At 71.8% G+C, this 115343-nt stretch carries 102 protein-coding genes and 2 pseudogenes (2 of these 104 only partly in view); 65 read left to right on the forward strand and 39 right to left on the reverse strand.

Features of this window, described 5'->3' with window-relative positions; genetic code table 11:
• Nucleotides 1–561, reverse strand: partial view of an LCP family protein gene (locus tag HHX35_RS10840; RefSeq protein WP_310739008.1) — the 5' portion only. 819 nt of this gene lie to the left of the window's left edge; the window shows 561 of its 1380 coding nt (coding positions 1–561); its start codon is at nt 559–561; its stop codon lies beyond the left edge, outside the window.
• Nucleotides 562–756: 195 nt separating this feature from the next.
• Here HHX35_RS10840 and HHX35_RS10845 point away from each other — a divergent pair, with 195 nt between their 5' ends.
• The gene (locus HHX35_RS10845; RefSeq protein ID WP_182898705.1) at nt 757–1815 is read left to right on the forward strand and encodes a glycosyltransferase family 2 protein; all 1059 of its coding nucleotides are present in this window, start codon (nt 757–759) and stop codon (nt 1813–1815) included.
• On the opposite strand, the gene HHX35_RS10850 is transcribed toward HHX35_RS10845, so the two are convergent.
• Genes HHX35_RS10850 through HHX35_RS10860 form a run of 3 tightly spaced genes read right to left on the reverse strand, consistent with a single transcriptional unit; the run spans nt 1792 to nt 5753 of the window.
• Complete coding sequence (locus HHX35_RS10850) at nt 1792–2406, reverse strand: Uma2 family endonuclease (protein ID WP_182898706.1); 615 nt, start codon at nt 2404–2406, stop codon at nt 1792–1794. The two genes, HHX35_RS10845 and HHX35_RS10850, sit on opposite strands and share 24 nt — an antisense overlap.
• A 55-nt stretch (nt 2407–2461) precedes the next feature.
• Complete coding sequence (locus HHX35_RS10855) at nt 2462–4312, reverse strand: CDP-glycerol glycerophosphotransferase family protein (protein WP_182898707.1); 1851 nt, start codon at nt 4310–4312, stop codon at nt 2462–2464.
• A gap of 34 nt (nt 4313–4346) precedes the next feature.
• Nucleotides 4347–5753, reverse strand: coding sequence for a bifunctional cytidylyltransferase/SDR family oxidoreductase (locus tag HHX35_RS10860; RefSeq protein ID WP_139573396.1), 1407 nt, complete (start codon nt 5751–5753; stop codon nt 4347–4349).
• A 169-nt stretch (nt 5754–5922) separates the two neighbouring features.
• Here HHX35_RS10860 and HHX35_RS10865 point away from each other — a divergent pair, with 169 nt between their 5' ends.
• The 7 genes and pseudogenes from HHX35_RS10865 to HHX35_RS10895 form a co-directional block, all read left to right on the forward strand.
• Nucleotides 5923–7431, forward strand: coding sequence for a CDP-alcohol phosphatidyltransferase family protein (locus tag HHX35_RS10865; RefSeq protein ID WP_310739009.1), 1509 nt, complete (start codon nt 5923–5925; stop codon nt 7429–7431).
• A gap of 150 nt (nt 7432–7581) precedes the next feature.
• The gene (locus HHX35_RS10870) at nt 7582–8247 is read left to right on the forward strand and encodes a DUF5941 domain-containing protein (RefSeq protein WP_182898709.1); all 666 of its coding nucleotides are present in this window, start codon (nt 7582–7584) and stop codon (nt 8245–8247) included.
• 93 nt (nt 8248–8340) lie between these two features.
• Nucleotides 8341–9072, forward strand: a complete 732-nt coding sequence (locus HHX35_RS10875; protein ID WP_182898710.1) for a sugar phosphate nucleotidyltransferase — start codon at nt 8341–8343, stop codon at nt 9070–9072.
• Between the two features lie 44 nt (nt 9073–9116).
• Nucleotides 9117–10157: an iron-containing alcohol dehydrogenase family protein gene (locus HHX35_RS10880; protein ID WP_167538693.1), complete on the forward strand. Its 1041-nt coding sequence runs from the start codon at nt 9117–9119 to the stop codon at nt 10155–10157.
• Nucleotides 10135–10893: a CDP-alcohol phosphatidyltransferase family protein gene (locus HHX35_RS10885; protein ID WP_182898711.1), complete on the forward strand. Its 759-nt coding sequence runs from the start codon at nt 10135–10137 to the stop codon at nt 10891–10893. Before HHX35_RS10880 ends, HHX35_RS10885 begins: the two co-directional genes overlap by 23 nt.
• Nucleotides 10894–11073: 180 nt before the next feature.
• Entirely contained in the window at nt 11074–11955 is an 882-nt protein-coding gene (locus HHX35_RS10890) for a glycosyltransferase (protein WP_182898712.1), read from the forward strand.
• A 103-nt stretch (nt 11956–12058) separates the two neighbouring features.
• Nucleotides 12059–12220: pseudogene (locus HHX35_RS10895) on the forward strand (DapH/DapD/GlmU-related protein); the annotation flags it as partial.
• A gap of 92 nt (nt 12221–12312) precedes the next feature.
• Here the strand turns inward: HHX35_RS10895 and HHX35_RS10900 are convergent.
• From HHX35_RS10900 to HHX35_RS10925, 6 genes are all read right to left on the reverse strand, one after another.
• Nucleotides 12313–13917, reverse strand: coding sequence for an ABC transporter permease (locus HHX35_RS10900; protein WP_220505257.1), 1605 nt, complete (start codon nt 13915–13917; stop codon nt 12313–12315).
• The gene (locus tag HHX35_RS10905; protein WP_182898713.1) at nt 13914–14810 is read right to left on the reverse strand and encodes an ABC transporter ATP-binding protein; all 897 of its coding nucleotides are present in this window, start codon (nt 14808–14810) and stop codon (nt 13914–13916) included. The genes HHX35_RS10900 and HHX35_RS10905 overlap by 4 nt, the downstream gene beginning before the upstream one ends.
• 10 nt (nt 14811–14820) lie before the next feature.
• A complete protein-coding gene (locus HHX35_RS10910) occupies nt 14821–15198 on the reverse strand; it encodes a hypothetical protein (protein WP_182898714.1) in 378 nt (125 codons plus the stop codon).
• 100 nt (nt 15199–15298) lie between these two features.
• Entirely contained in the window at nt 15299–16510 is a 1212-nt protein-coding gene (locus HHX35_RS10915; protein WP_220505258.1) for a sensor histidine kinase, read from the reverse strand.
• An 87-nt stretch (nt 16511–16597) separates the two neighbouring features.
• Entirely contained in the window at nt 16598–17248 is a 651-nt protein-coding gene (locus HHX35_RS10920) for a response regulator transcription factor (RefSeq protein ID WP_310739010.1), read from the reverse strand.
• Nucleotides 17249–17291: 43 nt separating this feature from the next.
• Nucleotides 17292–18041 (reverse strand): acetoacetate decarboxylase family protein, encoded by a 750-nt coding sequence (locus HHX35_RS10925; RefSeq protein ID WP_182898715.1) that lies wholly within the window; start codon nt 18039–18041, stop codon nt 17292–17294.
• Nucleotides 18042–18202: 161 nt separating this feature from the next.
• On the opposite strand from HHX35_RS10925, the gene HHX35_RS10930 reads away from it, so the two are divergent.
• Both HHX35_RS10930 and HHX35_RS10935 read left to right on the forward strand, forming a co-directional pair.
• Entirely contained in the window at nt 18203–18571 is a 369-nt protein-coding gene (locus tag HHX35_RS10930) for a YciI family protein (protein WP_182898716.1), read from the forward strand.
• Nucleotides 18555–19817, forward strand: coding sequence for an RNA polymerase sigma factor (locus tag HHX35_RS10935; RefSeq protein WP_182898717.1), 1263 nt, complete (start codon nt 18555–18557; stop codon nt 19815–19817). Before HHX35_RS10930 ends, HHX35_RS10935 begins: the two co-directional genes overlap by 17 nt.
• A 48-nt stretch (nt 19818–19865) precedes the next feature.
• Here HHX35_RS10935 and HHX35_RS10940 read toward each other — a convergent pair whose 3' ends face one another.
• The 4 genes from HHX35_RS10940 to HHX35_RS10955 all read right to left on the reverse strand — a co-directional run bounded on the left by HHX35_RS10940 (nt 19866) and on the right by HHX35_RS10955 (nt 27671).
• Complete coding sequence (locus HHX35_RS10940) at nt 19866–21029, reverse strand: glycosyltransferase (protein WP_182898718.1); 1164 nt, start codon at nt 21027–21029, stop codon at nt 19866–19868.
• Nucleotides 21030–21096: 67 nt separating this feature from the next.
• Nucleotides 21097–23616 carry an acyltransferase family protein gene (locus tag HHX35_RS10945; RefSeq protein ID WP_182898719.1) on the reverse strand — a complete coding sequence of 840 codons (2520 nt, stop codon included), beginning with the start codon at nt 23614–23616 and terminating at the stop codon, nt 21097–21099.
• Nucleotides 23617–23916: 300 nt separating this feature from the next.
• Nucleotides 23917–25845, reverse strand: coding sequence for an LCP family protein (locus tag HHX35_RS10950; RefSeq protein ID WP_182898720.1), 1929 nt, complete (start codon nt 25843–25845; stop codon nt 23917–23919).
• Between the two features lie 335 nt (nt 25846–26180).
• Complete coding sequence (locus tag HHX35_RS10955; protein ID WP_182898721.1) at nt 26181–27671, reverse strand: hypothetical protein; 1491 nt, start codon at nt 27669–27671, stop codon at nt 26181–26183.
• 385 nt (nt 27672–28056) lie between these two features.
• On the opposite strand from HHX35_RS10955, the gene HHX35_RS10960 reads away from it, so the two are divergent.
• From HHX35_RS10960 to HHX35_RS10985, 6 genes are all read left to right on the forward strand, one after another.
• Nucleotides 28057–30183 carry a hypothetical protein gene (locus HHX35_RS10960; RefSeq protein ID WP_310739011.1) on the forward strand — a complete coding sequence of 709 codons (2127 nt, stop codon included), beginning with the start codon at nt 28057–28059 and terminating at the stop codon, nt 30181–30183.
• Nucleotides 30184–30199: 16 nt separating this feature from the next.
• Nucleotides 30200–31093: a permease-like cell division protein FtsX gene (locus HHX35_RS10965; RefSeq protein ID WP_182898722.1), complete on the forward strand. Its 894-nt coding sequence runs from the start codon at nt 30200–30202 to the stop codon at nt 31091–31093.
• 435 nt (nt 31094–31528) lie between these two features.
• A complete protein-coding gene (locus tag HHX35_RS10970; protein WP_182898723.1) occupies nt 31529–31693 on the forward strand; it encodes a hypothetical protein in 165 nt (54 codons plus the stop codon).
• A 184-nt stretch (nt 31694–31877) separates the two neighbouring features.
• Entirely contained in the window at nt 31878–32606 is a 729-nt protein-coding gene (locus HHX35_RS10975; RefSeq protein ID WP_182898724.1) for a permease-like cell division protein FtsX, read from the forward strand.
• Between the two features lie 57 nt (nt 32607–32663).
• The gene (locus HHX35_RS10980) at nt 32664–33599 is read left to right on the forward strand and encodes a glycosyltransferase family 2 protein (RefSeq protein ID WP_182898725.1); all 936 of its coding nucleotides are present in this window, start codon (nt 32664–32666) and stop codon (nt 33597–33599) included.
• Nucleotides 33596–34678: a glycosyltransferase family 4 protein gene (locus HHX35_RS10985; RefSeq protein ID WP_182898726.1), complete on the forward strand. Its 1083-nt coding sequence runs from the start codon at nt 33596–33598 to the stop codon at nt 34676–34678. The genes HHX35_RS10980 and HHX35_RS10985 overlap by 4 nt, the downstream gene beginning before the upstream one ends.
• Here the strand turns inward: HHX35_RS10985 and HHX35_RS10990 are convergent.
• Nucleotides 34642–35595: a lysylphosphatidylglycerol synthase domain-containing protein gene (locus tag HHX35_RS10990; protein WP_310739012.1), complete on the reverse strand. Its 954-nt coding sequence runs from the start codon at nt 35593–35595 to the stop codon at nt 34642–34644. The two genes, HHX35_RS10985 and HHX35_RS10990, sit on opposite strands and share 37 nt — an antisense overlap.
• A 143-nt stretch (nt 35596–35738) precedes the next feature.
• Between HHX35_RS10990 and HHX35_RS10995 the strand changes: the two genes are divergently transcribed.
• From HHX35_RS10995 to HHX35_RS11015, 5 genes are all read left to right on the forward strand, one after another.
• Entirely contained in the window at nt 35739–36593 is an 855-nt protein-coding gene (locus HHX35_RS10995) for a class I SAM-dependent methyltransferase (protein WP_310739014.1), read from the forward strand.
• A complete protein-coding gene (locus tag HHX35_RS11000) occupies nt 36590–37516 on the forward strand; it encodes a lysylphosphatidylglycerol synthase domain-containing protein (RefSeq protein WP_182898727.1) in 927 nt (308 codons plus the stop codon). Before HHX35_RS10995 ends, HHX35_RS11000 begins: the two co-directional genes overlap by 4 nt.
• A gap of 231 nt (nt 37517–37747) precedes the next feature.
• A complete protein-coding gene (locus HHX35_RS11005; protein WP_182898728.1) occupies nt 37748–38875 on the forward strand; it encodes a glycosyltransferase family 1 protein in 1128 nt (375 codons plus the stop codon).
• Between the two features lie 332 nt (nt 38876–39207).
• Nucleotides 39208–40311 carry an NDP-sugar synthase gene (locus tag HHX35_RS11010; protein ID WP_310739015.1) on the forward strand — a complete coding sequence of 368 codons (1104 nt, stop codon included), beginning with the start codon at nt 39208–39210 and terminating at the stop codon, nt 40309–40311.
• A 1-nt stretch (nt 40312) separates the two neighbouring features.
• A complete protein-coding gene (locus tag HHX35_RS11015) occupies nt 40313–41284 on the forward strand; it encodes a DNA-3-methyladenine glycosylase (RefSeq protein WP_182898729.1) in 972 nt (323 codons plus the stop codon).
• On the opposite strand, the gene HHX35_RS11020 is transcribed toward HHX35_RS11015, so the two are convergent.
• Nucleotides 41269–41700, reverse strand: a complete 432-nt coding sequence (locus tag HHX35_RS11020) for a hypothetical protein (protein ID WP_182898730.1) — start codon at nt 41698–41700, stop codon at nt 41269–41271. The genes HHX35_RS11015 and HHX35_RS11020 overlap by 16 nt on opposite strands.
• Before the next feature lie 146 nt (nt 41701–41846).
• Between HHX35_RS11020 and HHX35_RS11025 the strand changes: the two genes are divergently transcribed.
• The 3 genes from HHX35_RS11025 to HHX35_RS43330 all read left to right on the forward strand — a co-directional run bounded on the left by HHX35_RS11025 (nt 41847) and on the right by HHX35_RS43330 (nt 46547).
• Nucleotides 41847–44471 carry a bifunctional FO biosynthesis protein CofGH gene (locus HHX35_RS11025; RefSeq protein ID WP_182898731.1) on the forward strand — a complete coding sequence of 875 codons (2625 nt, stop codon included), beginning with the start codon at nt 41847–41849 and terminating at the stop codon, nt 44469–44471.
• Between the two features lie 113 nt (nt 44472–44584).
• Nucleotides 44585–46348, forward strand: a complete 1764-nt coding sequence (locus tag HHX35_RS11030; RefSeq protein WP_182898732.1) for a substrate-binding domain-containing protein — start codon at nt 44585–44587, stop codon at nt 46346–46348.
• A gap of 70 nt (nt 46349–46418) precedes the next feature.
• Nucleotides 46419–46547 (forward strand): hypothetical protein, encoded by a 129-nt coding sequence (locus HHX35_RS43330; RefSeq protein WP_259404955.1) that lies wholly within the window; start codon nt 46419–46421, stop codon nt 46545–46547.
• Here the strand turns inward: HHX35_RS43330 and HHX35_RS11035 are convergent.
• Together HHX35_RS11035 and cofD are read right to left on the reverse strand one after the other, a co-directional pair.
• Nucleotides 46537–47820 (reverse strand): coenzyme F420-0:L-glutamate ligase, encoded by a 1284-nt coding sequence (locus tag HHX35_RS11035; protein ID WP_182898733.1) that lies wholly within the window; start codon nt 47818–47820, stop codon nt 46537–46539. The two genes, HHX35_RS43330 and HHX35_RS11035, sit on opposite strands and share 11 nt — an antisense overlap.
• A gap of 31 nt (nt 47821–47851) precedes the next feature.
• A complete protein-coding gene (cofD, locus tag HHX35_RS11040; protein ID WP_182898734.1) occupies nt 47852–48790 on the reverse strand; it encodes a 2-phospho-L-lactate transferase in 939 nt (312 codons plus the stop codon).
• Nucleotides 48791–48962: 172 nt separating this feature from the next.
• Here cofD and HHX35_RS11045 point away from each other — a divergent pair, with 172 nt between their 5' ends.
• The 4 genes from HHX35_RS11045 to HHX35_RS11060 all read left to right on the forward strand — a co-directional run bounded on the left by HHX35_RS11045 (nt 48963) and on the right by HHX35_RS11060 (nt 55907).
• Nucleotides 48963–50972: an MFS transporter gene (locus HHX35_RS11045; protein WP_182898735.1), complete on the forward strand. Its 2010-nt coding sequence runs from the start codon at nt 48963–48965 to the stop codon at nt 50970–50972.
• 192 nt (nt 50973–51164) lie between these two features.
• Nucleotides 51165–51422 carry a WhiB family transcriptional regulator gene (locus HHX35_RS11050; protein ID WP_079313297.1) on the forward strand — a complete coding sequence of 86 codons (258 nt, stop codon included), beginning with the start codon at nt 51165–51167 and terminating at the stop codon, nt 51420–51422.
• A 154-nt stretch (nt 51423–51576) separates the two neighbouring features.
• Nucleotides 51577–54441, forward strand: a complete 2865-nt coding sequence (locus HHX35_RS11055) for a glycosyltransferase family 2 protein (protein ID WP_182898736.1) — start codon at nt 51577–51579, stop codon at nt 54439–54441.
• A complete protein-coding gene (locus HHX35_RS11060; protein WP_182898737.1) occupies nt 54438–55907 on the forward strand; it encodes a DUF5719 family protein in 1470 nt (489 codons plus the stop codon). Before HHX35_RS11055 ends, HHX35_RS11060 begins: the two co-directional genes overlap by 4 nt.
• 4 nt (nt 55908–55911) lie before the next feature.
• Here the strand turns inward: HHX35_RS11060 and HHX35_RS11065 are convergent, their stop codons facing one another.
• Entirely contained in the window at nt 55912–56379 is a 468-nt protein-coding gene (locus HHX35_RS11065; RefSeq protein WP_139573365.1) for a metallopeptidase family protein, read from the reverse strand.
• A 166-nt stretch (nt 56380–56545) separates the two neighbouring features.
• On the opposite strand from HHX35_RS11065, the gene HHX35_RS11070 reads away from it, so the two are divergent.
• From HHX35_RS11070 to HHX35_RS11100, 7 genes are all read left to right on the forward strand, one after another.
• On the forward strand, nt 56546–56911 hold the full coding sequence (locus HHX35_RS11070) for a DUF3499 domain-containing protein (protein ID WP_182898738.1): 366 nt from the start codon (nt 56546–56548) through the stop codon (nt 56909–56911).
• Between the two features lie 118 nt (nt 56912–57029).
• Nucleotides 57030–58385 (forward strand): phosphomannomutase/phosphoglucomutase, encoded by a 1356-nt coding sequence (locus HHX35_RS11075; RefSeq protein ID WP_182898739.1) that lies wholly within the window; start codon nt 57030–57032, stop codon nt 58383–58385.
• A 4-nt stretch (nt 58386–58389) separates the two neighbouring features.
• A complete protein-coding gene (locus HHX35_RS11080) occupies nt 58390–58563 on the forward strand; it encodes a Trm112 family protein (RefSeq protein ID WP_076432865.1) in 174 nt (57 codons plus the stop codon).
• Nucleotides 58560–59714: an SIS domain-containing protein gene (locus HHX35_RS11085; protein WP_182898740.1), complete on the forward strand. Its 1155-nt coding sequence runs from the start codon at nt 58560–58562 to the stop codon at nt 59712–59714. Before HHX35_RS11080 ends, HHX35_RS11085 begins: the two co-directional genes overlap by 4 nt.
• A gap of 34 nt (nt 59715–59748) precedes the next feature.
• Entirely contained in the window at nt 59749–60690 is a 942-nt protein-coding gene (locus tag HHX35_RS11090) for a cation diffusion facilitator family transporter (RefSeq protein ID WP_139573361.1), read from the forward strand.
• Nucleotides 60691–60821: 131 nt separating this feature from the next.
• Nucleotides 60822–61415: a DUF6230 family protein gene (locus tag HHX35_RS11095; RefSeq protein ID WP_182898741.1), complete on the forward strand. Its 594-nt coding sequence runs from the start codon at nt 60822–60824 to the stop codon at nt 61413–61415.
• Between the two features lie 11 nt (nt 61416–61426).
• Entirely contained in the window at nt 61427–62794 is a 1368-nt protein-coding gene (locus HHX35_RS11100; RefSeq protein ID WP_182898742.1) for a DUF6114 domain-containing protein, read from the forward strand.
• 45 nt (nt 62795–62839) lie between these two features.
• Here HHX35_RS11100 and HHX35_RS11105 read toward each other — a convergent pair whose 3' ends face one another.
• Nucleotides 62840–63172, reverse strand: a complete 333-nt coding sequence (locus HHX35_RS11105) for a MerR family transcriptional regulator (RefSeq protein WP_142569503.1) — start codon at nt 63170–63172, stop codon at nt 62840–62842.
• A gap of 168 nt (nt 63173–63340) precedes the next feature.
• Here HHX35_RS11105 and ahcY point away from each other — a divergent pair, with 168 nt between their 5' ends.
• A complete protein-coding gene (ahcY, locus tag HHX35_RS11110; protein WP_182898743.1) occupies nt 63341–64768 on the forward strand; it encodes an adenosylhomocysteinase in 1428 nt (475 codons plus the stop codon).
• A 64-nt stretch (nt 64769–64832) separates the two neighbouring features.
• Nucleotides 64833–66089 carry an adenosylhomocysteinase gene (locus tag HHX35_RS11115; RefSeq protein ID WP_182898744.1) on the forward strand — a complete coding sequence of 419 codons (1257 nt, stop codon included), beginning with the start codon at nt 64833–64835 and terminating at the stop codon, nt 66087–66089.
• Nucleotides 66090–66103: 14 nt separating this feature from the next.
• Here HHX35_RS11115 and HHX35_RS11120 read toward each other — a convergent pair whose 3' ends face one another.
• Nucleotides 66104–67582 (reverse strand): hypothetical protein, encoded by a 1479-nt coding sequence (locus HHX35_RS11120; RefSeq protein WP_182898745.1) that lies wholly within the window; start codon nt 67580–67582, stop codon nt 66104–66106.
• Between the two features lie 85 nt (nt 67583–67667).
• On the opposite strand from HHX35_RS11120, the gene HHX35_RS11125 reads away from it, so the two are divergent.
• Both HHX35_RS11125 and HHX35_RS11130 read left to right on the forward strand, forming a co-directional pair.
• Nucleotides 67668–68831 carry a HAMP domain-containing sensor histidine kinase gene (locus HHX35_RS11125; RefSeq protein ID WP_310739018.1) on the forward strand — a complete coding sequence of 388 codons (1164 nt, stop codon included), beginning with the start codon at nt 67668–67670 and terminating at the stop codon, nt 68829–68831.
• A complete protein-coding gene (locus HHX35_RS11130; protein WP_182898746.1) occupies nt 68828–69484 on the forward strand; it encodes a response regulator transcription factor in 657 nt (218 codons plus the stop codon). The genes HHX35_RS11125 and HHX35_RS11130 overlap by 4 nt, the downstream gene beginning before the upstream one ends.
• Nucleotides 69485–69516: 32 nt before the next feature.
• Here the strand turns inward: HHX35_RS11130 and HHX35_RS11135 are convergent, their stop codons facing one another.
• On the reverse strand, nt 69517–69933 hold the full coding sequence (locus HHX35_RS11135) for a nuclear transport factor 2 family protein (protein ID WP_182898747.1): 417 nt from the start codon (nt 69931–69933) through the stop codon (nt 69517–69519).
• Between the two features lie 95 nt (nt 69934–70028).
• The gene (locus tag HHX35_RS11140) at nt 70029–70679 is read right to left on the reverse strand and encodes a DUF305 domain-containing protein (protein WP_310739019.1); all 651 of its coding nucleotides are present in this window, start codon (nt 70677–70679) and stop codon (nt 70029–70031) included.
• A gap of 170 nt (nt 70680–70849) precedes the next feature.
• Here HHX35_RS11140 and HHX35_RS11145 point away from each other — a divergent pair, with 170 nt between their 5' ends.
• Nucleotides 70850–72250, forward strand: coding sequence for an LVIVD repeat-containing protein (locus HHX35_RS11145; RefSeq protein WP_259404957.1), 1401 nt, complete (start codon nt 70850–70852; stop codon nt 72248–72250).
• 135 nt (nt 72251–72385) lie between these two features.
• On the opposite strand, the gene HHX35_RS11150 is transcribed toward HHX35_RS11145, so the two are convergent.
• Nucleotides 72386–73267, reverse strand: coding sequence for an RDD family protein (locus HHX35_RS11150; RefSeq protein ID WP_182898749.1), 882 nt, complete (start codon nt 73265–73267; stop codon nt 72386–72388).
• 189 nt (nt 73268–73456) lie between these two features.
• On the opposite strand from HHX35_RS11150, the gene HHX35_RS11155 reads away from it, so the two are divergent.
• Entirely contained in the window at nt 73457–74449 is a 993-nt protein-coding gene (locus HHX35_RS11155) for a stage II sporulation protein M (RefSeq protein WP_182898750.1), read from the forward strand.
• Here the strand turns inward: HHX35_RS11155 and HHX35_RS11160 are convergent, their stop codons facing one another.
• The 5 genes from HHX35_RS11160 to HHX35_RS11180 are packed head-to-tail and all read right to left on the reverse strand — an operon-like array spanning nt 74450 to nt 79898.
• Nucleotides 74450–75790 (reverse strand): DUF58 domain-containing protein, encoded by a 1341-nt coding sequence (locus HHX35_RS11160; protein ID WP_182898751.1) that lies wholly within the window; start codon nt 75788–75790, stop codon nt 74450–74452.
• 7 nt (nt 75791–75797) lie between these two features.
• Nucleotides 75798–76763 carry a MoxR family ATPase gene (locus HHX35_RS11165; protein WP_182898752.1) on the reverse strand — a complete coding sequence of 322 codons (966 nt, stop codon included), beginning with the start codon at nt 76761–76763 and terminating at the stop codon, nt 75798–75800.
• The gene (locus HHX35_RS11170) at nt 76760–77917 is read right to left on the reverse strand and encodes a DUF4350 domain-containing protein (protein ID WP_182898753.1); all 1158 of its coding nucleotides are present in this window, start codon (nt 77915–77917) and stop codon (nt 76760–76762) included. The genes HHX35_RS11165 and HHX35_RS11170 overlap by 4 nt, the downstream gene beginning before the upstream one ends.
• Nucleotides 77914–78552 carry a DUF4129 domain-containing protein gene (locus HHX35_RS11175; protein WP_310739020.1) on the reverse strand — a complete coding sequence of 213 codons (639 nt, stop codon included), beginning with the start codon at nt 78550–78552 and terminating at the stop codon, nt 77914–77916. The genes HHX35_RS11170 and HHX35_RS11175 overlap by 4 nt, the downstream gene beginning before the upstream one ends.
• On the reverse strand, nt 78549–79898 hold the full coding sequence (locus tag HHX35_RS11180; protein ID WP_182898754.1) for a glycerophosphoryl diester phosphodiesterase membrane domain-containing protein: 1350 nt from the start codon (nt 79896–79898) through the stop codon (nt 78549–78551). The genes HHX35_RS11175 and HHX35_RS11180 overlap by 4 nt, the downstream gene beginning before the upstream one ends.
• 282 nt (nt 79899–80180) lie before the next feature.
• Here HHX35_RS11180 and mtrA point away from each other — a divergent pair, with 282 nt between their 5' ends.
• The 7 genes from mtrA to HHX35_RS11215 all read left to right on the forward strand — a co-directional run bounded on the left by mtrA (nt 80181) and on the right by HHX35_RS11215 (nt 88186).
• The gene (gene mtrA / locus HHX35_RS11185; protein WP_030509347.1) at nt 80181–80858 is read left to right on the forward strand and encodes an MtrAB system response regulator MtrA; all 678 of its coding nucleotides are present in this window, start codon (nt 80181–80183) and stop codon (nt 80856–80858) included.
• A 16-nt stretch (nt 80859–80874) separates the two neighbouring features.
• Nucleotides 80875–82614, forward strand: coding sequence for an MtrAB system histidine kinase MtrB (mtrB, locus tag HHX35_RS11190; protein WP_182898755.1), 1740 nt, complete (start codon nt 80875–80877; stop codon nt 82612–82614).
• A complete protein-coding gene (locus HHX35_RS11195) occupies nt 82589–84370 on the forward strand; it encodes an LpqB family beta-propeller domain-containing protein (RefSeq protein ID WP_182898756.1) in 1782 nt (593 codons plus the stop codon). The genes mtrB and HHX35_RS11195 overlap by 26 nt, the downstream gene beginning before the upstream one ends.
• Before the next feature lie 74 nt (nt 84371–84444).
• Nucleotides 84445–85167, forward strand: coding sequence for a ComF family protein (locus HHX35_RS11200; protein WP_182898757.1), 723 nt, complete (start codon nt 84445–84447; stop codon nt 85165–85167).
• A gap of 526 nt (nt 85168–85693) precedes the next feature.
• Nucleotides 85694–86359, forward strand: coding sequence for a ribosome hibernation-promoting factor, HPF/YfiA family (hpf, locus tag HHX35_RS11205; RefSeq protein WP_182898758.1), 666 nt, complete (start codon nt 85694–85696; stop codon nt 86357–86359).
• A gap of 626 nt (nt 86360–86985) precedes the next feature.
• Nucleotides 86986–87213, forward strand: a complete 228-nt coding sequence (locus HHX35_RS11210) for a hypothetical protein (protein WP_182898759.1) — start codon at nt 86986–86988, stop codon at nt 87211–87213.
• Between the two features lie 268 nt (nt 87214–87481).
• Nucleotides 87482–88186: a response regulator transcription factor gene (locus HHX35_RS11215; protein ID WP_182898760.1), complete on the forward strand. Its 705-nt coding sequence runs from the start codon at nt 87482–87484 to the stop codon at nt 88184–88186.
• On the opposite strand, the gene HHX35_RS11220 is transcribed toward HHX35_RS11215, so the two are convergent.
• Entirely contained in the window at nt 88179–89399 is a 1221-nt protein-coding gene (locus tag HHX35_RS11220; protein ID WP_310739021.1) for a DNA glycosylase AlkZ-like family protein, read from the reverse strand. The two genes, HHX35_RS11215 and HHX35_RS11220, sit on opposite strands and share 8 nt — an antisense overlap.
• A gap of 70 nt (nt 89400–89469) precedes the next feature.
• On the reverse strand, nt 89470–89742 hold the full coding sequence (locus tag HHX35_RS11225) for an HGxxPAAW family protein (RefSeq protein ID WP_139573342.1): 273 nt from the start codon (nt 89740–89742) through the stop codon (nt 89470–89472).
• 218 nt (nt 89743–89960) lie between these two features.
• Here HHX35_RS11225 and secA point away from each other — a divergent pair, with 218 nt between their 5' ends.
• On the forward strand, nt 89961–92762 hold the full coding sequence (gene secA, locus HHX35_RS11230; RefSeq protein WP_182898761.1) for a preprotein translocase subunit SecA: 2802 nt from the start codon (nt 89961–89963) through the stop codon (nt 92760–92762).
• 65 nt (nt 92763–92827) lie between these two features.
• Here secA and HHX35_RS11235 read toward each other — a convergent pair whose 3' ends face one another.
• From HHX35_RS11235 to HHX35_RS11245, 3 genes are all read right to left on the reverse strand, one after another.
• Nucleotides 92828–93280, reverse strand: a complete 453-nt coding sequence (locus tag HHX35_RS11235; protein ID WP_182898762.1) for an Rv3235 family protein — start codon at nt 93278–93280, stop codon at nt 92828–92830.
• 265 nt (nt 93281–93545) lie between these two features.
• Nucleotides 93546–94913, reverse strand: a complete 1368-nt coding sequence (locus HHX35_RS11240) for a PTS transporter subunit EIIC (RefSeq protein WP_182898763.1) — start codon at nt 94911–94913, stop codon at nt 93546–93548.
• A gap of 28 nt (nt 94914–94941) precedes the next feature.
• Entirely contained in the window at nt 94942–95682 is a 741-nt protein-coding gene (locus tag HHX35_RS11245; RefSeq protein WP_142562894.1) for a GntR family transcriptional regulator, read from the reverse strand.
• 153 nt (nt 95683–95835) lie between these two features.
• Between HHX35_RS11245 and HHX35_RS11250 the strand changes: the two genes are divergently transcribed.
• The 7 genes from HHX35_RS11250 to HHX35_RS11280 all read left to right on the forward strand — a co-directional run bounded on the left by HHX35_RS11250 (nt 95836) and on the right by HHX35_RS11280 (nt 101705).
• Nucleotides 95836–96870 (forward strand): SIS domain-containing protein, encoded by a 1035-nt coding sequence (locus HHX35_RS11250; protein WP_182898764.1) that lies wholly within the window; start codon nt 95836–95838, stop codon nt 96868–96870.
• Between the two features lie 32 nt (nt 96871–96902).
• On the forward strand, nt 96903–97139 hold the full coding sequence (locus tag HHX35_RS11255) for a glucose PTS transporter subunit EIIB (protein ID WP_030509331.1): 237 nt from the start codon (nt 96903–96905) through the stop codon (nt 97137–97139).
• A gap of 81 nt (nt 97140–97220) precedes the next feature.
• Entirely contained in the window at nt 97221–97667 is a 447-nt protein-coding gene (locus tag HHX35_RS11260; protein ID WP_139573336.1) for a PTS glucose transporter subunit IIA, read from the forward strand.
• 10 nt (nt 97668–97677) lie between these two features.
• Nucleotides 97678–98313, forward strand: a complete 636-nt coding sequence (locus tag HHX35_RS11265) for an HAD family phosphatase (protein ID WP_139573335.1) — start codon at nt 97678–97680, stop codon at nt 98311–98313.
• A gap of 24 nt (nt 98314–98337) precedes the next feature.
• A complete protein-coding gene (locus tag HHX35_RS11270) occupies nt 98338–98595 on the forward strand; it encodes an HPr family phosphocarrier protein (RefSeq protein ID WP_182898765.1) in 258 nt (85 codons plus the stop codon).
• A gap of 62 nt (nt 98596–98657) precedes the next feature.
• On the forward strand, nt 98658–100346 hold the full coding sequence (ptsP, locus tag HHX35_RS11275; RefSeq protein ID WP_220505328.1) for a phosphoenolpyruvate--protein phosphotransferase: 1689 nt from the start codon (nt 98658–98660) through the stop codon (nt 100344–100346).
• Nucleotides 100347–100403: 57 nt separating this feature from the next.
• Entirely contained in the window at nt 100404–101705 is a 1302-nt protein-coding gene (locus tag HHX35_RS11280) for a glycoside hydrolase family 3 protein (protein WP_310739023.1), read from the forward strand.
• Here the strand turns inward: HHX35_RS11280 and HHX35_RS11285 are convergent.
• Genes HHX35_RS11285 through HHX35_RS11295 form a run of 3 tightly spaced genes read right to left on the reverse strand, consistent with a single transcriptional unit; the run spans nt 101698 to nt 103231 of the window.
• Nucleotides 101698–101964, reverse strand: coding sequence for a hypothetical protein (locus HHX35_RS11285; protein ID WP_182898766.1), 267 nt, complete (start codon nt 101962–101964; stop codon nt 101698–101700). The genes HHX35_RS11280 and HHX35_RS11285 overlap by 8 nt on opposite strands.
• Before the next feature lie 8 nt (nt 101965–101972).
• Entirely contained in the window at nt 101973–102908 is a 936-nt protein-coding gene (locus HHX35_RS11290; protein ID WP_182898767.1) for a hypothetical protein, read from the reverse strand.
• Nucleotides 102899–103231: a hypothetical protein gene (locus HHX35_RS11295; protein WP_182898768.1), complete on the reverse strand. Its 333-nt coding sequence runs from the start codon at nt 103229–103231 to the stop codon at nt 102899–102901. The genes HHX35_RS11290 and HHX35_RS11295 overlap by 10 nt, the downstream gene beginning before the upstream one ends.
• A gap of 83 nt (nt 103232–103314) precedes the next feature.
• Between HHX35_RS11295 and HHX35_RS11300 the strand changes: the two genes are divergently transcribed.
• The 5 genes from HHX35_RS11300 to HHX35_RS11320 all read left to right on the forward strand — a co-directional run bounded on the left by HHX35_RS11300 (nt 103315) and on the right by HHX35_RS11320 (nt 106986).
• The gene (locus HHX35_RS11300; protein WP_182898769.1) at nt 103315–104112 is read left to right on the forward strand and encodes a YbaB/EbfC family nucleoid-associated protein; all 798 of its coding nucleotides are present in this window, start codon (nt 103315–103317) and stop codon (nt 104110–104112) included.
• Nucleotides 104113–104152: 40 nt separating this feature from the next.
• Nucleotides 104153–104827, forward strand: a complete 675-nt coding sequence (locus HHX35_RS11305) for an HAD family phosphatase (protein WP_182898770.1) — start codon at nt 104153–104155, stop codon at nt 104825–104827.
• A 29-nt stretch (nt 104828–104856) separates the two neighbouring features.
• Nucleotides 104857–105363 (forward strand): DUF6912 family protein, encoded by a 507-nt coding sequence (locus tag HHX35_RS11310; RefSeq protein ID WP_182898771.1) that lies wholly within the window; start codon nt 104857–104859, stop codon nt 105361–105363.
• Between the two features lie 50 nt (nt 105364–105413).
• Nucleotides 105414–106046, forward strand: a complete 633-nt coding sequence (locus HHX35_RS11315; RefSeq protein WP_182898772.1) for an HAD family hydrolase — start codon at nt 105414–105416, stop codon at nt 106044–106046.
• 220 nt (nt 106047–106266) lie between these two features.
• Nucleotides 106267–106986 (forward strand): haloacid dehalogenase-like hydrolase, encoded by a 720-nt coding sequence (locus HHX35_RS11320; protein ID WP_182898971.1) that lies wholly within the window; start codon nt 106267–106269, stop codon nt 106984–106986.
• Between the two features lie 297 nt (nt 106987–107283).
• On the opposite strand, the gene HHX35_RS11325 is transcribed toward HHX35_RS11320, so the two are convergent.
• Nucleotides 107284–108540, reverse strand: a complete 1257-nt coding sequence (locus HHX35_RS11325) for a hypothetical protein (protein ID WP_182898773.1) — start codon at nt 108538–108540, stop codon at nt 107284–107286.
• 142 nt (nt 108541–108682) lie between these two features.
• On the opposite strand from HHX35_RS11325, the pseudogene HHX35_RS43335 reads away from it, so the two are divergent.
• Together HHX35_RS43335 and HHX35_RS11340 are read left to right on the forward strand one after the other, a co-directional pair.
• A pseudogene (locus tag HHX35_RS43335) lies at nt 108683–109276 on the forward strand (hypothetical protein); the annotation flags it as partial.
• Nucleotides 109277–109440: 164 nt separating this feature from the next.
• On the forward strand, nt 109441–111810 hold the full coding sequence (locus tag HHX35_RS11340; protein WP_259404958.1) for a DUF222 domain-containing protein: 2370 nt from the start codon (nt 109441–109443) through the stop codon (nt 111808–111810).
• 120 nt (nt 111811–111930) lie between these two features.
• On the opposite strand, the gene HHX35_RS11345 is transcribed toward HHX35_RS11340, so the two are convergent.
• Nucleotides 111931–113478, reverse strand: coding sequence for a penicillin-binding transpeptidase domain-containing protein (locus HHX35_RS11345; protein ID WP_182898775.1), 1548 nt, complete (start codon nt 113476–113478; stop codon nt 111931–111933).
• 108 nt (nt 113479–113586) lie between these two features.
• Between HHX35_RS11345 and HHX35_RS42550 the strand changes: the two genes are divergently transcribed.
• Together HHX35_RS42550 and HHX35_RS42555 are read left to right on the forward strand one after the other, a co-directional pair.
• Complete coding sequence (locus tag HHX35_RS42550; protein WP_310739024.1) at nt 113587–114534, forward strand: LysR substrate-binding domain-containing protein; 948 nt, start codon at nt 113587–113589, stop codon at nt 114532–114534.
• Nucleotides 114531–115343, forward strand: the 5' portion of a protein-coding gene (locus tag HHX35_RS42555; RefSeq protein WP_310739025.1) for a serine hydrolase. It continues 63 nt past the right edge of the window; the window shows 813 of its 876 coding nt (coding positions 1–813); the start codon lies at nt 114531–114533; the stop codon falls past the right edge of the window. The genes HHX35_RS42550 and HHX35_RS42555 overlap by 4 nt, the downstream gene beginning before the upstream one ends.

Raw genomic sequence — 115343 nt, forward strand, 5'->3', positions numbered from 1 at the left:
GCGCGCCGTGGCCCTCGTGCGGGCGTACGCGAGCGCGTTGACGCCGTCCAGCGTGTACGTCCCCGGCTGCAGGTTCAGCTTGGTCTTCGGGTCGTCGATGGGCACCGGCGTGCAGACGGTGACGCCGCCCAGCGACTCCACCACGTCGATGAACCCGAGCACGTTGACCTCGACGTAGTGGTTGACGCTCAGGCCCGTCGCCTGCTCCACCGTCTTCACGGCCAGTTTGGCGCCGCCGAACTGGTACGCCGAGTTGATCTTGTGCTCGCCCTGGCCGGGGATCGTCGTCCACGTGTCCCGCGGCAGGCTGACCACGGTCACCCTGCGGTGGTCCTCCGACAGGTGGATCACCATCATCGTGTCGGTGCGCTGCCCGACGTCGCGGCCGAGATGGAGCTGGTTCTGCTGGCGCCTGGTCAGGTTGTCGCGCTTGTCCACGCCCACCAGCAGGATGTTCATCGCGCCTGTGGATTCGGCCTCGCTCGTTCCGGCGTCCACCGAGTGGATCCGGTTGACCGCGTAGTTCGGCGCCAGCCACGCGACGCCCGATCCGATCAGCACGACTCCGGACAGCGAGCCCGAAATGACCAGGGATCGGAGATTTGATCTCCGTTGGCGGGCGCGTTGCGCCGTCAGCCTTACCCCGCCGTACCCGTCGCCCCCTACGCGGACGCCGGAGTCCTCCTCATGGTCGCCGGGCATTCCCGTCCTCCGGTTGCCGTCTCCACCCCCCCGTACAGTAGCGTGAGCGCCGCCATGAAGCCCTTTCCCGACTCGCGACAGTCGAGCCAGAATCCCGCGCGGCCCTGGCCGCCGGTGTCGGTGATCATGCCGGTGCTCAACGAGGAACGGCACCTTCGCGACGCCGTACGGCAGGTCCTCGAACAGGACTACGAGGGCCCTCTCGAGGTCGTCATCAGCGTGGGCCCCTCCCACGACCGCACGCAGGAGGTCGCGGACGCCATCGCGGCCGAGGATCGCCGTGTCGTCGTCGTGCCGAACCCCACGGGCCGCACCCCCAACGCGCTGAACGCCGCCATCGCGGCGTCCCGCAACCCAATCATCGCGCGGGTCGACGGGCACGCGATCCTGCCCCGCGACTACCTCCGTACGGCCGTGGAGACGCTGGAGCAGACCGGCGCCGACAACGTCGGCGGCATCATGGCCGCCGAGGGGATCACGCCGTTCGAGCAGGCGGTGGCCTGCGCCATGACCTCGAAGATCGGCGTGGGCAACGCGCGGTTCCACACGGGCGGGGAGGCGGGCCCGGCCGACACCGTCTACCTGGGCGTCTTCCGCCGCAGCGCCCTCGACCGGGTGGGCGGCTACGACGAGCACTTCCTGCGCGCGCAGGACTGGGAGATGAACCACCGCATCCGGGAGACCGGCGGGCTGGTGTGGTTCCAGCCGAGGATGCGCGTCACCTACCGTCCCCGGCCCAACGTGCGCGCCCTGGCCAAGCAGTACTTCCACTACGGCCGCTGGCGGCGGGTCGTCTCCCGCACCCACCAGGGCACGATCAACCTGCGCTACCTCGCCCCGCCCGCCGCCGTGGCGGCGATGGCGCTGGGCCTGGTGGTCTCGCCCTTCTTCTGGCCCGGCCTGATCATCCCAGGGGGCTATCTGGTGGCGATCCTCGCGGGCTCGGTCCTCACCGGTCGCGGGCTGTCCGGCGCCGCGCTCGTACGCCTGCCGGTGGTGTACGCCACCATGCACGTCTCGTGGGGGACGGGCTTCCTGACCAGCCCCCCGAAGCTCAGCAAGCCCCGTCCCAAGCCCGAACGGGCGAGGTTAGAGGATCTCTTCGAAGACTGAGGTGTCCAGCGTGAAGCCGATCGGGTGGGGGATGTGGATCTCCCGCCCGAACGGCACCGTCGAGGTCACCTGGTACTGACCCTCCTTGGGGTCGCTGTAGACCGTGACCGACGCGGGCCTCGTCAGCGGGTCCACGAGGAGCATCACCGGGACACCGCCCCCGGCGTAGATCGCCGGCTTCTTGTTGCGGTCGTCCTCCGCGCTCCCCTTCGACACCACCTCGGCGACCAGCATCAGACCGGAAGAGAAAAGCTCCCGGTTGCCCCAGCGCGGGCAATCCTTGGGGGCGAGGACGAAGTCCGGTTCTACCGGGTCCCGGCTGCCGTCGATGCACACGTCCACGTTGCCGCTGAAACCCTCCCACCCTCGCTCGTCGATGAGGGGGATGAGCGCGCGGAAAAGGCTCATGGCCGCTCGGGCGTGTTCGGGGGTGCCCACAGGGCTCACTATCAGTCTCCCGTCGATGATCTCGGTCCGCAGACCCGGAAGTGGGGGCAGCGAATCGAACAGCTCACGAGGAGTGCCGGGCAGTGGCCGCTCGGGTACGGGTGCCAGAGCAGGGCCGTGGGGTTTGCGTGAGATCGCGACCATGGGTAGGTGTCCCTTCGTGTCCGCGTCGATACGCTGAGTTGACGCGGTCAGTATCTCACTCGTGAACGACAGGATCGAGGGCGTTCAGGCCGAGGGAGCGGGCGCGCGCCTCGGCCCGTGCGGCGGCACGCCGTACGGCCTCCTCGAACCGGGCCAGCGGGTCCGGATGGTCGGCGCCGAGCAGGTAGGCGCGCAGGGCCCGCCGGGCCGCGGCCATGTCGTCCTCTCCCGGCACGCCGAGACGGCGCAGGATGTCGGGAAGCTCCGCCAGGTCGGGCCCGAGCAGGTACGCCGCCCCGGCGGCCGGGTAGCGCTCGCGGAACCGGTCCGCGGGCAGGCCCGCCACGTTGGCCACGACGTACGGCTTGCCGCTGGCCACGAAGTCCGACACCACGCTGGAGATGTCGGAGACCAGCACGTCGGCCTCGTTGAAGCACTCGTACAGCGACGGCTCACGGCCGGTCACGGCGACGTGGGGCATCCCTGTGCTCTCGTGCAACAGGGCCAGGATCCTCCGGTGCGCCGCCCTGGCCGCCGGCGAGCGGTGACCGGTGAGCGGGTGGGGCTTGTAGATCACCCGCACCCGTCGGCCGAGCAGGGCGCGCACGATCGCGGGTCCCATGGCGATGAGCGAGCTGTGGAACAGGTCGTCGCTCCACCCCTCCCACGTGGGCGCGTACAGGACGGTCCGGTGCGGCGCCAGCCCCTCGGCGTACGGGCTGGTGCGCAGCACCCCGGCGAGCTGGGGGCGGCCGACCTCCTCGACGGCCTCGTCCCGCACGCCCACCTGGGCGCGCAGATAGCGGTCCCGCCCGGCAGGGCCGGCCACCCAGACCTCGTCGTACACCTTCGTGTACGGGTTGAAGGACGCCTCCTTGTCGCTGTCGCCGTGGCCGATGAACACGCTCCGCACGCCCGGCACCCGGAGCATGTGGATGTTGTTGCCGACGTTGGCGGGGAACAGCGCGACGCGCACACCGTCGAGCGCGCGGAAGTTCATGAGGTCGACCGACGAGGGGATGCACACGACCGGCAGCGTCGTCGTGCCGAGGGCGGTCGCCAGCGACCGGTCACGCAGCACCACCAGCGTCCTCGGCGTGATCCGCTCCAGCGTGCCGAGCCACATGGTGGCCTGGTAGACCGCCGTGACCGGCCCCGAGAAGTACATGACGACCTCGGGCCGGTAGGCCGCGACCCAGTCGTCCACGGCGGAGAGGACCCGCCGCCGGTCGCCCAGATGCCTGGCCCGCTTCGCGTGGGCCAGCAGCGCGACCACGGCGGTGACCTCCAGCACCAGGGCCGCGACGGCGCCCGCCACGCCCGTCCAGCCCAGGCCCATGGGCGCCGTCGCCGCCGCGGGCAGGACCGCGAGCGCGTCGAGGTAGAGCAGCCGGGCGCCCCGCCAGGCGAGCAGCGCGCGGGGCGGCGCGGGCGGGATCCGCAGCGCGGGCAGGTCGATGTTGCGGGTCACCACCGGCATCAGGTTGTGCCGGCGGTCGACGTGCTCGGCCAGCCACGTCTGCACGGCCCGCAGGCCGTGGAACAGGAACAGCCCGGCCGCGAGCGCCGCGAACCACAGTGGCCGGCCCGGCGCCAGCCGCGCCAGCAGCACGACGGCGGCCGTCTCACGCGACAGGAAGCGGACCGTGGCCCCGAGGTGGGCCCTGCTCAGCGCCCCCGCCGCCCGGCCGGGCAGCGCGGCCTCCGCGGCGTACGACAGCGGCACGAGCACCGCGAAGGTCGCGGGCAGCGGCCACACGGCGGTCGCGAGCAGGGCCGGGTACGACGCGAGCGTGAGCGCGGTGAACGCGCCCCTGCGCCCACCGGCCAGGCTTCTCAGGGCCGGCCGCCGGATTATCGCGACCAGTGCGTTCGGGGCCCTGCGCCCCTTGATGTTTCCCCCCATGGGCGAGTGCCCGTCCCTCCGTACATGGTTGCGGTCATCGGCTGAGCCGTACGTCCACGACCTGTCCCGTGAGGCGGGACAGCAGCACGTCGATGCTGGTGCGGGCGACGGCGGCGGGGGAGAGCAGTGTTCCGGCGGGTTCGTCGCCGAACGCGCGCAGCCGCATGGGGGTGGCGGTGCGCTCGGGGTTGACGCAGTTGACGCGGACACCCTGGCAGGCCCACTCGTCGGCGAGCGCCTGGGTGAGGTTGACGACGGCGGCCTTCGTGGAGGAGTAGAGGCTGTAGTCGGCCCGGCCGCGGGTGTACGACGAGGAGGTGTAGAGGAGCAGGTGGCCGTGGGTCTCCATCAGGTACTTCACGGACGCGCGGGCGATGTTGACCGGTCCGAGGTAGTTGACCCCGATGGTCTCCTCGATCGTGTGCTGCCCGGCCTCGCCGAGCTTGCCCATGTGCAGCACGCCCGCCGTGTTGACGACGTAGTCGATCCGGCCGGTCTCGGCGTACACCCGGGCGAGCGCGTCCTCCACGGCGGCGACGTCCTCGACGCGCACGCCGTTCTGGCTGCGGGAGAACGAGTGGACGCTCGCGCCGTGTCTCCTGGCCAGCGCGACGATGTCCGCGCCGATGCCGTAGCTGCCGCCGAAGACCACGAGCGTACGGCCCTCGAGCCCGGCCCGGTAGGCCTCCTCGTCCAGTGCGGGCGCCGTGTTCTCGGCGAGCTGGAAGAGCTTGTCGGCGATGAAGACGTCGACCGGATGGGTGACCTTCATGTTGTGCTCGCTGCCGGGCACGATGTAGATCGGCACGTCGGGCAGGTAGCGCAGCACGACGCCGCAGTCGTCCGTCGTGGGCAGCGAGGGGAACTCGGGGTCGGCGAGGGCCCGCTCGTACGCCGCCCGGATCACCGACAGCCGGAAGCACTGCGGGGTCTGCCCCCGGCGCAGCCGGGAGCGGTCGGGGATGTCGCGGATGATGTCGCCGCGCGGGCCGGGAGCGGCCACCACGATCGTGTCGGAGGAGGGGATCGCCACCTCGACCGCCTCGTAGCGTTCGAGCGCGGCCACGCACTCGCTGATGATGCGGGGCTCGATCAGCGGTCGTACGGCGTCGTGCAGCAGCACGTCGCACTCCTGCTCGCCCAGCGCGCACAGCGCCCGCCAGGTCGTCTCGGTGCGGCTCGCGCCTCCCTCGAGCACCCGGCCGACCTTGGTGTAGCCGTTTCTCCTGACGAGCTCCTCGGCCTCGGCGACGAAGCCGGGGGCCATCAGGACGACGACCTCGTCGATCTCCGGGTGGCCGTCGAACACGTCGAGCGTGTGCTCCAGAATCGTCTTCCCGGCGATCTTCAGAAGCTGTTTCGGGGTGTTGAGGCCCACGCGCTGGCCGACGCCGCCGGCCAGCACCACCCCCACCCTGCGCAGACGCGATTCGGCGATCATGATGTCCTCCCCGGAGGAGACCATACCCGTGCCGGAAGCCGGAGAAGGTGATTGCCACCTAGTGATCACTCGGTTACTTTGCGAGGTGAGCACGTGCGGTCGACGTGAAGCGGGTTTCCATATGGGGGCGGATCCGAGCAAGCCCGGTACGTCACGGGACACAGAGACGGTGGCGGTCGTCCTCGCGACCTCACCGGCCGCCGGGCTGCCCTGGTCCGACGGCGCCCGGTCCGACGGCAGCCTCCTGGAGCGGCTCACCGCCCAGCTCCTCACGCTGCCGGTCCGCGAGGTGCTGGTCGTGGTGCGGAGCCACGACGCCCAGGCGGGAGGGTGGGAGAAGGGCGCGGAGAGCGGCCCGCGGCATCAGATCTGCGTCAGCGACGGGCTCGCCGAGGACCTGCGGATCGTGGCCAAGACGGCCCGCGCCTCGACCTCGCCGGTCGCCGTGCTGGCGGCCGACGTGGTCGCGCACACCGAGGCGCTGTCGCTGCTGCTCGAACATCCCGCGCGCCCGACCGGCGCGATCGTCGCCAGCGGCGACCCCGCCCCGCTGCGGCCGCCCGTACGGACCGAGTGGGGCCGCGTCGTGTCGGCGGGCACGTCCTTCCACGAGGTCGAGTGGGCCAACGGCACGTTCCGCGGCGTCCTCCAGGTCGGGGAGGCCCACCTGGCCGGGCTGGCCGACATCGCCGAGGACCTGGCCGACCTGGCCCAGCGCCGCCACCTCGGGCGGGTCGGCGACGGAGAGGTTCCCGAGCTGCTGCTCACGGGCCTGGTGCGGGCGGGCGTGCAGGTGCACGCCGTCGCGCTGAACACCCTGCACTGCGGGCGGGCCGGCACGCGCCCGGCCGCCGAGCGCGCGGTGCGCGAGCTGGCCGACGTCGACGAGGCGCAGGCCAGGCTCGACGCCGCGGTGAAGAGCGGCGACGGCTTCTTCACCACTTACTGCGTCAGCTCGTGGTCGCGTCACCTCATCCGTCCGGCGGCCCGTCTCGGCCTGACCCCGAACACGGTCACCGGCATCTCGGTCGGGTTCGCCGCCATCGCCGCGATCTGGTTCTCCGACGGCCGCCGGGCGGGGCTCGTGGTCGGCGCCGCCGCGCTCTACCTGTCGTTCGTGCTCGACTGCCTGGACGGGCAGCTCGCCCGGTACACGCGCCGGTTCTCCCCGCTCGGGAGCTGGCTCGACGCGATCTGCGACCGGCTCAAGGAATACCTGGTGTACGTCGGCCTGGCGGCCGGATACCTGGCCGGCTCCCGGGAGCCGTGGGAGATCTGGGCCCTGGCGGTGGGCGCGATGATCCTTCAGACGATCCGCCACGTGGTCGACTTCTCCTACGCGGGAGCGATGGCCGACCGGGCCAGGGCGGCCGGCCTGCGGGCGGCGGCCCCGCGTCCGATGGCCGTGCCCTGGGACGAGGCGCCCGCGGCGGCCGCCGCGAAGGGCACCGGATCGGTGCTGGCGCTGTCGCGGCGGCTCGACGCGCTGAGCGGCGCGAGGGGCGTGGCCTACTGGGCGAAGAAGATGATCGTCCTGCCGATTGGGGAGCGTATGGCGCTGATCTCGGTGACGGCCGCGCTGTTCGACGCGCGGGTGACGTTCCTCGCGCTGCTGGGCTGGGGCGCGGTGGCCCTGGCCTACACGGCCGCCGGGCGGATGGCGAGGTCCTTCGCATGAGCGAGCGTAGCGAGCGAATCGGTGAACACAGCGTCTGGCGCATGCCGCTCCGAGCCGAAGGCGAGGAGGTGGCATGAGCGAGCGTAGCGAGCGAATCGGTGAACACAGCGTCTGGCGCATGCCGCTCCAAGCCGAAGGCGAGGAGGTGGCATGAGCCGCCGCCCCCGCGAGGCCGGCGGGAAGGCCCGGGGCGCGATCTCCGTGCACATGACCCCGGTGCCGCGCAGCGTCGTGGTGGCCTACCGCGACGACGGCCCGCTGTCGAGGGCGATGGGACTGCTCGTGGCCGGGCAGCTCCCGCCGCTGCCGCCCGCGGTCGCGGGGGCCTTCGTAACCGCCGTGCTGCTGGTGCTCGGCATCGCCGGGGCCGACGACTTCGCCGTCTTCGCCCCGGCGGTGGCCCTGCTGCTGGCCGGGGCGGGCAGCGCCCATCGGCACGACGGCCGGCTCGACTGGCTGGCGCCCCCGATCCTGCGGATGACCGAGTATGGCTTCATCGCCTCGGCCGGGTTCGCCCGCTCCGTCCCGCCGGCGCTCATCGTCGCGCTGCTCGGCGCGATGGCCTTCCACCACTACGACACGGTCTATCGGCTGCGCCAGCACGTGTATCCGCCGCCGTGGCTGGCGACGGCCGGGCTGGGCTGGGACGGCCGGATGCTCGTCGTCGCCCTCGGCGGCCTGCTCGATGTGGTGACCGCCGTGTTCGTGCTGCTCGCGGTCTACCTGTGGGCCCTGTTCGGCTGGGAGAGCCTCACCTGCTGGCTCGCCGCCCCCCGCACGCCCGACGAGGCCGTGGAACCGGCACCCCAGGATTAACGTCAGACCAACGGTGGATTACCCAACCGGGGTGCCGAGCCAACTAACCTTTGGGGTTACTGTCTGACGCTCGACCTCAAGGAGTGCGGGAAATTGCTCGGAATGGTGCTGGCCGCCGGAGCCGGACGTCGCCTGCGGCCGTACACCGACACGCTGCCGAAGGCGCTGGTGCCGGTCGACGGTGAGACCACGATCCTCGACATCGCCCTGCGTAACCTGGCGGCCGTGGACCTCCGCGAGGTCGTGGTGATCGTCGGCTACCAGGCTCAGGCCGTACGGGAACGGCAGGCCGACCTGGAGCGGCGCCACGGGGTGAAGCTCACGCTTGTCCACAACGACAAGGCCGAGGAGTGGAACAACGCCTACTCGCTGTGGTGTGCCCGCGACTACTTCTCCCAGGGCGCGCTGCTGGTCAACGGCGACACCGTCCACCCCGTGTCGGTGGAGCGGACCCTGCTGGCCGCCGAAAACACCTCCGACATCCTGCTCGCCGTCGACGACGTGAAGTCGCTGGCGGACGAGGAGATGAAGGTCACACTGGACGACGGCCGGCTGAAGCGGATCACCAAGCTGATGGATCCGGCCGAGGCGTACGGCGAGTACATCGGCGCCACGCTGATCCGGCCGGGCGCGGCCGAGCGGCTCGCCGACGCGCTGAAGGCCACGTTCGAGCGCGACCCGCAGCTCTACTACGAGGACGGCTACCAGGAGATGGTCGAGCGCGGCGAGAAGATCGCCGTCGCGCCGATCGGCAAGGTCGAGTGGGTCGAGGTGGACAACCACGACGACCTCGCGAAGGCCCGTGAGATCGCATGCCGATACTGATTTCCGCGGCCTTCTGAGGAGTTCGCATGCCGATTCTGGCAAGGATGCTCCCCGCGCCTCTCACGATGGAGGTGCGGCGGGGCGCGATCGCGCAGCTCGGCACCCTGCTCGCCGACAGCAGGGTGGCCACCTCCGGCCGGGTCGCGGTCGCGGTCGGCGTCGGGCAGGGCGACCGCATCGCGGAGGTCATCGCGCCGTCGCTGGGTGAGGCCAAGGTGCTCCGGGTGGCGGACGGCACCGTGGACGCGGCCGTGTCACTCGGCGCGGACCTGCGCAAGGGCAACTACGAGGCGGTGGTCGGCGTCGGCGGCGGCAGGACGATCGACGCCACCAAGTACGCCGCGTCGCTCGCCGGCATCCCCATGGTCGCGGTCGCCACCAACCTCTCGCATGACGGCATCTGCTCGCCGGTGGCCTCACTCGTGTACGAGGGCGGCAAGGGCTCGTTCGGCGTCCCCATGCCGCTGGCGATCATGGTGGACCTCGAGTTCGTCCACGACGCCCCGCCCTCGCTCGTCCGGTCCGGGATCGGCGACGTGCTCAGCAACCTGTCGGCCATCGAGGACTGGCAGCTCGGCAACACCGAGCGGGGCGAGCCCATCGACGGGCTGGCGATCTCGATGTCGCGCACCGCGGCCGAGGCCGTGCTCGGCCGGCCGGACTCGATCGAGTCGGACGCGTTCCTGACCGTGCTCGCCGAGGCGCTGATCCTGTCGGGGATGTCGATGGTCATCGCGGGGTCAAGCCGTCCGGCGAGTGGCGGCGATCATGAGATCCTTCATGCTGTGGACCAGCTTTTCCCCGGCACCTCCAACCACGGTGAGCTGGCCGGCATCGGTGCGGCGTTCTGCTACTTCCTCCGTGAGGACGCGCACCGGCTCGGCCAGGTGACCGGCTGCCTCGGGCGGCACGGCCTGCCCGTCGTGCCCGGCGACGTCGGCCTGACGACCGAACAATTCACGGCCGCGGTGATGCTGGCCCCCAGCACCCGGCCCGGCCGCTACACCATTCTTGAGCACCTCCGGCTGTCGGAGCACGAGGTCCGTGGGAGAGTTGAGGACTATGTCCGCGCCGTCGGTCGCTGAGCTTCGCGCGGTCGCCCAGCCGCAGACCACCATGGACCGCCGCAGCGGCGAGCACTGGGCCGGCCTGCTGTACATGCGGCGCCTGTCCATCTACGCCACCTGGCTGCTGGCGAAGACCCCCATCTCGCCGAACCAGGTCACCGGCCTGATGATCGTGTGCGGGGTGGCGGCGGGCGCCGTGCTCGCCCTCCCCGGCTTCTGGGCGGCGCTGGGCGCGGCCCTGCTCATCCAGGTCTACCTGCTGCTCGACTGCTCGGACGGGGAGCTGGCCCGGTGGACCGGCCGCACCTCGATCACCGGGGTCTACCTCGACCGGGTCGGGCACTACTTCGCCGAGGCGGCGCTGCTGATCGGGCTGGGCTTCCGGGCCTCGGAGACCCTGCCCGACTGGTACACGGTCATGGGCGTGGCGGCGGCGCTCGGCGCGATTCTGATCAAGTCGGAGACCGATCTGGTCGACGTCGCCCGCGCCCGGTCGGGCCTGGTGGCGACCACCGAGACGGCGGCGCAGCAGTTCACCTCGCCGCGGCTCGCGCTGGCCCGCAGGGCCGCGGCGGCGCTGCGGTTCCACCGGGTGATCCAGGCCGTCGAGCTGTCGCTGATCGTCGTGGTCGCGGCGGTGCTCGACAACTGGTTCTCCGCCACCCGGATCCTCGTGGTCGCCTGCGTCGTCATCGCGGGAGTCCAGCTCTTGCTGCACCTGGTCAGCATCCTCGCCTCCCGGCGGCTGTCATGAGCGCGTCGTTTCCCGCCCGGCGTGCCGATCGGCCGTACATTCGCGGTTGGGTAGGGGTTTGGTGGCAGTTCCGATACCCTTATTCCACGGTAAACCAGGCAGATTCCGGATTGCCCGGCCATACAGACTCGGTGATCATGAAGTCGTGTGTAGTGCGCCCCACGTCGAGGCGATGACGCGGTGAAAATCTCCTGTGTCATCCTCACTATGGGCAACAGGATCGCCGAGCTCGACCGGGCAGTGGAATCCGCGCTCACCCAGACCGACGGCGACATCGAGGTGGTCATCGTCGGCAACGGCGCGGACGTGCCGGAGCTGACCGCCCAGCCGCTCCCCGGCTCCGTCGCGACGATCAAGACCGTACGGCTGGAGCACAACGCGGGCATCCCCGAGGGGCGCAACCGCGGCGTGCAGGAGTGCTCGGGCGACATCGTCCTGTTCCTGGACGACGACGGCTGGTACGCCAACTCCAAGGTCGCCGCGCACGTCCGCGAGCGGTTCACACACGAGCCCGACCTCGCCGTGATCAGCTTCCGGGTGATGGACCCCGAGGGCGGCTCGGTGCAGCGGCGGCACGTGCCCCGCCTGCGGGCCGGCGACCCCGAGCGGTCCTCTCCGGTGACGACCTTCCTCGGCGGCGCCTGCGCGATCCGAAAGTCGGCGTTCCTGCAGGTCGGCGGGTTGCCCGAGCGGTTCTTCTACGCCCACGAGGAGACCGACCTCGCCTGGCGCCTGCTGGGCGAGGGCTACCGCATCGAGTACGACGCCGAGACGGTCATGTACCACCCGCTGGTGCTGCCGTCCCGGCACACGGACTTCTACCGGCTGAACGCCCGCAACCGCGTCTGGCTGGCCCGGCGCAACCTGCCGTGGCCGCTCGCGATGTTCTACCTGCTCAACTGGGTCGTGCTCACGCTCGTACGCGAGCGCTCGATGCCCGCGATCAAGGCGTGGTTCCGCGGCTTCTTCGAAGGGCTGCGCGAGCCCGCGGGCGAGCGCCGTCCGATGGCCTGGCGCACCGCCTGGCGCATGCTCCGCCTCGGCCGCCCGCCCATCGTCTAGCGGTTCGTCGTTCTCGCCCCCCGGCGTGACCGGGGCAAGCGGCCGGCGTGACAGGGCGGGCTCGCGCCCGATGCGTACGAACGTACACTCCGGGTCGTGGTGGACTACCGGTGACAACGTCTGGATCGGCGGCGGCGCGATCATCCTGCCGGGTGTGACCATCGGCGAGAACACCGTGATCGGGGCCGGAGCGGTCGTCACCAAGGACGTCGGCGCGAACGTCGTCGCGGTCGGCAACCCGGCGCGTGTGACACGGCGGCTGTGATGGCCCGCCGCCACGACCCGGAGCGCCGCGACCGCATCATCGACGCCGCGATCGACAGCATCGCCGTGACGGCCGAGCGTGAGCACGCCGCGTCAGCGGGTCGCGTGGCGGGCGGTGCGGACCGCCAGGGCGGCGCAGAGCAGGGCCGCGGCGAGGACGGCCACGACGAGCGGGGACGGCCCGGCGGGCAGCCCTTCCACGCGGACCGCGCCCATGTAGTCGACGGCCGCCGTCCCGTTGACGGCGAGATACCACAGGCCGAGGTAGACGACCTGGAAGACCCGGTGCGTACGGCAGGCCGCGCCGAGCGCCAGGGCGAGCGAGGGCACCAGGAGCGCGCCGCCCGCCCATGACCCCACTCCGGGCCAGTCGGCGGCGACCGCCATGCGGGCGAGGGGTCCCACGCCCGTCAAGGCCGTGAGGACTACTCCGGCCGCCCACTCCGCGAGCAGCCCGCGCCGGGGTGCGGGATAGGCGCCGAGCAGCCCCTCCACGCCGTACTCCGCTCGCTGGGTTCCCAGCCGTGACCAGATCAGCACCGGCCATATCCAGGCGAACGGGAGCATGGTCGCGGGCTCCGGCGTGGCGAAGGCGGCCGCCGTCACCCCGGCGGCCACGAGCCACCACCAGCGCGAGACGCCCTGAAGGAGGATGCGCAGCTCACCGGCGAGAAGCCGTCGCAACGCCCGGCCCGGACGCGGCGCCACCCGGGGCGTGGTCCGGAGGGCCGTCCGGAAGGCCGGTCGGCCGCCCTCTGCGGCGACACCCGGCTCGTACGGCGTGACGGCCGGGGCGGTGAGACGACGCGCCGGGTCGAACCGGGCGAACCAGAGGCACGGCAGCAGCGCCAGGACGACCGCCAGCAGGACCACGACGAGACGGCCGCCGAGGAACGCGCCGGTGACGGAGAAGCCGTCCCAGTGGAAGGTACGCAGCGGCCTGGCGACGGAGGTCAGGCCGAGGCTGAACTCCCGGCCGTGCACGTCGACGCCTTGGGCGGCGAGGGCGGCGCGCATCGAGTCGGCGGGCTGGTGCACCCCGAGACCGCCGAGAGGCGCCTTCCGCGACTGTCCGCCGATCAGGAGGACCAGGGAGACGACGAACCAGACCACGTTTCCGAAGCCGCCCCGAAGCAGCGGCACGGTTTCGAACAGCACCGCGGCCGCCGCCGTCAGCGCCAGCGGGGGCAGCGTGATCGTCACGAAGGGCAGCAGGAGCGCCACCGGGTCCACGGCTCCGGACTCGCCGCGGGCGAGCTGCATGATCGGCGCGGTCACCGCGAGCACGCCCGCCATCGAGGCGAGCACCAGGAAGTCGCTGAGGAACTTCCCCAGCAGGTAGGCGGACGTGCGCAGTGGCGTGGCGGCGACGAGCTGGCCCACGCGCGTGCGCTCATCCCGGCCGATCGCATCGCGTACCAGGTAGAACCCGCCCAGAGTGAGCCAGAGGGCGCCGGCGAGCGCGGTCGCCGTCCCGACCCAGGCGCTGGTGTAGACGCCGCGGTAGCCTCCGACGTCCAGGATCACCCACCCGGAGTCCGCGGGCGGGACGGCCAGCCGGGCCAGGCCGACCGCCGCCAGCAGGATCACGGCGTACGCGGGCCGCCGGACCCGCTCCCGGAAGTCGGCGACGGCGAGCGCGATCGTCGCCCGCGCCGTGACCCGCGCCGTGACCCGTGGTGTGATCCGTGCCGTCATCGGGCCGCCTCCCGGACGCCGCCGCCCACGACGGCGAGGTACAGGTCCTCCAGGTCGGGAGGCACCCGTACGGCGCCGGCGGCCGGCGGCGTGTCCGACAGGAGCCGCAGACGGATGCCGTCCGCCGTGCGGATCACACGGCCGGCCGGGTGGCGCTCCCGCAGGGCGGCGGCCTCGGAGGGCCCGGCGACCGTCTCCCAGACGTGGCCGTCGACCTCGGCGAGCAACGCCTCGGGGGTGCCGCGCCGCAGCAGCCGTCCCCCGGTCACGACGGCGACATCGGACGCGACGGACTCGATGTCGGACACGATGTGCGTGGACAGCAGGACCACCCGGTCCTCCGCCAGGTCGGCGAGCATGGCGCGGAACCGCACCCGCTCCTCGGGGTCGAGCCCCGCCGTCGGCTCGTCCACGATCAGCACCCTCGGGTCGGCCAGCAGGGCCTGGGCGATGCCGACCCGGCGCAGCATGCCGCCGGAGTATCCGCCGAGGGGCGTGCGGACCGCCTCCGTGAGGTTGACCAGTTCGAGCAGCTCGTCGATACGCGCACGCGCCGCACGCGCGGCCAGTCCTTTCAGGGCGGCGAGGTAGGAGAGGAACTCCCGCGCGGTCAGGTGCGGGTAGACGCCGAAGTCCTGTGGGAGATAGCCGAGAACCCCGCGCAGCGCGTCGGGCCGGGACACCACGTCGGTCCCGTCGAACAGGACTCTGCCGCCGGTCGGCCTGGTGACCGTCGCGCAGATGCGCATCAGCGTCGACTTCCCCGCGCCGTTCGGGCCGAGCAGGCCGAGCAGCCCCGGGCCGCACCGCAGGGTGACGCCGTCGACCGCGCGCTTGCCGCCCTTGTAGGTCTTGGTGACGTCCACCAGTTCGAGGGCCGGAGTATCGATCATCTCGTTCCCCTCACCCGGGCAGGCCGCGCAGATCGGTCGTGCGGCCGTCGCGCAGCACCCTGACCTCGCGGGGCACCTCGACCCTGAACCGGGCCGAGCAGTCGGCCCACCCGGAGCATCCGGCGTTGAGATCGAGCGTGTTCCCGTCGAGGGTCTGGCTGGAATGGGGGTTGGTGCCGTGCACGTCGAACCACAGGGTGACCTTGATGTCCTTCCTGTCCGTCGCGACGAGGTCGGCCGGGGTGTCGTGTGCCCGCACGTTCAGCGTCCTGCCGCTGAACGTGAAGGTCTGGGACACCGGTGCGGCCTTCGACGCGTCGGAACAGCCGCTCAGAACCGCCGCCGCGAGCACCGTCAAGGCACACCACACCGTATTGCGCGTAGTCATCGGATCCTCCGGGGTGAAACCGTCCCGAGCAGGATCCGCCGCGGGCGGCCGGGCCGGCATCTGCCGTTCGGCAGATATCCGGGGTCCGATGGCGCGCCGCTCAGCGGCCGGCGCGGCTCCTGGCACTTCGCGGAACGGGGAGGACGGCGGCGACCTGCCAGCCCGCCGCCTGGCGGTCGGCGTGGAGCGCGCCCCCGAGCGCCTTCACCCGCTCGGCCAGGCCGATCAGGCCGGTGCCTCCGCCGTGCCGGTCGTCTCCCGCGAGGCCGGTCGGACAGGTGCCGCCGTCGTCGGTGACGGACACCCGCAGGGCCGGGCCGTCGGCCGCGTCGTCGGCCGAGTTGTCGACTGGGGCGACCGCGACCACCACGCGGGTCGCGGAGGAGGCGTGCCGCCGCACGTTGGTCAGCGCCTCGAGCACGACGGCGTACGCCGTGCTCCCGATCTCGGGGGCCGCGGGGAGGGCGAGGTCGCCGGGCATGTCGAGCCTGGCCGGGATCCTTCCGGTGGCCGAGAAACGGCCGACGAGGTCGGGCAGGTCGGCCAGGCCGTAGACGCGGGTCGGCGGCGGTTCCTCCGCCGCCCGCTCGTCCGGGTCGCGCAGCGCGCTCACCATATGGTCCATGGACGCCAGCGCGCGCAGCCCGGCCTCCTCTACGCGTGCGGCGAGCTCGCGCGCCTCGTGCGGATCGAGCTCGCCGAGCTGCGCCGCCTGGGCCTCCAGGACGATCCCGGTGACCTCGTGGGCGACGAAGTCATGCAGGTCGCGGGCCGTCTCCAGCCGCTGGGCCCGCCGCGCGTCCGCCACCGCGCGCACCCGCCGGTCGTCCAGCGACCTGAGGTACAGCGCCACGGCGGCCACGGCGGCCACGGCGATGAACGACAGGAGGCAGGCGATGACCGAGGCATCCGCCGTCGGGCGCGGCATGCGCAGCGTCAGCCGCAACGGCAGCGCGACGGCCGTCGCGACCCCGAGCGCCGTCCCGATGACCGCCGCCTGCCGTCCCGGCAGCCGCCGCACGACCCGTCCGAACAGGAGCAGCAGTGCGCCCATCTCGACGGGCAGCCACAGCCCGGCGAACTGGTGCCGCCCCTGGTAGACGAACGTGACGGCGAAGGAGACCAGCACGACGACGGTCGCCGCCGTGGCGAGGCCGATCCGCCGGTAGGGCAGGCGCGTCAGCGCGACGGCGACGGCCAGGGTGGCGGACAGGGCGACGACGAGCGCGTGCGGGGGAGCGAGGACCGCCGGCGCCGGCACCATCACCACGACCACGGCGCACAGGAAGGCGCGGACCCGGGACCTCGTCATGCCACCGAGGGTACGCACACGGCGGGGACCGTCAGCGTCCCCTGTTCACCGCGCCCTGTTCACCACACCCTGTTCACCGCGCCCCGTTCAGCGCACCCTGGCGTACCCCAGCTCCCAGGCGCGTACGGCGATGCCGACCCGGTTGCGCACGCCGAGCTTGCGCTGGATGCTCGCCACGTGGGTCTTGACCGTGCCCGGCGAGATGAACAGCTCGGCGGCGATGTCGGCGTTGGTCTTCCCCTCGGCCACCTGACCGGCGATCTCGATCTCGCGCTCGGTCAGCGGTTCGGACGGCGGCGTGTGCCGGAGACCGCCGCCGGTGACGTGTCTCAGCAGCCGCACCGTGACCGAGGGGCTGATCAGGGTGTCGCCGGCCACGGCGGCCCGGACCGCCTCGACCAGGAGCGCGAGGCCCGAGCGCTTGAGCAGGAACCCGGACGCGCCGTGCCGCAACGCCGGGTAGACGTACTCGTCCAGGTCGAAGGTCGTGACCACCACGACCTTCGTCGGCACCGATGCGCCGGGGCCGGCGAGAGCCCGGGTCACCTCGAGCCCGTCCATCCTGGGCATGCGGATGTCGACGAGCGCCACGTCCGGCTGGAACCGCCGGGCCATCTCCACCGCGGCCACTCCGTCGGCGGCCTCGCAGACGACCTGGATGTCCGGCTGGCTCTCCAGGATGCGGCGCAGGCCCCGCCGCACCATCTCCTGGTCGTCGGCGATCAGGACACGAATCACCCGCCGATTCTTCCAGCCCCGCAGGGAACGGCCCGCGGCGGCGTCACGCCCGTCCCGGCTCCTCGAACGTCATCGACACGTGCTCGGCCGTGGCCGTCATCAGGGCCCGCCGGGGCAGGCCGAGCTCGCTCAGCTCCTTGGCGATCGGGTGGTTGCCGAGGCGGATGAGCGCGCCGCCCGGCCGCCAGCGGATGCCCCGGGCACGGACCGTCCACGGGATGCGGCGGGTGACCCCGTCCAGGTGGGCGTAGGCGTCCGGCACGGGCAGCGCCTCGCCGAGCAACGGCACGGGCGTCGCCGGGATGCCCGGCCTGACCAGCAGGTCGACGACCATCCGGCCGTCCCTGCGCAGCAGACACCGCTTGTACGGCGAGCCGAGCCGCAGATCCACGTCGGCCAGCTCCTTGGGGAAGCCCCAGATGGTCCGCCCGGCCTCCAGCGTGAACGCCTGGTCGACCGGCAGCCAGTGGACGAAGGCGCCCGACCCCGCCCCGCGCAGGTCCTTCAGCCCGGCCAGCGGCCCGCGCCTCGGCGGGGGACCCGCGTCGGCCGGCCGTACGAGGAAGGTGACCCCGAACTCGTTGTAGGAGCCGAGGTCGGAGTCGTGGTAACGGACGAACACCAGCGAGCACAGGGCCTTGCCCGGCAGGACCTCGGTGACGTCCATCCTGGAGTACGCGAGGACCGCGCGGGCGGCGTCGGCCCGCACCAGGTAGGCGGCGAGGCAGACCGAGGCGTCGCGAACCTCCACCGGCGTCTCGACCCTGCGCCCCTGGACGACATGGCTTGCCATGGTTCCAGTACAGCAAAGCCCGGCGGCCGTGCGACAGCCGTACGGCGGCAAGGTTGTCCCAGCCCTGTTTTCCGGCGGATGTCGATATCCGGGGCGGTCGTTCGTGTAGAGGGTGAACAGGCCCGCGCCGGGCGGGCCTCGCCGCGGAGGTGTACGAGACCATGAGGCACTATCTGCTCAGCATCCAGCAGCCCGACGGCGGGACGCCCCCGCCGGAGGTCCTGGAGCCGATCATGCGGGACCTGGCGGTCCTCAACGAGGAACTGCGCGCCGCGGGGGCGTGGGTCTTCTCCGGCGGACTGCACGATCCGGCCACGGCGACCGTGGTGCGGGTGCGCGACGGGGAGGACGTCGTCACCGACGGCCCGTACACCGAGGGCAAGGAGCACGTCGGCGGGCTGACGATCGTCAAGGCGCCCGACCTCGACGCGGCGCTCGAGTGGGGTCGCAGGCTCGCCCGCGCGACCACGCTCCCCGTGGAGGTGCGCCCCTTCGCGGGCGTCGTGGAGGGCGATGACGACCGGCAGTAGGGACCCCGACGTCGAGCGGGTGTTCCGCGAGGAGTACGGCCGGGCCGTCGCGGTCCTGGTCCGCCACTTCGGCGACATCGACGTCGCCGAGGAGGCGGTCCAGGACGCGTTCGCCGAGGCGGTGCGGCGCTGGCCGCGCGACGGGACGCCGCCGAGCCCGGCCGGCTGGATCATCACGACCGCCCGCAACCGGGTGATCGACCGCCATCGGCGGGAGTCCCTGCGTGCGGACCGGCACGCGCGGGCGGTGCTGCTGCACGCCCCCGGCCACTCTGACGACGAACCGGCCGAGGAGGGCCCCGTGCACGACGACCGGCTCCGCCTGATCTTCACCTGCTGCCATCCCGCGCTCGCCCCTGCCGCCCGGGTCGCGCTGACGCTGCGCCTGCTCGGCGGCCTCACCACGGCCGAGATCGCGCGGGCGTTTCTGGTCCCCGAGCCGACCATGGCCCAACGGCTGGTCCGGGCCAAGGCCAAGATCCGCGACGCGGGGATCCCGTACCGCGTTCCGCGCGAGGCCGACCTGCCGGACCGGCTCCGGGCCGTGCTCGCCGTCGTCTACCTCATCTTCAATGAGGGGCATACGGCGAGCGCGGGCGACCGGCTGGCCCGCGACGACCTGTGCGCGGAGGCCATCAGGCTCGGCCGCCTCCTGGCCGCGCTGATGCCCGACGAGCCGGAGGCGATGGGGCTGCTCGCGCTCATGCTGCTCGTCCACGCGCGGCGCGACGCCCGCACCACCCCGGCCGGCGACCTCGTGCCGCTGCCGGAGCAGGACCGCGGCAGGTGGGACCGCGCACTCGTCGCCGAGGGCCAGGACATCGTGCGGGCGTGTCTGCGGCGCGGCCGGCCGGGTCCCTACCAGATCCAGGCGGCGATCAACGCGGTCCACGCCGACGCGCCGATCGCCGCCGCCACCGACTGGAGGCAGATCGTGAGCCTGTACGACCACCTGCTCGCCCTCGCCCCGAACCCGGTCGCCGCGCCGAACCCTGTTGTCGTGCTGAACCGGGCCGTCGCGGTGGCCGAGGTGGACGGGCCGCAAGCCGCGCTCGCCCTCCTGGACGATCTCGGCCTGGACGGCTATCACCTGTTCCACGCCGTCAGGGCCGACCTGCTGCGGCGGCTCGGCCGGGCCGGAGAGGCCGCGCGGGCGTACGAGGCGGCGATCGCCCGCACCCGGAACGCGTCCGAGCGGGCCTTCCTCGACCGCCGCCTGCGTCAGGTGCGGGAATCGAGTGGGTGACGCGACCGCCGCGCCCACCGGGACGGGCGCGGCGGTCGGCACGGGTCGCTAGACGTTCTGCCCCGACAGGTTGGTCAGGCGGCCGGCGGGAGAGCGGTCCGGCAGGGCGGCGACAGAACTCGGAGCCTGGGCCCACCGCTCGAGCAGGGCGACGAACTCCCCGGCCACGGCGGGCCAGTGGAAGTGGTTCAGCGCCTCGACGTAACCCCGCGCGCCCATCGCGGCACGCCGTTCGGCGTCCTCGCGCAGGCGGAGCACGCACTGCACGACCGCGTCGGCCACCGCGCCGACCTCGCCGAACGGGACGATCGTCCCGCAGTCGACCCGCCCGACCAGGGACGCCGCCCTCGGCAGCGGGGTCGTGACGACGGGGATGCCGCGGGCCATGTACTCGACGACCTTCGTGGGCGTCGACTCGCGGTAGTTGGGCACGTCGTGCAGCAGGGACAGCCCGGCCAGGGCGCCCTCGGCCATCCGCAGCGCGTGGTTGTTGGGGACGTACCCGAACCAGTCGAGCAGCCCCGCGCGCTGCGCGTCGCGCAGCATCGGACGCACCGCGGCGTCGGCCGGTCCGATCAGATCCAGGCGGATGCCGTACGGCCGGAGCCGCCGGGCGATCTCCACCATCTCGGCCGCGCCGCGCGCGAGGGAGATGTGGCCCACGTAGACGATCCGGTGGTCCCCCGGCGGCGCGGGCGGCGTCTGCGGCACGTACGTGTGGTTGGGCACCACGGGATGCGCGCCGGGGAAGCGCTCACGGTAGGACTCCTCGGCGAGGATGAGGTGGAGGCGCCGCTCCGCCCTGCCCTCGACCGCGCGGATCAGCGGCGGCAGGACGCTCCGCACCGGCCCCGGCAGGTACGCCTTGGCGTTCAGCGCGCCGATCGTGTCCTCGTGGACGTCCCAGACCGTGGGCGGCCGTTTGCGAGGCAGCGCGAGCAGCAGCTCGATGTCGTGCACGAGCAGCAGGTCGGCGTCTCGCACCGCCGTGCGCAGGGCAGAGGTGGCGGCCCGCAGCGCCTTGGCGCGGTGCAGCCCCACGGCCCTCGGCACGTCCACGGCCCGGATGCCCGGCCGCGGCGTCACGTTGCAGTGCGTGAACGGCGCGACGAAGGTGACCTCGTGCCCGGCGTCGAGCAGCGCCCGGATCTGCCGGTGGGTGATCCGGGCGTCCTCGGGGTGATGGACTGTCGTGCCGACGCATACCCTCATATGGGGAGGCTGACTGCACCGTCCGAAATGACCGGATGCGCTGGGTGAATGCCCCTCGAAATGCCGCTTAACTTCCGGTGCTCGCCGGCTGCGGCGCTCGCCCGCTCGGCCTCCGGTACAACCAGGTCAGCCGGGGTTCGAGCAGCCACTTGAACGCCGTACGGGTGATCGGCAGGCACAGCACGATGGCCAGCGCGAAGCAGGAGCACGCGATGGCCGCCACGCCGAGCGGGCCGTGCAGCCAGGAGAGGCTGAGCCAGCCCATCTCCTTGGCGATCATCACCGGCACACCGTGCAGCAGGTAGCAGTAGAGCGTGCGGGTGCCGAGGTCGGTGAACCACGTCTGGCGCCGGGGGATCAGCGACATCACGGCCGCCGACATGGCCAGCGCGGCCACCAGCAGGCCTGTCCGCAGCAGCATGCCCTTCCACCAGACCAGGTGGAGGTCCTTGTAGCTGTCCTTGTAGTAGATCGGGCCGAGCTTGATCGAGTAGTTCTGCACCAGGAAGATCGCCACACCCGCGGCGCCCACCAGGACGACCACCGACAGCGCCATCACCCAGCGCTGCTTCAGGAAGTCGAAGACCCCCGGCTTGAGCACGAGGCCGAGGACGAAGAACGGCATCAGGCCGAAGAAGCGGTCCATGCTGAAGTCGCCGGACAACTCGGAGAACCCGGAGAACAGATATACGGCGATCGAGATGACGAACGGATACTTCATTCGTTTCCACACGGGTGTGGACAGTCGCCAGAACAGCAGCGCGAGCAGATACCAGTTCAACCAGGCCGGGTCCATGATCGTGATGCTGAACTTGTGCCCGAAGGCGGTGCGCAGCAGGGCATACCCCAGCTCGACGATCACGTACGGCACGAGGAACGTGTCGACCAATTTGTTGGTCTTCGCGTTGGAGTTCCAGAAGTTCCTGGACAGGTAGCCGCTGACGATGACGAACAGCGGCATGTGGAAGACGTAGATGAACAGGTACGCCGCCCGGGAGGAGTCGGCCGCCAGCGTCGGGACCAACGAGTGCCCGATCGGCACCAGGGCGATGCCGACGAACTTCACGTTGTCCAGGTAGGGGTCGCGCGGCTTCTTGGCCCGGGGCGCGGGCTCCTGCTCGGGCTCGTCCTCCAGGCCGTCACGCTGTCCCGTGCCCCGGGCGAACGGGTCGTCCGGCCGGACGGGCACCTCGGCCCAGGCGGGCAGCGGAGCGCGCAGCGGCCTGCCGAGAGGACCGGTCTGGCGGGGGTCGTTCGCGCCGCCGAAGCCGTCCTGGGAGCGCCGCCAGGGGTCCCACTGGGCGGGGTCGCCGGCCTCCTGGCCGGGCCACGCGGGAGCCGGCGCGTCCTGCGCGGGCGCGGGGCTGAAGGCCGCGTCCGGGGCGGCCCCGGAGAAGGCGTCCGGCACACCCCGGCCGCCGCGCGGGCCGCGGGTGGTCTCGGGGAACGGCGTGGCGCCGAAGGGGTCGTCCGGTGTGAAGACCGGGCCGGCGCCGGACGGGGGAGTGTCGAGGAAGGGGTTCGCCGTCCTGCCGGCGGCGGCCGCCGGCGGCTCCGGGAAGCCGGGAGGTTCGGGGAAACCCGGGGGTTCGGGAAAGCCCGGAGGTTCGGGGAAGCCGGAGAACCGCGTCCCCAGCGGCTCCGGCCCGGCGCCGAAGGCCGGGGTGGGGAAGGCCGGGGATTCGCCGAAGGGAGGCGTGGGGACGTCGGAGCCGTCCTGCGGGCCGGGCGCGGACGACCGCCGGGTGGCGCCGGGGAAGGCGTCCGCGAGGTTGCGGGGACCGTGCTCGGGGAACGTCTCCGGCCACGCGGGGCCGTCGGCGGCGCTCGCGCGCGCCACAGGACGCTCTGTGTCCTGACGATCTGTGTCTGTACGATCTGGGCCCCGGCCGGCGGAGAAGTAGTCGAAGCCCTCCGGCTGCGGGGCGGACGCGGGCGGCATGCCCAGGCGGGAGGCGCCCGGCTGGCGCGGCTTCCGTACGGGCAGGGGCTGCTTCTCGTACGGCGGGGCGCCGGTGGGTGTGGAACCGGTGGGCGTGGAACCGGTCGGCGCGGCGCTGCTCGACGAGATGCCGGGCACCCCGGCGCCCCGCGGCTTGCGCACGGGCAGGGGCTGCTTCTCGTACGGCGGGGCGCCGGCGGACGTGGAACCGGACGCCGCGGCGCTGTTCTGTACGGCGCTGTTCTGTACGGCGCTGTTCTGCACGGCGCTGGGGCCCTCGGCGCGCCCGGCTTCGGCGGCCGCGCCTGCCGCGCCACCCGTGCCTGTCGTGCTGCCCGGGGCCGTCTCACCGCTCTCGTGGCGCCCCTGCGCCGATGCGATCGCGCTCTCGTCGCCGGGAGCCGGAAGACTCCCCTCGTGACGCCCGTGCTCGTGCCGCTCGTGGGTCTGGGAGCCGGGCCGGCCCGCGCCCTGCTCCGCCTCCGGACCACCCGCGGTCTTCGGCTCCCGCCGCGGCAGGCCGCCGTCCGGAGCGGGCCAGTCTCCGGTGATGCGGCCTATCACTCCGGTGGGAGCCTCTTCGGCATCGGGGTCGTTGCCTTGCGGGGATCCGGGAACCGGCGGGTGATGGCGGGTGTCACTCACGGGAGAAACGCTCAGCTATCTGTTGGAGGCTCGGGGGAACGGCCACGCCTGGCGTAGCGTCGCCGCGTCCTTTCGGACATTAGCGAAGGCGCCCCGGCGCATCAGCCCGAACGGGCGAACAGGGCGCGTTCGCCAGGTGTTCACCCTAACGTTCTTGGACACTGATGTCGCCTCTGAGGCCGAACATAACTCCTGTGACATCTGTCGGTTCTGTTGTCAGACCGTCGGAGACGGGACGGCCGGGGCTCCGTTCTCATGGGACGGAACCCCGGCCAGGATGTCGGCAGGGTGTGACGCGTGTCAGCTCGCGCAGATGTTGGTCTCGGAGGTCACCGCGTTGTCCCCGACCTGCAGGGGGACGCGCACGCCCTTCCAGTCGGCGCCGATGACGAGCTGGATGATCGGCCCGCGCACCTTGCCCTTGGGCGCGTCCGGCGGGGGCGAGGACGGGGTGAACGGCGTGACCGGGCCGCTCGCCACCTTCCCGGTCTCCGGGCTGACGGGGTTGATCAGCTTGCCGACCAGGATCTTCGAGTAGTTCCAGCCCTGACCGGTGTAGCGGACCACGGTCTTCGGCTGGTCGGTGCCGTCGGGCTTCCTCGCGTCGCCGACGCCGACGACGTTGAAGCCGAGCCCGGAGAGCTCCTCGGCGACCTCCTTGCCCCGGCCGGGGGTGTTGGTGCCGTTGAACACCTGCACCTTGACCTGCTGCGGCTTGGTCACCACCGGCCCGGACGGCGAAGCGGCCGCGCTCGGGGACGCGGTGGGAGTCACCTCGGTGTCGTTCGCGATGGCCTTGAAGAGGTTGCCCGCGGCCGGCTGCTTCCACTGGACGCGGTTCTTGTCGGCGACGTACGGCTCCCACGGCACGGTGGTGGCCTTGAAACCCTTCGCCGAGAGCTTCTGCGCGCTCTGCGCGATCTTGATGAGCTCTTCGGTGTTGAGCGCGTCGTCCATGGTGACGGACTTGGCCGCGGCGGCGATGAAGTTCTGCAGCTTGCCGACGTCGGTGAGTAGCGCGCTGCTGGTCGCCTTCTTGACCACCTGGGAGAGGAACACCTGCTGGCGTTTGATCCGGGAGATGTCGCTCCCGTCGCCGAGTCCGTGCCGCAGCCGTACGTAGGCCAGCGCGGTCTCGCCCTTCACCAGGTGCTTGCCCTTGGCGAGCGTGAGCTTCGACTGCTTGTCGTTCACGTCCTGCGGCAGGCAGATCTCGATGCCGCCGAGCGCGTTCACGATGGACTTGAAGCCGGTGAAGTCCACCTTCACGTAGTGGTGGACGCGGATCCCGGTGAGGCTCTCGATCGTCCGGCGCGTGCAGATCATCCCGCCGTCGGAGAACGCGGAGTTGATCATGCCCAGGTGCGCGGGAATGAGCGCCCTGTTCCTGTTGTAACAGGCGGGGATCATCACCATGGAGTCGCGGGGGAAGCTGAGCAGCGTCGCCCCGTCGCGGTTGGGCGACACGTGCAGCAGCATGATCGTGTCGGTGCGCTCGCCGTCGTTGACCAGGTGCTGGCCGTACTTCTTGTTGTCTCCGGCGCGGGTGTCCGAGCCCACGAGCAGCACGTTGATCGCGCCGGTCTCGTTGACGGGGCGGTTCTTGTCGAGGTCGTCGGTCGACGCACCTCTGTTGATCAGCCCGATCGTGCTCCGGTAGACCTTGTAGGCCGTCAGCGTGCCGATGACCAGCACGCACGTGAGCACGACGCTGATCCAGCCGCCGATCCCCAGCCCAGACCGGCGGCCGCCGCCCCCGCCGCGCCGGCGGGACGGCCTGCCGTCCGGAGGGGGGAGATCGCCGCCACCTCTGGACGCGCGGCTCGGGGCGGTGGGCGCGGTGGGGGCCGGGCTGTAGCCGGTCTCCTCGTCGCCACCGCGCCTGCGGCCACGCCGCCGCGGCGGCTCCTCCTCGTGAAGGGGCTCGGGTGGCCCGCTCGGCTCGGCGCGCCGCCCGCCTCGGCGGCGTCCCTCGTCGTACGTCTCCGGCGGGTAGTCGTCCCTGGGCGGTCGCTGCCCGCCTCGTCTCCCCGGCATCTCCGCGTAGCCCGCGGGGGCGGTGGCCACCGGCATGTCGGCGTACCCGGCGGGCGCGGGCGCCCCTCTGCGGCCCCGGGGGGGCTCGAAGGCGCCGTCGTACGAGCCGTCTTGCGGGGGACCCCAGATCCTCTGGTCGGACGGAGCCTGCGGAGGACTGGAACGCGCGGCGACGCGCCTGCGCTCGCTCACCGCACGCCTGCCCAGGAAGCGACAGCCGGGCGGCACGGCGCGGCGGCCGTACGGCAAAGTCTGGCGGCCGGACGAGTGGGCGAGAGGCCGCAAGGATTACTGGTTCGCTCGCACACTTGTCCTCCTTGCCTGGCGATCACATGTCGCGCTCCGAGGGTAGGTCACTGGAGCGTCTGCGGGCGCCGCGATTGGGAGGATCCAGGGCGCGATCACGCCGTGCCGCGTCCCCCTGATCCAGGGGCAGAGCATACTAAACACCGACATTTTGGGTATGAGATTGAGTTTCCCTTTACCTGGATTTGATGTTGGGAGGGCTGTCTGGCCAGGTCAGCCGGTCATGTCCGCCGGCGGAGCCCCCGGACGGACAGAGCGGCGGCCAGGCAGACAAGCGGCACCACGGGCAGGACGTAGCGGTAGTCGAACTGGGCCGTGGCGGGCGGGACGAGAAGCAGCGCCCAGGCCGTCGCCCAGGCGATGCCCCAATTCGAGTGGCCCCAATTCGAGTGGCCCCAATTCGAGGAGCCCCGGTTCGAGCGGGCGCGTCGCGCGGGCGGCCGTCGTGTCCGCGCCGACCGGGTCCGGACGAGCCAGGCGGCCGGGGGTGCCAGAAGGAGCGCCAGCAGCGCCGTCCCCGGCAGCCGTACGACGTCCTGGTAGGCCCGCATCAGGCCGGCGAACGGCTCGGAGATGCGCAGCGTGATGGGCCCGCCCTCGTAACGCTGCGCGAACTCCTTGCCCACCACGGCGGGGTTCCGCCCGGGCGGCGGCGGCACGGTCTCCGGAAACTCGTAGTACCCGTACGTCTCGGCGTCGGGATAGACGGGCCGCCCGAGCGTGAACGACCTGCCGAGCTCGGTCAGCGTGCCGCGGAGGTAGTCGAGCGGCTGGCTGCGGATCGCGAGCGAGGCGAACCTCCCGGCCAGGGTGTCGGTCTCCTTGGTGAACGTGATGCCGGGCAGCCGGACCAGTGGGGCTTCGGGGTTCCAGATGTACTCCTGGGACGCCGGCCGGGACGCGGGGGGCCGGGAGTCGCACAGCACGGCGAGGTCGGCCGGCGGCTTCATCACCGAACAGTCGGCGAACGCCATCGTGCGGGCGTAGAGGAAGACGCCGTTCGAGCCGACCAGCCCGACGCGCTGGTAGGTCGCGTAGAACCAGCCCGCGTAGCCCGCGACCGGCAGGAGCGCGGCCACCAGGAAGGGCACGGTGAGCCTGGCCACCGCCCGGCCCGGGCGGCCCGCCCCGCTCGCGCCACGCACGCCGTACGCGAGCAGGACGAGCGCGAAGACGGCGATCAGCGGCAGCCCGACGGTCCTGGTCAGCGTGGCGGCGGCCAGCACGAGGCCGAGCGCGGCGGCCGAGCGCGGCGTCAGTGGGCGGCGCATCGCCAGGCACACCGCTCCCACGACCAGGAACGTGAACAGCGAGTCGGAGACCAGCAGGTGCTCCAGCTCGATCTGGTACGCGTCGAGCAGCACCGGGACGCAGGCCAGGACGGCCGCCCACGAAGGACCGCCGCGCCGCAGGACGGTCACGTAGAGCATCACGCCGACGAGCAGCCCCAGCACGTGCTGCACGGTCACGACCAGGGCGAAGCTGTGGAACGCCTCCAGGAGCCTCAGGAACATCGAGTAGCCCGCCGGGCGGACGAGGTCGGGCCTCGGCCGCATGGCCGTCACGACGTACGTGTAGGAGTCGGGGAACCACAGCGCGGGCCGGTAGCCGAGCGCGGTCACCAGCCGCAGGAGCGCCCCCAGCCCGAAGACCACGAGGAAGAACCGATGCCTGCGCGCCCACCCGGGGAGCTCCGCACGCGCCCAGGCCACCGGGTGGAACGGATCGCGAGGCGCCAGACGCTCACGGACCCGGCTCCCGAGCCGCCCGCCCGCTGGACCATCGCCCATGAGCCCCCGGTTCGCGAGCCGTCCCTCCCCAGGCGCCGTGGGCGGCTCTGGGGACGGCGGCTCGCCTGGCCGGGTGGGTCCGGGGCGTTCGCGCGGGTGCCCGTCCCGCTCCGGCCAGGGCGCCGAGCCCCGGCTGTCCGACACCCTCATATGCCCCCCCGCCTGCTTCCCGGCGTACGCTACCGGCTCCGTACGACCCCTGTGCGGGGGCCGCCCGCGCCTGTGGACAACCGCGACGCGCGCGGCCGGCGTGCTGCCCGATGAAGGCGGGGCGCGGGGGTGGGCCGCTAGTCTCGGGTGCATTCCAGTGCACAGATCCGGCCACTCACGTGGCCGCACACGGCTGCCATCGGAGCAGGAGGCGGCGGGCAGGACGCTCGCGGCCGTCTCCGTCGTGCCCGCGCTCGCGCTGAGCGGGTGGCTGCTCGCCGGGCTGCCGCTGCTGCTGCTCGGGTGGTTCCGGCCGCTGCCCACGGCGCTGCTCGGCGGCGCCGCCACCCTCCTGCTGTGCGCGGCGGGCCTGCGCCGCCTGCCCGCGACCGCCACGCCGCACCGCTGGGCGACGGCGGCCACACTCGCCGTGGCACTCGGGTCGGGAGTGTTCAACGGGCTCCTGCACGGCGAGCAGCTGATCGTCCGGCGTGACCCGTCGACCTACGCGCAGTACGCCGTCTGGCTCGCCCGGCACGGGGCGCTGCCGATCCCGGTGGGGGACTTCGGCGGTCCCGATCCCGCGCTGCGCTTCGACAGCATGGGCGTCTACATGACCGGCGACGGGATCGTCCCCCAGTTCATGGCCGGGCCGCCGATGACCTACGCGATCGGCCACTGGCTGGGCGGCGTCCCGGGCCTGCTGCTCGTGTCGCCCGTGCTGGGCGCGCTCGCGGTGCTCACCGTCGCGGGGACCGCCGCGCGGCTCACGGGCGCGCGCTGGGCGCCCCTTGCCGCCCTCGTGTTCGCGGTCAGCCTGCCGATCATCTACACGTCGCGGACGACGTTCAGCGAGATCCCCTCCCTGATCCTGCTGTTCGGCGCGATGAACCTGCTGCTCGACGCCCGGGCCCGGCTCAGAGCGGCACTGCCCGGTGCGGGCTTCCCGTCCGCGGCGCTCGCGGGGCTGTCGTTCGGGCTGGCGCTGCTGGTGCGCATCGACGGCCTGCGCGACGTGCTGCCCGTGCTCGCCTTCGCCGGGGCGCTCGTCGCGCTCCGGCGGATCCCCCGCGCGAGGCCCTTCCCCGAGGGGCGGCTGGGCGTGCCCCTGCTGACCGGCCTGGTCGTGGGCGGCTTGTGGGGGTTCACCGGCGGCTACGTCCTCGCCCGGCCATACCTGGAGTATCTGTCGGGCTCACTCATGCCCCTGCTCGCGATCTGCGCCGTCGTCGTGGCGCTCACGGTCGCCGGCACGGCTCTCGCGCCCTGGATCGTCGTCCGCGCGCGCGGGCTCCTCACGGGAGCCGGGTGGCTGCCCAACGCCGCCGCGGCCCTGGTCGTGCTGGTCATGGCGGGCTTCGCCGTACGGCCCTGGGTGCAGACGGTGCGTCGTGACGCGGTCACGCCCGAGGACAGGCTCACGGCCGACTTCATCGAGAAGACGCAGGTCGCCAACGGCCTCGCGAAGGACATGTCCCGGCTGTACTACGAGCATTCCCTCGACTGGGTCTTCTGGTACGTCGGGATCCCCGCCGTCGTGCTGGCGACCGTGGCGGCGGCCGTGCTCGCCCGCCGCCTGACCAGGGGCGGTCTGATGAAGGGAGAGGAGTTCGGCTGGCTGCTGCCGCTGGCCGTGATCGGGTGGACGACGGTGACGACGCTCTGGCGTCCCGCGATCACCCCCGACCACCCCTTCGCCTCCCGCAGGCTGGTGCCGATCGTCATCCCCGGCCTGGTGCTGCTCGCCGTCTGGGGGCTGCGGTGGCTCTCGCGGCGTCTCGCGCGTACGCGCTGGTTCGCCGCCCGTCGGGGACGCTCACGGGCCGCTGTCGCGGCGGGGGCGCTGCTGCTGGCGGTCCCGCCCGCGATCACCTCGATCGGCACCGCGTTCACGCCGGTCAACAGGGGAGAGGCCGCCGCGGTGGCGGGCCTGTGCCGCGCGATCCCGGCGAACGCCTCCGTGCTCATCGCCGAACGCGTCACGGGCGACCGGTTCACCCAGGTCGTGCGCGGCCAGTGCGGGCTGCCGACCGCCCGGGTGGTCTATCCCCGGGGCTTCGACGTGCCGCCCCGGGCCGACGTGCTGCGCCTGGTCGAGGCCGTCCGGCGCACCGGCCGCGTGCCCGTGCTGCTCGCCGCCGAGCCCGAGCAGCTCATGGCGTACGGCCCGGCGACCCGGGTGATGAGCCTGCACACCCGGCAGGACGAACGCTCGCTGGTGGACCCGCCCAACGGCACCTGGTCGCTCACCATCGACGTCTGGATGACCGTGCCCACCCAATAGATCTAGGGTTCGGCGTGTGAACTCCCCTGCGACGGAGGAATCGTCCTTCGGCGACGATCGTCGTGAGCCGGAACCCAGGACGGGCCTTCTCCGGAAGCCGCTGGCCGTCGCCGGACTGGTGGTCGTGCTCCTGGGGGGACTCGCCGGGCTCGGGCTCGCCGGGTGGCGGATCTCCGAGCAATTCCGCTGGCCGTTGCCTCCGCCCGAAACCCCCGCCCCGCTCACCGGGAGGTTGTCGGTCTTCCTGTGCGTGGACAGTTCGGACGAGTACGCGCCGAACTGCCTGTACGGTGCCGCGACCGCCGATGACAAGCGGGCGATCGAGGCCGCGCTCAGGTCGCTCCCGGAACTTCGCGGTTTCTCCTTCGAGACGAAGGAACAGGCGTACGAGAAATTACGGAGGAGTGCCGGTGATGACCCGGCGGGTCTGGAGTTCGTGCGGAAAACGGGAGTCGACGAGATGCCCGAGTCCTACCAAGCCACCCTCGGTCCCGGGGACTGGGAGGCGGTCCGGCTCCGCATCGACGACTTGCGCGGCGTCTTGGCCACAGAGATCTACGGCGACAGCCTCTGGAGAGGAGTCGCCGACGTCGGGATCGCGCTCTGTCCGGAGATCGGCAGCGACTTTCCGCGGTGCCGGGGACGTGAAAGGGTCTCAGATGAGGAAAAGGCGGCCGTGATCGACCGGATCAGGGACCTCGACGGGGTGAAGGCCGTGTACGTCGAGGACGCCGCCCACGCGCGCGTGAACAGGCGGCGGATCCTCTGGCGGCCGGACACTGAGGATGTCGACGTGCGCGCCCTGCCTGAGGCGTTCTATATCGCGTTCGACCGTCCACCGGCGAAGACCGAGATGGAGAAGATCTTCCTCCCTATGCCCGGCGTCGCCCAGGTGGTGCCGGTGTCATGACGCTTCCCGAGGAGCCTCAGATCGAGGAGATGACGATCGGCGAGAGCGGTGGCCGGTGGAGAAGGCCGCTCGCGGTCGTGACGGCGGCCGTGCTCGTCGTGGCGCTGGTGGCCGGAGGGGTGGTCGCCTACCGGGCCTCCCGGGAGCCGTCCCCGCCGCCGGACGGGCCGTGGCCTCGTACCGGCACCTTTCTGGTGCACCTGTGCGGGCCCCCGTCCCCTTATGACGCGCAGTTATCTGATGAATCGCAGTCCTTGGACGAGTACTGCCCGTCGGGTGCGGCGACGGCGTCCCAGCGGCGCGAGGTCGAGCGCGTGCTCGCGAGCCACGCGGAGACCCGGGGATACCGGCGACTCGCGCAGGCGCAGGCCCTCGCCATCGCCCGCCAGAACGAACGCATCGGCGACCGAGGACGCCGAGCACGCCCTGGCCGTCATGCGTCATGTGCAGTGGGTGGACCGGCCGGAGTTCTACCACGCGGACCTGATGCCGGAGGCCTTCCACGTCATGTTCGTCGGCCCGTGGGATTTCGCCCAGGTGCAGCGGGCCTTCGCCGGTATGCCGGGCGTCGTGAAGGTGGTGCGGCATGGTCACCCTTAAGGGCTCACCTAGCCTCCAGGTGAGAGCTCTCGCGGTCGCGGCGGCGGTGCTTCTGGTGGCGTCCTGCGGGACCGCCGGGCCGCCCGCGCCGTCTCGGCCCGTCTCGTCGCCGTCCCCGTCCGGATCCGCCATGGAGGGGCCGCAGCCTGACGATCCGTGGCCGGGCACGAGTGCCCTCACACCCTTGCCGCCGCCGGACGGCCCGTGGCCGGAGACGGGACGACTGGCCGTGTTCTTCTGCGCGCGCTCCACCGTGTTCGACGCCTGTAACGACCGGGGAGTCGCCACGCGGGGAGAGATACGGAAGGTGCGGGCGCTGCTCGGGGCCGCGCCGGAGGTCGAGAAGGTCCGCTTCGTGTCGCAGGCGGAGGAGTTCAGGCGAACGCGAGAGGCACTGCGGGACAGACCCGAGCTGCTGGAAGGCGCGGACCCCGCGGACGAGTCCGCGTCCTACATCGCGCGGGTGGGTCCGGGGGACTGGCCCGCGCTGGTCCGCCGCCTCTCGAAGGCGGCGGGGGTGTCCAACGCCTTCGTGATCCGCGACGACTACTGGCCGCGCAAGGCCGACGTCATGGTCCAGCTGTGCCCCCGGGCCGACCTCAGCGAAGGGCAGGGAGGGCCCTGCGAGGGGCGAGGGTTGGCCACTCTCGCCGAGAAGAACGCCATTCTGGACCGCATCGGCGATCTCCCCGGGCTGGAGAAGGTCTATTTCCAGGCCCGCTCCCACCAGGCCCCGATGTGGCGTCGCCGGATAGTGCCGGAGGAAGACTTCGGCGCCTACCTTCCCGAGGTCTTCTACGTGAAGTTCACGACCCCGCCGGTGCTGTCGGAGGTCAGGCGGGCGCTGCGCGGAGCGGCCGGGGTGTTCCTGGTGGACCCGGTCGACGCGACCACGAAGGACAGGAGGCTGTGACGGCGGCGTCCGCGAAGTGAGACCGCGATTTGGTGGGGCAGAGTAGCCTAGCCGGACGTGACCACGCCCGAGACCTCTGGAAGCGCCGTGACTCCCGCAGAAACCCCGTACGTCACGATTGTCCTGCCGTGTTACAACGAGCAGGACCACGTCGTCGCCGAGGTCGAGCGCATCTGCGCGGCCATGGACGCCAGCGGATACACCTACGAACTGCTGGCCATCGACGACTGCTCGACCGACTACACGCTCGGGCGTCTGGGGGAGGCCGCGCCGCGCTTCCCGCACATGCGGATCAGGGCGTTCCACCGCAACGGCGGCTCGGGCACCGTACGCAGGATCGGCAGCCAGGAGGCCCGCGGCGAGATCGTCGTGTGGACCGACGCTGACATGAGCTACCCGAACGAGCGCATCCCCGAGTTGGTCCAGATCCTGGAGAAGGACCCGACGATCGACCAGGTCGTCGGCGCGCGCACCACGGAGGAGGGCTCGCACAAGTTCCTGCGCGTGCCGGCCAAGTGGTTCATCCGCAAGGTGGCCGAGCGGCTGGCCGGGCAGAAGATCCCCGACCTCAACTCCGGCCTGCGGGCCTTCCGCAAGTCGGTCGCCAAGCCCTATCTGCGGCTGCTGCCCCCCGGCTTCTCCTGCGTCACGACGATCACGCTGGCGTTCATGTCGAACCAGCACGACGTCTACTACCTGCCGATCGAGTACGCGAAGCGGGCCGGGAAGTCGAAGTTCAACTTCGTCTCCGACGCCTACCGCTACATCCTGCAGGTGCTGCGGATGGTCATGTACTTCAACCCGCTCAAGGTGCTCATGCCGCCCGCGCTCTGGCTCGTCGGGATCGGCCTGGTCAAGGGCGTGTACGACATGATCAGCCACCTGGCCTTCTACCTCACCAGCAACACCGTCGTGACCTTCCTGTCCGGCATGCTGATCGGGGCGGTGGCCCTGCTGGCCGACCTGATCGTGCGATCTCGGGGTGATGTGTGAGGATCGCGATCGTCGGCCCGACGTATCCGTACAAGGGCGGCGGGGCGCAGCACACCACCGAGCTGGCCCACCGGCTGCGGGCGCGGGGCCACGACGTGGTCATCGAGTCGTGGCGGGCGCAGTATCCCTCGTTCCTGTACCCCGGGCAGCAGACGATCGACAGCCCCGAGGGCGAGCCCTACCCCGGCACCCGCCGCGACCTCGACTGGCGGCGGCCGGACGGCTGGGTGGCCTGCGGGCGGCGGCTGCGCGGGGCCGACCTGGTCGTGCTCGCCGTGCTCAGCCCGGTGCAGGTGCCGGCGTACCTCGGCATCCTGTACGGCCTGCGCCGCCGGGCGCGCGTGGTCGCACTGTGTCACAACGTGCTGCCGCATGAGACCAAGCCGTACGACAGGCCGCTGATGAAGGCGCTGCTGCGCCGGGTGGACGGCGTGCTCGCCCATTCGGAGCAGCAGGCGGACCTCGCCCGCGCGCTCACCGACGCGCCGGTGCGGGTGGCCGCCCTCGCCCCGCACCTGCCCGTGCGCGGCGCGCGGGAGGCGGCGGGCCGGGGGCCCCAGGGCAGGCTGCTCTTCTTCGGCATCGTCCGGCCCTACAAGGGGCTCGACCTGCTGCTTGAGGCGCTCGCGCAGGTGCCCGACGTACGGCTGACGGTCGCGGGCGAGTTCTGGGGCGGCCTGGAGGACACCCACGCCCTGATCGCCCGGCTCGGTCTGGCCGGCCGGGTCGAGATCCGGCCGGGATACGTGGCGGCCGAGGACGTGCCCGGGCTGTTCGCCGGGGCCGACGCGCTGGTGCTGCCCTACCGGTCGGCGACCGCCAGCCAGAACGTGTGGCTCGGTCACGAGCACGGCGTGCCGGTGATCGCCACCCGGGTGGGGGCGCTGCCCGACAACGTACGCGACGATGTGGACGGCCTGCTGGTGGAGCCGGGTTCGGCCGGCGCGCTGGCGGAGGCGATCAAGCGGTTCTACGAGCCGGGGACGCCGGAGCGGCTGCGGGCGGGTGTCGCGCCCGTCGATCCCGAGCCGCACTGGGCCGCCTACGTGGACACGTTGCTGGCCGCGTCGGAGAGCTGACCGGCCGGGGCGGTGCGGCCGCGGGCGAGCAGGAAGCCGAGCCCGGCCCAGGCGGCGTCGGCGACGGTGAACATCACGCGGGACACCACGGCGATGGCCAGCGCCCTCGGCGTGTCGAGCACCGGGGCCAGCGCCACGACCATCGCGCCCTCCCGCACACCGATCCCGGCGGGCACCACGACCGTGAGGATGCCCGTGGCCCAGGCCAGCGCGTACGCCCCGGCCGCGACGGCGTACAGGGACGGGCCCGCCGGGCGCACACCGCCGACGAGGACCCACAGGTGTACGCCGTACACCAGCCAGCCGGCCATCGTCCAGGCGGCGGCCTTGGCCATCTCCGCGCCGCTGAGCACCCGGTCGAGCGGCTCCCTGCGGGCGACGCGCAGGGCGAGGTTGAGCCCCCAGGCCATCACCCGCGGGTGGAGGCCGACGAGGATGACCGGGACCAGCGCGAGCAGCCACCACGCCTGCCTGGCGATCTGCTGCGACAGCGTGGCCGCGGCGAGGGCGAGCGCGCAGCCCAGGGAGGTCACCAGGCCGAGGGCGGTGGCGCTGAACGTCCGCCGCGGCGGCGCGCCGTGGTCGCGGGCCAGCTCGATCATCGCGGCGAACGCCCAGACCGAGCCGGGGATGTACTTGCCGAGCTGACCGACGAACAGCACCCGCGCGGCCACGCGCAGCGGCAGGGGCGAGCCGAGCCCGGCGAGGATGTCGCGCCAGGCGACCAGCATGAACCCCAGCCCGGCGAGCACGGCCAGGAACGAGGTCCCGAGCGACCACCACGACAGCCGCGACAGGGCGGCGGAGGTCTCCGTCCAGTTCCGGGCCAGGCCGTACGCCAGGAAGGCGAGCGCGACCAGGGCCAGCAGCACCCGCAGCAGCGGGCTGGAGCGCAGGCGGTTCAGCAGGCGCGGCACGCGCCCCAGAGTAAAGCCTGAAGCTACTGATCGGTAGGTCCGCCGCGCGGGTTATCCACAGGGTCGGCTGATCGGGAGACGGGGGCGGGGCGGGCACGGGTACTGTTGGGCAGCGTGAAGACGAGGGTGAGCGGAGGACGAGGGTGAGCGCGGAACGCGCGGCCCAGCTCGAATACTCCGAGTTCCAGGCCGCGATGCTCGACGAGGACAAGCGCAGGCGCAAGGCCGCGAAGATCATCGCCGTGCTCGCGCACTTCCTGGGCAGGGACGCGGCCAAGCCCGGCGAGGCGCTGTCGGGGCTGACGGTCGGCGACGTCGGGTGCTCGGCCGGGTTCATCGCCGACGAGCTCGCCGCCGCGGGCGCACGCCACACGCTCGGGCTCGACATCGACGTCCCGGGCCTGCGCAAGGCGTCCGACCGGTTCGGCGAGCGGGTCGGATTCGTCTGCGCCGACGGCTCCCGGCTGCCGTTCCCCGACGGCTCGATCGACGTGCTGGTCTTCAACCACATCTACGAGCACGTGGTGGACCCCGACGCCGTGATCGCCGACATGCACCGGGTGCTGTCCGACGACGGCGTGCTCTACCTGGGCCTGGGCAACCGGCTCGGGGTCGTGGAGCCGCACTACAAGCTGCCCTTCCTGTCCTACCTGCCGCCCGCCGCGGCCGACCGGTATGTGCGGGCGTTCGGCCGGGCCGACCACTACTACGAGCGCTTCCGCACCCGGCCAGGGCTGCGGCGGATGCTGGCGGACTTCCACGTGTGGGACTACACGTTCCCGGTGCTGGCCGCGCCCGAGCGGTTCGCCGGGGGCGAGCTGTTCCCCGGTGCGGCCGGCCGCGCCGCCAAGGCCACGCTGGAGCGGACTCCGCGCCCGGCCCTGCGGGCGCTGCTGCCGGTCGTCCCCACCTATCTGTGGGTCGCGACCAAGACGCCCCGCCGTCCCCTCGGTGCGCCGCTCCCGCAGCCGCCCGAGCCGGTCCGTACGTCCCGATGAGTCGGCGCAAGGCCGTTCGCGCGCTGTTTCTGCTCGTGGCGCTGGGGTTCGGCGTCTGGGCGGTGGCGAGTCAGTGGACCGCCGTGACGGACGGGTTCGCCCGCCTGTCGTGGGCGGAGCTCGCCGGTTCGCTGGTGGCGGTGCTCGGAGCGCTGCTGTCGGGGATGCTCATGTGGCGGGCGCTGCTGACCGACCTGGGTTCCCCGCTGGCGTTCACCGACGCGTCCAAGATCTTCTTTGTGGGCCAGCTCGGCAAGTACATCCCCGGGTCGGTGTGGCCGATGCTCGCGCAGATGGAGATGGGCCGCGACCACGGCATCCCCCGGCCGCGCAGCGCCGCCGCCTTCTTCCTGACGTATCCGATCTACCTCGGCACCGGCCTGCTGGTGGCCGTCGTGACGCTGCCGGTGCTCGCCGGGCAGTCGGTCGTGAGATACGCCTGGCTGCTGCTGCTCGTTCCCGTGGTCGCCGCCGCCCTGCATCCGAAGGTGGTCAACGGCGTCATCGCCTTCGGACTGCGCACGCTGCGCCGCCCGCCGCTCGAACGACCGCTCACCCGGCGCGGCGTGCTCGTCGCGTGCGGCTGGGCCCTGGCGGGCTGGGCGGCGTACGGCGTGCACCTGGCGCTGATCGTGCACGGCCTCGGGGCGGGCGGGCCCTCGGCCGTGATTTTGAGCTTCGGCGCGTTCGCGCTCGCCTGGTGCCTGGGGTTCGTGTTCGTGATCGCCCCGGCAGGCGCCGGCCTGCGGGAGGTCGCGATGGTGGCCGCGCTCGCCCCGGTGCTCGACCGGCCGGCCGCGATCGCCGCCGCGCTGTGCTCCCGGCTCATCGTGTCCGTCGGCGACCTGGTGTGCGCCGGCGTCGCCGGTCTGGCCTCACGGCGCGCGGTCCGTACGCGGGAGGAACCCGTAGCACGGGCCTGAATCCGTGGAATCGGCGCGGGTCGCCCATCCGGAGAGATGATCCTCACGTGATATCGCTCACGTTTCGGGGGACGTCGGAAATAGAGTGACAGGGAGGGATGCGGGGGAAGGCGTCAGTTCGTGGCGCGGGGCCCCTGGCCCCTGCCGGAACACCGCCGGAACCAGCGGGACCGCGCGGGCGGGGAGCGATCCTCCCGGCCTTGTGCGGGCCCAGTGAGGGGAGCGATTCACTTGACACCCCGGGTGCTCGTCGACGCCGCCGCGGTCCCCGCCGATCGCGGCGCCCTGATCAGGTATGTCGATGGACTGGTCGCGGCCCTGCACGAGGCGGGCGCGGACATCGCGGTGGTCTGCCAGCGCGCGGACGCCGAGCGGTACGCCGCCCTGGCCCCCTCGGCGCGGATCCTCTCCGGACCGCCCGCGATCACCAACCGGAACAAACGGCTGGCCTGGGAGCAGACCGGGCTGCCGGTCCTGGCGCGGCACGCCGGTGCCCAGGTGATCCACGCCCCCTACTACTCGATCCCGCTGGGCTCGGGCCTGCCCACGGTGGCCACCGTCCACGACGTCACCTCGTTCACCGACCCCGACCAGCACGACCCCGTCAGAGCCTCGTTCTTCCGGTCGGCCACCCGCACCGCCGTACGCCACGCCAACCGGGTGATCGTGCCCTCGAAGGCCACCATGGACGAGCTGGTCCGGGTGCTCGACGCCGACCCCACCCGGATCGACGTCGCCTATCACGGAGTGGATCCCACGTTGTTCCACCCGCCGGCGCCCGAGGACGTGCGCCGGGTGGCCGGGCGCATCGGCCTGCACGGCCGGCCGTACGTCGCCTATCTGGGCGCGCTGGAGCCGCGCAAGAACGTGCCGAACCTGGTGACCGGGTTCGGCCGGGCGGTCGGGCATCTGCCCTCGCCGCCCGCGCTGGTGCTGGCGGGCGGCCCGGCCTGGGACGAGGAGGTCGACGCCGCCATCAGCGCGCTGCCGCCCCGGGTGAAGGTCGTGCGTCCCGGCTTCCTGCCCTTTGCCGACCTGCCGGGCTTCCTCGGCGGGGCGCTCGTGGTCGCCTCCCCGTCGCGCTGCGAGGGGTTCGGCCTGCCGGTGCTGGAGGCGATGGCCTGCGGGGCGCCCGTGCTGACCACCCACCGTGCCTCGCTGCCCGAGGTGGGCGGCGACGCCGTGGCCTACACCGAGCCCGACGCCGACAGCATCGCGCGGGCACTGCGGGCCATGCTGGAGTCACCGGAGCGCCGCGAGTCGCTGGCGCGGGCGGGCGTCACCCGGTCACGCGAGTTCACCTGGCGGCATTCCGCCGAGGCCCACCTCGTCGCCTACCAACGGGCCGTCGAAGGCTAAGAAGGCGAACGCCACAGGCCGAGTCGCCCGCGCAGCGCCGCCGCATCGCACGCCGCACGGAGTCATCCGCTATTCGGCCTGGCACCGTCCGGAGCTTAACCCTTCAGTTTCGTTGAGATATCCGCAGACGCAGCGGAGCTCGGCATGTGCTGCTCGGTGGCGTCCCGATTTGCGGACGTCCGTTTTTGCTGCTCATGTTGGAGCGAAATTAACCCTGGTATCGCCCGGTTTGGGGTTCGCGAACGGAGATTCCGCGCCTGTCTTGAAACGTCCGCACAACGGTCGGCGGCGGCGAGCCATGCGGAGGGCCCGGCTAGGCTACCCTCGCGGCTGTGAGGGAGAGTTCTGTGCGGTCGCCGGATGGTCTTGAGGCGATCCTTCTCGTGGGCGGCCAGGGCACGCGTCTGCGGCCGCTGACACTCAGCACGCCCAAGCCGCTGCTTCCGACGGCGGGGGTGCCCTTCCTCGCGCACCAGCTGGCCAAGGCGCGGGCGTACGGGGTGCGCCGGGTGGTCTTCGCGACGTCCTATCGGGCCTCCATGTTCGGCGAGGCGTTCGGGGACGGGTCGGGCTTCGGCCTGGAGATCGTCTACATGACCGAGGACACCCCGCTCGGCACCGGCGGCGCGATCCGCAACGCCGCGCGGGCGCTGACCTGCCCGCCCGAGGCGCCGGTGCTCGTGCTGAACGGCGACATCCTGTCGGGCCACGACATCGCGGCGCAGGTGGATCTGCACGTTTCACGGGGGGCCGCGGTGACCCTCCATCTCACGGAGGTGGACGACCCGTCGAGGTTCGGCTGCGTGCCGACCGACGACGACGGCCGGGTCAGCGCCTTCCTGGAGAAGACGCCCAATCCCGTGACGAACCGGATCAACGCCGGCTGCTACGTGTTCCAGCGCTCGGTCATCGACGCGATCCCCGAGGGCCAGGTGGTGTCGGTGGAGCGGGAGACCTTCCCCGGGCTGATCTCGGCCGGCGAGCTGGTGCTCGGCTACGCCGACACGTCGTACTGGCTGGACGTGGGCACGCCGGCGGCGTTCGTGCAGGGCTCGGCCGACCTGGTGCTGGGCAAGCTCGGCTCGCCCGCGCTGCCGGGTCCGGTGGGCGAGAGCCTCCTGCTGGACGGGGCCGTCGTGTCGCCCGAGGCCAAGGTCACCGGTGGCACGGTGGTCGGCGCCCGGGCCACGGTCGAGGCCGGCGCGAGCGTACGCGGCAGCGTGCTGTCCGAGGACTGCCACGTCGCGTCCGGCGCGACCGTCGTGGACTCGGTCGTCGGCGTCGGCGCCCGCGTCGCCTCCGGCGCCGTGCTGCGCCAGGTCGTCGTCGGCGACGGCGCGCTCATCGGCCCCGGCAACGAGCTCACCTCCGGTATACGCGTCTGGCCGGGGGTAAATCTGCCCGAGTGTGCGGTCCGCTTCTCCAGCGACGTCTGAAATGATCCGAACGGCTTCCACCGGACGGCGAAGCGAGCGGCACTGGCGGCCGCCGGCGCCGTTCGACCTCGCGCTGACGCTGTCGCCGCACCGGCACGGGGGAGGCGACCCGGCCTGGCGGCGTACGCCGGACGGGGCGATCTGGCGCACCTCGCGCACCCCCGAAGGGCCCGGCACCCTGCGCGTCACTGTGAGCGGCGGCGAGGTCCTCGGGCAGGCGTGGGGGCTGGGGGCGGACTGGCTGCTGGAGACGCTTCCGTCGCTGCTGGGCGCCGACGACGACGTGGCCGGCTTCGCCGCGACGCTCGCGCGGCTCACCCGCTCGGGCGATCCCCGGCAGGCCCGCGCCGCCGCGTTCGTCGCGGGACTGGCCGGCCGTGCCGGCGGGCTGCGGATCGGGCGCTCCTTGCGGGTCTTCGAGGCGCTCGCGCCCGCCGTGCTGGAGCAGAAGGTGGTCGGCAGGGAGGCGTGGAGGGCCTGGCGGTTCCTCATGGGCCGGTACGGCGAGCCGGCCCCGGGCCCGGCCCCCGAGGGCATGCACGTGATGCCGCCGCCGGAGGTGTGGCGGGCGATCCCGTCGTGGGACTGGCACCGGGCGGGCGCGGAGGCCGTACGGGCCAGGACGATCGTCAACGCGGCCCGGCACGCCGAGAAGCTGGAGCGCACCACGGAGGCGTCGGCGGAGGCGGACCGCCTGCTGCGAGCGCTGCCGGGCATCGGCGTGTGGACCTCCGCCGAGGTGCGCCAGCGGGCCCACGGCGACCCGGACGCCCCGAGCGTGGGCGACTTCCACCTGCCGGGGATCGTCGGCTACGCGCTGACCGGGCAGAAGACCGACGACGACGGCATGCTCGACCTGCTCGAGCCGTTCCGGGGACACCGCCACCGTGTGGTCCGGCTGATCGAGCTCAGCGGTGTCAGGCCGCCGGCGCGCGGCCCGCGCATGGCCCCGCGCGACTACCGGGCCTTCTGACCACGTCCGGCGCGCCGCGCGCCACCGGCCTCGTGTGTCTTCAGGTCCTGGTTGATCCCGCAGTGCTCGACCCCCGCGTGGCACTGCCCGCTGAGGGTGTTGGTGAAGACGCTGACGCTCGACTCCTGCTGGAGGCCGGCGAACGCGAGGCTGTTGTTGCCGGCGGGGGCGTTCACGTTGCGCCTGCCCATGGACACCTGCCGGGGGGCGCTGGCGATCGCGGGCGTGTTGGCCGTGTTGCGGCCGTCCGTGACCTGCTTGGCGTGGCCCTTGCCCGATCCGCCGCCGTGCCCGGCGTACGGCGCCGCGAACGCCTCGGCCGCCGGCGCCGACAACCCGATGACGAGCGTCGCGACGGCCAGCGACCGGACCCCTGAGGCTAGACAAAACGCCCCATTCGCCCCGATAACAGCCACCGAATTTCCCCCGTTCATCGATGTGGTCCCATCGCTAATACCCTCCGGCCGCAAACCGCCTGGCGGGCGTACGCCATGACTTCTCCCGTACGGGCGGCCGGGGGCTGGGTGCGCCGGACGGACCCACGCCTCATAGGGTGCGGCGTATGACGGCGAAGCGACCCCCGAACGTCAGCTCCGACAGCGGCACCCGCCGGGCACTCGCGCGGGCCAGGGACGGCAAGACCCTCGACCTCGCCGAGGCGGCGATCCTGCTGCGCGCCCGCGGCGACGACCTGGACGCCCTGCTCGCGCACGCCTCGCGGGTCAGGGACGCGGGACTGGAGGCCGCCGGACGGCCCGGCGTCATCACCTACAGCCGCAAGGTGTTCATCCCGCTGACCCGGCTGTGCCGGGACAGATGCGGCTACTGCACGTTCGCCACCGCGCCGCACAAGCTGCCCAGCGCCTTCCTGTCCCCGGACGAGGTGCTGGAGATCGCCCGCCAGGGCGCGGCGATGGGCTGCAAGGAGGCGCTGTTCACGCTCGGCGACCGGCCGGAGGACCGGTGGCACCAGGCGCGCGAGTGGCTCGACGCCCACGGGTACGACGACACGCTGTCGTACGTCCGGGCGATGGCCATCCGGGTGCTGGAGGAGACGGGGTTGCTGCCCCACCTCAACCCCGGCGTCCTGACCTGGAAGGACCTGCAGCGGCTCAAGCCGGTCGCGCCCTCGATGGGCATGATGCTGGAGACCACCTCACGGCGGCTGTTCACCGAGAAGGGCGAGGCCCACTACGGCTCTCCCGACAAGGACCCGGACGTACGGCTGCGCGTGCTGGAGGACGCCGGCCGCTCCAGCGTGCCGTTCACGACGGGCCTGCTGATCGGCATCGGCGAGACGATCGAGGAGCGAGCCGAGTCGATCTTCGCGATCCGCCGGGTGGCCAGGGAGTACGGCGGCATCCAGGAGGTCATCGTCCAGAACTTCCGCGCCAAGCCCGACACGGCCATGCGCGGGATGCCCGACGCCGACCTGCACGAGCTGGCCGCGACGATCGCGGTGACGCGGCTCGTGCTCGGCCCGAAGGTTCGCGTGCAGGCGCCGCCCAACCTGATCGGCGAGGAGTACGCACTGATGCTGCGGGCGGGCATCGACGACTGGGGCGGCGTGTCCCCGCTCACGCCCGACCACGTCAACCCCGAGCGCCCGTGGCCGCAGATCGACGACCTGGCGGCGCGGACCGCCACGGCCGGGTTCAGGCTGCGCGAGCGCCTCACGATCTATCCCGAGTATGTGCTCGCGGGGGAGCCGTGGCTCGACCCCCGGCTCACCGGGCACGTCGCGGCGCTGGCCGACCCCGCCACCGGGCTCGCGCGGGAGGACGCCGTGCTCGCGGGCCGTCCGTGGCAGGAGCCCGACGGCGGCCTCGTCACCGGCGGACGGGCCGACCTGCACACCGCCGTCGACGCCGAGGGCCGGACGGGCGACCGCCGCGCCGACTTCGACAGCGTGTACGGCGACTGGGACGCCCTGCGCGAGCGTCTGCCCAGCGGCGGACGAGACGGGGCCGTGAGGGCGGACGTGCGGGAGGCGCTGCGGCAGGCCGAGGCGGACCCGGCGCGGCTGACCGACGAGCAGGCGCTGACGCTGCTCGACCTCGCCGGGGACCAGTCGGGGGCGGGCGCCGACGACGCCGGCCTGGAGGAGCTGTGCCGGATCGCCGACGGGCTGCGCCGCGAGGCGGTGGGCGACGACGTCACCTACGTCGTCAATCGGAACATCAACTTCACCAACGTCTGCTACACCGGCTGCCGCTTCTGTGCGTTCGCCCAGCGGCGCACCGACGCCGACGCCTACACCCTGTCGCTGAGCGAGGTCGCCGACCGGGCGCAGGAGGCGTGGGAGGCCGGGGCGACCGAGGTGTGCATGCAGGGCGGCATCCATCCCGACCTGCCTGGCACGGCCTATTTCGACATCGCCCGCGCGGTGAAGGAACGCTGCCCCGAGATCCACGTGCACGCGTTCTCGCCGATGGAGGTCGTCAACGGCGCGAGCCGTACGAACCTGTCGGTCGAGGAGTGGCTGCACGCGGCGCGGGAGGCGGGGGTCGACTCGCTGCCCGGCACGGCCGCCGAGATCCTCGACGACGACGTGCGATGGGTGCTGACCAAGGGCAAGCTGCCCGCCCGGGAGTGGATCGAGGTCATCACCACCGCCCACCGGGTCGGCGTCCCGACGACCTCGACCATGATGTACGGCCACGTGGACACCCACGAGCACTGGGTGCGCCACATCCGGCTGATCCGTTCGATCCAGGAGGAGACGGGCGGGTTCAGCGAGTTCGTGCTGCTGCCGTTCGTGCACCACAGCGCCCCGATCTACCTGGCGGGGATCGCCAGGCCGGGGCCGACCGCGCGGGAGAACCGGGCCGTCCACGCGCTGGCGCGGATCATGCTGCACGGCGCGATCCGCAACATCCAGTGCTCCTGGGTGAAGCTGCGCGACGACCTGTGCCGGGACGTGCTCGCCGGAGGCGTGAACGACCTCGGCGGCACGCTCATGGAGGAGACGATCAGCCGGATGGCCGGCTCGGAGAACGGCTCCTACAAGACGATCAGCGAGATCGCGGCCATGGTCGCGCCGACCGGCCGTCCGCTGCGCCAGCGCACCACGTCGTACGGCCGGCCGAGCGAGGAGCGGGCAGAGGCGGCCCGGCGCAGCGACGGGGTGTGCCAGTCGGTCCGCGGGCCCCTGCTCACGGTCTCGCCCGTCGTGCCTCGGGAGTAATTGGACGCGCTGTATATAACAAGTTCTATTTCGCTCTTGCGCCGCACGCGGGGGGGATGGGCAGAATCACAATGCCGCTGCACCGGTCATGAGAACTGGGAAGGACCCGCACCGTGCCGTCCGGTCGTCACCGCGCCGCCTTCGCCGTCGAGCGGCGCCGCAGGCAGGCCAGGTGGAAGGGCGTGGTCGCGGCCCTGGCGGCAGTGGCGATCGTCGCGGCGGGGGGCGTCCTCTTCCTCACGCGCTCGACGGGAACGTGTTCCGCCCGGGATCCGATCCTCGTGAGCGTCGCGGCCGCCGTGGACGTCGCGCCGCCGGTGATGGACGCGGCCGAGCGGTTCAACGCCTCCGGCGCGGGGGTGGAGGGACGGTGCGTCCAGGTCCAGGTGGCCGAGCAGCCCCCGGCGCCGGTGCTCCGCACGCTGATCGGCGACCGGGCCGGCGTCCTGCCCGACCGCCCGGACGGATGGATCGCCGACTCCTCCGTGTGGGTGCGGCTGGCCCGCAAGCAGGGCGGGCAGGACATCGCCGCAGACGAGACCGTGGTCGCGACCTCCCCGCTGGTCTTCGCCACCCGGCGTTCGCTCGCCGAGCGGTTCGCCGCCGGGGGGACGGCCATGAGCTGGGACATGGTCTTCCCCGCCACGGTGCGGGGACGCCTCCAGCCCACCGAGCACGAGCCCGACATCGTACGCATCCCCGACCCGTCGGTCTCGGGGGCGGGGATCGCGACCGTCGCGGCGGCCCGTGACATCGTCGGCACGGGTGAGAAGGCCGACCGCGACCTCACGGCGTTCGTGCGCATGGCGCAGTCGGGATCGGCCCCCGACTACCGCAGCATGCTCGGCGCGGTGGACGCCCCCGGATTCTGGTCGCGTCCCGTGGTGATCGTCCCCGAGCAGTCGGTGTGGGCGCACAACCGCGGGAGCGGCGCGGAGCCCGTGGTCGCCCTCCAGCCCAAGGAGGGCACGATCAACCTCGACTATCCATACGTCGTGACGGCCGCGGACCCCGACCGGGCGGCGGCCTCGCGGCTGTTCGCGGCATGGCTGCGGTCGGCGGCGACGCAGGAGGCCGTGCGGAAGGCCGGGTTCCGCGGCGCCGACGGGCAGCCGCCGTTCGACAGCGGTGCGGGCATCTCGACCGAGCTGCCGCGCCCGCGGCCGTCGATCACGGCCGAGGTGATCGACGAGGCGCTGGAGGCGTGGAGCAGGCTGGCCCCGCCGAGCCGGCTCCTCGTGCTGGCCGACGTGTCGAAGGAGAACGCCGAGCCGATCGACGGGCCGAAGGGCGCGGGCGGGAAGACCCGGCTGGACGTCGCGGTCGAGGCGGCCAAGCTCGGCCTGCAGCTGTTCCCGAACGAGACCCACATGGGCCTGTGGGAGTTCGCCCGCGACCTGAAGGACGGCGCGGACCATCGCGAACTCGTCGGCCTCGGCCCGATCACCAAGCCCGACGACGGCCAGGAGGAGATCCGCAGGACCGCCCTGTTCCGGGTGGCCGACGGCATCAAGGCGCTCGGCGACCGCGGCAGCTCGCTGTACGACGCGATCGACGCGGGCTTCCGGTCGGTGTCGAAGGGCTACGACCCCCTCATGAGCAACGCCCTGCTGGTGCTCACCGCGGGCGTGGACGACGGGAAGGGCGTCTCGCGGCGCGACCTCGTCGACAAGCTGCGCAAGGAGTGGGACCCGGACAAGCCGGTGCAGATCATCGTGGTCGCGTTCGGCAAGGCCGCCGACCGGCAGGCGCTCGGCGAGATCGTCTCGGCCACCAACGGGCAGCTCTACGTGGCCCAGGAGCCGGGCCAGATCATCGACGTGTTCCTGTCCGCGCTGGCCCGGCGGCTGTGCCACCCGACTTGCTCGAATCGCTGAAAAGCACAACCACTTCACCACGATCGGCATCTAATCCGGCGACGCAGATCGACCGAAGGGATCGACCCTGGTGAAGAAGCTCCTCGCCGCCGGCCTGACTGCCACGGTGGCATGCGTGTCCGCCGCCGCGCCCGCCTCCGCCGCGGCCGCCCAGACATCGGCAACAGGAGCGGCGGTGATTCCGGCGCTCACCTCGTGACGTGGAAGTCGGCCGGGTCGCGCGGCGGCCGGTCCTTCGGCGGCGCGGCGGGATGGCCGATGGCCACGGCACCCATCGGGTCCCAGTTCTGCGGCAGGTCGAGCACCTTGCGCACCACGTCACGGCAGAACATCGTGGACGACACCCACGCCGAGCCCAGCCCCTGCACGGCGAGCTGGACCAGGAAGTTCTGCACGCCGGCGCCGGTGGCCACCACGAACATCTCCCGCTCGGCGGCGTTCCTGCGCTCGTCCCTGTAGGTGTGCGAGCCGTCCATCACCAGGCACGGCACCGCCAGGTAGGGCGCGTTCCGCAGCACGTCGCCGCGCCGGATCCGCCGGGCGATCGACTCCTCGGAGAAGCCGTCGGAGCGCAGGTCCTCGATCCAGGCGTCCCGCATCGCGTCGAGCAGTTCCGTACGCGCCCGCGGGGTCTCCAGCAGCACGAACCGCCACGGCGTGGTGTGGTGCGGGGCGGGCGCGGCGACGGCGGCGGCCACGGCCCGCCGTACGGCCGCGGGGTCCACCTCGGCGGCGGAGAACTCCCGGATCGTGCGGCGGGCGAAGACGACGTCGGCCGAGCCGTACCGGAACATGTCCTCGTCGGCGGGGCGGACGAGGACCCGCCCGCCCGGGCCGTCCTCGTCGGTCACCAGGTCGCCCAGCCCTCGGACGACGGCCACCGGAACGCCGGACAGCTTGCCCTTCGCCAGGTCGCCCGCCGCCGCGATCTCGTCGGCCAGCGCCGTGACGGTGGCGTTGAGCGGGTTGCCGTAGCCGTCGGTGCCGCCGCGCAGGTCCTCCAGGGGCCGCACGCCGGCCGCGCCGATGGCGACGTCGGTCAGGCCGTGCCGCCAGGGCCGGCCGAACGTGTCGGAGACGATCACCCCGGCCCGCACGCCGAGCCGCTCGCGCAGCCCCCTGCGGATCCGGCCCGCCGAGGCGTCCGGGTCCTCGGGCAGCAGCAGCACGGTGCCGGGGGAGGTGTTGGAGGCGTCGACGCCGGCCGCGGCCATCACGAAGCCGTGCCGCGTCTGCGCGATGACCGTGTCCCCGCGCCGCGCGACCACGCGCTCGGTCTCCTCCTCGATCGCGGCCGTACGGCTGCTGTCCTGGCGGACGCGGCCTTCGGCCTTGCTCACGATCTTGGAGGTCACGACCAGGATGTCGCCGTCCCGGAGGTCGGGCGCGGCCTGCGCCACGAGCAGGGCGATGTCGTCGCCGGGACGCACCTCGGGCAGGCCGGGCACGCCGCTGACAGTGATCTGGGGCATGGGCTCCTCTGACATCTGTTCTGGCATCGGTTCAGGACACGAGGGATCGGGCCAGGGCGAGGGCCGCGGCGGCGATGTCCCTCGTGGCCTCGGGGTCGCTCATCAGGAGCGGGCGGGCCTCGACCACCACGCCGTCGAGCGCCACGCCCTTGTCCTCCTCGGCCACGAGCCAGCCGTCGAGCAGCGCGGAGCCGTACAGCTCCAGGACGGCCTGGGCGCTCGTCTCGACGCCGATCGCCGTCAGGCAGGCGTCGGCCATGCCGCGCACCGGCGCGCCGCCGATGATGGGGGAGACGCCGACGACCGTCTTGTCCTCCAGAGCCGCCCGAATACCCGGGATCTGGAGGATCGTGCCGATGCTGACGACCGGGTTCGACGGCGGGAGGATGACGACATCCGCCGCCGCGATGGCGTCGAGCACGCCGGGCGCGGGACGGGCCTCGTCCGCGCCGACGAGCACGATCTGCTCGGCAGGCACGGAGGCGCGCAGCCGCACCCACCACTCCTGGAAGTGGACGGCCCTCCTGCCGGCCTCGTCGGAGACGACCACGTGGGTCTCGGTGCGGTCGTCCGACATCGGCAGCAGCCGCACCCCTGGCCGCCACCGGTCGCACAGGGCCTCGGTCACCTGAGAGAGCGGATAACCGGCCGCCAGCATCTGGCTGCGGATGATGTGGGTGGCGAAGTCCCGGTCACCGAGGCCGAACCACTGCGGCTCCATGCCGTACGCGGCGAGCTCCTCCTTCACCGTGAATGTTTCAGCGGCCCGCCCCCAGCCCTGTTCCTCGTTGATGCCGCCGCCCAGCGTGTACATGACCGTGTCGAGGTCTGGGCACACGCGCAGGCCGAAGAGGGTGATGTCGTCGCCGGTGTTGCCGATCACGGTGATCTCGGAATCGGGGGCCGCCGCCTTGAGACCTCGGAGGAACCGGGCGCCGCCGATTCCTCCGGCGAGGGACACGATGCGCATGCCGCCAGTCTTCCACCGGCCGCCCGAGGGATCGCCGACACCCACCCCAGGAACGGGATGAACGCCGATATGTAGGGTGTGTTTGGCTTGTGAGGTTCTTGGGTCTGCCGACGCTTAAGTCAGACATGTGCAAAACTTCCCCCGAGTGCCGTTTGGACCGATGGGGGTAGTCGTGCTCAAGGTCGATACCGGCCGGCTCCGCGAGCCGGCCGCGTGGACGATGCTCGCGGTGGTGATCACCAGCGTCCTCGTCGGCATCGCGCGCATGCTGATCGGTTCCTCGCTGAGCAGCACGTTCGGCGTTCGCGCGGCGGCGAGCCTGTACTCCCTCGTGTCCCCGGTCTCGACCGCGCTCGCGTTCGGCGCCGTGCTGCTCGTCGCCAAGGCCGGCGCGCCCACCCCCCGGGCCCGCCTGGTGGCGCTCGGCGCGGCCGGATCGCTCGGTCTCGGCATCGTCTTCGGCGTGATCAGTGTGCTGGGCGTGCTCGTGGGCGACCTGGCCACGTTCCGCGACCGGTTCGAATACCTGATCAGCGGACTGCCGATGGTCGCGCTCGCCGTCTTCGGCACGCTGTTCGCGCTGAGCACGGCATCGGCGCTCCAGCCCGCCAGGGAACCGGCGGGCGACTACTTCGGCAGGCGCGAGGACGCCTACCCGCCCCAGTCGTACGCTCCGGCGCTGCCGCAAGGCCCTCATGGCCCGCAGGGTCCTCACGCGCCGCAGGGGTACGGCGAGGTTCCCGGATCGGCAGGTATGGGCGCGCCGGCCCACAGCCCCAACCCCGGCCCGGTGCCCGGTCAGCAGGTGCCCGGTCAGCAGGTGCCAGGTCAGCAGGTGCCAGGTCAGCAGCAGTTCGGCCACCCCGGCCCGGGCGACCCGCAGAACAACCCCCTGCCCGGGCAGAACGTTCCCCAGACTCCGCCCCAGAACGTCCCGCACCCCGGCCAGTACGACGCCCCCCACCAGGGTCAGCCACAGGGCCAGCCCCAGGGCCAGCCGCAGGGCCAGCCGCAGGGCCAGCCGCAGGGCCAGCCGCAGGGGCCCGCGTACGGACAGAGCGCGCCGGCGCCGGCCCAGCCCCAGCTGCCGCCCGCGGAGCACCGCTACGCCGAGCACCAGCAGTACGCCCAGGAGCGGCAGTACGGCCAGGACCAGTACGCGCAGGACCAGTACGGCCAGGACCAGTACGGCCAGGATCGGGGCCAGGGGGCCTTCGGCCAGGAGCGGCCCCAGGACGTCTACGGCCAGGAATACGAGCCGCAGCCCTCCTACAGTCCCGCCCCGACCGCCCCGCAGCCCCCGCCGTTCGGACAGGCGGGCTCCCCGGCTCACGACCCGGCTCACGCCCCGGCTTCCGCTCTGGGCCCCGGCCACGGACAGGCGCAGCAGCAGCCCCAGCCGTCGCTGCAGGACGTCCAGACCGGCGCGCACTACCCCGACTATGGCGCGTACGGCGCGCAGCCCGAGGTGGCGGCGCCCCCGCGGCCCGACTACTCCCCGCCGCCGCAGGGCCCGGTGTTCGACCAGTACGGCTACGCGGGCCAGCAGACGGACTCCGGTGGCTACGGGCAGTTCCCGAGCGCTCCCCCCGCCGCGCCCATTGCCCCCGCCGCGCCCGACCCCCGCGGTTACGGTCAGCCCTCCTCCTACAGCCCGGCCCCCGAGGCCAGGCCGTACGAGCAGGACCAGCCGTACGGACAGGGCTCGCCGTTCTCCGGCTACGCGGGCCAGGCGTACGCACACCAGGCCGCCGAGCACACGGCCGGCGGCCCGGCCTTCGACGCTCCCCCCGCGTACGAAGGCCCGGCCGACCCGCGGGAGCAGCAGCTCGCGCAGGCCTACCAGCAGGCGCAGAGCTACCAGAAGGGCGCCCTGCCCGACCACCCCACCGGTCCGCAGGACATGCCGGAGTACTACGACAACCCGCTCGGTCACCCCCAGTCCGAGCCCGCGCCGTTCCAGCCCCCGGCGCCCGGCCCCGCCGACCAGACGCTCCGCTTCGACCCCTCCGGCTACACGGGAGACCCGCTCAGCGACCCCCTGCGCAGGGAGGAGCCGCTCGACCCGACGGCCATCTACACGCCGGATCGGTCGCAGGCAAAGTATGAGGAAGGTTCCGCCCCCGATCAGGCAGGCCGCGGAACCGACCCCAACCTCCCTTGGTATGGTTCCGAACGCTGATAGGACCGTAGATCGGGGCGTACGAACCGGGGCGAGCAGGTCTTTCCCCGGGTATCGTTATGCCGCTTGACGCCACACACGCCACGCGCGTGTAATTACAGACATGTTGTTACGCCTTCCCAAGGGTGGGTATAGGGCAGGCGTTTTTATGGGGGGCTCCATGTGGGCGGGCGAGCGACAGGGAGGTGTGCAATGACCGATCTGGTCATGGCACAGGCGCTCGATGGTGAAGATCTTGGGTGGCAGGAGCGCGCTTTGTGTGCGCAGACCGATCCTGAGGCGTTCTTTCCTGAAAAGGGCGGTTCCACCAGGGAAGCAAAGAAGGTGTGCCGTTCGTGTGAGGTGCGCGCCGAGTGCCTTGAATACGCGCTTCAGCATGATGAGCGTTTCGGCATCTGGGGCGGCCTGTCCGAGCGGGAAAGGCGCAAGATCAAGCGCCAGGCCGTCTGACGACGACGCCGACGGGGCCGTGCGTTCGTGCGCGCGGCCCCGCACTCATGTCTGGGTTGCTGCTGACATCCTGTTTCGCCTGGATGTGATCGGGTGAGTCCGGGTTGCCGTATCGTGGTCGGCGCTCAGCCGTACGACCCCCCTAGGACTCGACGTGCACTCGGTGACCGCGATCGTCGTCGCCCACGACGGCGCCCGCTGGCTCAAGGAGACGCTGGCGGCGGTGCTGCGCCAGACCCGGCCTCTCGACCGTGTCGTCGGCGTCGACAACGGCAGCCGTGACGGCAGCGGGACGTTGCTGACCGAGGCGTTCGGCTCGGGCAACGTGCTGACCCTGCCCCGGTCCACCGGGTTCGGCGAGGCCGTTCACGAGGTGCTGCGGCGGCTGCCGCCCGCGCCCGGCCAGGAATGGGTCTGGCTGCTCCACGACGACTGCGTGCCCGACGCGCACGCGCTGCAGGCCCTGCTGTGGGCCGCCGAGCAGGATCCCAAGGCCGCCATCCTCGGCCCCAAGCTGCGCGACTGGCTCGACCGGCGGGTGCTGCTCGAGATGGGCGTGACCGTCAGCAGGTCGGGACGGCGCGACACCGGCCTGGAGCCGAGGGAGTACGACCAGGGCCAGCACGACGGGATCGCCGACGTCCTGTCGGTCTCCACGGCCGGCATGCTCATCCGCAGGGACGTATGGGACGAGCTGTCCGGCCTCGACACCGCGCTGCCGCTGTTCCGCGACGACCTCGACCTGTGCTGGCGGGCCCGTACGGCCGGGCACCGCGTGCTGAACGTGAGCGACGCGGTGGCCTGGCACGCCGAGGCGTCGGCGCGGCGGCGCCGCAGGATCGCCACCAGCGAGGAGCACCCGCGCAGGCTCGACCGGCGCAACGGCCTGTTCGTCCTGATGGCGAACCTGCCGTTCGGCGCGCTCGTGCGGTCGGTGCTGCGCAACGTCTTCGGGTCCGCGCTGCGGGCCCTGCTGCTCCTGCTGGCCAAGCAGCCGGCCAACGCCCTCGACGAGCTGGCCGCGCTCGGCTCGGTCCTCGGCCATCCGCTGCGCCTGCGGCGGGCCCGTAAGGCCAGGAAGAAGGGCAGGAAGCAGGGCTGGCCCGCGATCCGGCGCAAGCTCTCCCCGCCGGGCGCCGCGTTCCGGCGGCTGGCCGACATGGTGCAGGGCTTCCTCGCCGGAGCCGGCCCGGTGGACTCGGCGGGCCGCCACCACGCGGCCGCGGACCGCGCCCAGGAGGACGACGGCGACGAACTGCTGACCGACTCGGGCGGCGTCCAGCGCGTGTTCAGCAGCCCGGGCGTGGTGCTCTGCCTGATCCTGGCGGTGATCACGCTGGCTGCCGAAAGGACGCTGCTGCCCGGGCTCCTGTCCTCCGACGGACACCTGGGCGGCGGGGCTCTGGTGCCGGTCACCGGGGGCGCGTCCGACCTGTGGCGGCTCTACATCGAAGACCATCACGCCGCCGGGCTCGGCTCGCAGACCTGGGCCCCGCCGTACGTCGCCGTGCTGGCCGGGCTGTCGGCGGTCGCACTGGGCAAGACGTGGCTGGCCGTGGCCGTGATGCTGCTCGGCTGCGTGCCGCTGGCCGGGATCTCGGCGTACGCGGCCACCAAACGGATGATCTCGTACACGCCCGCGCGGATCTGGCTGGCCGCCACCTACGCCCTGCTGCCGGTCACGACGGGCGTGGTGGCGGGCGGGCGGCTCGGCACCGCGATCGTGATCGTGCTGCTGCCCGTCTACGCGGCGCTCGCCACGCGGGTGATCGCCGGGTCGCGGCGGGCGGCCTGGGGCTTCGGCCTGCTCCTGACCGCGGGCACGGCCTTCGTCCCGCTCGTGTACGTGCTGGTGGCGATCCTCGGCGGGCTCGCCGCGGTGTCGTTCGGAGGCATCCGCAGGGGCGTCAGGCGGTCGCTCGTGATCGGCCTCGGCACCCCGGTCGTCCTGCTGTTCCCGTGGCTGATGCAGATCGCCAGGGAGCCGGGACGGATCCTGCTCGAGTCAGGCCTGCACGACGGCCGCCTCACCGCCCCCCGCCTCGGCGCCGACTCCCTGCTCATGCTGAGCCCCGGCGGGCCGGGGGTGCCGCCCGTGTGGGCGACGGCGGGCCTGCTCGCGGTCGCGCTGGCCGCGCTGCTGCTGCGGCGTCATCAGATGATCGTCGCCATCGGCTGGGGCGTCATGCTCTTCGGACTCCTGGTGGCGATCGTGGTCAGCCGGGTCGACGACGCGTGGCCGGGGGTGCCGCTGGCGTTCGCGGCGACGGGCCTGCTGGTGGCGGCGGGGCACCAGGCACACCGGATCGCCGAGTTCCGCGCCGCGGGCGGGCTGCGCCGCCTGGGCGCGATGCTGATCGTCGTGGTCGCCTTCGCGACCCCGCTCGCCGCCGCCGCGCTGTGGGTGACCAGAGGCGCGCAGGACCCGCTGCGAAGCGACCTGAGCGACCCGGTGCCGGTGCTCGCCGCGCTCCAGTCGGCGCCCGGCGAGGGCACGCTCCTGCTGCGTCCCAGGGACGGCAGGGTCGGCTACACGCTGATGCGCGGCCGGGGCCCGCTGATCGGCGAGTCCGACCTCGAACCGCCCCGGGAGGCGACCGACCGTTTCACGACCGCGGTCGCCGGGCTCGCCTCGGGCCGGGGCAGCACGTACGTCCAGACGCTCGCGTCGTCCGGGGTTCGCTTCGTGACGGTGCCGGGCGTCGTCGACCCCGCCCTGCAACGGGCGCTCGACTCGCAGCCCGCCCTGGTCAGGGTGAGCCTCTCGGAGACGGGCGGCCTTTGGCGCGTGGCCGGCCAGGTGACGGTGCCCCCGCCGCCGGCGACCGCGGGCGCGCTGCATCGGGGCTGGCTGTGGGCCCAGGGCGCGCTGCTCGTGCTCGTGCTGATCCTGGCCTCGCCCGGGGCCCGTACGAAGGAGCCGGACGTCGACTACGCCGACGCGCCCGTCGAGGAGGGGCCGCGGGGCCGCCGCCGGGCGAAGGATGACAAGGGCAGGAAAGATCGGGTGCCCGCGTGAGGAGACTGATCGAGAACCGCTTCGGCCTGCTCGCCCTGGTGCTGGTCGCGCTGGGCGCGTTGTACGGCGTGGCCTTCGTCAGCCGGCCCGCGCCGGCCGCGCAGGTGCGTCCGCAGGCCGTCAGGGCGCCGGTGGAGTCGGTGACCGCCGTGTGCCCCGCGCCGTCCGGCAGCCGGGTGAGTGTGGTGACCCCCGCCCAGGAACAGCAGAGCCAGGAACAGCAGAACCAGGGGCCGGGCAGCGCCACCCTGTCGGCGATCAAGACTCCGGAGGAGAAGGCCGGCGGCAAGGACGACGTGATCGACCGGCCGGGCCTGCTGTGGCAGCGCGAGATCGCCGCCGGGGGCGGCCCGCTCGTCGTCGACGCCACCGGTTCGATGGCCGCCGGGCTGGAGAGCGCCCAGACCGCCAGGGAGACGTCGGGCACCCAGCGGGGGCTCGCCGGGGTGCGGTGCGTCGAGCCGGGCGCGGAGAGCTGGTTCGTCGGGCCGGGGCCGGCCGCGGCGGAGATGACCCTCTACCTCGCCAACCCCGACGCTGCCCCGGCCGTCGTCTCGTTCATGGTCTACTCGGGGGAAGGCCCGGTGCTGAGCGAGCGCGGCAACGGCGTCGTCGTCAAGCCCGGCCAGCACCGCGTGATCAGGCTGCGCGACCTCGCGCCCTCCCCGCTGATCATGGCCCTGCAGGTGAGCACGCGCAGCGGCCGGGTGGCCGCCGCGGTCAAGGCCGTGCTGGGTGAGGGCAGGGGCGTCGACTGGCTGCCCGTCGCCGCCGCCCCCGCCACCCGGGTCGTCGTCCCCGGCATCCCCGGCACCGCCGGCCAGCGGGAGCTGTACGTCGCCACGCCGGGGGAGCGGGACACGGTCGTGCGGATCAGAGCAGTGCTGGAGGACGGCTCCTACGCGCTGAAGAACAAGGAGACGATCGAGGTGCCGGCCGGATCGGCGGCCTCGCTCGACCTGTCCACCGGGATCGGCGGGCAGCCGGCCGCGCTGGTGCTGGAATCCGACGTCCCGATCGTGGCGGGCCTCAAGATCACCGGAACGGGGGCGCGGCAGGACGTCGCCTTCACGGCCGGCGCCGCCTCCGTCGACCTCGGCAGCGTCGTCGCGGACGGCCGGGCGGAAGGCAAGCAGACCTCCTGGCTGGTGCTGTCGGCGCCCTCCTCGGCGGCCACCGTGGAGGTCCGGCTGGTGCCCACGAAGGGTGAGGCGCCGGCCCCGGTCGAGGTCAAGCTGCCCGCCGCCCGCACCAAGGAGCTCAGGCTCACGCCGCCGAAGGGAAGCAAGGGCGGCTTCAGCGTGGTCGTACGGCCGATGCCGGGCTCGGGGCCCGTGTACGGCGGGCGCGTCCTCGACGAGGCGGCCAAGGACGGCCAGCTGCTCACCGCGCAGCCGCTGGCCATGGCCAGGACCTGGGCGCTGGTGCCCCCGACCGTCGACGCGCCGGGCGCCGTGCTGCCCTGAAGCCTCAGTGGCGGTCGTCGTAGCCGGGGTCGATCGTCTCCGGCGTGAGGCCCAGCAGGCTGGCCACCTGCTCGACGACCACGTCGAGGACCAGCGTGCCGAGCTGGTCGCGGTCGCGGGCCCGGGCCTCCAGCGGGCGGCGGTACAAAACGACGGTGGCAGGCTCGTCCCCCGAGGCCGACTCCGCCCGTCCCAGCGGGATCGGGTCGGAGGACAGCCGGGCGGGACCGTCCACCAGCTCCGCGGCCGGCGGCACCTCCTCGACCGCGAACTCGACCGACGCGAGCTGGGTGCCCCACCGCGGCTTGAGCCGGTCGACCGCGTCGATCACCAGGTCGTCGAACCGCTCGCCGCGGGACTTGGCGATGGGGACGTGCGAGGGCGCGAGGGGGCCGCGCATGCCGCGGCCGTGCCGGTCACGCCGGCGCACCCGCCGCCCTCGATCCGGCCTGTCACCGCTCCGATCGCTCACGCAGTCAGCTTAAAGCCCGGCCCACCGGTGCGGTGGCTCCCGTGGGTCGTGTCCGCTTTGCCCACCAACGTCATGTCGACTTCAGAGATCGCGGAATTGTGGCGACACGTTCAATAAGAGCGGCGGGGTGGTGGCAATGTGAACGCGGACCGGATACGGTCCCTCCGTGAGCCCCGTCCGCAGCTGTTCCCGTACCGCCTGCAGGCAGCCTGCCGTCTTCACACTCACGTATGTCTACGCCGACTCGACCGCCGTACTCGGCCCTCTGGCGACGTACGTCGAGCCTCACTGCTACGACCTGTGCGCGGAGCACGCGGAACGGCTCACCGCCCCCAGGGGATGGGAGGTCGTGCGCCTTCCGTCCGAGTCCGGCTCCCCGAGCGGGGACGATCTGGAGGCCCTGGCGAACGCGGTCCGCGAGGCCGCCCGCCCCGCTCCCGCCGCCGGCGAGCCCGTCGGCCAGGCGGTCGAGGTGGGCCGCCGGGGTCACCTCCGGGTGCTCAAGTCCGCCCAGCCGAACAGGGAGCGATGACACCCGGCGATAACACCCCGCGATGAGATCGCACGCGGCGCGTTGGAGGGCTCATTGCGTGGGCAATCAGGCGCTATAGGCTCAGGTGCGAAGACTTAACGACTTTTAGGGGCGTGCAGTGGCCGACCTCAGCAGGATCTTCAAGGCGTACGACGTGCGCGGCGTGGTGCCGGACGAGCTCGACGAGGAGATCGCACAGGCCGTCGGGGCGGCCTTCGTCGAGCTGACCGGCGCGTCCTCGGTGGTGATGGCGCACGACATGCGCACGTCCTCCGGCCCGCTGGCCGCGGCGTTCGCGCGGGGCGCGACCTCCCGTGGCGCCGACGTGATCAACGCCGGGCTCGGCTCGACCGACATGCTCTACTACGCCAGCGGCAGTCTCAACCTGCCGGGCGTCATGTTCACCGCGAGCCACAACCCGGCCAAGTACAACGGCATGAAGATGTGCCGGGCGGGCGCCGTGCCGGTGGGCACCGACACCGGCCTGCTGCAGATCCGCGACCGTGCGGCCGAACTGCTCGACACCGGACTGGGCGGCGAGCCCGGCAAGGGCACGGTGACCGAGCGGAACCTGCTGGAAGGCTACGCCGCCCACTTGAAGACGCTGGTCGACCTGTCGGGCATCCGGCCGCTGAAGGTGGTCGTGGACGCCGGGAACGGCATGGGCGGCTACACGGTCCCTGAGGTCTTCAAGGGCCTGCCGATCGAGCTGACCCCGCTCTACTTCGAGCTCGACGGCAGCTTCCCCAACCACGAGGCCAACCCGATCGAGCCGGAGAACCTGCGCGACCTGCAGAAGGCGGTCGTCTCGCAGGGCGCGGACATCGGCATCGCCTTCGACGGCGACGCCGACCGGTGCTGGGTCATCGACGAGCGGGGCGAGTCGGTCCCGCCGTCCACCATCACGGCACTGGTCGCGGTGCGCGAACTGGCCAAGAACCCCGGCGCCACGATCATCCACAACCTGATCACCTCCAAGGGCGTGCCGGAGATCGTCGGCGAGCACGGCGGCAAGCCCGTGCGCACCCGCGTCGGCCACTCGTTCATCAAGGCGGAGATGGCCCGCACCGGCGCCGTCTTCGGCGGCGAGCACTCGGCCCACTACTACTTCCGCGACTTCTGGTTCGCCGACTCGGGCATGCTGGCCGCCCTGCACGTGCTCGCCGCGCTGGGCGAGCAGGACCGGCCGCTGTCGGAGGTGCTGTCCCGCTACTCGCGCTACGCCGCGTCCGGGGAGATCAACAGCAGGGTCGAGGACCAGGCCGCCGCCCTGGCCCGGGTACGCGAGACCTTCTCGGGCCGGGAGGGTGTTACCTTCGACGAGCTGGACGGACTCACCGTCAGCGGTCCGGACTGGTGGTTCAACCTGCGTCCGTCCAATACCGAGCCGCTGCTCCGGCTCAACGCGGAGGCCGCCGACGAGGAGAAGGTCGCCGCAGTTCGAGACGAAGTGCTCGCCGTTGTAAGGAGCTGACGAGTTGAAGATCGACGACTGGCTGCTGGACATCCTCGCCTGCCCGGCGTGCAAGTCTCCGCTCCGCGCGGTGCCCGACGCGGACGAGCTGGCCTGCACCTCGGAGTCGTGCGGGCTGGTCTATCCGGTGCGTGACGACATCCCGGTGCTCCTCGTCGACGAGGCCCGCAAGGCATGAGTGGTGCCGGAGGGGCCCGGTTCGAGCCCGACCGGCTCGATGACCAGGCATACCTGATGGAGGGCGACCCCTCCGGCGTGCTCCGTTCCGTCGCGTCGTCGGCCGCCCAGGTGCGGGCGGCCTACCGATCGGCGGTGGAGAACGGCGTGGCCCGGGTCGGCCGGGACGGCCGCCCCCGCGCGATCGTCGTGGCCGGCGTGGGCGCCTCCGCCCTCGTGGGCGACGTGCTCGAGGCGCTGTGCCGGTATGGCGCCCCGGTCCCGGTGGTGACGGTGCGCGGGCACCGGCTGCCAGGCTGGGTCGGCGCCGCCGATCTCGTCATCGCCGTCTCCCGCTCCGGCAGGACCGAGGAGACCGTCGCCGTGACCGCCGAGGCCGTACGGCGCGGGTGCGCGCTCGTGGGTGTGGGCGCGCCCGACACGCCGCTGTCGGCCCTGGTCGAGCGCGCGGGCGGGCCGTACGCGCCGGTGGGCGGGGCGACCGGGGTGGCCGGGCAGCCGAGGGCCACGCTGTGGTCGCTCATGGTGCCGCCGATCCTGGCGGCGGCCGCGCTCGGGCTGTTCCCGGCCGGGGAGAGCGAGTTCGAGTCGGTGGCCAAGCGGCTGGAGGACCTGGCCCACCGGTGCCGCCCGTCGAGCGAGTCGTTCATCAACCCCGGCAAGACGCTGGCGATGGACCTGGCCGGGACGCTTCCGGTCATCTGGGGCACCTCGCCGCTGGCAGCGGTGGCGGCCCACCGCCTGGCCGACCGGTTGAGCGAGGACGCGGGCTACCCGGCCGTCTGGGGGGAGCTGCCCGAGGCCGCCCACAACCAGATCGTGACGTTCGACGGTCCTCTCGCCGGGCGGGACATCTTCGCCGACCCGTTCGCCGGCGAGCCGGGGGAGGGCACGCGTCTGCGCCTGTTCCTGCTGCGCGACGCGGAGGAGCACCCGCAGGTGACCAGGTCCCGCACGGCCGCCGTACGGCTGGCCGAGGACCGGGGGGTTCCGGTGTCCGAGATCCTGGCCGAGGGCGTGCACCCGCTGGACCGGCTCGCCGCCCTGGCCGGCCTGTGCGACTACGCGAGTGTCTACCTCGCTCTCGGGTACGGGATGGACCCGGCGTCGGCCGCGGCGGCGACGGAACTCCAGGCCAGGATTTCCCAATAGGATCGCCTCGGCCGATTGAAATGAGGAGTTCAACGTGAGTGCGGGTGGCGGTACCAAGGCGATCCTCGCGGCGCTCGGCGCCAATCTCGCGATCGCCGTGGCGAAGTTCGTGGCGTTCCTGTTCACCGGGTCGTCCTCGATGCTCGCCGAGTCGGTCCACTCCGTGGCCGACTCCGGCAACCAGGCGCTGCTGATGCTCGGCGGCAAGCGCGCCGCCAAGGGGAGGACCCGCAAGCACCCCTTCGGCTACGGCCGGGAGCGCTACTTCTACGCGTTCGTGGTGGCCGTGGTGCTGTTCACGATCGGTGCCCTGTTCTCCCTGTACGAGGGCTGGCACAAGATCGCCGACCCGCAGCCCGTGGAGTCGCCGGTCTGGGCCTTCGCGGTGCTGATCTTCGCGATCGTCGCCGAGGGCTTCTCGTTCCGCACGGCCATCAAGGAGTCGAGCGCGCTCAAGGGCGACCACTCCTGGGTGGCGTTCATCCGCAGGGCGAAGGCCCCCGAACTTCCGGTGGTGCTGCTGGAGGACTTCGGCGCGCTGCTCGGCCTGGTCTTCGCGTTGTTCGGCGTGACGATGGCCGTGGTCACCGGCAACGGCGCGTGGGACGGCGTGGGCAGCCTCGTCATCGGCCTGCTGCTCGCGGTGATCGCGATCATCCTGGCCACCGAGACCAAGTCGCTGCTGATCGGCGAGAGCGCGACGCCCGAGGTGGAGGACAAGATCTGCGCCGCGTTGGAAGCCGCCCCCGAGGTCAGCCGGGTCATCCACCTGCGCACCCTGCACCTCGGCCCGGAGGAGCTGCTGGTCGCCGCAAAGATCGCGGTGGAGCACGACGACACCGCCGGCGAGGTGGCGCGAGGCATCGACGAGGCCGAACGGCGCATCCGCGAGGCGGTTCCGATGGCCAGGGTGATCTACCTGGAGCCGGACCTCTACCGGGCGGACGCGGCCTCGGAGCAGCACGCCGGCGCATAACCCCCGTTACGGGGAGCCGTATTTCCTTGCGCACCGTAATTGAAATGTGATGCACAGTCACTTCAACGCGGGCGGTACCGGTCGGTAACTTTACCCTTACATTACGGCTGGTTTACCCCCGGAGGTGACTCATGATTCAGGGACGCGTGCGGTGGAAACGATTCGCCCTCGTCTTCGTGCCCGCGCTCGCGGTCGCCTCCGTGCTGGTCGGCGCGACCGCCGAGGGGGCGATCGGCGCGTCGTTCGTGGTCTCGGGTGACACCTTCAAGGTCTCCGCGGACACGCTGCAGGGCCAGGGCTTCGTGCAGTACGGCAGCACGGTCGAGAACAAGAAGGGCCAGAAGATCCCGGTCGCCGTCTCCGGCATCCGCAGGGCCACCCTGACCAACATGTGCCAGACGGTGCTGGTGAAGTCGCCCGTCGGCGCCGTGACCATCCGGATCACGGCCGGCACCGGAAAGGACCCGGTGACCGCCGAGAACATGATCGTCGACGCCACCCAGATCGAGGGCAACGCGGTCTTCACGAAGCTGGAGGCGGGCCGCGACGCGAGCTCCCTCGACCAGGTGCCCGACGGCCAGGGCGCGGCGGGGATGTTCGGCCAGCAGGCCTCAGGGGTCACCATCAAGGACTTCCGGCAGGTCTCCTGGGCGGTCAACGCGGCCACGTTCAAGCTGCCTGGGCTGAAGCTGGCCGTGGAGCCTGGCGCGCACGAGTGCTTCTGATGGAGCGGCCGGTGAAATGGCGGCGGTCACGGCCGTTCTGGGGCGGGCTGCTGGTGCTCGCGGCCGGCCTGGAGTTGCTGAGCATCCCGTTCGCGACCCAGGCCCTGCCGCTCGTCATCCAGTCGGGCACGGTCGGCGCCACCTACCTGATCGCGCTGGTGCTGATCATTCTGGGCCTGATGATCTGGCTCCAGCCCGGCCAGCGGGCCTTCCTCGGTGTGGTCGCCGTACTGGTCTCGATCGCGTCGTTCGTCTACGCCAACCTGGGCGGCTTTCTGATCGGCATGCTGCTCGGCCTGGTCGGAGGCGCGCTCGCGGTGGCCTGGGCGCCCGCGGAGACCACCGAGGCCGGTGCCGCGCCGATCGAGCCCGCCGCACCGCGTGCGCCGGCGGAAGCGGGAATCACCTTCACCGAGCGCCGGGTGGTCAGCGGGGACGAGCTTCAGGAGGTCACCCGGCCGCAGCAGCCCGTGAAACCCGCGGGCGAGGGCCCGCGCATCCTGGTCGCCCGCGTCCGCCGCGAGGCCGATCCTTCCTCCGACAAGCGCGAGGACGGCCCCGGCGACTCCGGCGAGAGCCCCGATGACGGCCCTGACGACGGTGGCGTACGTCCGGACGGCGGCGGGCGGGGCGACACGGGTCCCGGTCCCGCGGCCAAGGCGCTGGCCATCGCCGTGCTGCCCGTCATCCTGGCGGCCGGGACGGGCATGGCGCGGGAGGACCCCGGGCCGGGCGGGCAGGGCGGTTCCCTCCTGCCCGGTGTCGTCCCGAGCGCCGTTCCCAGCGGCCTGTCCGACGTCCTCCACGGCGTCCTGCCCAGCGCGGTCCCCACGACCCTGCCGACGACCCTGCCCACGAACCTGAAGGACGCCGTGGGATCGCTCACCGGTAGGAGGAGTCCCTCGCCGTCGCCGGGGGAGGACGGCCAGGACGAGCCAGGGGGCTCCTCCGCGCATGGAGCGGTGACGGTCGCGACCGAGACGGCCGCCGTCCGCGCGCCCTCGCTGACCATGACCGGGATGAAGTTCACCGGCGTGGTCGAGATGCCCACCGCGACCGGAACCGTCAAGATGCTCCGCTTCACCATGGACAAGGCCGTGCTGGAGCAGCCCCAGCAGACCATGGGCCCGACGACGCTGACCGGCAGCACGTTCACCTTCGAGGGCAACGTGGTGATCTGCACGACGAAGATGACCGCCAAGCTCCTCGGCGTGCCGCAGGAGTTCACGGCCGATCACCCGAACCTGCTGGTCAGGGCACTCAAACTGGTGCCGTCGCTGAACGTCCCGCTGACGATGACCGACATCGTCAGCGAGCAGCCGTACGTCACGGCCGACTCCCTGCGGGCGGACGACCTGCACCTCGTGGTCGGCGCCTGACCTCCGAGCGCCTGACTTCGAGCGCCTGATCCCCGAGCGCCTGGCTCACCGGTGCCGCAGCAGTCGCAGGGCCTTCTCCTTCTCGAAGTCGAGCGCCCGGCGCGGCGCCTGGATTCGCCCGATGCGCACGCCGAGGTCGCGTACGGCCTGGGCGACCGCGGGCTCGGACAGCGCGCGGAGCGCGAAGGCCAGTTCGGCCGGCGAGACGTCGAACCGCCGCTCCAGCTCCGTCGCCTGGCGCACCGCCTCCAGTTCGTCGGGCCCGAAGCGCCGGTGGGCGCCCTTGTCCCGCACGGGCGGCAGCAGGCCGAGAGCCTCCCGGTAGCGCAACATCCGGGGGGACATGCCGAGCCGCCTGGCCGCCTCGGTGATGCGCATCGTGCCTCCGGTCCCCGTTCCTGGGGTCCACGCTAGACAGTCCTGCGGCCCTCCGGCACCCGTCGGCGAGGGAATCTCACATTCTTGTGTCAGGTTCGCGGGCCTGCGTATGCGTTCCTGCGTCGGCGACGCCTAAACTCGCACCGACGGACAACGGAGGAGACACTCATGGACTTCAAGGTCGCCGACCTTACGCTTGCGGAATTCGGCCGCAAAGAGATCCGCCTCGCGGAGCACGAGATGCCGGGCCTCATGGCGACCCGCAAGGAGTACGCCGCGGCGCAGCCGCTGCGCGGCGCGAAGATCATGGGCTCGCTGCACATGACGATCCAGACCGCCGTGCTGATCGAGACGCTGGTCGCGCTCGGCGCCGACGTCCGCTGGGTGAGCTGCAACATCTTCTCCACCCAGGACCACGCCGCCGCCGCGGTCGTCGTCGGCCCGAACGGCACGGTGGACAACCCCTCCGGTGTCCCGGTCTTCGCCTGGAAGGGCGAGACGCTCGAGGAGTACTGGTGGTGCACCGAGCAGGCCCTCCGCTGGCCCGACGGCTCCGGCCCCAACATGATCCTGGACGACGGCGGCGACGCCACGCTGCTCGTGCACAAGGGCGTGGAGTTCGAGAAGGCCGGCGCCGTGCCGGTCGCCGGTGAGGACGACCCCGAGGAGTGGGCGGTCATCCTCGACACGCTCCGCCGCACGGTCTCCGAGGACAAGTGGTGGACCCGCGTGGCCGAGGACATCAAGGGCGTCACCGAGGAGACCACGACCGGTGTGCACCGCCTCTACGAGATGCACAAGTCCGGCACGCTCCTCTTCCCGGCGATCAACGTCAACGACTCGGTGACCAAGTCGAAGTTCGACAACAAGTACGGCTGCCGCCACTCGGTGATCGACGGCCTCAACCGCGCCACCGACGTGCTGATCGGCGGCAAGGTCGCCGTGGTCTGCGGCTACGGCGACGTGGGCAAGGGCTGCGCCGACGCGCTCCGCGGTCAGGGCGCCCGCGTCATCGTCACCGAGATCGACCCGATCTGCGCGCTCCAGGCCGCCATGGACGGCTTCCAGGTCACCACCCTGGAGGAGGTCGTCGGCATCGCGGACATCTTCGTCACCTGCACCGGCAACTACGGCATCATCAGCGCCGAGCACATGTCGCAGATGAAGCACCAGGCGATCGTGTCCAACATCGGCCACTTCGACAACGAGATCGACATGGCCGGCCTGGGCCGCATCGCGGGCATCAAGAAGATCAACATCAAGCCGCAGGTCGACGAGTGGGTGTTCCCCGACGGGCACTCGATCATCGTGCTCGCCGAGGGCCGCCTGATGAACCTCGGCTGCGCCACCGGCCACCCCTCGTTCGTCATGTCGAACTCGTTCACCAACCAGGTCATCGCCCAGCTCGAGCTGTTCACGAAGACCGACGACTACCCGGTCGGCGTGTACGTGCTGCCCAAGCACCTCGACGAGAAGGTCGCCCGCCTCCACCTCGACGCGCTCGGCGTGAAGCTGACCACCCTGAGCAAGAAGCAGGCGGAGTACATCGGCGTCGACGTCGAGGGCCCGTACAAGCCGGACCACTACCGCTACTGACGGTCACTCGCACGACGACGGGGGCGTGGGCCCGGCCCGCGCCCCCCGTCAGGAGGCAGACGGCGTGATTCAGCCGGACATCGCGGCGGACATCGCGGAGGCCGGAGAGCGGCGCATCGAGTGGGCGGCCCGGTCGATGCCCGTCCTCCAGGCGATCGGCGCCGGTTTCGGCGTAGACCGGCCGCTCGACGGCCTGCGCATCGCCGCCTGCTTGCACGTGACCGCCGAGACGGCGGTGCTCCTCGGGGCGCTGCGGGAGGGCGGCGCCCAGATCGCCCTGGCCGCGTCCAACCCCCTGTCCACCCAGGACGACGTCGCCGAGGCGCTGAGAACGTACGGCATCGCCGCGCACGCCCGCGCCGGGGTGGACAAGGCGACCTACTACCGGCACATCCACCGGGCGCTCGACATCGCGCCGAACGTCGTGCTCGACGACGGATGCGACCTCGTCAACACCCTGCACACCGAGCGGGTCGAACTCCTCGACGGCGTCATCGGCGGCTGCGAGGAGACCACGACCGGGATCATCCGGCTGCGCCAGATGGCCTCGGAGAACGCGCTGCGCTTCCCGATGGTCGCGGTGAACGACACCCGGACCAAGCGGATGTTCGACAACCGTTACGGCACCGGCCAGTCGACGCTCGACGGCATCATGCGGGCCACCAACGTCCTGCTGGCGGGCCGAACCGTGGTCGTGGCGGGCTTCGGCTTCTGCGGCCGGGGCGTCGCGGAGCGGGCCAAGGGCCTCGGCGCGCGGGTCATCGTCACCGAGATCGACCCGGTCAAGGCCCTCGACGCCGCCCTGCAGGGCTACGACGTACGGCCGATGAGCCTGGCCGCCGAGACCGGCGACGTGTTCGTGACCGTCACCGGCAACCGCGACGTCATCCGCGCCGAGCACATGGCCGCGATGAAGGACGGCGCGATCCTCGCGAACGCGGGCCACTTCGACGTCGAGATCGACGTACGGGCACTGGAGGAGATGGCGCGCGAGGTGCGCTTCGGAATCAGGCCCAACACCGACGAGTACGTCCTGGAGGACGGCCGCAGGCTGCTGCTGCTCGCCGAGGGGCGCCTGGTGAACCTGACCGCCGCGGAGGGGCACCCGGCCGCGGTGATGGACATGTCGTTCTCCGCCCAGGCCCTCGCCGTCGCATGGCTGGTCCGGGAGTCGGTCCGGCTGGCTCCCGGCGTGTACGACGTCCCGGCCTACATCGACGCCGAGGTGGCCCGCCTGAAGCTCGCCGCCGCCGGGATCTCGATCGACGCGCTCACCGACGAGCAGGAGGAGTATCTCCACTCCTGGCGCCTCGGGTCCTGAGGCCGCCGCGGCCGTCACATCGGCCGGTCGCCCGGCCTGCGCTTCACGGCCGGCCACACCACCGCCAGCGTGTACGCGCACAACACGGCGAAGCCGGCCCAGCCGGGGAGCGGGAAGTATCCGGCGGACGGCGCGTAGTGGGCGATCACCTGCGGATACTCCACCGCCGTCTGCTTGACGGCGAAGCCCGCTGCCGGGGTGAGCCGCAGCAGCCATCGCGACACGACGTCGGGCAGGAACGGGACCGCGGTCACCGCGTAGGGCACGGCGACGAGCGACAGCGCGAGGACGACGGCCGCCCAGCCACGCCGCAGCAGGACGCCGAGCCCGTACGACAGGACACCGCAGAGCGCGAGCACCGCCGCGATCCCGACGACGACCCGGACGCCGGTCAGCGGAGAGACCGGCTGCACGGGGACGCCGTTGCCGCCCAGGATCGCGACACCGGCCGGCAGGACCACCCCGACGGCGGCGATCCCGGTCACGAAGGTCGCGGCGCCGACCACCACAGCCCGGGCGGCCAGAACGCGGCGAGACGCCGATGTGCCGGCCCGGGCGCCGAATCGGGCGGTCAGGACGACGACGATGATCAGTGCGATCACCAGGCCGGACAGCAACCTCTCGACGGTGCTCTCGCCCTCGCTCCCGCTCGGGCCGATGTCACCGGTCCCGCTCACGGTGATGACGCCGTCCTTCTCCACCACGCCGGATGCGTTGTGGTACTTCTCCCAGTCGGTGTGGTTCATCTCGCCGACGGCCTCGCTGCGCCAGGCGCCGGCGGACGCGCCCGCCAGGGTGACGTGATCGAAGACGCCGGTGGCCTGGGTGAAGCGGACCTCCTCGACCGCTCCGCCCAATCCGACCTTCCGCAGCGTGAGGTCGCCGGGGGACGCGGCGAACAACCCGACCTGCGCCGTCTCCGGGAGACCGGCCAGTTTCACCGTCCCGACGGTGTGCCAAATCCGGCCGTCGGCCGATTCGGCACCAGTGACGGTGTCGCCGGACCGCGTCAGGCGCAGCCAGCGCGGGTATCGCGGCGAGAGGCCGCCCGCGCTCCCGGCGATGTCGTTGCGGTAGTCGTACTGCATCCGCACGCCGTGGCCGCCGGTCATCATGAGCGCCGCATAGGAGGAGCCCTGCCGGACGCCGTCCTTGACGATGATCCCGGCCTTCGCCCACGGCACCAGGCCCGAGACGATCTTGTCGTGGTTGGGCGGAGGGTAGGTGATCGTGCCGGTCATCGAGGTCATCCGTACGGTGATGGAGCCCCGCGGGCCGAGGTCGTGGTGCAGGAACCAGAACTGGTCGCCGACCACCGACCCGTCCGCGGCGATTCCGTCCCTCGGGCAGGGCCCGTCGCAGGACGTCTGGCTGCCGAAGGCGTAGAGCAGGCCGGCGGCGATCACGACGAGGGCCGCCGCGGCCAGGGCGATCAGCCGGGCGGGGCGGCGGAAGGCCGTCCATTCCCGGTGAAGAAGTTCTCGGGTGAGCATGCCGTCGTTCTACGGGGGCGGGCCTAACACCATCAGAAGCGCTCCTGTCACCCTGTTGTTAGGTCCGGCCGGGCATCCTGGAGGCGTGATAAGGCTGCGCAGCGGGACCGTGGGACTCCGGTTCACGATCTTGTACGCCGGAGTGTTCCTCATGTCCGGAATCGGGCTGCTGGCTCTCACCTTCCTGCTCGCCGGCGGGGGAAGGTCCAGCGCCCCCGCGGGCCTGCGACCACCCGCCGACGGCGGCACGGACGGGATACACCAGCAGGTTCGCCATCTGCAGGAGCAACTGGCCGAGGTGAACGCGCAGCACTCCCGGCAGCTGCTGATCGGCTCCCTGCTCGCGCTGACGGTGATGGCGGTCGTCTCCGTGCTGGCCGGCCGGGCGCTCGCCCGCCGGGTGCTGCGCCCGCTGCGGGTGATCACGGCGGCGACCCGGCGCATCTCCGCCGACAACCTTGACCAGCGGCTGGGCGTCAGCGGCCCGGCGGACGAGGTGAAGGACCTGGCCGACACCATCGACGGCCTGTTGGAGCGGCTGGAGGCGTCCTTCGCCGCCCAGCGCCGGTTCGTCGCCAACGCCTCACACGAGCTGCGGACCCCGTTGGCGACCATGCGGGCGTCGGTGGACGTCGCGGTGGCCAAGCCCGATGTGGCGCCGCAGACGCTCGCCCTGGGCGACCGGCTGCGTACGCAGCTGGACCGCGTGGATCAGCTGCTCGACGGCTTCCTCATGCTGGCCCGCGCGCAGCACGGCACGCTCGACGGCGCCGCTGAGGTCGACGTGGCCCGGCTGGTCGCGCAGGCGGTGAGCGACCGCGGCGCCGGGATCGCGGCGAGACGGCTGAGCGTGACCGAGGATCTGCGGCCCGGCATGCTCACCCGGGGCGATACCGCCCTGCTTACCCGGATGGTGGAGAACGTGATCGACAACGCCGTGGCGCACAACGAGGAGGACGGCTGGATCCAGGTGGAGACCTTCCGGGAGGGCGCCGAGGTCCGGCTCGTCGTGCAGACCGGCGGACGCGTACTCGACCAGCGGGACGTGGACCGGCTCGCGCGGCCCTTCGAGCGGCTCGGCGCCGATCGGACCGGATCCGAGAACGGCTCCGGCCTCGGACTGTCCATCGTGGCGGCGATCGCGGCGGCTCACGGCGGGCGGCTCGAACTGCTCGCCCGGCCGGAGGGCGGCCTGCGAGTGTCGATCGCGCTGCCGTACGTCCCGGTCCCGGCCGAGGTGCGGCCGTGAGGATCCTGGTCGTCGAGGACGAGCGGTCGCTCGCCGAGGTCGTCGCCGAGGGCCTGCGCGACCAGGGGATGGCCGTCGACATCAGCCACGACGGGTTGTCCGCCGCCGCCAAACTGGACCTCACGGCGTACGACGTGGTGGTCCTGGACCGCGACCTGCCCGGCCTGCACGGCGACGCGCTGTGCCAGATGATCACCGAGCGGCCGGACCGCCCGATGGTGCTGATGCTGACCGCGGCCGGGACACCCGACGACCGCGTCAGCGGTCTGACCCTCGGCGCGGACGACTACCTCGTCAAGCCGTTCCACTTCCCGGAGCTGATCCTGCGTATCCAGGCGCTGGCCCGCCGCAGGCCGAACGCGCGGCCGCGGACCTTGCACGCCGCCGGGATCGAGCTGGACCCGGTGCGCCGGACCGCGGTGCGCGACGGCCGGCAGCTGAACCTTTCCGTGAAGGAGTTCGCCCTGCTGCAGGCGCTGATGCGGGCGAGTCCCGGCTTCCTCAGCACGGAGGCTCTGCTGGAGCAGGTCTGGGACGAGAACGCGGACCCGTTCACCAACACGGTGACCGTGACGATGGGGCGGTTGCGCCGCAAGCTCGGCGAGCCGCCGGTCGTCACGACGACACCGGGCGTGGGGTATCGGCTCGCCTGAGCCTTGTCGTGCAGGGCGAACGGCGTGGCGTCTCAGGCGCTGAGAGCTCGCGCGACAGTAAGGCTGTCCTCGTAGATGTGATAGCGGGTGACGAGCCCGTCTTCGACGCTGAGGTGCAGCGCGAAAGGCGAGGTGTAGGCGGTGCCTCCGGCCCGGACCGTCTGTGCGATCTCTCCGAGCACGACGGCGTGCGTCCCGTCGACCAGGATCCGCGTCACGGATGTGCCGTTGAGTTCGGGCACATGATGGGCCTCCAGCGACCGGAAATGGTCGGCCACCTCGGCCCGGCTGGACCGGGGCCGGATCCAGGGAACCGCCGAATGCCCCTCGGCGGGCCAGGAGAGCCGCCAGTCGACGGGCTCGGCGAACAGCTCCGCCGTACGGTCGTGATCGCCTTCCGCCATCCGGCGCAGCAACTCTTCCACGACGTCATAAGTGTCACTACTCATGCCGCAACTCTCGCGGACTCTGGCGCGACGCGTCGATGACCAGTGAGGTAACGCGACCGGTGACGTGCGACCGGCGAGGTGAAGCGCGGAAAAGGTCAGGTCCCCTGCATCTCGCGCATCCGCCGGATCTCGGCGGTCTGTTCGGCGATCACGTCGGTGGCCCACTGCTCGACGGTGAGATGCGAGCCCTCGGTGAGCGCGCGGGTGGCCATCGTGATGGCGCCCTCGTGGTGGGCGACCATCATCTGGAGGAACAGACCGTCGAACGTGACGCCGGACGCCGCCCTGAGCGCGCTCATCTGCTCCGGGGTGGCCATGCCCGGCATGTCGTGGTGGTTGGCGTGGTGGTCGGGCCGCGGGAGGCGTTCCCGGTCGAGCCAGGACGTCATGACGCGGATCTCCGGCTCCTGCACGTCATGGATGCGGGCCGCGAGCGCCTTCAGCTTGGCGGAGGAGGCCCGTGAGGCCGCCAGGGCCGCCATGTCCAGCGCCTGCCGGTGATGGACGATCATGTCCTGGACATACCGCACGTCGGCCGCGTTGATCGTGGGCGAGGGGACCGCGGTGGCGGCCTCGGCGGGGCTCAGGGTCCTGGCCTCCTCGCCGGGCCGGCCGGGCGCGATCACGGGGGCGGTCGAGACGGGGGCACTCTCGCGTACGTCCTCCGCGCAGGCGCTCAGGAAGAACGCGGCACCGGCTATGAGGACGAGCCCCGGTCGCGCCCCGCCCTGCCATGCGATTCGCACCCTGCCTCCCTGTCACGGAGCGTATGGAGATCACGACGCTAACCCGACATGGGCAACAGGTCAAAGGGCGACATGTGCCAGTTTTCTTGACAGATTGACGACTGGCGGGACATCCCTGTCAAAGGTGACGATCTGATCATTTATCTCCCTCTTATATGGAGGACAGCGAGTTGTTCACCTTACGCCGCAGCGGTCGTGCGCTGGCCGTGGCAGGAGCGGCGGTCGTCCTGGCCCTGTCCGCAGGTCCCGCACAGGCCGCCGACGTGCTGGCCCCGGACGAGATCGCGATGAGCCCGAACGTCACGCACGTCGCGAACGTCCCGACCCCGGCCGCCCTGACGGGCACCATCAACACCGACATGGCCTTCCAGGGCGACTACGCCTACGTCGGCAACTACGGCGGGTTCACGATCTTCGACATCGGGAACCCGAAGCGGCCCGCGGTGGTGAGCTCGGTGGTGTGCCCCGGCTCCCAGATGGACATGTCCGTGTACGGCGACCTGCTGTTCGGGTCCGTCGACTCCTCCCGCAACAACGACTCGTGCGCCAGCACGGCCCAGCCGGCGTCGGTCAAGGAGTCGTGGGAGGGCGTCCGCATCTTCGACGTCAGCGACAAGGCGAACCCGAAGTACATCAAGTCGGTGGAGACGAACTGCGGGTCCCACACCCACACCCTCGTGCCGGACAAGAGGGGCGAGAACGTCTACATCTACGTCTCCTCCTACAGCCCGTCGGCGGCCTTCCCCGACTGTCAGCCGCCGCACGACCTGATCTCCATCATCAAGGTCCCGCTCGAGAACCCCACCGCCGCGTCCGTCGTGGCGGCGCCCGTGCTGTTCCCGGACGGCGGCAACCCGGGTGACAAGCAGCCCTACCCCTACGGCACGTCCGCGACGACCGGCTGCCACGACATCACCGCCTACCCGGAGAAGGGCCTGGCGGCGGGCGCCTGCATGGGCGACGGCATCCTGATGGACATCCGTGACCCCGAGCATCCGAAGGTCCTCGACGTCGTCCGCGACGACGAGAACTTCGCCTTCTGGCACTCGGCGACGTTCAACAACGACGGCACCAAGGTGGTCTTCACCGACGAGCTCGGCGGCGGCGGCGCGGCGACCTGCAACGAGGCGATCGGCCCGAACCGCGGCGCCGATGCCGTCTACGACATCGCTCCCGGCAACAAGCTCACCTTCAGGAGCTACTTCAAGATCGGCCGCTACCAGGCCGACACCGAGAACTGCGTCGCGCACAACGGCTCGCTGATCCCGGTCAAGGGCCGCGACATCATGGTGCAGGCGTGGTACCAGGGCGGCGTCTCCATCTGGGACTTCACCGACTCCGCGCACCCGCAGGAGATCGGCTACTTCGAGCGCGGCCCGTGGTCACAGCCGCTGAGCGGCGGCTTCTGGTCGGCCTACTACTACAACGGCTACATCTACGGCAGCGACTTCAACAAGGGACTCGACGTCCTGAGGATCGACGACCCGCGTACGAACCAGGCCAAGAGCGTGAAGACGGACATCCTCAACGTGCAGAGCCAGGGCTCGTACCGCGAGCACGGCAGGCATTAGCCACTCAGACACGGAGGCGGGCATCTCCGGTGCGGCCTCTCCCTCAACGCACCGGCGATGCCCGCCTCAACCCCACTGCAGGTACGCCCCATGACCTGCAATGACCACAGGTGCCCCGCAAATCGGGGTCTACACCTAAATAGGGGGAACAAATCCTCCCGATGTCGTCGGAGCCTCTCCGCGCGGCGGTCCCGCCTCCCGCGGCGGGGCCGGCGTCGGCACGCCGTACCCCTGCGGGCCGTATCCCTGCGGGCCGTACGGCGGGGGCGTGGAACGAGCCCGGGCGAGCCGCATCTCCTCACGGCGCCTGCGTTCGGCCAGCACGGCGGCCAGATAGGCGTACGGCGGAACGCCGGGCGGGGGCGGCGGCGCCACCTGTGCGCTGATCCGCCCGGCCACGCGCAGCCCCATCTCGTCCCGCGTCCGCGGGCTGAGGTCGTGCCACCGGGACAGGTACTGCCGGGCGGTGTTGGCCAGGTCGTCGGACAGCCCGGACAGCTCCAGCGTCGCGGCCCACGACGCGAGCGACGGAGGCATCTCCGGCGGCGGGGCCTGGTGCGGCGAACGCTCCCCGATGACGGTCGTCCCCGCGAAGACGTCCCCGAGGCGCTTGCCACGCTGGTTGAGGAGTGACGTGATGAGCGCGGGAGCGCCGACGAACGTCCAGAACTCCAGGAATCCGGCGAGCCCGCGGAACAGCGCCTGCCGGAAGCGCTCCGGCCCGCCGTCGTCGCTCACCACGCGCAGGCCGAGGGCGAGCTTGCCCAGCGAGCGGCCCCTGGTGATCGTCTCGAACGCGACCGGATAGCCCACCGTGACCAGCACGACGAACAGGATGAGCAGGCCGGTGGCCAGCGACTCGTCGGTCACCAGGGATGCCTGCGCGACCAGCACGACGGCCAGGATGATCACGGCCCACTGGACGGCCCAGTCGATGAGGAAGGCCAGGGCGCGGCTGGGAAGCTGGGCGACGCGAACCTCTACGACAACCGCCTCGCCGGTCACGACTTCGGACACACTGCGCACCCTACTGTGTTTGATTGCCGCGCCTTCGGCACGGCGGCTCAGGCGCCCACAGGCCCGTGGTCGTGCCGAAGGCGCGCGATGAGCACTTCCCTCGTCGCCGCTTGGTCGCTGCGCTCCCGCGCGCTCCTCAGTCCAGACACGGCCGCGCACCTCGCGGCTCCCGCCGATAAGGTCCGATCCGTGGACATCGATGCGTTCGTCGCCGCGAGCAAGCCGTCCTGGGACCGGTTGGACGACCTCGTGCGGCGGCAGCGCAGGCTGCGCGGCGCGGAGGTCGACGAGCTGGTCGAGCTCTACCAGCGGGCGGCGACCCACCTGTCCATCGTGCGGTCGGGGTCGTCCGACGCACTTCTCGTCGGGCGCCTGTCGGCGCTGGTGGCGAGGGCGCGCTCGGCCGTCACGGGCGCCCACAGCCCGGCCTGGAGGGAGGTCGCCCGATTCTTCACGGTGTCGTTCCCCGTGGTGGCCTACCGGGCGCGCCGGTGGTGGCTCGGCGTCACGGTGGCCTCGCTCGCGATCGCGTACGTCATGGGCGTGTGGGTGGCGCGCGATCCCGCCGTGCAGAGCCTCATCGGCACACCCGAGGAGATCCGGCAGATCGTCGAGCACGATTTCGCCGACTACTACTCGGAGAACCCGGCGGCGTCGTTCGCCGGCCACGTGTGGCTGAACAACGCCTGGCTGTCCATGCAGGTCGTGGTGTCGGCGATCCTGCTCGGCCTGCCCATCCCCTGGATCCTGTTCCAGAACGCGGCCAACGTGGGGCTCATGGGCGGCCTGATGCACTCGCACGGCAAGGCGGACGTGTTCTGGGGCCTGATCCTGCCGCACGGCATGCTGGAGCTGACCGCGGTCTTCCTGGCGGCGGCCGCGGGGTTGCGGCTGGGCTGGACGGCCATCGACCCCGGCCCGAGGCGGCGCGCTGAGGCGCTGGCCGAGCAGGGCAGGGCCGTGATGAGCGTCGCGCTCGGCCTGGTCGTGGTGCTGCTCGTCTCCGGGCTCATCGAGGCGGGAGTCACCCCGTCGGGCCTGCCGACCTGGGCGCGCATCTCGATCGGCGCGCTCGCGGAGGCGCTCTTCCTCGCGTACGTGATCGTCTTCGGCCGCCGGGCGGAACGCGCGAACGAGACGGGGGACATCGAGCACGCTCCCGACCTCGCCCCGACAGCCTGATCAGAGCCGGCCGGTGGCCTTCAGAGCCAGATACGCGTCCGCGAGCGCGGGGGCGACGTCCTCGGGCAGGGCGTCCACGACCTCCACGCCGTGGCGGCGCAGCACCGCGGTGATCTCACGCCGCTCGCCGCGCAGCCGCTCGGCCGCCGCGGCGTCGTAGACGGCCTCGGCGGTGCCGCGCCCGGCCGCCATGCCGGCCACGCGTGGATCGGCGACCGAGGCCACCACAACCATGTGCCGGGACGACAGGCTGGGTAGCACGGGCAGCAGCCCCTCCTCCATGGCCGTGGCGTTCAGGTCGGTCAGCAGCACCACCAGGCAGCGCCGCCTGGCCCTGGACAGCACGGCCGCCACCATCCCGGCGGCGTCGGCCTCGACCAGCTCCGCCTCGATCGGCGCCATCGCGTCGACCAGCGACGACAGCAGTTCCGTGCGCGACGCGCCGGACACCTGGGCCCGCACGCCCCGGTCGTAGGCGAGGAAGTCGACGCGGTCGCCGGCCCGCGCGGCGAGCGCGGCCAGCAGCAGCGCGGCGTCCATCGACCAGTCCAGACGAGGCCAGCCGGAGGATCGGTCACCGCCGGCCGGTGCCACACCGACAGGGGCCACGCCGACCCGGCCCGCCGAGGTGCGCCCCGTGTCGAGCACGATCAGCACCCTGCGGTCGCGCTCGGGCCGCCAGGTGCGCACGACGACGTCGCTGCGCCGGGCGCTCGCCCGCCAGTCGATCGAGCGGACGTCGTCGCCCACGACGTACTCACGCAGCGAGTCGAACTCGGTGCCCTGGCCGCGCACCAGCGCCGGATGGCGTCCGTCGAGCTCGCGCAGCCGGGCCAGCCGCGCCGGCAGATGCCTGCGGCTGAGGAACGGCGGCAGCACCCTGACGGCCCACGGCACGTGGAACGTCCGCTGCCGCGCCGCCAGGCCCAACGGCCCGACCGAGCGGACCGTCACGGCGACGGCCTCCCGGTCGCCCCTGCGGGTGGGCGTCAGCGTCGTGACCAGGCGCCGCCGCTCGCGGGCCGGCACGTCGAGCGTCACCCGGCGCGGAGCGGCCCCGGCCGAAGGCTGCCAGGCGTCGCGCAGCACGCCCCGGACCCGCCGCGGGCCCGGGTTGTCCACGACGAGGCCGATCGCCGCCGACTGCCCGAGCCGCACCCGCCGTTCGCCGTCGCGCTGGAAGCGCAGCCCGCGTACGGCGCCCGCGAGCAGCAGGTCGGCCGCCACGAGCGTGGCGAGCACGAGCGCGGCGGCCAGCACGACCAGGCCGGGCTCGGGAGCGAGGAGCACGACGATCGCGGCGAGGGCGGCGAGCAGTCCCGCGCGTCCGGTCAGCGCCACGCCGCCCTCACCGGGGAACGGGGACGGCGGCCAGGATGCCCTCCAGGATGCCGTCCGGGGTGGCGCCCTCCAGCTCGGCCTCCGGGCGCAGCCCCACGCGGTGGCGCAGGGCGGGCCGGGCCAGGGCCTTCACGTCGTCCGGCGTCACGTACGACCGTCCCGACAGCCACGCCCACGCCCGTGCGGCGGCCAGCAACGCGGTGGCCCCTCGGGGCGAGACGCCGAGCTGGAGCGAGGGCGACTGCCGGGTGGCCCGTGCGACGTCCACGATGTAGCCGAGGACCTCGGCGCTCGCGTGGACCTGCGCGACCGCCCGGCGTCCCGCCGCGAGGTCGGCCGCGGACGCCACAGACTTGATCTCCGTCAGGTCGCGCGGGTCGAAGCCGAGCGCGTGCCGTTCGAGGACGGCGATCTCCTGCTCGCGCGGCGGCAGCGGCACGGTCAGCTTGAGCAGGAACCGGTCGAGCTGCGCCTCGGGGAGCTGGTAGGTGCCCTCGTACTCGACGGGGTTCTGCGTCGCCACGACGATGAAGGGATCCGGCAGCGCGCGGGCCGTGCCCTCGACGCTGACCTGCCGTTCCTCCATGGCCTCAAGCAGGGCGGCCTGGGTCTTCGGCGGCGTGCGGTTGATCTCGTCGGCGAGCAGCAGGTTGGTGAAGACCGGCCCCTCGCGGAACTCGAACTCCGCCGTCCTGGCGTCGTAGACCAGCGACCCCGTGACGTCGCCCGGCATCAGGTCGGGGGTGAACTGCACCCGCTTGAAGTCCAGCGCGAGCGTGGCCGACAGAGTGCGTACGAGCAGGGTCTTGGCCACGCCGGGCACGCCTTCGAGCAGCACGTGACCCCGGCACAGCAGCGCGATGACCAGGCCGGTGACGACCGGGTCCTGGCCCACGACCGCCTTGGCCACCTCCGCCCGCAGCGCCGCGAGCGCCTCGCGGGCGGCGTCCGCGTTCGATTCAGGTGTGGTCACGAATCTCGTACCTGCCTTTCGAGTGTGTCCAGGTGGGCTGCCAGGGTCACCAGCGCGGTGTCGTCCCCGGGCGGCGGGCCGCACAGCAGCGCCAGCACCGGCTCCGGGTCGCGGCCGGCGCGCGCGGCCGCGGCGACGGCGACCTCCTCCGCGGTCGCGGTGCGCGGCAGCCCGAGGCGGGGGGCGAGCCGGTCGGCCGCCGCGGCCCGCAACGCGAGGGCGGCCCGGTCCCTGGCCCGGCGGGACCGGTACAGGCGTCCGCGCCCCTCCGCGGTCTCCGCGGCCCGCACGACCACGGGCAGGCGCTCGACCACGACGGGCCCGAGCCTGCGTCCGCGCCACAGGGCGGCCAGGGCCACCGCGACGGCGAGCTGGAGGACCGCCCACCTCACGCCGCCGGGCATGAGGTCGCCGAGCGAGCGGGCCTGCCCCTCCGCCCCGGCGCCGGGGTCGCCCGCCTCGCCCGCCTCGTCGGGGTCTTCGGGCTCGGCGAGCCAGACGAGTTTCGGCCGCGCCCCGGCCAGGTTCAGCGCGAGCGCCGCGTTGCCGTCCTCCGCGAGGCGCAGGTTGGTCATGAACGACGCGTCGCCCAGCACGGTCACCGTGTGCCCGTCCGCGGTGTAGCGGACCAGGGCGTGCCCGTCGCCGGCCGGGTAGCAGCCCGTGGCCCCCGGCGGCCCGGCGAAGGACATGCCGCCGGTGTAGGCGTCGCCTGCCCGCACCGCCTCCCGCAGCGCGCACTCCGGGGCCCGTGACCGGGCGCGCACAGGGCCCTGCCTGCGTACGCCGGAGGCGAGCACGTCGAGGTGTGGCACGGACCCCGCCACGAGCCGGTCGCCCGGGGCCTCGGCGATGCGGCGGGCGGCGTCGCGGTTCAGGAAGCTCGCCTCGGTGACCAGCAGCAGGGTCTGCGGCCCCGCGGCGGCCACCGCCGCGCCGGGGGTCTCCACCCGGACCACCTCCACCCCGTGCGCCTCCAGCAGCCGGGCGAGTGCGCCGCTGCCGTTCAGCGAGGTGTCGGCGGGATCGAGGGTGCGGCCGCCGGACTGTCCCCCCGTCAGCAGCAGGGGCAGCACCGCCGTGACCAGCACGAGCACCACCAGCAACGTGACCCAGGCGATCTGCCGCGCGCGCCCCGACGTCGTGGCGGTCACGCGGTCACGCCCGTACGGGCCGACCGCAGGCGCTCGTCCAGGGCGGTGAGCGTCAGGTAGCCCTCCCGGGTGCCGCCCGCCGCGCCGTAGGTCACGTCGTCGAACAGACGTGCCGCCGCGCGCAGGTCCGCCGCGTGGGGCGGCAGCGCCTGCCCGGCGACCTCGGCGAGTTCCACGGCGGTACGGCCCGGCATCGGGGTGACGATCGCGCGTTCCTCCAGCTCGCGGGCGATCGCGCGCAGCCGCTCCTGGATGGCCCCGGCCCAGCCGCCCTCGGCCGCCAGGCGCTCGGCCTCGGCGCGATGCTCGGCGGCCGTCCGCTCACGCCGCCCGAACACCGCGCCGCTCTCCGCGCGCCGGCCGCCGGAGAAGCGGCGCAGGGCCCATAAGAGCAGCACGGCCAGGACGGCGAGGACGACGGCGATCACGACGAGCGAGGTCACGCCGCCCCCGCCCGTCCCGCCGCCGCTCATGAGGTCGCCGAGGAACTGGGAGATCTCCCGCTGCAGCCGGTCGAACAGCGGCTCGTGCTGGTAACCCGCCCCGGACAGCTCGCGCGCGGCCTCCCGGGCGGCCTGGTCGCGGCCGACGTCGACCGGCGAGGCGAGCAGCGCCGCCGCCCGCACGGTCGTCACGCCTGCGGTCCGTACGGGCCGTGCGGCCCGTACGGCGGAGCCCCGTGGCCGGGCCCGGAGGGCTGCCCCGTCCCGGCGGCGTAGCTCGGGTGCCACAGGTCGTCGACCCCGCCGTGGACCCAGCCCTGCGACTGGTTCTGCGCCGCCGCCGTCTGCAGCACGAGGTCGAACGCCTCGGCCCGCATCCGCCGGTCGGCGTACAGCAGCCCGGCCACGCCCGCCTGGAAGGGGTAGGCGATCATGGAGGCGAGGACCTGGCCGACCGCCAGGAGGAGCGCCGCGATCGTGGTCCCGGCGGCGGTGCCGCCGCTCAGCATCCCGAGGAGCGAGCCGCCGAACGTGAACGGGATCGCCAGCACGCCGCTGATGATGGCCGCGAGTATGGCGGTGAGCAGCAGGATGCCGAGCACCCGCCAGCTGTCGCCCTTCACCAGCCGCCACGACCGGCTCATGGCGTCGGTGACCCCGCGGCCCTCCAGCACGATGGCGGGGGCCGACAGCGAGAGGCGTGTGTAGAAGAACAGCAGGTAAGGGATGTAGGCCACGAAGAACAGCAGAACGACGAGGACCGCGACCCCCGCGCCGGTGCTCCCCGTGCCGTCGAACGCGTTGGCCGCCGCGAGGCTCACGAGCACCGCGACGAGCGCCAGCAGCGGCAGCAGGAGGATGAGCGCCTGCAGCAGCACCAGCCCGAACAGCGCGGGCACCCGCGGCCGCGCCAGCCGCCACGCCTCGCCCACCGTGATGCGCCCGCCGAACACCGCGCGGCCCAGCACCCGGGTGAGGACGCCCGTGAGGATGGTGGTGCCGACGAACGTCATGACGTAGCTGATGATCGCGCCGATGTACTGCGCGGCCACGCCGGCGACCGGCACGTTCGCCGTGTCGGCGGCGTACGGGTCGGCCAGGAGATCGCCGAGCGAGCTGAAGGAGATGGCCTGCCCGATCGCGGCCGGGATTCCGGTCACCGCCGCCACGATCGCCGACAGGCCGAGCGTGGCCTTGGGGTTCGAGCGGATCAGCTTGATCGTGCCGTCGAGGATGTCGCCGAGCGTCAACGGGCGCAGCGGGATGATGCCCGGCCGCGGCGCGTCCGGCGCCCGGTACGCGTACTGCCCGCCCGCATAAGGCGCGTACGGAGCAGACGGGTACGGAGCAGACGGATACGAAGCGGACTGATGCGGGGCGGACGGGTGGGGAGCGGACGGGTTCGCGCCCTGCGGCGCGCCCGCGCCAGGGGAGGCCCAGGAGGATCCGGCTGCCCCGGCGGCCCCGCCGTATGGGGGAGGTTGCTCGGCCGCCCAGCCGGAGGGCATGTCGGGGGTGGAGCCGGGGCCGTCTGTCATGTCCCAATCCTGGCATGATGTACGCGCGCGCCGCGCGGTCGTAGAGGAGGGCTCGGAGGGATGGCCGAAACGGGGGGTGCGGGCGCACACTTGGAACGTGACCGCACCACGGGATTCCCGCCGGTGTGACCGCATCTGGTCAGATAATCGCGCGCTTCGTCTGCTGCGCCTAAACTCCAACCTCTGTCGTGGTCGTGTAACACCAAAGCGGTGGCCACGGTAGCCTGCGGGGGAAACTGTGACAAACGCCCAAATCTCCCAAACGCGTACGAATGAGGGGCCATGAAAGGACGCGTGCTGGTCGTCGACGACGACGCCGCTCTCGCCGAGATGCTCGGCATCGTCTTGCGCGGGGAGGGCTTTGAGCCGTCGTTCGTGTCCGATGGCGACAAGGCGCTCGACGCCTTCAGGGACACCCGGCCGGACCTCGTCCTGCTCGACCTGATGCTCCCCGGCGCCGACGGCATCGACGTCTGCCGCCGCATCCGCGCCGAGTCCGGGGTCCCGATCGTGATGCTCACGGCCAAGAGCGACACCATCGACGTGGTGCTCGGCCTGGAGTCCGGCGCGGACGACTACATCGTCAAGCCGTTCAAGCCCAAGGAGCTCGTCGCCCGCGTGCGCGCCCGCCTGCGCCGCACCGACGAGCCCACGCCCGAGATCCTGCAGATCGGCGACATCACCATCGACGTGGCCGGTCACTCGGTCAAGCGCGGCGAGGAGACCATCAACCTCACGCCGCTCGAGTTCGACCTGCTGGTCGCGCTGGCCCGCAAGCCCCGCCAGGTCTTCACCCGCGAGGTGCTGCTCGAGCAGGTCTGGGGCTACCGGCACGCCGCCGACACCCGCCTGGTGAACGTGCACGTCCAGCGCCTGCGCGCGAAGATCGAGAAGGACCCCGAGCACCCGGAGATCGTCGTCACGGTCCGGGGCGTGGGCTACAAGGCCGGCCCGGCGTAAGCCGCACGTCACCGACATGCCGGTCCCCGCGAGGAAACCCCGTCGCCGGACCCCGGGCCAGATCGCCCGTGGGGTCCGCAGACGCGCGCGCCGCCTCGCGGGCCGGCTGCGGCACGCCTGGCGGCGCTCGCTCCAGCTTCGCGTCGTCACCAGCACGCTGGTGCTGTCGATGGCCGTCGTGGTCGTCCTCGGGGTCTTCCTCATGCAGTCGATCAGCGCCTCGGTGCTGACCTCCAGCGAGGTGGCCGCGGTCGAGGAGTCGCGGGCGAACGTCGCGACCGCGAGCGGCTACCTCACGCAGCCCACGGACGTGACCGACATCGCCCAGGACGCCACGGCTCCGGGGCAGACGATGAACCCCGTCGACGCGGCGGCCAAGGCGCTGACCGACCGCTCCGGTGGCCGCTACGACGTCGTCGTCTTCAACGAGGGCTCGGTCGGCGAGGGCCGGGCGTCCGGGCAGGTCGACTGGACGAGCATCCCCGAATCCCTGCGGGCGAAGGTCCAGAGCACCGAGGAGCAGACGCTCTACAAGGAAATCGCGACGATCAGGTACATCGGCGCCAAGCAGCCCGAGACCGGCCTGGTGGTCGGTGCCCGGGTGAACGGCTCCTACGAGATCTACCACGTCTTCCCGCTCGGCGACGAGGAGAAGACGCTGCTCACGGTCCAGCAGATGGTCTTCGGCGCGGGAGCCGCGCTCGTGCTGCTGCTCGCCGGCGTCGCCTCGCTGGTCACCCGGCAGGTGGTCACGCCCGTACGGCTCGCGCGCCAGGCGGCGGAGCGGCTCGCCGCCGGCCGGCTGGAGGAGCGGCTCAAGGTGCGCGGGGAGGACGACCTCGCCCGCCTGGCGACCTCGTTCAACGAGATGGCGTCCAACCTCGCCGTGAAGATCCACCAGCTGGAGGAGCTCTCCCAGGTGCAGCGGCAGTTCGTCTCCGACGTCTCCCACGAGCTGCGCACGCCGCTGACGACCGTCCGCATGGCCGCCGACCTGCTGTACGAGGGCCGCGAGGACTTCGACGCCGCATCCGCGCGGGCCGCCGAGCTCATGCAGAACCAGCTCGAGCGCTTCGAGTCGATGCTCGCCGACCTGCTGGAGATCAGTCGCTACGACGCGGGGGCGGCCACCCTCGACCTGGACCCCGTCGACATGCGCGACGTGGTCCTGCGCGCGGTGGGCGACTCCGAGACGCTCGCCGAGCGCCAGGCCACCCGCTTCGAGCTGCGCCTGCCCAACGAGCCGTGCATGGCCGAGGTGGACAGCCGCAGGGTCGAGCGCATCCTGCGCAACCTGCTCTTCAACGCCATCGAGCACGGCGAGGGCAAGGACATCGTCGTCACGCTCGGCGCCGACCGCGACGCGGTTGCCGTGGCCGTACGCGACCACGGGGTCGGCCTCAAGCCGGGCGAGGAGACGATGGTGTTCGACCGCTTCTGGCGGGCCGACCCCTCGCGCGCCCGGACCATCGGCGGCACCGGACTCGGCCTGGCGATCTCGCGGGAGGACGCCATGCTGCACGGCGGCTGGCTCCAGGCGTGGGGCGCGCCGGGGGAGGGCAGCCAGTTCCGCCTGTCGCTGCCGCGCGTGGCGGGGACCCCGCTGCGCGGGTCGCCGCTGCCGCTCGTGCCGCCGGAGGTCGAGATGCGGCGCACGTGGCGCGGCCATGCCACACCGGTCCTGACCCCGGCGCCGGCCGAGACGGCGCCAAGGGTGCGGGAGAACGTGGATGCGGGTGCCTTCGATGCGGAGTGAGCGGTTCGGCGCCCGCCGTCTCACCGCCGCCGCGGGCGCGGCGCTCGTCCTGGTCTCCGGCGGGGCCGGGTGCGCCACCGTGCCCACGAGCGGCAGCCCCCGCCCCGCACAGGAGGACCACGGAAAGGACACGCTCAGCCAGCCGTACGTGCGCCTCATCGCGACCCCGCCCAAGAAGGGCGCCCAGCCCGAGGACATCGTGAAGGGCTTCCAGGCCGCCATGGCGGCCTTCGACGACCCCGAGCTCGCCATCGCCAGGGAGTACCTCACCCAGGGCGCGGCCAAGCGCTGGAACCCGTGGCGGCAGACCCGCATCTACGAGGGCAAGATCGAGTCGGACCGTGCGCAGGACCTCCAGGAGGCCACGCGGACGACGGTGACGCTGAAGGGCACGGCGGTCGCCACGATCGACCCGGAGGGCAGGTCCACCCCGGCCGCGGGCAACCTCGTCGAGCCGTTCACGCTGGTGAAGCAGAACGGCGAGTGGCGGATCGACGTGCCGCCCGACGCCCGCCTGCTGTCGTACGACGACCTGTGGCGTGCGTACCGGAAGGTGGACCTGTACTACCCGCCCGCGACCCGGGAGACCGGCCTCGTGGCCGACCGGGTGTGGGTGCCGATCGAACCCGGCAGGGGCGTGCCCGAGACACTGGTCCGCCGCCTGCTCGCCGGGCCGACCTCGTCCATCAAGAACGCGGTGAGCAGCGCGTTCCCGCCGGGCACCCAGCTCAACCGGATCAGCGTCGAGGGTGACACGGTCGTGCTCGACTTCTCCGCGGAGCTGGAGTCGGTGCCCACCGACCGCCTCGACGCGCTGAAGGCCCAGCTCGTGTGGACGCTCGGCGAACTGGTCACCGGCCGGACCGTCGAGATCCGCGTGAACGGCGAGTCCGGGATGCGGTTCCGGCCCGCCGACTACGCCCGCTACGACCCGAACGTGCTGACCGGCTCCCTGCAGGCGTACTACATGCAGGGCGGCAGGCTGCTGCAGTTCAAGGAGAAGGGCGACGGCGCGCCGGTGCCGGGCGCGGCCGGCGAGCAGGCCGGGAAGTTCTCCCAGCCGGCCGTCTCCAACACCGCCGACTTCCCGCCCCTCGTGGCCGCCCTGGTCAACGGCGACGGCGTCTACGTCGCCCCGATGACCCCCGGCAGCCAGTGGCAGCGATGGACCGCGGGCGGGGACATGAGCCCGCCCTCCTGGGACCGCTACGGGGCCGTCTGGTCGGCCGAGAGGGTGAACCCGCACGAGAGCCGGGTCTGGACGGCGGAGAACGGCCGGGCCCGCCGTGTGGACATCGACGACGAGCTGTCGTACGGGCGGATCCTGGAGCTGCGGGTCTCCCGCGACGGGGCCCGGATCGCCGCGATCACCGACGACGGCCTCGGCACCTCCGTGAAGATCGGCACGATCGTCCGCAACGGCCAGCAGACGCGGATCGAGTCCGTACGGACGCTCATCGAGCCGCGCGACGCGCGCAAGATCAAGGACATCGCCTGGCAGGACGCCGCCGATCTGCTCGTGCTGTCCGAAGGCAGCAGCGGCCAGGAGCTCGCCACCTGGTCGGTGATGGAGGGCGTCGTCCCCAACGACGGCCCCATCAAGCTCGACTCGAAGATCAAGTCGATCGCCGCCGTCCCCGACCACGTCCTCGCGGCGGCCGACGAGGGCCAGGTGCTCACCTACAGCGTGGACAAGCACGCCTGGACCCCGCGCGCCGACAACGGCTCCACCAACCCCGTCTATCCCCTCGGCTGAGCCGGCCGGAGCGACCGGAAGCGACGCGGGGTGACCGACGGTGAACTGTCGGTGGCGGACGGCATGCTGAGGGCGTGCCGCCCGCCCTGCTCGATCTGATCCTTCCGCCCCGCTGCGCCGGATGCGGCGCTCCGGGCGCTCCGGCCTGCCCGTCCTGTACGGCCGAGTTGCTGCGGGAGCCTGCTCCCCGGCCGCCGGACCCGCCGCCTCCGGGGCTGCCGGACTGCTGGTCGGCGACCGCCTACGACGGCGCGGCCCGCCGGATGATCCTCGCCTGCAAGGAACGCGGCCGAACGGCCCTGGTGCCGGTCCTGGCGGCCGCCGTGAGCGCCTGTGTGGCCGCGTGGGCGGCGGGCGGGGGAGTCCGCCGCGAGGTGTGGCTGGTGCCGGTTCCGAGCGCGCGGGCCGCCTCCCGCCGCCGTGGGCACGACCCCGTCCGGGCCGTCACCGCGGCGGCGGCCCGCGAGCTGTGCCGGCGAGGCCGGCCCGCCGCCGTCGCGCCCCTGCTGCGGCAGGGCCGGCGCGTGGCCGACCAGGCGGGGCTGGGATCGGCGGAGCGGGCCGTCAACCTGTCCGGGGCGTTCGAGGTCGTGCCGGGCCCGGCGGCGCGGCCACGGCCCTCTGGCCGCGGTCTGGGGGCCGTCGCCGTGGTCCTGGTGGACGACGTCGTCACGACGGGGACGACGCTGGCGGAGGCGGCCAGGGCGTTGCGCGCGGCGGGCGCGGAGCCGTCCGCGGCGGTGACCATCGCGGCGACACGCCGGAGACGTCCGATTGGTGATTATCACGGACGGTAAAGACTTGGGTAAGCGCGGGGCTTGCCGCCGGGGAGCGACCGCCTGCCGACTTCGCGGCGACTTGCCTGCTCAATGCAGGTGTGGATGTCGCGGTTGCGGGGATTCCCAGAATATGACCACGAATTTTCCGACGGCGAGACGGCAACCGGGATCACGCAAAGTGATCGTTTAGCCGATCTCCTGGCTGACATTCGAGGCGGTAGCGACTAGCGTTCAGACATGGCACCCGTCCGGGTCCGTGGTTGCGCCGGGCCGACTCCCTCGCGGGGTCCGGCCTGGCTAGCCGATGCCAGCCGCAGGCTAAACGGCCCACGTAAGGCGACTCTTGGTCGACCGATCACGGTGCGGCTTAGAGGTAAGTCCTGCCCTCCCGGGGGTCCAGATGTCCCCCGTAAGAGGAGAAGGGCAGTAGTGGCGAGTGAGCTGCGAACCCCTCAGCAGGCGGATGTGGGGACGAAGACCAGGTCGGCCGGACGGGTGTCCAGGAGCTCGTGCACCACCGTCGATGTGCGAAGGGGGGCTTTGCGTGGAAATCATCGTCAAGGGACGGCACACCACTGTGGGTGACCGGTTCCGCGATCAAGTGACGTCCAAGCTGGCCAGGATCCAGAAGCTCAACAACAAGCTCATCCAGGTCGACGTAGAGGTCTCAAAGGAACCCAACCACCGGCAGAGCGGGCAACGTGAACGGGTGGAGCTGACAATCCACTCGCGGGGCCCCGCCATCCGCGCGGAGGCCTGCGCGGACGACCGGTTCTCGGCGCTGGACATCGCCATCGGCAAGCTGGAGGAGCGGCTGAGGCGGCTCGCCGATCGCCGCAAGATCCATCACGGGAAGAGCTGCCCTCCCTCGATGGCGGAGCTCACCGCGGTCACGGAGAACGCGCAGGGGGTGGTCACGACCATCCGGGAAGAGCCGGAGCCGGTCGCCGAGATCCCGGCGGAGACCGCCGGAGGGCGGACCGAGAGTTCCGAGCCCATCGTGCCCATCGAGATGGACGGCGAAGGACCGCTGATCGTACGCGAGAAGTTCCACAAGGCCGACCCCATAACGATCGACCAGGCGCTCCTGGAAATGGAGCTCGTGGGTCACGACTTCTACCTCTTCCGCGACAAGGAAGGGGGCCAGCCGAGCGTCGTCTACCGGCGCCGCGGCTACGACTACGGAGTCCTCAGGCTCGTGGAGAGCTAGAACCTCGCCCTACGTGGGCCGGACCTCGCCAGCGAGGCCCGGCCCACGTCTCGCATGACCCGTTCATAGGCCCCTGGCGACAGGATCAGGGAAACTGAGGTCAGGCTACTCGCGGGGGTTCTTCACACATTCCGTGTCGCCGCCGATGTCGATGCCGACCGGGGAGTCTCCCACCCCTACGCTGATGCCGCCCAGTTGTTCCGGACGGGCTGTCGCACTGCGATCGATGACTGATTTCAGATCCTTTTTTGAGCTGCTTTCTGTCCTGGCCGGAGACTGTGCCGATCGCGGTGCTGAGGCCGAATGCCGACAACGCGCCGAATGGGTCTCCGTCCTTTTCTCCAGCGTGGACGATCGCGGCGCGGTTGCCCAGTTCAGTGGCGGTGTCCCCGGCCCACCGCGGCATGGCCGCCAGCGGGGTGGCCTGGGCCTGTCCCACAAGCCGGCATGCCCGTGTGTAGTACTGCTCCGCGAGTTGTCGTTTGTCGGTGAGCAGCTTGGCCAGCTGCTTTAGTTCGTCGGCGTCGACCACCCGTTCCGGGTCCACGAGACAAGAACCTGGCTCGTCTTTACACAACGTGGAAATATTCTTATACCGCCCGACTCGATCGGATGGAATAACGGGGATGTCGCTGCGTGATGATTTGATCAGGTTGGCACATGAACATGAGGATTTAGCCGAGGCTATCGACAAGGTGCTTCAGCCGGTCGGCGCATTGATGGATCGGATGCCGCTCACGCCGGGGATCCCGCAGCCGCTGTCTCCGGAGGATCTGCTGAGAGAGGTCCTCCGTCAGATGAGCCCGGTGGGTCCCGTTGTCTCGGACGTGCTCTCCCGGTACGGCGCCCTTTGACGGAGCCAGGCCGTACGACGCCGGACACAGGCCTGCGGCATCGAAGCGGAGCGCGTGAATCGGGGGGTGCGGGCACCTATCGTGAGGAGGTAGGGCGCGTGCCGCATCAGATGTTGTTCGCCCAGGTATGTCCTGGTGCCGGGGGTAGTAACGCCTCAACGAAGATCCGCACCGGTTCCGGAACCGTGCCATGATGGCGATCAGCGCGCTGACCGCCACGGTTCGCCGGGCGGAGCGACAGCGTCCTTGACCCCCGCAAGGAGGTTCCGTGACCCGACCCGACGAGGCGGCCCGAGCAGCCGGTCGAAGCGAGCCGATCCGTGTGCTGATCGTCGACGATCACGCGCTGATCCGCCGCAGCCTGGAGCTCGCGCTGGCCGCGGAGGCGGACATCGAGGTGGTAGGCGAGGCGAGCGACGGCCGGGAGGCCGTCGAGCTCGCGGACCGGCTGATGCCGGACGTGGTCCTGATGGACGTCCGCATGCCGAAGCTGGACGGCATCGGCGCGACTCGCAAGATCAAGGAGTCGGTGCCGAGCACCCGGATCATCATGCTCACGGTCAGCGACGAGGAGGAGGACCTCTTCGAAGCGATCAAGGCGGGTGCGACCGGTTATCTGCTCAAGGACGTCCAGATCGACGAGGTGCCCGACGCCGTGCGCGGCGTCCACGAGGGCCAGTCGCTCATCAACCCCGCCATGGCGGCCAAGCTGATCAGCGAGTTCGCGAACATGAGCCGCAAGGAGGCCGAGCGGCCCCCCCAGCTCCCTGTCCCCCGCCTGACCGACCGGGAGATGGAGGTCCTGCGCCTCGTCGCGAAGGGCATGAACAACCGCGAGATCGCCAAGGACCTGTTCATCTCCGAGAACACGGTGAAGAACCACGTCCGCAACATCCTGGAGAAGCTCCAGCTCCACTCGCGCATGGAGGCCGTGGTCTACGCCGTGCGCGAGCGGCTGCTGGAGATCACCTGATCGGCGCGCGAGGGCCGCGGGCCACCGCGGCGCGTAGCGGGGCCTCCAGGTCCGGTGCACCGACCCGCTCCACCCGCACGTCGGTGCAGCCGACCCAGCTCGCGGCCTCCCACAGGGCGTCGCTCATCGCCTCCACGGCCCTGGCCCGGCCGCTGCCCGGCTCGAAACCGACCTGCCGCGCGACCAGCGTGGCGCCCTCGCGGGCCGGGTCGACCCTGCCGATGATTCGCCCGCCCGCGAGCACCGGCATCGCGAAGTAGCCGTGCACCCGCTTGTCCTTCGGGACGTACGCCTCCAGGCGGTGGTTGAGGCCGAACACGCGCTCGGCCCGCGCCCGCTCCCAGATGAGCGAGTCGAACGGCGACAGCGGTGTGGTGCGATGCCGTCCGCGCGGCTCGCTCTCCAGCGCGTCGGGGTCCGCCCAGGCGTTCGGGCCGTCCGGGTCCGCGCCGCGCCGCGCGGGCCAGCCCGACACGCGTACGGGCACGAGGCCGGCTGCGCCAGTCAGCAGCGCCTCGTCGAGCATGGCGGCGTGCCGGCCCTTGACGCGGGTGAAGTCGACCAGGTCGGCCCTGGTCGCCACGCCGAGCGACCGCCCGGCGATCGTGGTCAGCCGGGTCACGCACTCGTCGTCGGACAGGTCCTGGGCGAGCAGGTCCGCCGGGACCGCGCGCTCGGCGAGCTCGTAGACGCGCCGCCAGCCGACGCGGCGGGTGCAGACGACCTCACCGATGTCGAGCAGGAACTCGATGGCGATCTTGGTGTCCGACCAGTCCCACCACGGGCCTCCGTTCTTGGCCCCGCCGATGTCGGCCGTGGTGAGGGGGCCGTCCGAGCGCACCTGCTCCAGGACCTTGTCGACCACGGGCGGCACCTCGTGCCAGCGGTAGCGCCGCTCCCGGTACGCGCGGCGGCGGAAGGCGTACAGCGGCCACTGCTCGATGGGCAGGACGCAGGCGGCGTGGCACCAGTACTCGAACGCACGGGCGGGGGCGTCCCAGTAGGCCCGCTCGACCACGGAGCGGCCGACCGGCCCGAGGCGCGCGTACGCGACGAGCTCGTGGGAGCGGGCGAGGACGGAGATGGTGTCGAGCTGGACGGCGCCGACGCGCCGCAGCATGGCGGGGACGCCGCCGCCGCGGGCGGTGGCGCCGAGGAAACCCTGGGCCCGGAGGATGATCCTGCGGGCCTCGTCGGCGGTCAGGTCGGTCACAGCCAGAGATGCTAGACGCCGTGACCGACAAAACGCTTACGGCGGTTCGGGTGCGGGCCTGGAAGGGGCCTCAGGAGGTGATGGACCGGTGCTCGAACGGCGAGTGGTGCTCCTGGACCGACATCTCCCGGGGTGCGTCCACGATCACGTCCGAGAAGATGTCGAACGCGAGCGCGAGCAGCCCGCCGACCGCGCAGATGCCCACGCCGATCCAGACGAAGAGCCAGTTCGGGCCGAGGGTCAGCGCCACACCCCCGACCGTGAAGCCGATGAGGATGATGATGACGGCAAGCCAAGATTTGGCGCTTCCCGCGTGGCTGCCCTGGTGTCCGCTCTGTGCCATACCCCGTTTTCTACCTGATGGCGGAGGTGGTCGGAACATCGGGGGAACCTTGGGGGCGGTTTGCCCCTATGAGTTATGCGATTGTGCCGCGGCGCTCCGTCGATTGCAGGTGGGTGTGTCTGGTACGGGAACCGCCTACGATGGCTAGCGGGGAAGTATGTCTCGTCCTCACACCTCGGCCATCAACCGGGGTAGACCTGCGAGGAGCTTTACTAAAAGTGCCAGCCATTCTCGACAAGATCCTTCGCGCCGGCGAAGGCAAGACTCTGCGGAAGCTCAAGCGCATCGCCGAGCAGGTCAACTCCATCGAAGAGGACTTCAAGAGCCTGTCCGACGCCGAGCTCCGCGCGCTGACCGCCGAGTACAAGCAGCGTCACACCGAGGGCGAGTCCCTCGACGACCTGCTGCCGGAGGCGTTCGCGACCGTCCGTGAGGCCGCCCGCAGGGTCCTCGGGCAGCGTCACTTCGACGTGCAGCTCATGGGTGGCGCCAACCTGCACATGGGCAACATCTCCGAGATGCGCACCGGTGAGGGCAAGACGCTCACCTGTACGCTTCCCGCCTACCTCAACGCGATCTCGGGCAAGGGCGTCCACGTCGTCACGGTCAACGACTACCTGGCCAAGCGCGACGCCGAGACCATGGGCCGCGTCCACCGCTTCCTCGGCCTGGAGGTCGGGGTCATCCTGGCCAACATGCCGCCGGAGGAGCGCCGCAAGCAGTACAACGCCGACATCACGTACGGCACGAACAACGAGTTCGGCTTCGACTACCTCCGCGACAACATGGCGTGGTCGATCGAGGAGTGCGTCCAGCGCGGTCACAACTTCGCCATCGTGGACGAGGTCGACTCGATCCTGATCGACGAGGCCAGGACCCCGCTCATCATCTCCGGCCCGGGCGAGCAGTCGGGCAAGTGGTACCAGGAGTTCGCCAAGATCGTGCCGAGGCTGCGGCGCGGCACCGAGGGCAAGGACGGCGAGGAGAGCACCGGCGACTACGTCGTCGACGAGAAGAAGCGCACCGTCGGCATCCTCGAGGCGGGCGTGGAGAAGGTCGAGGACTGGCTCGGCATCGACAATCTCTACAAGCCCGAGCACACCCACCTCGTGCAGTTCCTCAACAACGCCCTCAAGGCCAAGGAACTGTTCAAGAAGGACAAGGACTACATCGTCGTCGAGGGCGAGGTCCTGATCGTCGACGAGTTCACCGGGCGCGTCCTGCACGGCCGTCGTTACAACGAGGGCATGCACCAGGCCATCGAGGCCAAGGAAGGCGTGAAGATCAAGGACGAGAACCAGACTCTCGCCACGATCACCCTGCAGAACTACTTCCGCCTCTACGAGAAGCTCGCCGGCATGACCGGTACGGCCGCCACCGAGGCGAACGAGTTCCACCAGACGTACAAGCTGGGCGTCGTCCCGATCCCGACCAACCGGCCGATGGTCCGCAAGGACCAGGCCGACGTCGTCTACAAGACCGAGGACGCCAAGTTCCAGGCGTGCGTCGAGGACATCAAGGAACGCTACGAGAAGGGCCAGCCGGTCCTCGTCGGCACCACCAGCGTCGAGAAGTCCGAGAAGCTGTCGCGGATGCTCAAGCGCCGGGGCGTGCAGCACGAGGTGCTGAACGCCAAGAACCACGCTCGTGAGGCCACGATCGTCGCCGAGGCGGGCCGTAAGGGCGCGGTCACGGTGGCGACCAACATGGCCGGTCGAGGCACCGACATCATGCTCGGCGGCAACCCCGAGTTCCGTGCCGACCTGGAGCTTCAGCAGCGCGGCCTGTCGCCGTCCGAGACTCCGGAGGAGTACGAGAAGGCCTGGCCCGAGGCGCTGGAGAAGGCCAAGGAGGCCGTCAAGGCCGAGCACGAGGAGGTCACCGAGCTCGGCGGGCTCTACGTGCTGGGCACCGAGCGGCACGAGTCGCGGCGCATCGACAACCAGCTCCGCGGTCGTTCCGGCCGTCAGGGCGACCCGGGCGAGTCGCGCTTCTACCTCTCGCTCGAGGACGACCTCATGCGGCTGTTCAACTCGGCCAGGGTCGAGATGATCATGACGCGGCTCAACATCCCGGACGACGTGCCGATCGAGTCGGGCATGGTCTCCAAGGCCATCGCCTCCGCGCAGCACCAGGTCGAGCAGCAGAACTTCGAGATCCGCAAGAACGTCCTGAAGTACGATGAGGTGATGAACCGCCAGCGCACGGTGATCTACGCCGAGCGGCGGCGGGTGCTGGAGGGCGCCGACCTGCACGAGCAGGTCCGCGGCTTCGTCACCGACGTCATCGACGACTACGTCAAGGGCGCCACCGCCGAGGGCTTCGCCGAGGAGTGGGACCTCGAGAAGCTGTGGAAGGCGTTCGGCCAGCTCTACCCGATCTCCTTCACCGTCGACGAGCTCATCGAGCAGGCCGGCGGCGACCGGGAGGAGCTGACGGCGGACCTCATCGCCGAGAAGGTCAAGGAGGACGCGCTCGCGGCCTACGACCGCCGCGAGGAGCAGCTCGGCTCCGAGGCGACGCGCGAGCTGGAGCGCCGGGTCATCCTCTCGGTGCTCGACCGCAAGTGGCGCGAGCACCTCTACGAGATGGACTACCTCCAGGAGGGCATCGGCATGCGCGCCTATGCCCAGAAGGACCCGCTGATCGAGTACCAGCGCGAGGGCTACGAGATGTTCTCCGCGATGCTCGACGGCATCAAGGAGGAGTCGGTCGGCTACCTGTTCAACCTCGAGGTCGAGGTGCAGGCCAACCCGATCGTCGAGGAGAACGCCGAGGAGGACACGGCGCTCTCCGAGACCGGCTCGATCATCGCCCGCGCGCTGCGGCAGCCGTCGCGGCCGACCGAGATGGTCTACACCGCGCCGGGCGAGAGCGGCGACGTGGAGGTCAACCGGGTGCGGTCGACCCCCGAGCAGCGCGCCGCGTACGGCGACACCGAGCGCAACGCGCCCTGCCCCTGCGGCTCGGGCAAGAAGTACAAGCGCTGCCACGGCGACCCGCGCAACCAGCAGGCGTGACGTGACCTGAGAAGGACCCCGCCGGGCCGTGCCCGGCGGGGTCCTTCGCGTCATGCGGGGCCTGGTCACGCGGTCTCGAAGTCGGTGACCAGCCACTGCACGCCCTGCCGCTCCAGCCGTACGGCGAGCACGCGGCTGCGCGGCCCGCAGTGGACGAGCAGGCACATCTCGATCACCCCGTCGCGGGGCCGTTGCACGTGGGGGAGGCCCGTCAGGGGCGGCCGCTCGGCGTCGATCATCTTCCCGGCCCGGACCAGCTCGCGGTAGGCCCGCTCGGTCAGCCGGTCCTGGACGGTCTCCGGTGGCCTGCGGCCCGCCAGGATCTCCGCGAGCGCCTGGCCGAGCCCCCGCAGGCGGCGCTCGTCCATGGGCGTGCCCGCACGCCGCGGAATGGGAGCCAGAGCGAGCGCGCCGTACGTGCCGGGACGCGTGACGTGGCCGCCGCCGTCGCGCTCGTCGTAGGGAGGATCGGCCGGGGGGACGGACGCGAGCCGTGGCAGGGGGACGGGCTTGGGCATCGGGGGACTCCGCTCTCATGCGCCGTGAAGCTGACGCTTAATAGAGGTTGCGGTCATCCGCTCTGATACGGGGAAACGCCAACTTTGCCGAGTCGCGAGCCTTTGTGCCGCCGTTCGTCCGGGAAGATTCCTCCGGGTTGGCGGGGCCGCCTCGGATTTGAGCACGGGTTGATCGGCGATTAGCGGCATCCGCAATGGCGGGAAACACAACAGGGGCGCCCGGGATCACCGGGCGCCCCTGCTCCCTGAGAGGGGACCTGACGCGTCAGGCGCGGGCACGCGCCGTGTCGGCGCTTTCCCCGGAGTCCACGTCGGGCTCGGGTTCGCGACCGGGCGTCATGATGTTCAGCTTCTTGATGAGGAAGCTGAAGATCAGGTAGTAGAGGACGAAGTAGACGACGCCGATCAGCATGATCAGCCAGAAGTTGTGCGTGTTGTCCTTGGAGGCATTCAAACCGGCGTCGATCGCGCCGGCCGAGAACCCGAAGCCGAGCCGTCCGCCGAGAGCCGCGACCAGGGCCATCGAGACGCCGGTGAGCAGCGCGTGCGCCGCGAACAGGATCGGGGCCACGAAGATGAACGCGAACTCGATCGGCTCGGTGATGCCGGTGAAGAAGGAGATCAGGGCGGAGGAGAGCATGATGCCGCCGACGGTGGCGCGGCGGTGCGGCGGGGCTGCCCGCCACATGGCGATCGCGGCGGCCGGCAGGCCGAACATCATGACGGGGAAGAAACCCGCCATGAACGCGCCGGAGCCGTCCTGACCGGCGAAGTAGCAGTTCAGGTCGCCCGCCGCGTGAGTGGCGCCGACGGTGCACTCCGGCACGGTGAACCACACGATCGAGTTGACGAAGTGGTGCAGACCGAAGGGGATGAGACCGCGGTTGACGACGCCGTAGATGCCCGCGCCGAGCGTGGAGTGGTCGACCAGCCAGTCGCCGAAGTTGCTCAGGCCCTGCCCGATCGGCTGCCAGACCAGGCCGAAGACGACGCCGAGGATCAGCCCGGCCAGCGCGGTGAGGATCGGCACGAAGCGGCGGCCGCCGAAGAAGGCCAGGTAGGCGGGCAGCTTCGTCCGGTAGTACCGCTGCCACAGGATCGCGGCGATGAGGCCCATGAGGATGCCGCCGAGCACTCCGGTCGGGTTGGCCGACGCCAGGTTGAGCGCTTCCGACGGTTTGCCGTCCGCCCCCACGAGCGTCTGGGCCACCTTCTTGTGCACGGCCGAGTCCGCCGCGGCGTCGAAGAACATCAGGTGGGTGACCCGGTCCCAGACGAGGTAGCCGACCACGGCCGCCAGGGCGGTCGAGCCGTCGGCCCGCCGGGCGAAGCCGACCGCGACGCCCACCGCGAACAGCAGCGGCAAGGCGCTGAAGATGGCATCGCCGGCGTTCGCGAGGACCTTCGCGACATTGGCCATCCAATGGAATCCGGCGACGTCGGCCAGGCCGCCCGGAGCGGAGCCGTTGGAGCCCAGCATGTCGTTCTGGCCGAACCGGAGAAGGAGGGCCGCGGCGGGCAGCGCCGCGATCGGGAGCATCAGGGAGCGGCCGATGCGGGACAGTGCGGTCAGCACCGCGTTCTGGCCAGAGGGTGCGGCGGGCAGGCCCGCGTCGGCGGAGGTGGAACTCATCGGGTGTTCCTCCAGGATGGGGGGACTACTAGAGGCGTCTGGCCGGGGCTCCGAGGAGCGTCCGGAGCTGGTAGCGGTCGGCGCGATAGGTGGAGACGCCGAGTTCGGCGCACACCCCGCCGGCGAAGGACCGGCGCTGCAGCAGCAGCACGGCTCCGCCCCGGGGCAGTTTGAGCAGGTCGGCGTCGCTCGGATCGGCGAGGCCGCCGTCGATGGTCAGCTCCCCGGCGTCCATCACGAGCCCGTAGCGCGACTCGAGCAGGGCGTACAGGGATCGTCCGGTCAGGTCGTAGGCATCGAGATCGGGTGCGAGCGCGACCGGGATGTGGGCGCGCTCGATGCTCAGCGGTTCCCCGTCCGCCGTGCGCAGCCGCTCGATGAAGTGGACGGCGTCTCCCGGCTGGATACCGAGCTGCCGTGCGAGGTGGGCACTGGCCCGGACCACCCGCCGGTCCAGGTCGCGGGAGCCCGGCTCCATGCCGCGCGCCCGCATGTCGTCCGTGAAGGAGGTGAGTTGGAGTGCCAGCTCGATCTTCGGGCGGGCCACGAACGTTCCCTTGCCCGGGACCCGGTGCAACCGGCCCTCGGACACCAGGTGGTCGACGGCCTGCCGTACCGTCATACGAGACAGGTCGAAGCGCTGGCTGAGGTCGCGTTCGGAGGGGATCGCCGCGCCGATCGGCAGCTCGTTGCTCTCGATGAGGTCGAGCAGGATCTCCCGTAGCTGGAAGTACTTGGGCACCGGGCTGTCCGGATCGATCTGGGCCACTGATCCCTCCCCTCTCGCTCTGGATCGTCCGAATAAGTTAAGGTTCTTACTGGTCTAGTCCGGACTAGACCACAGCCGGGAAATGTGTGTCAATGTATGGGCCGGCGACGGATCGATAACGGACAAATCTCGCCAAGCAGAGGATGATCATCGATGACGACCAGGATGCGCGGTGAGATCGCCGAACAGCCCGCGGCGATTCGGGCGACGCTGGACGCCCTCCTGCCGAGGACCGGCGACGTCGAGGCGGTCGCGCGGGACACCCGCCACCTGCTGTTCGTCGCCCGCGGGACCTCGGACAACGCGGCGGTCTACGGCCGCTATCTGATCGAGGCGCGGGCGGGCCGCATGGCCGCGATGGGCGCCCCCTCCGTCGCCACCACCTACCGCCGCAGGCTCGACCTCGACGGGGTGCTGGCCGTGGGCCTGTCCCAGTCCGGCCGTACGGAGGAGATCGTCGAGACCCTCCAGTGGGCGAAGGACTGCGGTGCGAAGACCGTCGCGATCACCAACGGCGGCGAGGAGTCGCCGCTGGCCCAGGCCGCCGACCTCGCGCTGTGCACGCTCGCCGGCGAGGAGAAGGCCGTCCCGGCCACGAAGACCTACACGACCCAGCTCGCCGCGCTGGCCGTGCTCGCGATCGGCCTCGGCGCCGACGTGGACCCCGACGACCTGCGCCGGGTGCCGGACGCGGTGGAGAAGCTGATCTCCGACCCCGGCGACCTGGACGCCGTGGTCGAGGGCCTGGCCGACAAGCCCGGCGTCGTCGTGTCCGGCCGCGGCCTGGCGTTCTCGACCGCGCTCGAGCTGGCGCTCAAGCTCAAGGAGGCGTGCTACCTGCACGCCATGGGCCTGTCGTACGCCGACCTGCTGCACGGCCCGATCGCGGTCGTGGACGCCGAGACCCCGGCGATCCTGGTGGCGGCGGGGCAGGGCCCGACGCTGGCGGGCACGGTCGCGCTGGCCGAGCGGGTCACCGGCGCGGGCGCCGCCGCCTTCGGCGTCGGGGGCGGCGAACGGCTCGCCGCCGCATCGACCGCCGCCCTCAACGGTCCGGACCTGCCCGAGTGGGTGGCTCCGCTGGGACTCATCGTCCCCGGGCAGTTGCTCACCGAGGCGCTCGCGCGCAGGCTCGGTATCGACCCCGATTCCCCCCGCGGTCTGAAAAAGGTCACGCAGACCGACTGACGACAGACCGGCCGAACAACAGGAGGACCCCCATGGCTGCAGACGCCGAGGCGATCATCGCCGGGCTCGGTGGCGCCGACAACATCATCGAAGTGGAGCCGTGCATCACGCGGCTGCGCACCGAGGTGCACGACGCCTCGAAGGTGGACCAGGCCGCGCTCAAGGCGGCCGGCGCCCACGGAGTGATGGCGGCGGGCAACGTCGTCCAGGTCGTGGTGGGCCCCGAGGCCGACACCATCGCCAGCGACATCGAGGACATCATCGGCTGAATCCGGGAGATCGTCGCGGGTCCGCCGGTTTCGGGCGGACCTGTGGCGACGCCTGCCCGGATCTCAGGGAAGGGCTCTTCATTGACGACTGTTCTCGCCCCGGTCGCGGGGGCGGCCATCGGCCTGGCCGCCGTGCCGGACCCGGTGTTCTCGCAGGCGATGGTCGGCCCGGGAACCGCGATCGACCCCCTCCGGCAGCCCGTCGAGGCCCTGGCCCCGATCAGCGGCACGATCGTGAAGCTGCACCCGCACGCGTACGTCGTGGTGGGGGACGACGGCAGGGGCGTGCTGGTGCATCTCGGTATCGACACCGTGCAACTCAAGGGCGACGGCTTCCGCCTGCTCGCGGCGGAGGGGGATCGCGTCGGCGCCGGGCAGCCCGTCGTGGCCTGGGACCCCGCGGCGGTCGAGGCCGGCGGGCGCTCGCCGGTCTGCCCGGTGGTGGCGCTCGACGCCGTGGCCGGGTCGGTCGGCGAGGTCGCCGAGGGCCGCGTGAGCGCGGGTGACCCGCTCTTCGAGTGGTCGTGATGCTCAGGTGATGGAGGCCGCGCTCTTCGACCTCGACGGCACCCTGGTCAACACCGAGGTCCGCAGCCGCGCCCTGTGGCGGATGTTCCTGGACGACCGCGGCATCACGTACGACGAGACCCTGTTGCGGCGCGTCATGGGCCGCCGCGGGGTGGACGTCGTCCCCGAGGTGCTGCCCGGCCTGGATCCGGAGGTCGTGATGGAGGAGATCCGCTCCTACTATGACCATCCGGACCTGCCCGACATCGTGCCGGTCCCGGGGGCGGCGGAGCTGGTGTCCCGGGTCGCGGAGCAGGGAGCTCCGCTGGCCCTGGTCACCTCGGCCCAGCGGTGGTGGGCGGTGGAGCGGCTCACCGAGATCGGCGTCGTGGAGGTGGTACGGACCATCGTCTCGGCCGAGGACGTGACCGTGGGGAAGCCGGATCCGGCCGGCTACCTCATGGCGGCCGACCTGCTCGCGGTGGACCCGGCCACGTGTGTGGTGTTCGAGGACTCGCTCGCCGGGATAGCGGCGGCCCGGGCCGCGGGTATGACGTGCGTTGCGGTGGCCACCACACATCATCCGGATGAACTGTCACACGCGGATCTGGTAATACCCGATATGTCGGGTATTGACTGGCCTTTGACGGAACTACCGGCGGTCTAGACCACCGCCGCAGGAGGAGGAAACGTGGCCGAACGCACAGTAAGCGTCGCGTCCGAGGTCGGGCTGCACGCCCGCCCGGCGGCGACGTTCGTGCAGACCGCGGCGAAGGCGCCCTACGACGTCACCATCGCGAAGGCGGGCGGTTCGCCGGTGAGCGCGAAGAGCATCCTGTCGGTGCTGGCGCTCGACGTACGGCAGGGCGAGTCGATCGTCATCAGCGCGGAGGGCGACGGCGCAGAAGAGCTGCTCGACGAGCTCGCCCAGATCGCCTCGGCCTCCTGACGCCATTGGACGGACAGCGGAAGACGGGGACGACGGCGGGGGACGAGAACGGCGCGCGGTCGCTGGCCGGCACGTCGCTGGCCGGCACTGGGGTCAGCCCCGGCGCCGGGTACGGCCCGGCCCATGTGCTCGCGGGCGAGATCCCCGAGCCCGACAAGGAGGCGCGCCACGACGGCGACGCCGCCGCCGAGCGGGCCCGCGCCGAGCGGGCGGTCGAGGATGTGGCCGCCGACCTGGAGGCGCGGGGCGCCAGGGCGGGCGGCGAGGCCCAGGAGGTGCTCGGCGCGCAGGCGTTGATGGCCCGCGACCCGAGCCTGGCCGTGGAGGTCGGCGAGCTCATCGAGCGTGGCGTCGCCGCCCCGCGCGCCGTCTTCGACGCCTTCGGCAAGTATCGGGACCTGCTCGCGGCGGCCGGAGGCTACCTGGCCGAGCGCGTGGCGGACCTCGACGACATCCGCGACCGGGTGATCGCCGTGCTCACCGGCCTGCCCATGCCCGGCGTGCCGGCCAGCGCCGCCGAGCCGTTCGTGCTGGTCGCCAAGGACCTCGCCCCGGCCGACACGGCGCTGTTGTCGAAGGACGTGGTCGCCGCGTTCGTCACCGAGCAGGGCGGGCCGACCAGCCACACGGCGATCCTCGCCCGCTCGATGGGCGTGCCCGCCGTCGTCGGCTGCGCCGGCGCGACGGCGATCGCTCCCGGCACCCCCGTGCTGGTCGACGGCGCGTCCGGACAGGTGCTGCTTTCGCCGGACCCGGCCCGCGTGGCCGAGGCGCGCGCCGCCGAGGAGGCGCGGCGGGCGGTGCTGTCGGCGGCCACCGGTCCCGGCGCGACCGCCGACGGGCACCCCGTTCCCCTGCTCGCCAACGTCGGCGGCCCCCGCGACCTGGAGAGCGCGCTGGCCAACGGCGCCGAGGGCGTCGGCCTCTACCGCACCGAGTTCCTCTTCCTCGACCGTGAGACCGCGCCGTCGGGGAGTGAGCAGGAGGAGGCCTACCGGGCGGTGTTCGAGGCGTTCCCGGAGGGGCGCGTGGTGGTGCGCACGCTCGACTCCGGCGCCGACAAGCCGCTGGCGTTCCTGCCGCCGCCGGAGGAGGAGCCGAACCCGGCGCTCGGGGAACGCGGCCTGCGCATGTTCCGCCGGTATCCGGAGATCATGACCGCTCAGCTCGGCGCACTGGCGCGGGCCGCCGCGGGCGTCTCGGCCAAGGTCCAGGTCATGGCGCCGATGGTGGCCACCGTCGAGGAGGCCGAGTGGTTCGCCGACGCCTGCCGTACGGCGGGGCTCGACGGCGCGGGCATCATGATCGAGGTGCCGTCGGCGGCGCTGCGGGCGATGGACCTCATCCGGGCCGTCGACTTCTTCTCGATCGGGACCAACGACCTCACGCAGTACGCGCTCGCGGCCGACCGCCAGGTCAGCGCGGTGGCCGGGCTGCAGGATCCGTGGCATCCGGCCGTGCTCGACCTGATCGCGATGGCGGCCTCGGCCGCCGCAGCGGCGGGCAAGGGCTGCGGGGTCTGCGGCGAGGCCGCGGCCGATCCGGTGCTCGCCTGCGTGCTCGTCGGCATGGGCGTCACGTCGCTGTCCATGGGCGCCCCCGCGCTGCCCTGGGTGCGCGCCGCCCTGTCGCGGCACACGCTCGCGCAGTGCCGCGACGCCGCCGCCGCGGCGTGCTCGGCCACCTCGGCGCAGGCCGCCAAGGCCGCCGCACGCGCCGAGCTGCCGGGCCTGGAGGCACTCGCGCTCTGACCGTCCGTGACCGGGTTCCTGGCCCGGTCACGGCCGGGCACGGCTACCGTAAAGAACGTGCCACGAATCAGACACGGTGTCGTCATGCTCGCCGCCCTCCTCGCGACCGGATGCTCGTCCGGCGTCGGCGCGGCGAGCCCGGCGCCCTCGCCGCGCACGTCCGCGCCGGTGTCCGTGTCCCCACCGCCCCCCTCGCCGTCGGCCCGCCCCTCGGGAAGCCTGGCCGAGCGGACGCTCGCGGCGATGAGCCTGCGGGACAAGGTGGCCCAGCTCTTCACCATCGTGGTGTGGGGCCAGAAGGCCGGGGCGGCGAGCAAGGAGAACGAGGCGCGGTACGGCGTGGGGACGCCGGCGCAGGTGGTGGAGAAGTTCCGCCCCGGCGGGGTGATCCTGTTCGACTGGGCGGGCAACGTCTCCGGCGCGAGCCAGGTGGCCGCGCTCACCACCGGCCTGCGCGAGGCGGCGGCAAGGTCCGGCGAGGCACCGCTCATGATCGGCGTGGACCAGGAGAACGGCCTCGTCTCCCGGCTCAAGTCTCTCGTCACCACGTTCCCCGGCGCGTCGGAGATCGGCGAGACCGGCAAGACGGCGAACGCGCGCGACGTCGCCAGGGCGACCGGTGAGGAACTGCGCGACCTCGGCATCTCGCTCGACTTCGCGCCGGTGGCCGACGTCAACATCAACCCCCGCAATCCCGTGATCGGCCCCCGCGCGTACGGCTCGGACCCGGGAAAGGTGGCCGCGATGGTCGGGGCGGCCGTCGACGGCTTCCACGCGGCGGACGTGGCCTCGGTCGCCAAGCACTTCCCCGGCCACGGGGACACCTCGGTCGACAGCCACACGGGCCTGCCGGTCATCACGCACTCGAAGACGCAGTGGCGGAAGCTGGACGCGCCGCCGTTCCGCGCGGCGATCGCGCACGACGTGGACGCGATCATGTCCGCGCACGTGGTGATGCCGAAGCTCGACCCCTCGGGCGATCCCGCGACGCTGTCCCACCGCATCCTCACCGGCCTGCTCCGCGAGGAACTCGGCTTCGACGGCGTGATCAGCACCGACGCGCTCGACATGGCCGGGGTGCGGAAGAAGTACGGCGACGCCGAGGTCGCCGTGCGGGCCGTGCTCGCCGGGGCCGACGTGCTCCTCATGCCGCCGAACCTGCCCAAGGCGTACGACGCCGTCCTCGACGCGGTGAAGTCGGGCCGGATCTCCGAACGCAGGATCGACGAGTCGGTGCTGCGGATCCTGCGGCTGAAGGAGAAGCGCGGCGTCTTCGGCCCGATCCGCACCGACCCCGGCGCGCTGAAGTCCGCCGCGCACCGCAAGGTCGCAGAGCGCGTCTTCGCCGTCGTCAGGTGACGGCGGACGCCTCTCCTCCGGGCTCGTCCTCTTCCGGCTCGTCGGCGTTGGCGTAGTCGAAATAGACCGTGATCGACGGCCAGTCGGTCCCGTCGTCGGTGACCTCGTTGTGCATGACCAGGTCGTACACCTCGACCTGGCCCAGTTCCTCGATGGTGGTCGCGACCCGGCGGAGCAGCGCAGGCACGCTGTCCTGGCCGATCCCTTCCGGATTGTTCTGGGTGAAGTGGTACATCTGGCTCGAAATTGGCTTGGTCATAACAGTCCCTACAGGAAACGCCTTTTCTTCTTGCCCTGGGTGTTCTGATTCTGCTGGCCTTGCTGCTGGCCCTGCTGCTGGTTGGCGTTGCCCTGGTTGGACTGGGTGCCGCGCTTCTGGGCGTTGCGGTCGCCGTCGAGCTTCTCGCCGGTCTTCACCTTCTGCTCGGCCGCTTTGGCGGCCTTCCTGTCGTACGGCTGACCGGCCTTCTTCGCGTCCAGCGCCTGCTGCTCCGCCGAGGACAGTTCGGGGCCGCTCTGCCTCGAATAGGGCTTGCGGCTCCTGCCCATGTCGAGCTTGACGCCTCCGCGGGGCCCCGTCTCACCTGCCGTCCGCACGGGCGCGCCCCTCAGCGGAACATGGGGGCCGCCCGCTCCCGCCAGGGACGGGCCGCCTCCGAAGGGGCCGCGGGTGTTCTTCAGGATGCGTTCCAGCGGTTCGGTGATGTGCCGCGTGACGGCCGGGGCCAGAACCCGGGCACCGCCCTCCTCTGCCTCCCTGAGGATCTTCCGCATGACGTACCGGGTGGCGAGGAGCCCCGCGGTGGCCGAGGCCGCGGCGAACGGGCCGCCCGCGACGAGTGTCGCGGCCAACTTGGTCGCGCCCGCCATGGCCTGTGTGATGATGGCCACCTTCGTGGCGGTCACCGCGGTGGCGGTGCCTTCAAGCACCGCCGGCGCGTACGCGGCGGCCCCGACGGCCGTACGGAGGTGTTCCGTGGTGCCGGTCTTGGTCCAGTTGGTGCGCATCGCGTCGGCGGACACGCCCTGGTACACGCCCGGCAGTCGCCTGACCTCGCCCTCCGCACCGCTCCCCCCGGAGGCGGCGCCGGCCTGCACGACCTGCCAGGGGCGGATCTCCGTGCGGATGTCGGCCTCGTCGATCTTCGGGTAGTTGACCAGGCTCGCGATCGGCTGTGCCCAGTCCGGCGGCATCAAGCCCATGTCAGACCCTGTTCGTCGTGCGCCCCCGCGATCTGGCGCCCCGCGTCGCCCTCGGCGTCCGACACCCGCCGGCGCGCGACCGCGAGCGCCTCTCCCGTGCCGCCCACCGTCCCTCCGAGCTGCGCGTACGCCTCGACGGCCGTCAGAGCGGAGCGGTTGTACGCGGCCACGAAGGCGCCGAACAGGCCGTCGTCGCCCCACGAGGAGGCGCCCGCCCGCTCGCGCAGATACTGGAGGGCGGTCACGAACTCGTCGCCGTGCTCCGTCAGACGAGAGGAGGCCCTGACCACTTCGCTGTGTTCGATGCCGAGTTCCCCGTGCATGCGCGGCACGTTAGCATGACCGGCGAATTACGGACGGGTGAATTGCACAGTAAAAGCCGTTTGTCCTTTTTGTGGAGGAATACTTGTCCCTGTCGTTTCCGGGTGGCAGCGACCTGGAGCTGCTGGAGCAGATGATTCGCCAGGCCGAGGACGTCATGCGCGGCCTCGCGGACGTCCAGGCCGAGATCCGGCAGGTCACCGGTGAAGGGGAGGGCGCCGACGGCCTGGTGCGGGCCAGGGCCGACGGCCGGGGACAGGTCACCGCCATCACACTGGACCCGCGGGTCATGCGGCTCGACGCGGCCGTCTTGAGCGCGGAGGTGACGCGGGCGGTCAGGGCCGCCCAGGACGCCGCGAAGGAGAGGACCGACGAGCTCGTCGCCGCCGCCCAGAGCAGGGTGACCGGGCTGACCGCCCCGCTCGACGAGACGTTCGTGCGTTATCGGTTCGACCAGCTCGCCCAGGAGCTGGACGCGGGAGCGGACGCCTTCGGCCCACGCTCCGCGGACCGGGCCGACGACCTGGAGCGGGACGCGGAGCGCGCCGCACAGATCGAGGCGTGGCTGGAGGACGGGCAGCGCGAGATCGAGGCCGTCACCGGCCACGGCCGGGCGGCGGACGGCCGGATCAAGGTCGTCACGACGGTGTACGGCCAGGTGCGGGAGGTCGTCATCGAGCCTCGTGCCATGCGCCTGCCCAGCCGGACGCTGGCCGAGGAACTCCTGCTGGCCCTGGGCCGGGCGCAGCAGGACGCGGAACGGCAGAGCCGTCAGATGGTGGGTGACGCGCTGCGGGAGCTGGCGCCCGGCGAGTCGTTCGGCCCGGACGCCGTCGACGAGTGGTTCGGCGGCGTGCTCAAGCCGTTCGAGCGGCCCGACTGACCACTCCCTATATTTGTAGGCACGTCGGGTGGGAGGCGCGGTGCTCAAGGGTGTGCTGATCGACTGGGGCGGGGTTCTGACCACGAGCCTGGCCGAGTCCGTCGCGGAGTGGATCGAGGCGGACCGGATCGACCCCCGGCACTACCGGGAGGTCATGCGCGCGCTGGTCACGCAGGCGTACCGGGCCGGTGTCGAGCCGGACGGCGAGAACCCGATCCACGCGCTCGAACGGGGCGAGATTCCGGTCCTGGAGTTCGAGCGCGCCCTGGCGGCCCGGCTGGTGACCCTCGACGGCGGCCCGCCGGAGGCCGACGGCCTACTGGCCCGGATGTTCGCCGGATTCCGGCCGGTCGAGGAGATGAACGAGATGCTCCGCCAGGCCCGGACGGCCGGGCTCGGCACCTGCCTGGTGTCCAACTCCTGGGGCGACCACTACTCGCGTGAGGGCTGGGAGGTCCTCTTCGACGCGGTCGTCATCTCCGGGGAGGTCGGCATGCGCAAGCCCGAGGAGCGGATCTTCCGGCATGCGCTCGGCCTGCTGGGGCTCGAGCCGGGGCAGTGCGTGTTCGTCGACGACATCGAGGCGAACATCGTGGCGGCCCGCGCGATCGGCCTGGTCGGGGTCCATCACAGCGATCCCGCGGAGACCATCGCCGAGATGGAGCGCCTGTTCGGCCTGCCTTTCCGCGAGCCCGGCGCCGCCGCCCGTCTGTAGCTGCAATCAGAGACCGAGTCGAGGAACGCATGCGCGTCTATCTGCCGTCCACCATTCCCGCGCTGGCGCGCGTCGTCGCCGCAGGGGAGCTGGGCCCGGCCCCGCTGACCGGCTTCGCGGTCACCCCCGCGCTGATCGAGTGGTACGCCTCGGGCGACACCGAGGAGCTGGAGTACGTCGCGCTGACCGAGGCCGCCCGGACCTCCCTGCGCATGCTGGCCGCCGACCGCAAGGACGGCGTCGAGGTGGCCGCCCGGCGGGTGGTGATCGCGGCCGAGGTGCCCGACGAGACCGTGAAGGCCGGCGCCGACCTGGAGGAGCGCGCCCGCGTGCGGGTCCTGGAGCCGATCCCGATGCGGCTGGTCGCCTCGGTCCACGTGGACGACGCCGACGCCGCGCCGGACGTGGAGGCGGCGATCGCGGCGCTGCCCGCGGCCGACGTCGGGGACGACGACGCGCGGTTCGTCGTGGACGGCGCGGAGGACCACGAACTGCTCTGGTACGCCACCCAGGAGATCCAGGATCTGCTCACCTGACCCGCGTAGTTCATGGAGTTGTCACGCCCGGCGTCTAAGCTGGAGGCGAGATGACACACATTGTTTGGGACTGGAACGGGACGCTCTTCCACGACATCGACGCCGTCGTCGGCGCGACCAACGAGCTCTTCCAGCCGTACGGCCTGGGGCCGTACGACGCGGAGGGCTTCCGCGAGGTGTACACCCGCCCCATCTGGGTGGCGTACGAGCGGATGCTCGGCCGGCCGCTCGGGGAGGGCGAGTGGGAACTGCTCGACGCGGGCTTCCACGAGCACTACCACCGGCTGATGGAGGCGTGCAGCCTCGCCGAGGGGGCGCTGTCGAGCCTGCGCGCCTGGGAGGGGTCGGGCCGCACGCAGTCGCTGCTGTCCATGTGGGGCCACGAACGGCTGGTCCGCAAGACCGGCGAGTTCGGCATCGACGGCCACTTCACCCGCATCGACGGCTCGCGCTCGGCGACCGGCGGCCACAAGGCCGAGCACATGGTGGAGCACATGCGCGCGCTCGGCCTCGACTCGGCGAAGGTCGTCGTCATCGGCGACAGCGTGGACGACGCCCACGCGGCTCAGCACGTCGGCGCCCGCGCCATCCTCTACACCGGCGGCATGACCAGGCGGTCGGAGCTGGAGGGCGTCGGGGTCCCGGTGGTGGACTCGCTGGCCGACGCCCTCGACCTCGTCTGACGCGTCAGCGGGCCTGGCGTTCCTCCTCCTCAAGCAGCCACCGGGGCTTGGCCCTGCGTGGCGGCCGGTAGAGCCGCTTGACCGCCACACCCCGACGACGAACGACGCGAACATACCGGCCCCGTGCGTGCGACTTGTCGAGGTCGTCCTGGATGCGGCGGCTGCCCCGCGTGGGCCGTACGCTGAGCACGATCCACACCGCACCCCCACGGAGGCCGCGATCAACCGCCTCGTTCTCTGGAACATCGACCTGACGCTCGTCGACGTCGCCATCGTCACCCGCGACGCCTACGCGGACGCGTTCCGGATGGTGACAGGGCGGCCGCTGGTGAAGCTCGCACCGGCGCTGGGCCGCCCCGACTCGGAGATCGTCTTCGAGACCCTGGCCGTCAACGGCATCGCCGTCGAGGACCACCACCTGCCGAGGTTCCTGGACGCGCTGGCCGTCTGCTTCGCGGAGCGGCGCGACCGGCTGGCCAAGGACGGCCGCGCGCTGCCCGGCGCCAAGGACGCGCTCAAGGCCGTGTCGCGCCTCGACGGCGTCGTGCAGTCGGTGCTCACCGGCACCATCAAGAGCAACGCCGTGCACAAGCTCAAGGCGTTCGGGCTGGACAAGTGGATCGACGTCGAGGTGGGCGGCTACGGCGAGGAGGTCTATCCGAAGGCCACCCTGCTGCAGGTCGCACAGGGACGGGCCAAGGCCGGGTATGGCGCCGTCTTCACGGCGGGCAACACCGTCCTGATCGGCGACTCCACGCGTGACGTCCAAGCGGCGAAGATCGGCGGCGCGGCCATGATCGGCGTGGCGTCGGGCCGGTCCACGGCCGCCGAACTGCGCGAGGCGGGCGCCGACATCGTGCTGTCCGACCTGTCCAACCCCTCCGAAGTCGTCGCGGCCGTCGCCCGCCTGACCACCCCGGCCGACCGTACGACACCCTGACTTGTCGCCGCTGCCCCTTCATCGGCTCATCGCAATCGAGGGCGTAGGCGGGGCCTGGATCCGCCTGCCGCCGGCAGCGACCGGCCCACCGTCGGCGCGTGTTTGCCGGCGTCGAGGAACTTGTTTCGCCACTTCCAGATCGAGACCTCCGCGACGCCCTCGTCGCGGGCCGCTCACGCTGGCGCTCGGCCTTGAAGTCCTGTGGATCGAGAGCACCGGGAGGACGTCAGACGAGGTGGCCGCTGACGTGGCCAGAACGGCTCGAGTGAAGCCTGCCGAGTGGCTGACGGCCGGCGCTCACTCAGCCTTCCCTTCGCGTTCCTCGTCGTCCCCGCGCCGACGGAGCGCTCGCTCGGCAATCCCGCTGGAGAGCTTGCCCGTCACCGATCTGGCCCGGTCGAGGGTTTCGTTACCGAGGTGCCTGGCGGCATCGACGCCCTCTGCTCCTGTCTCGAGCACCTTGTCCCGCACCTCCGCGGCCGCGTCCACCCATCGTCTCGCCTCCAATGACTGTCGGCTGCGCTCGATTCCGAGCCGTCCGTGGAAGTCGACCACGGCGATCGCGACATGGTCGCTCGAATGCACCACAGCCCGGGATGTGGTCGGGTGCAGCAGCACCTTCGTGTTGGCCGTGCCGGCAGCCGCATGCATGCGGGCCATCAGACGCTCGGTGCTCCGTGTGATGAGTTCCAGCCGATTTTGCCGTGCAGCCCGAAGTGCGAGGCGATGCCGGTCCAGTTCCTCCGGAGACGCGTCCAGCACCCGGTCGAGTTCGAGTACGGCGATCGCGTCCTGCAGTTGGAAGCAGCGAGCCAGAACGGCGAGCCACTCCTGAACCTTGGACTCGGCTTCCTTGGACGTCTTGGCGAGATCACCGATCTTGGTCTTGTGTTCCATCTTCTCCGCGAGTGCGTCGAGTTGACGCAGCGCGTACGCCTGGGTTCGTGCGATCGTCACCGGCGTGGCCTGTACCTTCGACCACGTGACCTCGGAGACCCGGCCCACCTGCTCTCGGATGGTCATGGCCTCCTCGATCACGAGGTCCACTCCGATCATGTCCGCCAACACCGCGTCCTTCTGGGCGCGGAGCACGTCGTCGACCTTCTCGTCGATCGTGGCGAGATAGTCGGTGATCTCGTCCATGGTCTGTTGCATCGCAAGCTGCGCCATGATCCCCGCGGCACCGGCCAGAAGCGCCGGGTTGGTCAGAAGCGATCCGGGCCCCTTCGCGAATTCGACGAATCCCTTGATCTGGCCCTTGTTCCCCTTCAGCACACCGGAACTGAGACCCGACTTCGAGCTTTGCCTCAGCCCGTACTTCTCGACAAGCTGCGCGGACTCCTTACTCAGCTTCACCCAGCGACCTGAGTTTGCGGCAATCTCGGAACCTGCCTGTGCGGCTTCAGCCCCGATATTGAGAACAGATCCGAGCCGTTTCAGTCCGAGGTCCTTCGACGGCAGCCCCTCGGAGACCAGGAAGCGTTCGACAGCCGTCGGATCCCCGATGACCGCCAGTCCATCGCCGTCACTGATCAGCTGAATCTCGTCATTCATCGTCGGCTCCTGAAGCGTGGGCTGGGAGGCGGCTCTTCGCAGTTGCGGGTGGAGCCGGGGTGCGCGCGGCATTCGCGGGGCGGGGGTCGAGATCTTCCAGGATAGGAGTTCCTGCGCTCACCGTCCGGCGGAAGACCTCGACGTGCCCCACGCTATTTTCGACGCCCCTGACCTTTTCGCGTTCTGCCACTTCGAGGAGCTCGGATTGGAGGCCGTCGGGCAGTGGCTGGAGCCGGGCCGGGCGGTGGTCGAGTGCCGCGTCGCGGAGCCCGACCCAGATCGTGGTGCGCACCGTGCCCCGCGGCCCCCCTCGCGCACGAGCCGTTCGGGCACCGGCCCACGGTCCTGCAGGTCGAAGGCCGCACCGCCGAAGGCGAAGCTGCCGCCCGCGTCGCGGCCGGGGTCGGAGTGTCGTGGCACACCGCCGACAGCGCGGTCCTGTCCGAGGGGCAGCGGGTGCTCAGCCTGCTCACCGACAAGCAGCGAGCCCGGCTGGGGGCGCTGTTCGCCGACGAGGACCATGCCGAGGTCGAGGCGACCTGGGGCGTCTACCGGTGCGCCATCACCGCCTACCGCGAACCCGACAAGACGGGCAAGCAGCTGATGTGGGCCATGATCGACTCTGTCGCCAGCGGCCTCCCGGCCGCTCTGAAGGAGATCCGAAAGCTCGGCCGGACGCTGAAGCTGCGCGCTGCCGACGTGCTCGCAGTTCTTCGACCGCCCCGGCACCAGCTCGGCTTCCGCAACCTGACGAAATGCACCCCCAAATGTGATGTGTCCCTTTATTCGGTTTAACCCCAGTTCACCTGTAACTCCAACTAATCCGTTCGGCCGGTTGCTTTCTGGGGAAAAGGAGTGAAAGAATTCACACAGGTTTTCGAATTACGTGAGGAGGGTGTGATGGATCTGTTTGATTCGGATCCCGAGCACCTTCGTCGTTCGAATAGCTCTGGCGACTGGTGGGACCGGTTGACCGCCGATTCCCCTCTGTGGTCGTCCGAAGGATCGCTCGCCCGCGAGCACTTTCCGATCGCTGACCCCGAGCCGCGACAGGACACGAGTCGGGACACAGGCGGCGGCGCTCCCGGCACCGGGGGCACTGACAGCCCGGGTGCTGATGCCGCTGGGGCTGGTGATCTCCGAGCTCGGTCGTCGTGGGTGCTGGTGGGGTCTCTGCGTGAGTCGGCGCAGGCGTTGGCGTTGGCGGCGCTTCCGGACGATGTCGATATCTGTCTTGCCGAGGCTGAGGAGTTGCTGTTTGCGCGGGATCGGATCACGTGTGCTCTTGCTGATCGGGTGGGGCGGGTGCATGGTGCGGGGCAGGCCAGGCGGCATGGGCATGCCTCCACCCGCAGCTGGCTACGTGCCGCCGGAGGGATGAGCGTGCCCGGTGCCGGCCGCCTGCTCACGCTGGCGGTGGAGTTGGCGCGTCTGCCGCGGGTGCGGGAGAAGTTCGCCGCGGGTGGGTTGGCGGCGGGGGTGGTGGAGGCGATCTGCATGGCCACCGCCCAGTTGAGCGATGAGCACGCCGGCCTGGCCGAGCCGATCTTGCTGGAGCTGGCGGCTAAGGCGGGCGCGGCGGAGGTGGCCAAGGCGGGCCGCTATCTGCGGGCGGTGCTGGACCCCGACGGGGAGGACCGGGATGAGCAGGCGGACTATGGGCGGCGGTTCCTGAGGGTCCGCCCCACCAAAGGCGGGGGCCTGGAGGGGGAGTTCTACCTGCCGAGTGAGGCGGCCGCTCGGCTGCGGGCCCTGTTGGACGCCTATGCCAAGCCTCGGGCGGAGGGTGATGATCGGCCGTTGCGGGTGCGTAACGCGGATGCGTTCATCGCGTTGCTGGAGGAGAAGATCGCCGCCGAGCTCCTGGTCCTGGTCACCGCCGAATCCCTCCCCACCGACCCCGAACCCGCCAGCCCTCAACCCGCCACCCCCGGCAACGACCACCCCGCCGACGCCGAAGACGCCCTGGATGCCCAGGATGCCGAGCGTGCGGAGGGCGCCGAGGACGCGGAGGGCGGCCGGGACCGGGACCGGGAGGACACCGGCGCCACCGGTGACACCGGAAGCGCTGAAGACACCGGCCCCGGCATCGCCGACCCGGGCGAGGCCGGGGCAGCTGCCGGTTCGGAGACAGATGGCGGTGCCGATGTAGTTGTGGACGCCGTTGTCGAGAGCGCCGACCGTGCCACCGCCGGACTTCGCGATGAGGAGCCTTGCGATCCCGGGACTTGTGAGCCCGGGGCCTGTAAGCGTGGGGCCGATGGGCGCGGGGTCAGCGAGCAGGGCACCGGGAGGGCCGCCTCTGCCGAGGGCGATGGTGATGCGAGCATGGCCTCTGCCTTGGGCGACGACACCGCACCCGCCAAGGGCGGAGACTGCGATCGCGGTGCGGCCCAAGCTGAAGCAGACCCAAGGCGCGTAGCAGCATGGCCTTCCTGCGGCGGTGGCGCGCGTCCGCACGCAGCGCCTTCGTACACAGCGCAATTGCCGGATCCTCCTCCCGAGGAGGCCGCCGCGCATCACGCCCACGCGGGGCATCGGCCTGCGGGGGACTGCCGGCATGGGCAGAGCACGCCTGAGAGCCAAGGCCACGGCCACGGCCACGAGCATCGGCGGCCGGGCGCGGGCGGGTGCGGGTGCGGCGGCGAGGCACGGTGCTCGTGTGCGCCGGGGACACCGGGATCGGAGTGGGGCGTGCCAGGGAGGCCGCCGGGAACACCGCCGGGAACACCGCCGGGAACACCGCCGGGAACAGCGCCGGGAACAGCGCCAGGGACGCCGCCGGGCGTGCCGGGATCGGAGCCGGGCAGGCCACCGGGAACAATGCCAGGAACGCTGCCGGGGGCGGTGTTGGGGGCGGCGCCGGGGGTGTTGCTGGCGACCGGGCAGATGCTGCCGGTCTCCAGCGTGCACCGCCTTGCCCGCACCAGCACCCTGGTCCGCCTGGTCATGGACGCCGACGGGCAGGTGCTGGACATGGGCCGCAAGGTCCGCCTGGCCACCCCCGCCCAACGCAGGGCCGTGTTCGCCCGCTACGCCACCTGCTGGATCGACGGCTGCCCACTCCCCGCCACCCTGTGCCAGATCGACCACGCCGACAACTGGAGCACCGGCGGCCACACCGACCTCAAACTCCTCGGCCCCGCCTGCCAGTTCCACAACCGCGACCGCTACCAGCACCCCGACCGCTACACCCGCCGCAAAGCCGGCACCGACCGCTGGACCTTCACCTACCGCAACCCCACCAGAGCCCGGCGGCTACGGGAGTGAGAGGTGCCTCGCAGACAGGCCCGGCGGCGCGATGGGCGAGATCACAGTGCTTTTGCTGCGAAGTCACGGTGCTTTCGCGAAGTCACAGTGCTTTCACAAGGTCACGGTGCTTTCGCGAAGTCACAGTGCTTTGAGGAAGCGGGCCGCGACGGGGGCCGCCACCTGCGCTCCGGTGCCGCCGCCCTCGACCACGACGGCGAAGGCCAGGTCGCCCTTGTAGCCGATGAACCACGAGTGCGTAGGGGGGTTCTTGCCATCCTCGGCTGAGCCGTACTCGGCTGTGCCGGTCTTGCCGGCCGTGCCGGCGGGGAAGGAGACGCCGCTCGCGGTGCCCTCGCTGACGACGGCGGGCATGAGACGGCGCAGCGCGGACACCACCGCGGGCTCCAGCGGACGCGGGGGCGTGCCACCGTCCGGGACGAGCGAGGCCGGGACCAGCCGGGGTTGCCGCCAGGTGCCCGCGGCGATGGCGCCCGCGACGGCGGCCATGTTCAGCGGGCTGGCCAGGACGCGCCCCTGGCCGATGGCTGCGGACGCGAGGTCGGTGTCGTCATGCGGCGCGGGGAAGGCGGCGTCCACTGCGGGCACCCCGATCTTGATGCTGGCGCCGAAACCGAAGTCGGAGGCCACCTTGGACAGGCGGTCAGCGCCGAGGCGCCGCACCGCCATGTCGCCGAACGTCGTGTTGCACGAGTGGGCGAAGGCGTCGACGAAGCGCAGCGTGCCGTAGTCGTGGAACTCGGCGTTGTGGAACGGGAAGCCGCCGATCGTCTTCTCGGCCGGGCACTCGACGCTCTGGCCGGGCGTGACGCCACCGGCCACCAGAGCCGAGGCGGTCACGATCTTGAAGGTCGAGCCGGGCGGGTACGTGCCGAGCAGGGCGCGGTTGTAGCCGCCCGGCTTGTTGACCACCGCGAGGACCTCGCCCGTGGACGGGCGCAGCGCGACGAGCGAGGCGGGTTTGTCCACGCCCTCCAGGGCCTGCGCCCCCGCCCGGTGCACGCGCAGGTCGAGGGTGGTCGGCAGGGCCTTGCCGGGCTTCGATCCGCCCTCGGCGAGCGTCGCGACCTTCGAGCCCGTACGGCTGTCGACCAGGTCGGCCCGGGCGGACGCGGTGCCGGTCAGGCGGGAGGCGTACTGCTCGCGCAGCCCCTCGACGATCTGCTGCACGGAGCCGGGCGTGTCCGGCGTGTCGATGCGGGCGCCGTCGGCGGCGGTGATCGGGGCGCGCTCCGCGGGCACGGTGGTGAGCTTGACCCGAATGCCGTCGGTCATCCGGGGGTGGACGGCCGCCGGCGTCCATGCCACCTTCCAGGCGCGGTCGTGCTCGACCAGGCGGAGTCTCCCGTCGTACGCGATGGGCAGCGGGCCGGTCAGCCGGGCCCGGAACCGCACGGTGTCGTCCTGGACGCTCGTCACCTGGAATCGCTGCCCGGTGAGCTTCAGGTCGTCATGGAAACGGCGGTACGTGCTTTCGAAGCCGGCCGGCGGGTCGGCGGCGAGTGTGCGCATCGCCGCATAGTCCGAGCGTGACCAGGCCGCGAGGAAGTCCCGCGCGGTCTCCTCGGGCGATCCCTTCGTCCGCAGCGCCCAAACCGTGACCCCCGCGGCCACCACCGGCACGAGCACCGCCGCCGTGACGTACGGCCAGTGCCTTCGCTCTCGCATGCGTCCCCCTTCGAGTCGAGTGCAGGCCAAGAGCAGCAGACCAGCCGGGAGGATGTCCAATATGGATATCAACGCTCTTTATGTGCGATTCGGATATGCTCCCAGCTCGTGGACCTTGTCCGGCATCTCGGCTACTTCCTGGTCGTGACGGAAGAGCTGCATTTCGGGAACGCGGCCGCGCGGCTGGGGATGGCGCAGCCGCCGCTGAGCCAGCGCATCAGGCGTCTGGAGGAGGAGCTGGGCGTGCGCCTGTTCGAGCGGTCGAGCCGGCGGGTGGCGCTGACCGAGGCGGGACGCCTGCTGGTGCCCGAGGCCCGCGAGATCGTCGCCAGGGTCGAGCGGATGCGCGACCTCATGTCGGACCTGGCGCGCGGCGACGCGGCGGTCGTGCGGGCGGGCGTCCCCGCCGACCTCGGCGCCGCCGTGCTCGCCGCGCTCATCGCGGGGTTTCGCGACCGCCGCCCCGACGTACGGCTGTCGCTGACCGAGATGGGCACGGCCGCGCAGGTCGCCGCGTTGCTGGAGGGCAGGCTCGACGTCGGGCTGCTGCGTCATCCGGTCGCCGCGAACGGGCTCGCGTACGGGCCGGTGCTCGTCCGGCATCCGGGCGTCCTGCTGGCGGAGGACGACGAGCTGACCGCCTGGGCGACCGTGCACCTCGGCGACCTGGCCGGGCGGGACCTGGTGCTGTTTCCCCGGGACGCCGAGCCCGGCCTGTACGACGACACGCTGGCCTCGTGCCGCCGGGGTGGCTTCGTTCCGACCGACATCATCTGCACCGACCGGGTGGAGTTCGCCCTCGGCCTGGTCCTGTCCGGCACGGCCGTCGCGTTCGGCGCCCCCGCCGAGGTGCCGGGCGTGGTGTGGCGGCCCCTCGCGGGCACACCCCTGGCCTGGCGCTGCTCCCCGGCCTGGCGGACCGAGCCGGGGCCGTACGTGCGAGACTTCACGACCGTGGCCGTACAGGTGCTGAAAGAGAGCGCCGGCATGGTGGACGAAGGCGTGCCGCCCGCGCCGCGGGTGACGCCGCGCCCCGCGACCGGGTTGCTCGCGTGAACCCCGTGGAGCGGGTGTTCCGCAACGCCGGCGTCACCGGGTGGTTGCACGCGGTCGACGTCGACGACGGACGCGAGGTGGGCCTGCGGGCCGACGAGCCGGTGGTGCTCGCGTCGGTCTTCAAGGTGCCCCTGCTGCTGGAACTGCACCGCCAGGCCGAGCGCGGGCTGCTCGACCTCACCGAACGTGTCGGCGTGCCGGCGGCGGACCGTACGAGTGGGGGCACCGGGCTGGCGGCGATGCTGGACGACGCCACGCTGTCGCTGCGCGACCTGGCTTACCTGATGATGGCGGTGAGCGACAACACCGCGGCCGACGTGCTGCTCGCCCGGGTGGGCCGGGAGGCGGTCAACGCGCTGCTCGACGGCCTCGGGCTGACGGCGACGCGGGTGGTGCAGGACTGCCGCGACATGCTCGCCAGCCTGCGGGTGGACGCGGGCGTGGCGGACCAGTCGGCCGTGACCCAGGCGTGCACCGACCCCGAGGTGGTGGCGCGGCTGCGCGCGCTCGACCCGGCGCAGGGCAACCGGAGTACACCGCGCGAGATGACCCGGTTGCTGGCCATGATCTGGCGTGACGAGGCGGCGGGGGCGGCCTCCTGCGCGGCGATCCGCCGCCTCATGGCCCTGCAGGTGTGGCCGCACCGGCTGGCCTCGGGGTTCCCGTTCGACGACGTCGCGGTGAGCGGCAAGACGGGCACGCTGCCCACGCTCCGCAACGAGGTCGGGGTGGTCGAGTATCCCGACGGCGGGCGCTACGCCGTGGCCGTGTTCACCCGGTCGTTGAGCACGGCGCAGAACCAGCCGCGG

The sequence above is a fragment of the Microbispora sp. H10830 genome (assembly GCF_014161375.1).
Taxonomy (GTDB): domain Bacteria; phylum Actinomycetota; class Actinomycetes; order Streptosporangiales; family Streptosporangiaceae; genus Microbispora; species Microbispora catharanthi.

What these genes read in the sequence shown, in the direction of transcription:
- HHX35_RS11050 (WP_079313297.1), top strand. Translation starts at nt 51,165, where the DNA reads ATGACCGATCTGGTCATGGCACAGGCGCTCGATGGTGAAGATCTTGGG.
- HHX35_RS10940 (WP_182898718.1), bottom strand. Translation starts at nt 21,029, where the DNA reads ATGAGGGTATGCGTCGGCACGACAGTCCATCACCCCGAGGACGCCCGG.
- HHX35_RS11340 (WP_259404958.1), top strand. Translation starts at nt 109,441, where the DNA reads ATGGATCTGTTTGATTCGGATCCCGAGCACCTTCGTCGTTCGAATAGC.
- HHX35_RS10930 (WP_182898716.1), top strand. Translation starts at nt 18,203, where the DNA reads ATGAGGCACTATCTGCTCAGCATCCAGCAGCCCGACGGCGGGACGCCC.
- HHX35_RS11195 (WP_182898756.1), top strand. Translation starts at nt 82,589, where the DNA reads ATGCGGGTGCCTTCGATGCGGAGTGAGCGGTTCGGCGCCCGCCGTCTC.
- HHX35_RS11105 (WP_142569503.1), bottom strand. Translation starts at nt 63,172, where the DNA reads ATGCGCATCACCGAGGCGGCCAGGCGGCTCGGCATGTCCCCCCGGATG.
- HHX35_RS11295 (WP_182898768.1), bottom strand. Translation starts at nt 103,231, where the DNA reads ATGCACGGGGAACTCGGCATCGAACACAGCGAAGTGGTCAGGGCCTCC.
- HHX35_RS10970 (WP_182898723.1), top strand. Translation starts at nt 31,529, where the DNA reads ATGCGTCATGTGCAGTGGGTGGACCGGCCGGAGTTCTACCACGCGGAC.
- HHX35_RS10925 (WP_182898715.1), bottom strand. Translation starts at nt 18,041, where the DNA reads ATGGCAAGCCATGTCGTCCAGGGGCGCAGGGTCGAGACGCCGGTGGAG.
- HHX35_RS11095 (WP_182898741.1), top strand. Translation starts at nt 60,822, where the DNA reads ATGATTCAGGGACGCGTGCGGTGGAAACGATTCGCCCTCGTCTTCGTG.
- HHX35_RS11210 (WP_182898759.1), top strand. Translation starts at nt 86,986, where the DNA reads ATGTCGCTGCGTGATGATTTGATCAGGTTGGCACATGAACATGAGGAT.
- mtrA (WP_030509347.1), top strand. Translation starts at nt 80,181, where the DNA reads ATGAAAGGACGCGTGCTGGTCGTCGACGACGACGCCGCTCTCGCCGAG.
- HHX35_RS11265 (WP_139573335.1), top strand. Translation starts at nt 97,678, where the DNA reads ATGGAGGCCGCGCTCTTCGACCTCGACGGCACCCTGGTCAACACCGAG.
- HHX35_RS11345 (WP_182898775.1), bottom strand. Translation starts at nt 113,478, where the DNA reads ATGCGAGAGCGAAGGCACTGGCCGTACGTCACGGCGGCGGTGCTCGTG.
- HHX35_RS11290 (WP_182898767.1), bottom strand. Translation starts at nt 102,908, where the DNA reads ATGGGCTTGATGCCGCCGGACTGGGCACAGCCGATCGCGAGCCTGGTC.
- HHX35_RS11250 (WP_182898764.1), top strand. Translation starts at nt 95,836, where the DNA reads ATGACGACCAGGATGCGCGGTGAGATCGCCGAACAGCCCGCGGCGATT.
- HHX35_RS11135 (WP_182898747.1), bottom strand. Translation starts at nt 69,933, where the DNA reads ATGAGTAGTGACACTTATGACGTCGTGGAAGAGTTGCTGCGCCGGATG.
- HHX35_RS10850 (WP_182898706.1), bottom strand. Translation starts at nt 2,406, where the DNA reads ATGGTCGCGATCTCACGCAAACCCCACGGCCCTGCTCTGGCACCCGTA.
- HHX35_RS10860 (WP_139573396.1), bottom strand. Translation starts at nt 5,753, where the DNA reads ATGATCGCCGAATCGCGTCTGCGCAGGGTGGGGGTGGTGCTGGCCGGC.
- cofD (WP_182898734.1), bottom strand. Translation starts at nt 48,790, where the DNA reads ATGCGCATCGTGTCCCTCGCCGGAGGAATCGGCGGCGCCCGGTTCCTC.
- HHX35_RS11240 (WP_182898763.1), bottom strand. Translation starts at nt 94,913, where the DNA reads ATGAGTTCCACCTCCGCCGACGCGGGCCTGCCCGCCGCACCCTCTGGC.
- HHX35_RS11285 (WP_182898766.1), bottom strand. Translation starts at nt 101,964, where the DNA reads ATGACCAAGCCAATTTCGAGCCAGATGTACCACTTCACCCAGAACAAT.
- HHX35_RS10900 (WP_220505257.1), bottom strand. Translation starts at nt 13,917, where the DNA reads ATGACGGCACGGATCACACCACGGGTCACGGCGCGGGTCACGGCGCGG.
- HHX35_RS11255 (WP_030509331.1), top strand. Translation starts at nt 96,903, where the DNA reads ATGGCTGCAGACGCCGAGGCGATCATCGCCGGGCTCGGTGGCGCCGAC.
- HHX35_RS11180 (WP_182898754.1), bottom strand. Translation starts at nt 79,898, where the DNA reads ATGACAGACGGCCCCGGCTCCACCCCCGACATGCCCTCCGGCTGGGCG.
- HHX35_RS11325 (WP_182898773.1), bottom strand. Translation starts at nt 108,540, where the DNA reads ATGAATGACGAGATTCAGCTGATCAGTGACGGCGATGGACTGGCGGTC.
- mtrB (WP_182898755.1), top strand. Translation starts at nt 80,875, where the DNA reads ATGCCGGTCCCCGCGAGGAAACCCCGTCGCCGGACCCCGGGCCAGATC.
- HHX35_RS11225 (WP_139573342.1), bottom strand. Translation starts at nt 89,742, where the DNA reads ATGGCACAGAGCGGACACCAGGGCAGCCACGCGGGAAGCGCCAAATCT.
- HHX35_RS10885 (WP_182898711.1), top strand. Translation starts at nt 10,135, where the DNA reads ATGTCCGCGCCGTCGGTCGCTGAGCTTCGCGCGGTCGCCCAGCCGCAG.
- HHX35_RS11000 (WP_182898727.1), top strand. Translation starts at nt 36,590, where the DNA reads ATGAGTCGGCGCAAGGCCGTTCGCGCGCTGTTTCTGCTCGTGGCGCTG.
- HHX35_RS11235 (WP_182898762.1), bottom strand. Translation starts at nt 93,280, where the DNA reads ATGCCCAAGCCCGTCCCCCTGCCACGGCTCGCGTCCGTCCCCCCGGCC.
- HHX35_RS10915 (WP_220505258.1), bottom strand. Translation starts at nt 16,510, where the DNA reads ATGACGAGGTCCCGGGTCCGCGCCTTCCTGTGCGCCGTGGTCGTGGTG.
- HHX35_RS10905 (WP_182898713.1), bottom strand. Translation starts at nt 14,810, where the DNA reads ATGATCGATACTCCGGCCCTCGAACTGGTGGACGTCACCAAGACCTAC.
- HHX35_RS10910 (WP_182898714.1), bottom strand. Translation starts at nt 15,198, where the DNA reads ATGACTACGCGCAATACGGTGTGGTGTGCCTTGACGGTGCTCGCGGCG.
- HHX35_RS10855 (WP_182898707.1), bottom strand. Translation starts at nt 4,312, where the DNA reads ATGGGGGGAAACATCAAGGGGCGCAGGGCCCCGAACGCACTGGTCGCG.
- HHX35_RS10845 (WP_182898705.1), top strand. Translation starts at nt 757, where the DNA reads ATGAAGCCCTTTCCCGACTCGCGACAGTCGAGCCAGAATCCCGCGCGG.
- HHX35_RS11315 (WP_182898772.1), top strand. Translation starts at nt 105,414, where the DNA reads ATGACACACATTGTTTGGGACTGGAACGGGACGCTCTTCCACGACATC.
- HHX35_RS11085 (WP_182898740.1), top strand. Translation starts at nt 58,560, where the DNA reads ATGAGTGGTGCCGGAGGGGCCCGGTTCGAGCCCGACCGGCTCGATGAC.
- HHX35_RS11310 (WP_182898771.1), top strand. Translation starts at nt 104,857, where the DNA reads ATGCGCGTCTATCTGCCGTCCACCATTCCCGCGCTGGCGCGCGTCGTC.
- HHX35_RS10935 (WP_182898717.1), top strand. Translation starts at nt 18,555, where the DNA reads ATGACGACCGGCAGTAGGGACCCCGACGTCGAGCGGGTGTTCCGCGAG.
- ahcY (WP_182898743.1), top strand. Translation starts at nt 63,341, where the DNA reads ATGGACTTCAAGGTCGCCGACCTTACGCTTGCGGAATTCGGCCGCAAA.
- HHX35_RS11120 (WP_182898745.1), bottom strand. Translation starts at nt 67,582, where the DNA reads ATGCTCACCCGAGAACTTCTTCACCGGGAATGGACGGCCTTCCGCCGC.
- HHX35_RS10880 (WP_167538693.1), top strand. Translation starts at nt 9,117, where the DNA reads ATGCTCCCCGCGCCTCTCACGATGGAGGTGCGGCGGGGCGCGATCGCG.
- HHX35_RS11035 (WP_182898733.1), bottom strand. Translation starts at nt 47,820, where the DNA reads ATGCCCCAGATCACTGTCAGCGGCGTGCCCGGCCTGCCCGAGGTGCGT.
- HHX35_RS11015 (WP_182898729.1), top strand. Translation starts at nt 40,313, where the DNA reads ATGATCCGAACGGCTTCCACCGGACGGCGAAGCGAGCGGCACTGGCGG.
- HHX35_RS11025 (WP_182898731.1), top strand. Translation starts at nt 41,847, where the DNA reads ATGACGGCGAAGCGACCCCCGAACGTCAGCTCCGACAGCGGCACCCGC.
- HHX35_RS10870 (WP_182898709.1), top strand. Translation starts at nt 7,582, where the DNA reads ATGAGCCGCCGCCCCCGCGAGGCCGGCGGGAAGGCCCGGGGCGCGATC.